Source organism: Serratia sp. LTN-2 (assembly GCF_059740205.1).
Genome location: NZ_JCAXDO010000004.1, coordinates 220819 through 332486 on the forward strand (window position 1 = coordinate 220819; position 111668 = coordinate 332486).

Annotated in this window: 106 protein-coding genes, 1 tRNA gene, 1 riboswitch and 1 other annotated feature (2 of these 109 only partly in view); of the genes, 49 read left to right on the top strand and 58 right to left on the bottom strand. The window is 60.5% G+C overall.

Annotated elements, in window-relative coordinates; genetic code table 11:
- Window positions 1–1126, bottom strand: the 5' portion of a protein-coding gene (gene sdeX / locus AC6BYQ_RS10960) for a multidrug efflux RND transporter periplasmic adaptor subunit SdeX (RefSeq protein ID WP_498056864.1). Its footprint begins 62 nt before the window's first position; only the first 1126 of its 1188 coding nucleotides appear in the window; its start codon is at window positions 1124–1126; the stop codon falls past the left edge of the window.
- Window positions 1127–1268: 142 nt separating this feature from the next.
- On the opposite strand from sdeX, the gene acrR reads away from it, so the two are divergent.
- The 3 genes from acrR (at window position 1269) to mscK (ending at window position 5821) form a co-directional block, all read left to right on the top strand.
- Complete coding sequence (acrR, locus tag AC6BYQ_RS10965) at window positions 1269–1952, top strand: multidrug efflux transporter transcriptional repressor AcrR (protein WP_025160058.1); 684 nt, start codon at window positions 1269–1271, stop codon at window positions 1950–1952.
- 31 nt (window positions 1953–1983) lie between these two features.
- A complete protein-coding gene (locus tag AC6BYQ_RS10970; RefSeq protein WP_197667187.1) occupies window positions 1984–2337 on the top strand; it encodes a DsrE/DsrF/TusD sulfur relay family protein in 354 nt (117 codons plus the stop codon).
- A gap of 100 nt (window positions 2338–2437) precedes the next feature.
- Entirely contained in the window at window positions 2438–5821 is a 3384-nt protein-coding gene (mscK, locus tag AC6BYQ_RS10975; protein ID WP_019454169.1) for a mechanosensitive channel MscK, read from the top strand.
- A 42-nt stretch (window positions 5822–5863) separates the two neighbouring features.
- Here the strand turns inward: mscK and rsmS are convergent, their stop codons facing one another.
- Both rsmS and priC read right to left on the bottom strand, forming a co-directional pair.
- Window positions 5864–6043, bottom strand: a complete 180-nt coding sequence (gene rsmS / locus AC6BYQ_RS10980) for a pleiotropic regulatory protein RsmS (RefSeq protein ID WP_016928837.1) — start codon at window positions 6041–6043, stop codon at window positions 5864–5866.
- A 106-nt stretch (window positions 6044–6149) separates the two neighbouring features.
- Complete coding sequence (priC, locus tag AC6BYQ_RS10985; protein ID WP_025160057.1) at window positions 6150–6686, bottom strand: primosomal replication protein PriC; 537 nt, start codon at window positions 6684–6686, stop codon at window positions 6150–6152.
- Window positions 6687–6820: 134 nt separating this feature from the next.
- On the opposite strand from priC, the gene AC6BYQ_RS10990 reads away from it, so the two are divergent.
- From AC6BYQ_RS10990 to AC6BYQ_RS11045, 12 genes are all read left to right on the top strand, one after another.
- Window positions 6821–7201 carry a DUF454 family protein gene (locus AC6BYQ_RS10990; protein ID WP_019454167.1) on the top strand — a complete coding sequence of 127 codons (381 nt, stop codon included), beginning with the start codon at window positions 6821–6823 and terminating at the stop codon, window positions 7199–7201.
- A 152-nt stretch (window positions 7202–7353) separates the two neighbouring features.
- The gene (gene apt, locus AC6BYQ_RS10995; protein WP_019454166.1) at window positions 7354–7905 is read left to right on the top strand and encodes an adenine phosphoribosyltransferase; all 552 of its coding nucleotides are present in this window, start codon (window positions 7354–7356) and stop codon (window positions 7903–7905) included.
- A 92-nt stretch (window positions 7906–7997) separates the two neighbouring features.
- Window positions 7998–9956 carry a DNA polymerase III subunit gamma/tau gene (gene dnaX, locus AC6BYQ_RS11000; protein WP_498056865.1) on the top strand — a complete coding sequence of 653 codons (1959 nt, stop codon included), beginning with the start codon at window positions 7998–8000 and terminating at the stop codon, window positions 9954–9956.
- Window positions 9289–9353: a sequence feature (DnaX frameshifting element), on the top strand. Its footprint overlaps the gene before it by 65 nt.
- Window positions 9957–9997: 41 nt before the next feature.
- Window positions 9998–10327, top strand: coding sequence for a YbaB/EbfC family nucleoid-associated protein (locus AC6BYQ_RS11005; protein WP_004940264.1), 330 nt, complete (start codon window positions 9998–10000; stop codon window positions 10325–10327).
- Window positions 10327–10932, top strand: coding sequence for a recombination mediator RecR (recR, locus tag AC6BYQ_RS11010; RefSeq protein ID WP_004940263.1), 606 nt, complete (start codon window positions 10327–10329; stop codon window positions 10930–10932). Before AC6BYQ_RS11005 ends, recR begins: the two co-directional genes overlap by 1 nt.
- A gap of 235 nt (window positions 10933–11167) precedes the next feature.
- A complete protein-coding gene (gene htpG / locus AC6BYQ_RS11015) occupies window positions 11168–13033 on the top strand; it encodes a molecular chaperone HtpG (protein WP_019454163.1) in 1866 nt (621 codons plus the stop codon).
- 202 nt (window positions 13034–13235) lie between these two features.
- Window positions 13236–13880 (top strand): adenylate kinase, encoded by a 645-nt coding sequence (gene adk, locus AC6BYQ_RS11020; RefSeq protein ID WP_004940261.1) that lies wholly within the window; start codon window positions 13236–13238, stop codon window positions 13878–13880.
- Window positions 13881–14046: 166 nt separating this feature from the next.
- Entirely contained in the window at window positions 14047–15180 is a 1134-nt protein-coding gene (locus AC6BYQ_RS11025) for a sugar diacid recognition domain-containing protein (RefSeq protein WP_063918852.1), read from the top strand.
- A 119-nt stretch (window positions 15181–15299) separates the two neighbouring features.
- Window positions 15300–16565, top strand: a complete 1266-nt coding sequence (locus AC6BYQ_RS11030; protein WP_498056866.1) for a GntP family permease — start codon at window positions 15300–15302, stop codon at window positions 16563–16565.
- A gap of 9 nt (window positions 16566–16574) precedes the next feature.
- Window positions 16575–17738, top strand: coding sequence for a glycerate kinase (locus AC6BYQ_RS11035; RefSeq protein WP_498056867.1), 1164 nt, complete (start codon window positions 16575–16577; stop codon window positions 17736–17738).
- Window positions 17739–17857: 119 nt separating this feature from the next.
- Window positions 17858–18820: a ferrochelatase gene (gene hemH / locus AC6BYQ_RS11040; protein WP_019454160.1), complete on the top strand. Its 963-nt coding sequence runs from the start codon at window positions 17858–17860 to the stop codon at window positions 18818–18820.
- Window positions 18821–18910: 90 nt separating this feature from the next.
- The gene (locus AC6BYQ_RS11045; protein ID WP_019454159.1) at window positions 18911–20215 is read left to right on the top strand and encodes an inosine/guanosine kinase; all 1305 of its coding nucleotides are present in this window, start codon (window positions 18911–18913) and stop codon (window positions 20213–20215) included.
- A 55-nt stretch (window positions 20216–20270) separates the two neighbouring features.
- Here the strand turns inward: AC6BYQ_RS11045 and ybaL are convergent, their stop codons facing one another.
- Together ybaL and AC6BYQ_RS11055 are read right to left on the bottom strand one after the other, a co-directional pair.
- Window positions 20271–21962 (bottom strand): YbaL family putative K(+) efflux transporter, encoded by a 1692-nt coding sequence (ybaL, locus tag AC6BYQ_RS11050; protein ID WP_025160055.1) that lies wholly within the window; start codon window positions 21960–21962, stop codon window positions 20271–20273.
- 246 nt (window positions 21963–22208) lie between these two features.
- Window positions 22209–23429 (bottom strand): MFS transporter, encoded by a 1221-nt coding sequence (locus AC6BYQ_RS11055; protein WP_197667191.1) that lies wholly within the window; start codon window positions 23427–23429, stop codon window positions 22209–22211.
- Between the two features lie 178 nt (window positions 23430–23607).
- Here AC6BYQ_RS11055 and ushA point away from each other — a divergent pair, with 178 nt between their 5' ends.
- Window positions 23608–25260 carry a bifunctional UDP-sugar hydrolase/5'-nucleotidase UshA gene (ushA, locus tag AC6BYQ_RS11060; RefSeq protein WP_154747596.1) on the top strand — a complete coding sequence of 551 codons (1653 nt, stop codon included), beginning with the start codon at window positions 23608–23610 and terminating at the stop codon, window positions 25258–25260.
- 78 nt (window positions 25261–25338) lie between these two features.
- On the opposite strand, the gene AC6BYQ_RS11065 is transcribed toward ushA, so the two are convergent.
- The gene (locus AC6BYQ_RS11065; protein ID WP_309530958.1) at window positions 25339–26106 is read right to left on the bottom strand and encodes an AraC family transcriptional regulator; all 768 of its coding nucleotides are present in this window, start codon (window positions 26104–26106) and stop codon (window positions 25339–25341) included.
- A 100-nt stretch (window positions 26107–26206) separates the two neighbouring features.
- Here AC6BYQ_RS11065 and AC6BYQ_RS11070 point away from each other — a divergent pair, with 100 nt between their 5' ends.
- Window positions 26207–27370 (top strand): MFS transporter, encoded by a 1164-nt coding sequence (locus AC6BYQ_RS11070; protein WP_498056868.1) that lies wholly within the window; start codon window positions 26207–26209, stop codon window positions 27368–27370.
- Between the two features lie 85 nt (window positions 27371–27455).
- Window positions 27456–28922, top strand: a complete 1467-nt coding sequence (gene dacB / locus AC6BYQ_RS11075; protein WP_498056869.1) for a D-alanyl-D-alanine carboxypeptidase/D-alanyl-D-alanine endopeptidase — start codon at window positions 27456–27458, stop codon at window positions 28920–28922.
- A gap of 10 nt (window positions 28923–28932) precedes the next feature.
- Here dacB and ybaK read toward each other — a convergent pair whose 3' ends face one another.
- The 3 genes from ybaK to copA form a co-directional block, all read right to left on the bottom strand.
- A complete protein-coding gene (gene ybaK, locus AC6BYQ_RS11080; RefSeq protein WP_019454152.1) occupies window positions 28933–29412 on the bottom strand; it encodes a Cys-tRNA(Pro)/Cys-tRNA(Cys) deacylase YbaK in 480 nt (159 codons plus the stop codon).
- A 228-nt stretch (window positions 29413–29640) separates the two neighbouring features.
- Window positions 29641–30447 carry a TraB/GumN family protein gene (locus AC6BYQ_RS11085; RefSeq protein ID WP_063918857.1) on the bottom strand — a complete coding sequence of 269 codons (807 nt, stop codon included), beginning with the start codon at window positions 30445–30447 and terminating at the stop codon, window positions 29641–29643.
- Window positions 30448–30578: 131 nt separating this feature from the next.
- Entirely contained in the window at window positions 30579–33290 is a 2712-nt protein-coding gene (gene copA, locus AC6BYQ_RS11090; protein WP_498056870.1) for a copper-exporting P-type ATPase CopA, read from the bottom strand.
- A gap of 107 nt (window positions 33291–33397) precedes the next feature.
- On the opposite strand from copA, the gene cueR reads away from it, so the two are divergent.
- Window positions 33398–33799, top strand: coding sequence for a Cu(I)-responsive transcriptional regulator (gene cueR / locus AC6BYQ_RS11095; RefSeq protein ID WP_019454137.1), 402 nt, complete (start codon window positions 33398–33400; stop codon window positions 33797–33799).
- On the opposite strand, the gene AC6BYQ_RS11100 is transcribed toward cueR, so the two are convergent.
- From AC6BYQ_RS11100 to allS, 3 genes are all read right to left on the bottom strand, one after another.
- Complete coding sequence (locus AC6BYQ_RS11100) at window positions 33796–34257, bottom strand: NfeD family protein (protein WP_074055202.1); 462 nt, start codon at window positions 34255–34257, stop codon at window positions 33796–33798. The two genes, cueR and AC6BYQ_RS11100, sit on opposite strands and share 4 nt — an antisense overlap.
- A gap of 2 nt (window positions 34258–34259) precedes the next feature.
- Window positions 34260–35165, bottom strand: a complete 906-nt coding sequence (locus AC6BYQ_RS11105) for an SPFH domain-containing protein (protein WP_004940203.1) — start codon at window positions 35163–35165, stop codon at window positions 34260–34262.
- Window positions 35166–35237: 72 nt separating this feature from the next.
- Window positions 35238–36152, bottom strand: a complete 915-nt coding sequence (gene allS, locus AC6BYQ_RS11110; protein WP_019454135.1) for an HTH-type transcriptional activator AllS — start codon at window positions 36150–36152, stop codon at window positions 35238–35240.
- 354 nt (window positions 36153–36506) lie between these two features.
- Here allS and AC6BYQ_RS11115 point away from each other — a divergent pair, with 354 nt between their 5' ends.
- The 7 genes from AC6BYQ_RS11115 (at window position 36507) to AC6BYQ_RS11145 (ending at window position 44241) form a co-directional block, all read left to right on the top strand.
- Window positions 36507–36992, top strand: a complete 486-nt coding sequence (locus tag AC6BYQ_RS11115) for an ureidoglycolate lyase (RefSeq protein ID WP_063918865.1) — start codon at window positions 36507–36509, stop codon at window positions 36990–36992.
- 70 nt (window positions 36993–37062) lie between these two features.
- The gene (gene allR, locus AC6BYQ_RS11120; RefSeq protein ID WP_498056871.1) at window positions 37063–37878 is read left to right on the top strand and encodes an HTH-type transcriptional repressor AllR; all 816 of its coding nucleotides are present in this window, start codon (window positions 37063–37065) and stop codon (window positions 37876–37878) included.
- A 119-nt stretch (window positions 37879–37997) separates the two neighbouring features.
- Entirely contained in the window at window positions 37998–39779 is a 1782-nt protein-coding gene (gene gcl, locus AC6BYQ_RS11125; RefSeq protein ID WP_019454134.1) for a glyoxylate carboligase, read from the top strand.
- A gap of 11 nt (window positions 39780–39790) precedes the next feature.
- Window positions 39791–40570, top strand: a complete 780-nt coding sequence (gene hyi / locus AC6BYQ_RS11130; RefSeq protein WP_498056872.1) for a hydroxypyruvate isomerase — start codon at window positions 39791–39793, stop codon at window positions 40568–40570.
- A gap of 10 nt (window positions 40571–40580) precedes the next feature.
- Window positions 40581–41462, top strand: a complete 882-nt coding sequence (glxR, locus tag AC6BYQ_RS11135; RefSeq protein ID WP_063918867.1) for a 2-hydroxy-3-oxopropionate reductase — start codon at window positions 40581–40583, stop codon at window positions 41460–41462.
- Window positions 41463–41716: 254 nt separating this feature from the next.
- Window positions 41717–42970, top strand: coding sequence for an MFS transporter (locus tag AC6BYQ_RS11140; RefSeq protein WP_226882941.1), 1254 nt, complete (start codon window positions 41717–41719; stop codon window positions 42968–42970).
- A 128-nt stretch (window positions 42971–43098) separates the two neighbouring features.
- Window positions 43099–44241, top strand: coding sequence for a glycerate kinase (locus AC6BYQ_RS11145; protein ID WP_019454130.1), 1143 nt, complete (start codon window positions 43099–43101; stop codon window positions 44239–44241).
- 53 nt (window positions 44242–44294) lie between these two features.
- Here the strand turns inward: AC6BYQ_RS11145 and allE are convergent, their stop codons facing one another.
- The 4 genes from allE to allD all read right to left on the bottom strand — a co-directional run bounded on the left by allE (window position 44295) and on the right by allD (window position 48863).
- Window positions 44295–45080 (bottom strand): (S)-ureidoglycine aminohydrolase, encoded by a 786-nt coding sequence (gene allE, locus AC6BYQ_RS11150; protein ID WP_019454129.1) that lies wholly within the window; start codon window positions 45078–45080, stop codon window positions 44295–44297.
- 57 nt (window positions 45081–45137) lie between these two features.
- Window positions 45138–46397 (bottom strand): MFS transporter, encoded by a 1260-nt coding sequence (locus AC6BYQ_RS11155; RefSeq protein ID WP_019454128.1) that lies wholly within the window; start codon window positions 46395–46397, stop codon window positions 45138–45140.
- Window positions 46394–47641: an allantoate deiminase gene (gene allC / locus AC6BYQ_RS11160; RefSeq protein ID WP_498056873.1), complete on the bottom strand. Its 1248-nt coding sequence runs from the start codon at window positions 47639–47641 to the stop codon at window positions 46394–46396. The genes AC6BYQ_RS11155 and allC overlap by 4 nt, the downstream gene beginning before the upstream one ends.
- 172 nt (window positions 47642–47813) lie before the next feature.
- Window positions 47814–48863: an ureidoglycolate dehydrogenase gene (gene allD, locus AC6BYQ_RS11165; RefSeq protein WP_498056874.1), complete on the bottom strand. Its 1050-nt coding sequence runs from the start codon at window positions 48861–48863 to the stop codon at window positions 47814–47816.
- 358 nt (window positions 48864–49221) lie between these two features.
- Here allD and AC6BYQ_RS11170 point away from each other — a divergent pair, with 358 nt between their 5' ends.
- The 5 genes from AC6BYQ_RS11170 (at window position 49222) to cfa (ending at window position 55321) form a co-directional block, all read left to right on the top strand.
- On the top strand, window positions 49222–50889 hold the full coding sequence (locus AC6BYQ_RS11170) for an acyl-CoA synthetase FdrA (RefSeq protein ID WP_498056875.1): 1668 nt from the start codon (window positions 49222–49224) through the stop codon (window positions 50887–50889).
- Window positions 50890–50898: 9 nt separating this feature from the next.
- Window positions 50899–52164 carry a YlbE family protein gene (locus AC6BYQ_RS11175; RefSeq protein ID WP_015376903.1) on the top strand — a complete coding sequence of 422 codons (1266 nt, stop codon included), beginning with the start codon at window positions 50899–50901 and terminating at the stop codon, window positions 52162–52164.
- A 16-nt stretch (window positions 52165–52180) separates the two neighbouring features.
- Window positions 52181–53050, top strand: a complete 870-nt coding sequence (locus AC6BYQ_RS11180; RefSeq protein WP_498056876.1) for an oxamate carbamoyltransferase subunit AllH family protein — start codon at window positions 52181–52183, stop codon at window positions 53048–53050.
- 21 nt (window positions 53051–53071) lie between these two features.
- Complete coding sequence (locus tag AC6BYQ_RS11185; protein ID WP_019454123.1) at window positions 53072–53974, top strand: carbamate kinase; 903 nt, start codon at window positions 53072–53074, stop codon at window positions 53972–53974.
- Between the two features lie 195 nt (window positions 53975–54169).
- Complete coding sequence (gene cfa, locus AC6BYQ_RS11190) at window positions 54170–55321, top strand: cyclopropane fatty acyl phospholipid synthase (RefSeq protein ID WP_498056877.1); 1152 nt, start codon at window positions 54170–54172, stop codon at window positions 55319–55321.
- Window positions 55322–55431: 110 nt separating this feature from the next.
- Here the strand turns inward: cfa and AC6BYQ_RS11195 are convergent, their stop codons facing one another.
- The 3 genes from AC6BYQ_RS11195 to tesA all read right to left on the bottom strand — a co-directional run bounded on the left by AC6BYQ_RS11195 (window position 55432) and on the right by tesA (window position 57806).
- A complete protein-coding gene (locus tag AC6BYQ_RS11195; RefSeq protein ID WP_025160052.1) occupies window positions 55432–56286 on the bottom strand; it encodes a co-chaperone YbbN in 855 nt (284 codons plus the stop codon).
- A 78-nt stretch (window positions 56287–56364) separates the two neighbouring features.
- Window positions 56365–57141: an SDR family oxidoreductase gene (locus AC6BYQ_RS11200; RefSeq protein WP_063918872.1), complete on the bottom strand. Its 777-nt coding sequence runs from the start codon at window positions 57139–57141 to the stop codon at window positions 56365–56367.
- Between the two features lie 26 nt (window positions 57142–57167).
- On the bottom strand, window positions 57168–57806 hold the full coding sequence (gene tesA / locus AC6BYQ_RS11205; RefSeq protein WP_177342846.1) for a multifunctional acyl-CoA thioesterase I/protease I/lysophospholipase L1: 639 nt from the start codon (window positions 57804–57806) through the stop codon (window positions 57168–57170).
- On the opposite strand from tesA, the gene ybbA reads away from it, so the two are divergent.
- The gene (gene ybbA / locus AC6BYQ_RS11210) at window positions 57777–58463 is read left to right on the top strand and encodes a putative ABC transporter ATP-binding protein YbbA (RefSeq protein ID WP_004940192.1); all 687 of its coding nucleotides are present in this window, start codon (window positions 57777–57779) and stop codon (window positions 58461–58463) included. The genes tesA and ybbA overlap by 30 nt on opposite strands.
- Window positions 58460–60892, top strand: a complete 2433-nt coding sequence (gene ybbP, locus AC6BYQ_RS11215) for a putative ABC transporter permease subunit YbbP (RefSeq protein ID WP_498056878.1) — start codon at window positions 58460–58462, stop codon at window positions 60890–60892. Before ybbA ends, ybbP begins: the two co-directional genes overlap by 4 nt.
- Window positions 60893–60962: 70 nt before the next feature.
- Here the strand turns inward: ybbP and purK are convergent, their stop codons facing one another.
- The 4 genes from purK to ppiB all read right to left on the bottom strand — a co-directional run bounded on the left by purK (window position 60963) and on the right by ppiB (window position 63928).
- Window positions 60963–62030, bottom strand: coding sequence for a 5-(carboxyamino)imidazole ribonucleotide synthase (gene purK / locus AC6BYQ_RS11220; protein ID WP_019454118.1), 1068 nt, complete (start codon window positions 62028–62030; stop codon window positions 60963–60965).
- Entirely contained in the window at window positions 62027–62551 is a 525-nt protein-coding gene (gene purE / locus AC6BYQ_RS11225; protein WP_498056879.1) for a 5-(carboxyamino)imidazole ribonucleotide mutase, read from the bottom strand. Before purE ends, purK begins: the two co-directional genes overlap by 4 nt.
- Before the next feature lie 149 nt (window positions 62552–62700).
- Entirely contained in the window at window positions 62701–63423 is a 723-nt protein-coding gene (locus tag AC6BYQ_RS11230; RefSeq protein WP_019454116.1) for a UDP-2,3-diacylglucosamine diphosphatase, read from the bottom strand.
- Between the two features lie 10 nt (window positions 63424–63433).
- Window positions 63434–63928: a peptidylprolyl isomerase B gene (ppiB, locus tag AC6BYQ_RS11235; RefSeq protein WP_004940183.1), complete on the bottom strand. Its 495-nt coding sequence runs from the start codon at window positions 63926–63928 to the stop codon at window positions 63434–63436.
- 309 nt (window positions 63929–64237) lie between these two features.
- Between ppiB and cysS the strand changes: the two genes are divergently transcribed.
- The gene (gene cysS, locus AC6BYQ_RS11240; RefSeq protein ID WP_063918875.1) at window positions 64238–65623 is read left to right on the top strand and encodes a cysteine--tRNA ligase; all 1386 of its coding nucleotides are present in this window, start codon (window positions 64238–64240) and stop codon (window positions 65621–65623) included.
- 66 nt (window positions 65624–65689) lie between these two features.
- Here the strand turns inward: cysS and ybcJ are convergent, their stop codons facing one another.
- Together ybcJ and folD are read right to left on the bottom strand one after the other, a co-directional pair.
- Window positions 65690–65902 carry a ribosome-associated protein YbcJ gene (gene ybcJ, locus AC6BYQ_RS11245; protein ID WP_019454114.1) on the bottom strand — a complete coding sequence of 71 codons (213 nt, stop codon included), beginning with the start codon at window positions 65900–65902 and terminating at the stop codon, window positions 65690–65692.
- Between the two features lie 10 nt (window positions 65903–65912).
- Entirely contained in the window at window positions 65913–66779 is an 867-nt protein-coding gene (gene folD / locus AC6BYQ_RS11250) for a bifunctional methylenetetrahydrofolate dehydrogenase/methenyltetrahydrofolate cyclohydrolase FolD (protein WP_004940177.1), read from the bottom strand.
- A 206-nt stretch (window positions 66780–66985) separates the two neighbouring features.
- Here folD and AC6BYQ_RS11255 point away from each other — a divergent pair, with 206 nt between their 5' ends.
- The 7 genes from AC6BYQ_RS11255 to AC6BYQ_RS11285 all read left to right on the top strand — a co-directional run bounded on the left by AC6BYQ_RS11255 (window position 66986) and on the right by AC6BYQ_RS11285 (window position 72165).
- Window positions 66986–67195: a hypothetical protein gene (locus AC6BYQ_RS11255; protein ID WP_025160050.1), complete on the top strand. Its 210-nt coding sequence runs from the start codon at window positions 66986–66988 to the stop codon at window positions 67193–67195.
- Window positions 67174–67500: a hypothetical protein gene (locus AC6BYQ_RS11260; RefSeq protein WP_156785397.1), complete on the top strand. Its 327-nt coding sequence runs from the start codon at window positions 67174–67176 to the stop codon at window positions 67498–67500. Before AC6BYQ_RS11255 ends, AC6BYQ_RS11260 begins: the two co-directional genes overlap by 22 nt.
- A 96-nt stretch (window positions 67501–67596) precedes the next feature.
- Window positions 67597–67673, top strand: a tRNA-Arg gene (locus AC6BYQ_RS11265).
- A gap of 589 nt (window positions 67674–68262) precedes the next feature.
- Window positions 68263–69069 (top strand): DUF1796 family putative cysteine peptidase, encoded by an 807-nt coding sequence (locus AC6BYQ_RS11270; protein WP_498056880.1) that lies wholly within the window; start codon window positions 68263–68265, stop codon window positions 69067–69069.
- A gap of 1082 nt (window positions 69070–70151) precedes the next feature.
- Entirely contained in the window at window positions 70152–70307 is a 156-nt protein-coding gene (locus AC6BYQ_RS11275) for a hypothetical protein (protein WP_498056881.1), read from the top strand.
- Window positions 70308–70363: 56 nt separating this feature from the next.
- Window positions 70364–70507 (top strand): hypothetical protein, encoded by a 144-nt coding sequence (locus AC6BYQ_RS11280; RefSeq protein ID WP_015376917.1) that lies wholly within the window; start codon window positions 70364–70366, stop codon window positions 70505–70507.
- 125 nt (window positions 70508–70632) lie between these two features.
- Complete coding sequence (locus tag AC6BYQ_RS11285; protein WP_063918877.1) at window positions 70633–72165, top strand: glycosyltransferase family 39 protein; 1533 nt, start codon at window positions 70633–70635, stop codon at window positions 72163–72165.
- Between the two features lie 180 nt (window positions 72166–72345).
- Here the strand turns inward: AC6BYQ_RS11285 and AC6BYQ_RS11290 are convergent, their stop codons facing one another.
- Window positions 72346–73410 (bottom strand): aldo/keto reductase, encoded by a 1065-nt coding sequence (locus AC6BYQ_RS11290; protein WP_498056882.1) that lies wholly within the window; start codon window positions 73408–73410, stop codon window positions 72346–72348.
- Window positions 73411–73507: 97 nt separating this feature from the next.
- On the opposite strand from AC6BYQ_RS11290, the gene AC6BYQ_RS11295 reads away from it, so the two are divergent.
- The 3 genes from AC6BYQ_RS11295 to AC6BYQ_RS11305 all read left to right on the top strand — a co-directional run bounded on the left by AC6BYQ_RS11295 (window position 73508) and on the right by AC6BYQ_RS11305 (window position 77166).
- The gene (locus tag AC6BYQ_RS11295; RefSeq protein ID WP_498056883.1) at window positions 73508–74413 is read left to right on the top strand and encodes a LysR family transcriptional regulator; all 906 of its coding nucleotides are present in this window, start codon (window positions 73508–73510) and stop codon (window positions 74411–74413) included.
- 118 nt (window positions 74414–74531) lie between these two features.
- Window positions 74532–75083, top strand: coding sequence for a flavodoxin family protein (locus tag AC6BYQ_RS11300; RefSeq protein ID WP_019454105.1), 552 nt, complete (start codon window positions 74532–74534; stop codon window positions 75081–75083).
- Window positions 75084–75717: 634 nt separating this feature from the next.
- The gene (locus AC6BYQ_RS11305) at window positions 75718–77166 is read left to right on the top strand and encodes a GGDEF domain-containing protein (RefSeq protein WP_498056884.1); all 1449 of its coding nucleotides are present in this window, start codon (window positions 75718–75720) and stop codon (window positions 77164–77166) included.
- 23 nt (window positions 77167–77189) lie between these two features.
- Here AC6BYQ_RS11305 and AC6BYQ_RS11310 read toward each other — a convergent pair whose 3' ends face one another.
- On the bottom strand, window positions 77190–77669 hold the full coding sequence (locus tag AC6BYQ_RS11310; protein WP_019454102.1) for a cold-shock protein: 480 nt from the start codon (window positions 77667–77669) through the stop codon (window positions 77190–77192).
- Between the two features lie 165 nt (window positions 77670–77834).
- On the opposite strand from AC6BYQ_RS11310, the gene AC6BYQ_RS11315 reads away from it, so the two are divergent.
- A complete protein-coding gene (locus AC6BYQ_RS11315; RefSeq protein ID WP_019454101.1) occupies window positions 77835–78344 on the top strand; it encodes a VOC family protein in 510 nt (169 codons plus the stop codon).
- A 33-nt stretch (window positions 78345–78377) separates the two neighbouring features.
- Here the strand turns inward: AC6BYQ_RS11315 and AC6BYQ_RS11320 are convergent, their stop codons facing one another.
- The 6 genes from AC6BYQ_RS11320 to AC6BYQ_RS11345 all read right to left on the bottom strand — a co-directional run bounded on the left by AC6BYQ_RS11320 (window position 78378) and on the right by AC6BYQ_RS11345 (window position 84295).
- Complete coding sequence (locus tag AC6BYQ_RS11320; RefSeq protein WP_498056885.1) at window positions 78378–79205, bottom strand: amino acid ABC transporter ATP-binding protein; 828 nt, start codon at window positions 79203–79205, stop codon at window positions 78378–78380.
- Between the two features lie 9 nt (window positions 79206–79214).
- Entirely contained in the window at window positions 79215–80102 is an 888-nt protein-coding gene (locus AC6BYQ_RS11325; protein ID WP_019454099.1) for an amino acid ABC transporter permease, read from the bottom strand.
- A 30-nt stretch (window positions 80103–80132) separates the two neighbouring features.
- A complete protein-coding gene (locus AC6BYQ_RS11330) occupies window positions 80133–80660 on the bottom strand; it encodes a GNAT family N-acetyltransferase (protein WP_154747757.1) in 528 nt (175 codons plus the stop codon).
- Window positions 80661–80669: 9 nt separating this feature from the next.
- A complete protein-coding gene (locus AC6BYQ_RS11335; RefSeq protein WP_498056886.1) occupies window positions 80670–81590 on the bottom strand; it encodes an ABC transporter substrate-binding protein in 921 nt (306 codons plus the stop codon).
- A 26-nt stretch (window positions 81591–81616) separates the two neighbouring features.
- Window positions 81617–82942 (bottom strand): LLM class flavin-dependent oxidoreductase, encoded by a 1326-nt coding sequence (locus AC6BYQ_RS11340; RefSeq protein WP_154747756.1) that lies wholly within the window; start codon window positions 82940–82942, stop codon window positions 81617–81619.
- Between the two features lie 189 nt (window positions 82943–83131).
- Complete coding sequence (locus AC6BYQ_RS11345; RefSeq protein ID WP_498056887.1) at window positions 83132–84295, bottom strand: M20 peptidase aminoacylase family protein; 1164 nt, start codon at window positions 84293–84295, stop codon at window positions 83132–83134.
- Window positions 84296–84640: 345 nt separating this feature from the next.
- Here AC6BYQ_RS11345 and cspE point away from each other — a divergent pair, with 345 nt between their 5' ends.
- The gene (cspE, locus tag AC6BYQ_RS11350; RefSeq protein WP_004940030.1) at window positions 84641–84850 is read left to right on the top strand and encodes a transcription antiterminator/RNA stability regulator CspE; all 210 of its coding nucleotides are present in this window, start codon (window positions 84641–84643) and stop codon (window positions 84848–84850) included.
- Between the two features lie 57 nt (window positions 84851–84907).
- Here the strand turns inward: cspE and AC6BYQ_RS11355 are convergent, their stop codons facing one another.
- The 3 genes from AC6BYQ_RS11355 to crcB all read right to left on the bottom strand — a co-directional run bounded on the left by AC6BYQ_RS11355 (window position 84908) and on the right by crcB (window position 87373).
- The gene (locus AC6BYQ_RS11355) at window positions 84908–86098 is read right to left on the bottom strand and encodes a multidrug effflux MFS transporter (RefSeq protein ID WP_019454094.1); all 1191 of its coding nucleotides are present in this window, start codon (window positions 86096–86098) and stop codon (window positions 84908–84910) included.
- 6 nt (window positions 86099–86104) lie between these two features.
- Entirely contained in the window at window positions 86105–86701 is a 597-nt protein-coding gene (locus AC6BYQ_RS11360) for a TetR/AcrR family transcriptional regulator (RefSeq protein WP_063918885.1), read from the bottom strand.
- 288 nt (window positions 86702–86989) lie between these two features.
- Window positions 86990–87373, bottom strand: a complete 384-nt coding sequence (gene crcB, locus AC6BYQ_RS11365) for a fluoride efflux transporter CrcB (RefSeq protein ID WP_498056888.1) — start codon at window positions 87371–87373, stop codon at window positions 86990–86992.
- Window positions 87374–87452: 79 nt separating this feature from the next.
- Window positions 87453–87515: riboswitch (Fluoride riboswitch) on the bottom strand.
- 83 nt (window positions 87516–87598) lie between these two features.
- Here crcB and AC6BYQ_RS11370 point away from each other — a divergent pair.
- Window positions 87599–88027: a GNAT family N-acetyltransferase gene (locus AC6BYQ_RS11370; RefSeq protein WP_025160047.1), complete on the top strand. Its 429-nt coding sequence runs from the start codon at window positions 87599–87601 to the stop codon at window positions 88025–88027.
- 1 nt (window position 88028) lies between these two features.
- Here AC6BYQ_RS11370 and AC6BYQ_RS11375 read toward each other — a convergent pair whose 3' ends face one another.
- Window positions 88029–89096, bottom strand: coding sequence for a diguanylate cyclase (locus AC6BYQ_RS11375; RefSeq protein WP_498056889.1), 1068 nt, complete (start codon window positions 89094–89096; stop codon window positions 88029–88031).
- A 218-nt stretch (window positions 89097–89314) separates the two neighbouring features.
- Between AC6BYQ_RS11375 and tatA the strand changes: the two genes are divergently transcribed.
- A complete protein-coding gene (gene tatA / locus AC6BYQ_RS11380) occupies window positions 89315–89533 on the top strand; it encodes a Sec-independent protein translocase subunit TatA (RefSeq protein WP_019454089.1) in 219 nt (72 codons plus the stop codon).
- 94 nt (window positions 89534–89627) lie between these two features.
- On the opposite strand, the gene lipA is transcribed toward tatA, so the two are convergent.
- The 13 genes from lipA to leuS all read right to left on the bottom strand — a co-directional run bounded on the left by lipA (window position 89628) and on the right by leuS (window position 103129).
- Complete coding sequence (gene lipA, locus AC6BYQ_RS11385) at window positions 89628–90593, bottom strand: lipoyl synthase (protein ID WP_025301835.1); 966 nt, start codon at window positions 90591–90593, stop codon at window positions 89628–89630.
- Entirely contained in the window at window positions 90586–91254 is a 669-nt protein-coding gene (gene lipB / locus AC6BYQ_RS11390) for a lipoyl(octanoyl) transferase LipB (protein ID WP_025160045.1), read from the bottom strand. Before lipB ends, lipA begins: the two co-directional genes overlap by 8 nt.
- Before the next feature lie 134 nt (window positions 91255–91388).
- Window positions 91389–91655, bottom strand: a complete 267-nt coding sequence (gene ybeD / locus AC6BYQ_RS11395; protein ID WP_004940012.1) for a DUF493 family protein YbeD — start codon at window positions 91653–91655, stop codon at window positions 91389–91391.
- A 104-nt stretch (window positions 91656–91759) separates the two neighbouring features.
- Complete coding sequence (gene dacA, locus AC6BYQ_RS11400) at window positions 91760–92971, bottom strand: D-alanyl-D-alanine carboxypeptidase DacA (protein WP_019454086.1); 1212 nt, start codon at window positions 92969–92971, stop codon at window positions 91760–91762.
- Window positions 92972–93151: 180 nt separating this feature from the next.
- Entirely contained in the window at window positions 93152–94237 is a 1086-nt protein-coding gene (gene rlpA / locus AC6BYQ_RS11405) for an endolytic peptidoglycan transglycosylase RlpA (protein ID WP_019454085.1), read from the bottom strand.
- 10 nt (window positions 94238–94247) lie between these two features.
- Window positions 94248–95360: a peptidoglycan glycosyltransferase MrdB gene (mrdB, locus tag AC6BYQ_RS11410; protein WP_004940006.1), complete on the bottom strand. Its 1113-nt coding sequence runs from the start codon at window positions 95358–95360 to the stop codon at window positions 94248–94250.
- Window positions 95361–95368: 8 nt separating this feature from the next.
- Window positions 95369–97264, bottom strand: a complete 1896-nt coding sequence (gene mrdA, locus AC6BYQ_RS11415; RefSeq protein ID WP_019454084.1) for a peptidoglycan DD-transpeptidase MrdA — start codon at window positions 97262–97264, stop codon at window positions 95369–95371.
- A gap of 38 nt (window positions 97265–97302) precedes the next feature.
- A complete protein-coding gene (rlmH, locus tag AC6BYQ_RS11420) occupies window positions 97303–97773 on the bottom strand; it encodes a 23S rRNA (pseudouridine(1915)-N(3))-methyltransferase RlmH (protein ID WP_004940002.1) in 471 nt (156 codons plus the stop codon).
- Between the two features lie 3 nt (window positions 97774–97776).
- Window positions 97777–98094 (bottom strand): ribosome silencing factor, encoded by a 318-nt coding sequence (gene rsfS / locus AC6BYQ_RS11425; RefSeq protein ID WP_016928774.1) that lies wholly within the window; start codon window positions 98092–98094, stop codon window positions 97777–97779.
- A gap of 194 nt (window positions 98095–98288) precedes the next feature.
- Window positions 98289–98951 (bottom strand): nicotinate-nucleotide adenylyltransferase, encoded by a 663-nt coding sequence (gene nadD / locus AC6BYQ_RS11430; protein ID WP_498056890.1) that lies wholly within the window; start codon window positions 98949–98951, stop codon window positions 98289–98291.
- Window positions 98941–99975: a DNA polymerase III subunit delta gene (gene holA, locus AC6BYQ_RS11435; RefSeq protein WP_019454082.1), complete on the bottom strand. Its 1035-nt coding sequence runs from the start codon at window positions 99973–99975 to the stop codon at window positions 98941–98943. Before holA ends, nadD begins: the two co-directional genes overlap by 11 nt.
- Entirely contained in the window at window positions 99972–100532 is a 561-nt protein-coding gene (gene lptE, locus AC6BYQ_RS11440; protein WP_498056891.1) for an LPS assembly lipoprotein LptE, read from the bottom strand. The genes holA and lptE overlap by 4 nt, the downstream gene beginning before the upstream one ends.
- Window positions 100533–100546: 14 nt before the next feature.
- Window positions 100547–103129 (bottom strand): leucine--tRNA ligase, encoded by a 2583-nt coding sequence (gene leuS / locus AC6BYQ_RS11445; protein WP_498056892.1) that lies wholly within the window; start codon window positions 103127–103129, stop codon window positions 100547–100549.
- 285 nt (window positions 103130–103414) lie between these two features.
- Between leuS and AC6BYQ_RS11450 the strand changes: the two genes are divergently transcribed.
- Window positions 103415–103897: a zinc ribbon-containing protein gene (locus AC6BYQ_RS11450; protein ID WP_019454079.1), complete on the top strand. Its 483-nt coding sequence runs from the start codon at window positions 103415–103417 to the stop codon at window positions 103895–103897.
- 40 nt (window positions 103898–103937) lie between these two features.
- Here the strand turns inward: AC6BYQ_RS11450 and AC6BYQ_RS11455 are convergent, their stop codons facing one another.
- From AC6BYQ_RS11455 to corC, 8 genes are all read right to left on the bottom strand, one after another.
- Complete coding sequence (locus tag AC6BYQ_RS11455; protein WP_019454078.1) at window positions 103938–104642, bottom strand: FMN-dependent NADH-azoreductase; 705 nt, start codon at window positions 104640–104642, stop codon at window positions 103938–103940.
- A 148-nt stretch (window positions 104643–104790) separates the two neighbouring features.
- Complete coding sequence (gene rihA / locus AC6BYQ_RS11460) at window positions 104791–105723, bottom strand: pyrimidine-specific ribonucleoside hydrolase RihA (RefSeq protein ID WP_498056893.1); 933 nt, start codon at window positions 105721–105723, stop codon at window positions 104791–104793.
- Between the two features lie 113 nt (window positions 105724–105836).
- A complete protein-coding gene (locus tag AC6BYQ_RS11465) occupies window positions 105837–106562 on the bottom strand; it encodes an amino acid ABC transporter ATP-binding protein (RefSeq protein ID WP_019454076.1) in 726 nt (241 codons plus the stop codon).
- Window positions 106562–107236 carry a glutamate/aspartate ABC transporter permease GltK gene (gltK, locus tag AC6BYQ_RS11470; protein ID WP_019454075.1) on the bottom strand — a complete coding sequence of 225 codons (675 nt, stop codon included), beginning with the start codon at window positions 107234–107236 and terminating at the stop codon, window positions 106562–106564. Before gltK ends, AC6BYQ_RS11465 begins: the two co-directional genes overlap by 1 nt.
- Complete coding sequence (locus tag AC6BYQ_RS11475) at window positions 107236–107976, bottom strand: amino acid ABC transporter permease (protein WP_019454074.1); 741 nt, start codon at window positions 107974–107976, stop codon at window positions 107236–107238. The genes gltK and AC6BYQ_RS11475 overlap by 1 nt, the downstream gene beginning before the upstream one ends.
- A gap of 213 nt (window positions 107977–108189) precedes the next feature.
- Window positions 108190–109086: an amino acid ABC transporter substrate-binding protein gene (locus tag AC6BYQ_RS11480; protein WP_019454073.1), complete on the bottom strand. Its 897-nt coding sequence runs from the start codon at window positions 109084–109086 to the stop codon at window positions 108190–108192.
- A 391-nt stretch (window positions 109087–109477) separates the two neighbouring features.
- Window positions 109478–111007 (bottom strand): apolipoprotein N-acyltransferase, encoded by a 1530-nt coding sequence (gene lnt, locus AC6BYQ_RS11485; RefSeq protein ID WP_063918893.1) that lies wholly within the window; start codon window positions 111005–111007, stop codon window positions 109478–109480.
- A 7-nt stretch (window positions 111008–111014) separates the two neighbouring features.
- Window positions 111015–111668 carry the 3' portion of a CNNM family magnesium/cobalt transport protein CorC gene (gene corC, locus AC6BYQ_RS11490; protein WP_004939973.1) on the bottom strand. 225 nt of this gene lie beyond the right edge of the window, so only the last 654 of its 879 coding nucleotides appear in the window; its start codon lies beyond the right edge, outside the window; it ends in the stop codon at window positions 111015–111017.

Consider the following 111668-nt stretch of genomic DNA (forward strand, 5'->3'; position numbering starts at 1 on the left):
TTACCTGCGCGCCCGGATGCACTTTCATCAGGCCGGTGACGATCACGCGATCGCCGGCTTTCAGGCCATCGGTAACCAGCCATTTGTCGCCAATCGCCTGGTCTGCCTTCAGCGTGCGCAGTTCAACTTTGTCGTCTGCCCCTACCACCAGCGCCGTCGCGTCGCCGCGCGGGTTGCGGGTTACGCCTTGCTGAGGCACCAGCAGCGCATCGCTGCGCACGCCTTCGTCCAGACGAGCGCGCACGAACATGCCCGGCAGCAGCGTATCGTTCGGGTTAGGGAACAGAGCGCGAATGGTGATGGAACCGGTGGTCTCATCGACGGTGACGTCAGAGAACTCCAGCGTGCCTTCCTGCGCGTATTCGGCGCCGTTTTCCAGCATCAGTTTCACTTTAGCCTTGCCGTTTTCCTGTTTCAGCGCGCCGCTGGCCAATTCTTGCTTCAGGCGCAGGAAGTCGGTGCTCGACTGGGTGACGTCGACATACATCGGATCCAGCTGCTGCACGGTGGACAGGGCGGTCGCCTGGCCGTTGCTGACCAGCGCGCCTTCGGTCACGGCGGATTTGCCGATGCGGCCGGAGATCGGAGAGGTCACCTTGGTGTACGCCAGGTTGATGCGCGCGGTTTCCACGGCGGCCTTGGCGGCCACGACGGCGGCATCCGCCTGCTGCAGCGTGGAGACGGCGTTGTCGTAGTCCTGCTTACTGATATAGCTGGTACCCAGCAATGGTTTGTAGCGGTTTACCGTCACGCGCGCGATCGAAGCGCTGGCCTGCGCTTTGGCCAAATCGCCTTTCGCGCTGTCGTAGCTGGCCTGATAGGTGGCGGGATCGATTTGGTACAGGGACGTCCCGGCCTTGATATCGCTGCCTTCAACGAAGTTGCGCTTCAGGATGATGCCGCTGACCTGAGGGCGAACTTCGGCGATACGATACGCAGCGGTGCGGCCAGGAAGATCGGTAGTGATGTTGAGAGGCTCGGCTTTCAAGGTCACTACGCCCACTTCAGGTGCCTGTTGATGAGCGCCTTGCTGTTGGGTTTCTTTATCGTTACATCCTGTTAGCACTAAGCTGCCTGAAAGTATCAGAACGGCCGCCAGAGGCGTTAACCCTCTGTTTTTGTTCATAGAAAAACCTCAAGTGTCCGATTTCAAAATGATCAATGGATCACAAGCTTTAAAACCCATTGCTGCGTTAATTATATGTGCGTGCTATGGTACATACATTCGCGAATGTATGTAAATCACACTCCCCCTAAATAACAATGCCATGGCACGAAAAACCAAACAGCAGGCACAAGAAACCCGACAGCAAATCCTTGATGCTGCGGTGAGAGAGTTCTCTGAACGTGGCGTTGCTGCAACGTCACTGACAGATATTGCCACCGCTGCTGGGGTTACGCGTGGAGCTATTTACTGGCACTTCAAGAATAAGGTAGACCTGTTTAATGAAGTTTGGGAATCTACCGAGCCGAAAATTGACCAGCTCGAGACAGAGTATCAGGCAAAGTTTCCCGATAATCCACTGCGGGTTATCCGAGAAATTCTGATTTACATTCTGACGTCTACGGTGGAAGACTGCCGCAGGCGGGCGTTGATGGAAATTATATTCCACAAATGCGAGTTTGTCGGTGAAATGATGCCGTTGCTGGATTCGCGCAAAGTGCTGTATCTCGCCGGTTATGAACGCATCGAGGCCGTGCTGTATAACTGCATACATCACGGGCAATTGCCCAGCGATCTGCACACTCGCCGGGCGGCGATCATCCTGCGCGGTTATATCACCGGCCTGATGGAAAACTGGCTGTTTATGCCGGAAAGTTTTGATCTGCGGGCCGAAGCCGAAGCGTTGGTGGACGCGTTCCTGGACATGCTGCAGTTTTGCCCCACCCTGCGCCTCAAACCCGATGCGCCGACGCCAACAACGCCAGACGCCGGCCGCCTTCCTTTATAAATAAGTCTTGATAAGTATAAGGAGAGACTTCATGTCATCAGTCGTTCTTATCGCCAACGGCGCCGCCTATGGCCATGAATCCTTGTTCAATGCGCTGCGGTTGGCTATCGCGATGAAAGAGCAGCAGAGCAGCCTCGACCTGCGGCTGTTTCTGATGTCCGATGCGGTGGTGGCCGGGCTGGCCGGGCAGCAGCCGCACGAAGGGTACCATCTGCAGCAGATGCTGGAGATCCTTACCGCGCAGCAGGTGCCGATCAAGCTGTGCAAGACCTGCGCCGACGCGCGCGGCGTCAGCCGCCTGCCGCTGGCGGACGGCGTGGCGATCGGCACGCTGGTCGAGCTGGCGCAGTGGACGCTGGCGGCGGAGAAAGTGCTGACTTTCTGATTTCGCGACAACGGGACATCACCGGCAACGTTTTTGTTGTTCGTTGCCCGCCGGCGATCGTGATAATCTTCAGGCTTCTTTACCGATCCGAAGCTAAATCATGCATCGCTGGTTGACTCTGCCTTCTCTGGCGCCGCTCTCGTTTGTCGGCGCATGCCGGCGGCGCATCGCCGCCGCGACACTCCTTTTCCTGATTTGCGCGTTCATCTTTCCGGCGCAGGCGGCGCTGAACGGCGATCTGCCGCAGCGTAGCGAAGTGCAAAGCCAGTTGGAAGCGCTGAACAAACAGAAAGCCTTGACGCCGGTCGAAAAGCTCTCCCAACAGGATTTGACCCGTACGCTGGAGCTGCTGGACGCCATCGAGCGCAACCGGCAGGACGCTGCGCAGCTCAAACAGCAGGTGCAGCAGGCGCCGGCGAAGCTTAATCAGGTCACCGCCGAGCTGGATGCGCTGAAACGGCCGGAAGACAGCGCTGCGGCGCGCGCCGCCCTATTGCCGCTGTCGCTGCGCCAGTTGGAAAGCCGGCTGTATCAAACGCTTGATGAACTGCAAAGCGCGCAGGAGAGCCTCTCCACTTACAACAGCCAACTGGTGTCGCTGCAAACTCAGCCTGAACGGGTGCAGAGCACCATGTATGCCGCTTCGCAGCGTCTGCAGGAGATCCGCAGCCAACTCAGCGGCCAGACGCCGGGGCAAGATTCGCTGCGCAACAGCCAACAGGTCATGCTGGCCACCGAACAGGCGCTGCTCAACGCGCAGCTGGAGCTGCAGCGCAAAAGCCTGGAAGCCAATACCACTTTGCAGGATCTGCTGCAAAAGCAGCGCGACTACACGACGGCGCATATCGACGCGCTGGATCGCTCGGTGCAGCTGCTGCAGGAGATCGTCAACAGCAAGCGGTTGACGCTGTCTGAAAAGACCGCCAAAGAGGCGCAGAACCCGGAAGACGCCACCGATATCCAGCACGATCAGCTGGTCAGCAAGCAGCTGGACGTCAACCGTCAACTGAGCCAGCGGCTGATCGCCGCTACCGAAGAGAGCAACACGCTATTCCAGCAGAACATTCGGGTCAAAAACTGGCTCGATCGCGGGCTGCAGGCGGAGCGTAACCTGAAAGAGCAGATCCAGGTGCTGAAGGGTAGCTTGGTGTTGTCGCGCATTTTGTATCAGCAGCAGCAAAGTTTGCCGCAGGGCACGCTGTTGGCGGACATGGACACGCGCATCGCCGATCTGCGGCTGGAGCAGTTCGACATCAATCAGCAGCGCGACGATCTGTTCAAGGGCGAGGATTACATCAACCAACTGGTGACCGAGAGCAAGGAAAAGGCCGGCCCGGAGGTGATCGACGCGCTGAACGAAATTATCGATATGCGCCGCGAGCTGCTGGATCAGCTGAATAAGCAGCTCAGCAACCAGCTGTCGCTGTCGATCAATCTGCAGATCAACCAGCAGCAGCTGACCAGCGTCTACGGTTCGTTGCAGGATACGCTGACCCAGCAGATTTTCTGGGTCAACAGCAACAAACCGGTCGATCTGGCGTGGCTCAAGGCGATGCCCGAGGCGGTGCGCGATCAGCTCGCCGGGCTCGATATCAAATTTGACGGCGGCAAGCTGGTGCAGGGCGGGTTGAATGCGCTGGTGTTCCTGATCCCGCTGCTGTTGGCGATCGGCGTGTTGCGCTGGCGCTACCGGCTGATCGACAACCATTTGCAAAAGCTGGCCAACGACGTGGGGCAACTGAAGCGCGACAGCCAACTGCACACGCCGAAGGCCATCGCGCTGACCTTGTTGAAGGTACTGCCAGGCGCCGCGCTGCTGCTCGGCATCGGTTTCTGGATGTATCGCGCCGATTTCGGCATCAGCGACTTTATCTGGGCGCTGTCGCAGCAGCTGGCGCTGTCGTGGCTGGTGTTCGGCTTCAGCTATCGGATGCTGAAACCGGGCGGTATCGCCGAGCGGCATTTCAACTTCGGGGCCAATCTGTGCGCGCATTACCGCCGTCAGACGCTGCGTCTGGGGCTGGCGCTGCAGCCGTTGATCTTCTGGTCGGTATTGGGCGAGAAGGCGCCGCTGCGCCTGGTGGAAGACGTCATCGGCCAGATCGTGGTGATGCTGACGCTGGCGCTGCTCGCGGTGCTGGTGTTCCCGCTGTGTCGCGACAGCTGGCGCGAAAAGGGCTCGCACGCCGTGCGGCTGGTGGTGGTTACCGCCATCGCCGCCACGCCGCTGATCCTGCTGGGGCTGATGTTCGCCGGTTACTTCTATACCACGCTGCGATTGGCTAGCCGTTGGATAGACAGCCTGTACCTGTTCTTCCTGTGGAATATCGTGTATCTGACCGCGCTGCGTGGCCTGAGCGTGGCGGCGCGGCGCCTGGCCTACCGGCGCGCGTTGGCGCGGCGGCAAAACGTGGCGAAAGAGGGGGCCGAAGGCGGCGAACCAGTGGTGGAAGAGCCGCCGCTGGCGCTCGATCAGATCAACCAGCAATCGCTGCGCCTGACCACCCTGGTGCTGTTCGCCATCTTCGCCAGCGCCTTCTACGCCATTTGGTCGGATTTGGTGACGGTTATCGCTTACCTGGACAGCATCACGCTGTGGCATTACACCAGCACCGTGGCGGGCAGCAGCGTGGCGCAGGCGGTGACGCTGGGCAATATGATGGTGGCGATCGCCGCGGTGATCGTCGCTTATGTTCTCACCCGCAACCTGCCCGGCCTGCTGGAAGTGGTGGTGCTGTCGCGGCTGCAGCTGCGGCAGGGGACTTCCTACGCCATCACCACCGTGCTCACCTACCTGATTACCGCCGTGGGGGCGGTGGTCGCTCTGGGATCGCTCGGCGTAGCCTGGGACAAACTGCAGTGGCTGGCCGCCGGTTTGACGGTCGGGTTAGGCTTCGGGTTGCAGGAGATCTTCGCCAACTTCGTCTCCGGTCTGATCATTCTGTTCGAACGCCCGATCCGCATCGGCGATACCATCACCATCGGCACTTTCTCCGGTTCGGTCAGCCGGATCCGCATTCGCGCCACCACCATTACCGACTTCGATCGCAAAGAGGTGATCATCCCGAACAAGGCGTTCGTCACCGAGCGGCTGATCAACTGGTCGCTGTCCGACACCATCACTCGCGTGCTGATCAAGGTGGGGGTGGCTTACGGCTCCGATCTCGATAAGGTGAAAAAGGTGTTGCTGCAGGCGGCGCACGACAATCCGCGGGTGATGACCGATCCCGAACCGCAGGTGTTCTTCCTCAACTTCGGTGCCAGCACGCTGGATCACGAACTGCGGCTGTATGTGCGCGAACTGCGCGATCGCAGCTATACCGTGGACGAATTGAACCGCTCAATCGATCGCCTGTGCCGGGAAAACGGCATCGACATTGCCTTCAATCAGCTGGAGGTGTATCTGCATAACCAGCAGGGCAATGAAGTGCAGGAAGTGAAGAGAACGCTGTCGCCGGATGAAGGCGGCCAGACGGCGGGCTGATGAAGAAAGAAGAGGCGAAAGGGACAGCGGCGCTGTCCCTTATTACTGTCCGGCGGGCAGATAGGGGGAGGTGACGCCGGCGCGCTGCAGCTTTTCCTGATAATCCCGTTTGACGATATCCAGCGCCGCCAGTGCGGTGGCCGGATCGATTTCGTTGCATTCCAACAGGTAGATCAAGTCTACCGCCAGCTGCAGTTCGGGTGAGGCGTTTTCCAGAGACATGGCACCTGCGCTTATTGATTAATGAGATGAAAAATTCACGTATCGGCAAAGTATAGTGAACCCGGCGCGCAACCGGGAATAATCATTAAAATATTGTGATAAATCTTCAAAAACCGTTTTCTTTGCGTTCGATATTGCGCTCGATGCGCGCCAGCGCCTGACGACAGCGCATCAGCCGCCCCTCCAGCGCCGCCAGCTCGTGCTGCAGCTTTTGCTGCGCCGCCAGCGTGGTCTGGCGCCCCAGCAGGCTTTCCCGATCCTGAATCATGGCGATCAGCCGGCGTTCGTAGTCCTGATGCTCGGCCAGCTTGTGGTACAGATCGGCCTCGGGGGCTTCTTTCGGCTGGTTCTTGCGCCGCAGCGCCTGGGTCGCCAGCTCGCGCTGCAGGGCGGCGATCTGGGCTACCAGCTTTTCGGCCAGAAAGGCCACCTGACTGGCGCGGCTGTCGTTGGCGGCGTGTTGCAACTGGGCGAAGTTTTTCTCCACCTCGGCCAGATAGTCGCGCAGCCGCGTGCCGCGGTTGGCGAACAGGGCGGCGTCGAAGCGTGCCTGCGGGATCGGAACATCGCCGCGCGGGGTCACTTCGGCCGCCAGCGCCGCGATCTGCTGTGCCAACACCTGTAATAGACGCTGAGTGCTCACATAAGCTCCCTCTTGATTTCAACAGGCGTAAGCTTGCCCGCGATGCCGCCGCGAAACAAGCGCCGCATGCATATTCCGCCGGCGCGGCGCCGATGCTACAGTAGGCGCCAACCGATTGAGGAGTGAAGAGCCGCATGACGCGTGGGTTATTGATCATTTTAGGCTGGCTGGCGGTGGTGCTGGCGACGTTGGGCGTGGTGCTGCCGCTGCTGCCGACCACGCCGTTCCTGCTGTTGGCCGCCTGGTGCTTCGCCCGCTCTTCGCCGCGCTTTCATCACTGGCTGCTGCACCGCTCCTGGTTCGGTCCTTACCTGCGCCACTGGCAGCAGCATCGCGCGCTGCCGCCGGGGGCGAAGTGGAAGGCGGTGCTGGTGATCGTGCTCACCTTCGCCTGTTCGCTGTGGCTGGTGAAAATCTGGTGGGTGCGCGGGCTGTTGCTGCTGATGCTGGCTATTTTGCTGACCTTTATGCTGCGCCTGCCGGTTATTGACCTGTCGCAACAAAAACAGCGCTGATTGTGCGCCGCCGGTTGCATTTGTCCGCCAGTTTGCATAGATTTGGGCGTTTTCGTGCGCGGATCGCCTGCCATTTCTTCTCCGGTGTGTTTCTCCCGGGGCGGCGGGTGAGCGGCGCACCGGTTTTCAGGCAGTTTTATCAGGCAACAATTATGACCGCTACTGCGCAGCAGCTTCAGTTTATTAAAGACAGTATCAAAACCATCCCGGATTATCCGAAGCCGGGCATCCTGTTCCGCGACGTGACCAGCCTGCTGGAAAACCCGTTGGCCTACGCCGCCAGCATCGAGCTGCTGGTTGAGCGCTATCGCGAAGCGGGCGTGACCAAGGTGGTGGGTACCGAAGCGCGTGGTTTCCTGTTCGGCGCGCCCGTCGCGCTGGCATTGGGCGTCGGTTTCGTGCCGGTGCGCAAACCGGGCAAACTGCCGCGCGCCACGCTCAGCGAAAGCTATGAGCTGGAGTACGGCACCGACAAGCTGGAGATCCATACCGACGCCATCACCGCGGGTGACAAAGTGCTGGTGGTGGACGATCTGCTGGCGACCGGCGGCACCATCGAAGCGACCACCAAACTGATCCGCCGCCTGGGCGGTGAAGTAAAAGACGCCGCGTTCATCATCAACCTGCCGGATCTGGGCGGGGAAGCGCGTCTGAACAAGCTGGGCATCGATTGCTACTGCCTGGTGGATTTCGCCGGTCATTGATGCGGCATCGCCCCTCGGGCACAACGGCCTCGCGGATCGCCGCGGGGCTGTGTTAGCATGACCCTCCAGATTACTCGACTTCTCCGGTATTAATGAGCTATCAGGTTCTCGCCCGTAAGTGGCGCCCTCAAACGTTCGCAGACGTGGTCGGCCAGGAACATGTCCTGACCGCGCTGGCCAACGGCCTCTCGCTGGGGCGGATCCATCACGCCTATCTGTTCTCGGGCACGCGCGGCGTGGGGAAAACCACCATCGCGCGCTTGCTGGCCAAAGGCCTGAACTGTGAAACCGGCATCACCGCCACGCCGTGCGGCCAATGCGACAACTGCCGCGAGATCGAGCAGGGCCGCTTCGTCGATCTGATCGAGATCGACGCCGCTTCACGAACCAAGGTGGAAGATACCCGCGATCTGCTGGACAACGTCCAGTACGCGCCGGCGCGCGGCCGCTTCAAGGTCTATCTGATCGATGAAGTGCACATGCTCTCGCGCCACAGCTTCAACGCCTTGCTGAAGACGCTGGAGGAGCCGCCAGCACACGTCAAATTCCTGTTGGCCACCACCGATCCGCAAAAATTGCCGGTGACCATTCTTTCCCGCTGCCTGCAGTTTCACCTCAAAGCGCTGGACGTCGATCAGATCCGTCAGCAGCTGGAAACGGTGCTGACGGCGGAACAGATCACCAGCGACGCCCGCGCGCTGCAGCTGCTGGCGCGCGCCGCCGACGGCAGCATGCGCGATGCGTTGAGCCTGACCGATCAGGCGATCGCCATGGGGCAGGGGCAGGTGACCGCCGCCACCGTCAGCCAGATGCTCGGCACGCTTGATGACGAGCAGCCGCTGGCGATCCTCGAAGCGCTGGTCAGCGCCGACGGCGAAAAGGTGATGGCGCAGGTCGCGCAGGCCGCTTCGCGCGGCGTGGACTGGGAAAATCTGCTGGTGGAGACGCTGGCGCTATTGCACCGCATTGCGATGGTGCAGCTACTGCCTTCGATGCTCGACAACCACTACGCCGCCGTGGAACAACGGCTGCGTGAGCTGGCGCGCACCCTGCCGCCGGCCGATGTGCAGCTCTATTACCAGACGCTGTTGGTGGGCCGCAAAGAGCTGGCCTATGCGCCGGATCGCCGCATGGGGGTTGAGATGACCCTGCTGCGCGCGCTGGCGTTTCATCCGAAAGCGGTGATCCCGGAGCCGGTGGCGTTGGTGCAGACCGCGCCGGCGCTGATGGCGCAGCCGCAGGCCGCCGCATCGCAACAGCCGCCGCAGTTTCAGGACGCACCGCCGCCGCTAGGGCAGCCGGCCGCGCCACAGCGACAATCATCGACTCCGTTACCGGATGCCACCGCCCAGCTGTTGAAAGCGCGGTCCCAGCTGCAACGGCAGCAGGGAGCATCCACACCAAAAAAGAATGAGCCGGCGGCGCCAGGAATAGCGCGGCCGGCAAACTCGGCGCTGGGGCGTTTGGCTTCCGTGACCGAGCGTAGCCAGCAGCGCCTGGCGGAGAAGAAGGTGCCGGAAAAACCGGCGAAGCCGGAAGCCTATCGCTGGCGCGCGCAGACCGAGCCGGAAGCGGCGCCGGAACCGCTGGCGACGCCGAAAGCGCTGCGCACGGCGTTGGAACACGAGAAAACGCCGGAGCTGGCCGCCAAGCTGGTGGTGGAGTCGCTGGAGCGCGATGCCTGGGCGGCGGAAATCGATAAGTTGAAGATCCCGAAACTGGTGCAGCAGCTGGCGTTAAACGCCTTCAAGCAGCAGCCGGAGCCGGGCAAAATTAGCCTCCATCTGCGGTCTTCGCAGCGCCATCTGAATTCGCCTTCGGCGCAGAAGACGCTGGCCGACGCGCTCGGTGAGCTGTATGGCAACCCGGTTGAGCTGACCGTGGTGGAGGACGATAATCCGGCGGAGCGCACCCCGTTGGAATGGCGACAAGCCATCTATGAAGAAAAACTGGCGCAGGCGCGCCAGTCCATCGATGCGGATACCAACATTCAGACGTTGCGCCGGTTCTTCGACGCGGACCTGGATGAAGAGAGTATTCGCCCCCTTTAAACGCTGCGCAACGTGCGCGGCCCTAGCGACGAGAGACGACTATGTTTGGTAAAGGCGGTCTGGGCAACCTGATGAAGCAAGCTCAGCAAATGCAAGAAAAAATGCAGCAGATGCAGGAAGAAGTCGCCAAATTGGAAGTGACCGGCGAGTCTGGCGCGGGCCTGGTGAAAGTGACCATCAACGGCGCGCACAACTGCCGCCGTGTGGAGATCGATCCAAGCCTGATGGAAGACGACAAAGAGATGCTGGAAGATCTGATCGCCGCTGCGTTTAACGACGCCGCGCGCCGCATCGAAGAGACTCAGAAAGAGAAAATGGCCTCCGTTTCCAGCGGCATGCAGTTGCCGCCTGGCTTCAAGATGCCGTTCTGATGCAAACCAGCCCGCTCCTTGAATCCCTGATGGAGGCGCTGCGCTGCCTGCCGGGCGTCGGCCCGAAATCGGCGCAGCGCATGGCGTTCCAACTGCTGCAGCGCGATCGCAGCGGCGGCATGCGCCTGGCGCAGGCGTTGACGCGCGCGATGTCGGAGATCGGCCACTGTGCCGACTGCCGCACCTTCACCGAACAGGACGTCTGCACTATCTGCGCCAATCCGCGCCGTCAGCAAAACGGCCAGATTTGCGTGGTGGAAAGCCCGGCGGATATCCACGCCATCGAGCAGACCGGCCAGTTCGCCGGGCGCTACTTTGTGCTGATGGGGCATCTGTCGCCGCTGGACGGCATCGGGCCGGGCGATATCGGTCTGGATCGCCTGGAGCAACGGCTGGAAAAGGAAAGCATCACCGAAGTGATCCTCGCCACCAACCCGACGGTGGAAGGGGAGGCGACCGCCAACTACATCGCCGAGATGTGCGGCCAGTATGGCGTGCTCGCCAGCCGCATCGCCCACGGCGTGCCGGTGGGCGGCGAGCTGGAGATGGTCGACGGCACCACGCTGTCGCATTCTCTGGCCGGGCGCCACGCCATAAAGTTCTGATGTTTTCCCGGGTGGGGCCATTCGGCCCCGTCCTATCGCGAACAAAGGAGGAAAAACGTGGTTTTTCCTCCTTTGTTGTTATCAGCCGAAAATCAATAATTGGGCGCGGCCGTTCGGTCCCAGCGTTTTTTGCCAAAAATTTCCCACCGTCCGCTTGAAAAACAACACCCTGACCCTCATCTGATCCTCATTGTTCGATTTTGGTAGCCATTGTCTTTTGAGGTAATCAATGAGTATGAAAGGTCAAGAAACCCGCGGGTTCCAGTCTGAAGTAAAACAGCTGCTTCATTTGATGATCCATTCGCTGTACTCCAACAAAGAAATTTTCCTGCGCGAGCTGATTTCCAACGCCTCTGACGCCGCCGACAAGCTGCGCTTCCGCGCCCTGTCTGCGCCAGAGCTGTACGCCGGCGACGGCGAGCTGCGCGTACGCTTGTCCTTCGATAAAGAGCAGCGCACCCTGACCATCGCCGACAACGGCATCGGCATGCGCCGCGAAGAAGTGATCGAGAACCTCGGCACCATCGCCAAGTCAGGCACCAAAGCATTCCTGGAATCCATCGGTTCCGACCAGGCGAAAGACAGCCAGCTGATCGGCCAGTTCGGCGTCGGTTTCTACTCGGCGTTCATCGTGGCGGACAAAGTGACCGTGCGCACCCGCGCCGCCGGTGCCGCCGATGACGAAGGCGTGTTCTGGGAGTCCGCCGGCGAAGGCGACTACACCATCGCCGACATCACTAAAGAGACCCGCGGCACCGAAATCACCCTGCATCTGCGCGAAGGCGAAGATGAGTACCTCGACGCCTGGCGCCTGCGCTCGGTGATCGGCAAATATTCCGATCACATCGCTTTGCCGGTGGAGATCGAAAGCAAGAACGAAGAAGACGATACTGTCACCTGGGAGAAGATCAACAAGGCGCAGGCCCTGTGGACCCGCAGCAAGGCTGACGTGACCGACGAAGAGTACAAAGAGTTCTACAAACACATCGCTCACGACTTCACCGATCCGCTGAGCTGGAGCCACAACCGGGTGGAAGGCAAGCAGGAGTACACCAGCCTGCTGTATATTCCGGCCCAGGCGCCGTGGGACATGTGGAACCGCGATCACAAGCACGGCCTGAAGCTGTACGTGCAGCGCGTGTTCATCATGGACGACGCCGAGCAGTTCATGCCGAACTACCTGCGCTTCGTGCGCGGCCTGATCGATTCCAACGATCTGCCGCTGAACGTGTCGCGCGAGATCCTGCAAGACAGCCGCGTGACGCAAAACCTGCGCGGCGCGCTGACCAAGCGCGTGCTGCAGATGCTGGATAAACTGGCCAAAGACGACGCCGAAGGCTACCAGAAATTCTGGCAGCAATTCGGTCTGGTGCTGAAAGAGGGGCCGGCGGAAGACAACGGCAATCAGGAAGCGATCGCCAAACTGCTGCGCTTCGCCACCACTCACGGCGACAGCTCGGCGCAGACCGTGTCGCTGGAAGAGTACGTCGGCCGCATGGCGGAAGGGCAGGAGAAGATTTACTACATCACCGCCGACAGCTACGCCGCCGCCAAGAGCAGCCCGCACCTGGAGCTGTTCCGCAAGAAAGGCATCGAAGTGCTGCTGCTGTCCGATCGCATCGACGAGTGGATGATGAGCTACCTGACCGAGTTTGACGGCAAGGCGTTCCAGTCGGTCAGCAAAGCGGATGAAGCGCTGGACAAACTGGCGGATGAAACCGAAGAGCAGAAAGCCGCCGAGAAGCAGCTGGAACCGTTCGTCGAACGCGTGAAAACCCTGCTGGGCGAGCGCGTGAAGGATGTGCGCCTGACGCACCGCCTGACCGATACGCCGGCGATCGTGGTGACCGACGCCGACGAAATGAGCACCCAGATGGCCAAGCTGTTCGCCGCCGCTGGTCAACAGGCGCCGGAAGTGAAGTACATTTTCGAGCTTAATCCCGAGCATGCGTTGGTCAAACGAGCATCCGACGTGGGCGATAACGAACATTTCGCCGAATGGATCGACCTGTTATTGGATCAGGCGCTGCTGGCTGAACGCGGTACGCTGGAGGATCCGAACCTGTTCATCCGTCGCATGAATAAGTTGTTGTCCGCCTAAAGTTGAAGATATGCGCCCTTAACGGCACAGTTAGGGGCGCGTTTTCGTTTTTTCCCCGCATTTTCTCGCCTTTTGTTCGTCTGTTTTTTTGCACATTCCGCAATCGATTTCCTTCGCGCGCCTTGAGCCTGCCCCCCCTGAAATGGTATCGTTGAGCGTTTTCGCAATTTTATAAAAACTACATAGCAAGGGGATTTACGCAATGCGTATCATTCTGCTGGGCGCTCCGGGCGCTGGTAAAGGTACTCAGGCTCAATTCATCATGGAGAAATACGGCATTCCGCAAATCTCCACCGGTGATATGTTGCGCGCAGCCGTGAAGGCCGGCAGTGAACTGGGCAAGCAGGCGAAAGAGATCATGGACGCCGGCAAGCTGGTGACCGATGAGCTGGTGATCGCGCTGGTCAAAGAGCGCATCGCTCAGGAAGATTGCCGCAAGGGCTTCCTGCTGGACGGTTTCCCACGCACTATTCCGCAGGCTGACGCGATGAAAGAAGCCGGCATCAACGTGGACTTCGTGCTGGAGTTCGACGTGCCGGACGAGCTGATCGTTGACCGCATCGTTGGCCGCCGCGTGCACGCGCCGTCCGGCCGCGTATACCACGTGAAGTTCAATCCGCCGCAGGTGGAAGGCAAAGACGACGTGACCGGCGAAGAGCTGACCACGCGCAAGGACGATCAGGAAGAGACCGTGCGCAAGCGCCTGGTGGAATACCATCAGATGACCGCGCCGCTGATCTCTTACTACAGCAAAGAAGCGGCGGCGGGCAACACCCAATACCGCAAAATCGACGGCACCCGCAAGGTTGCCGAAGTGAGCGCAGAGCTGGCGACCATCCTCGGTTGATCGCAAGCGGGTTGTGCATGACGCCGGGCCAGTGGCCCGGCGTTTTTTTTGGCCGTTTTCCCGCCAAACTGTGATCGCGGCGGCTTGTTGCGGCCGTGCCCATTAATCGCCCGTGCCAAATGGCGTATAACAAGCCTGCGTTTTCACCACCAGCAGGGAGCCGGGCATGCTCAGACAAACCAATCTTCTGGCGGAAGCCACCGCGCGCCAGATCGTCCAGCGGGCGATGGGCATCATCAGCCATTCCGTCAACGTGATGGACAGCAACGGCGTGATCATCGCCTCCGGCAATCCGCAGCGTCTGTTTCAGCGCCATGAGGGCGCGGTGCTGGCGTTGGCGGAGAATCGGGTGGTGGAGATCGATCGCGCCACCGCCGAGCATCTGAAAGGGGTGCGGCCCGGCATCAACCTGCCGTTCAGCTTTCGCAATCAGCGGGTGGGAGTGATCGGCATTTCCGGCGAGCCGGCCGAGGTGCGCGCTTACGCCGAGCTGGTCAAGATGGCGGCGGAGATGATGGTGGAGCAGGCGGCGCTGCTGGATCAGCACCAGTGGGAAAAACGCTACCGGGAAGAGCTGGCGAATCAGCTGCTGCAGCCACAGCCGAACACCGCGTCGCTGGAAGCGATGGCGGCGTATCTGGGGTTGGATCTGCGCCAGGCGCGCATGGTGTGGATCGTCGAGCTGCAAGAGGCGCAGCCGCACCTGCTGCGTGAGCTGCTGGCGGAGCTGGAAGCCACCCAGCGCGATGCGTTGATCGCCATTACCGGCTTCAATGAGATGACCCTGCTGCGCCCGGCCTGTATGGCGCAGGGCGAATGGAGCCTGAAGCTGGAGCGCCAACAGGCGCAGCGTTTGCAAAACCAGCTTAAACACCGTTTTCGGGTGCGGCTGATCGTCGGCGGTTTTTATGACGATCCGCAAAGTGCCTACCGCTCCAGCCTGACGGCGCGCGCCACCCAGGCGATGGCGCAGCGCCTGAAACTGCGCCATGCCACGCTGTTCTACCACGACTATCCGCTGCCGTCGCTGTTGTGCGATCTGGGGGAGGACTGGCGTGCTCAGGAGCTGGGGCGCCCCTGGCGAACGCTGGGCGAACAGGACGAAAAAGGCGTGCTGCGCGGTACGCTGCGCCACTATTTTTCGCAGAATTGTGATCAGACGCAGACCGCCGCGCAGCTGCATATTCACGTCAATACCCTGCGTTATCGCCTGCAGCGCATCGAGGCGATAACCGGCATGAAAATCAATCAATTAACCGATGCTCTGCGGCTGTATATCGGCATGCTGATGCACGACTGAATTGTGCCAACCCACAAATTCCGCGCCGTTCCGCCGGCGATTTTTTGTTGTTTTCCCTCAGGTCTGCGCCGGGCGCGCGCGATATGTTGGCCTGCACATCAACCACGGAGAAAACAACAATGACAACCGTATCCACTCTGGGGGCGCTGGTGGCGTTAGCCGTCGCCATCGTCCTGATTCTACGCAAGGTTCCGCCGGCTTACGGCATGATTGCCGGCGCGCTGGCGGGCGGGCTGTGCGGCGGCGCCGATCTGGTGCAGACCGTGACGCTGATGATTGGCGGGGCGCAGGGCATCACCAACGCCGTGATGCGCATTCTGGCGGCGGGGGTGCTGGCCGGGGTGCTGATCGAATCCGGCGCGGCACACACCATCGCCGAAACCATCGTGCGCAAGGTGGGCGAAACCCGCGCGCTGCTGGCGCTGGCGGTGGCTACACTGATCCTGACGGCGGTGGGGGTGTTCATCGACGTGGCGGTGATCACCGTCGCGCCTATCGCACTGTCGATCGCCCAGAAGGCCGGTATTTCACGTGCGGCGATCCTGCTGGCGATGATCGGCGGCGGCAAGGCCGGCAACGTGATGTCGCCCAACCCGAACACCATCGCGGCAGCGGACAATTTCCACGTGCCGCTCACCTCGGTGATGATGGCCGGCATCGTGCCGGGGCTGTGCGGCCTGGTGGTGGCCTATCTGCTGGCGCGCCGCCTGAGCGATAAAGGCAGCAGGGTGATGGCCGAAGAGTTGACTCAGCATGCCGAAGGGGCGCGGCCGGGCTTTGCCGCGGCGATCAGCGCGCCGCTGGTGGCGATCCTGCTGCTGTCGCTACGGCCGATCGCCGGGATCGCCGTCGATCCGCTGATCGCGTTGCCGGCCGGCAGTTTGGCGGGCGCGCTGTTGATGGGGCGCATTCGCCAGTGCAATCAGTTTATGGTCTCCGGCCTGTCGCGCATGGCGCCGGTGGCGATCATGCTGCTCGGCACCGGCACGCTGGCAGGCATCATCGCCAACTCGGCGCTGAAGGATGTCCTGATTAACGGCTTAACGCATACCGGGCTGCCGGCCTGGTTGCTGGCGCCGCTGTCCGGCGCGCTGATGTCGATGGCAACCGCGTCGACCACCGCCGGCACCGCCGTAGCGTCCGGGGTATTCAGTTCCACGCTGCTGGAACTGGGGGTGAGCGGGTTGGCCGGCGCGGCGATGATCCATGCGGGCGCGACGGTGCTGGATCACCTGCCGCACGGCAGCTTCTTCCACGCCACCGGCGGCAGCGTCAATATGGCGGTGCACGAGCGGCTGAAGCTGCTGCCGTATGAGACGCTGGTGGGGTTCACCATCGCGGCAATCTCGGCGCTGATGTTTGGCGTATTTAACCTGGCGGGATAAGGAACAGTGATGAAAACGCTGAAAAAAGTGGTTATTGCCCCGGATTCTTTCAAAGAGAGCCTGAGTGCGCTCGGCGTCGCCGACGCTATCGAGCGGGGATTCCGCCAAATCTACCCGCAGGCGCGCTACGTGAAGTTGCCGATGGCGGATGGCGGTGAAGGGACGGTGGAGTCGATGGTGGCGGCCACCGGCGGCGAAATCGTCCAGGTGACGGTCACCGGGCCGCTGGGCGAGTCGGTGCAGGGATTTTATGGCCTGCTGGGCGACGGTGAAACCGCGGTGATTGAAATGGCCGCCGCTTCCGGGCTGCATCTGGCGCCGCCTAATCGGCGCGATCCGCGCATCACCACCAGTTACGGCACCGGTGAACTGATGTTGGCGGCGTTGGAGCGCGGCGTGAAGGCGATCATTCTCGGCATCGGCGGGAGCGCCACCAACGACGGCGGCGCCGGGATGATGCAGGCGCTGGGCGTCAAACTGCTGGATCGGGATCGCCGGCCGCTGCCGGTGGGCGGAGCGGCCCTGGCGCAGCTGGCGCATCTCGATCTCGCCGGGCTGGATGCGCGTTGGCAACGGGTGAGCGTGACCGCCGCCTGCGACGTCGATAATCCGCTGTGCGGCGAAAAGGGCGCGTCGGCGGTGTTCGGGCCGCAGAAGGGGGCGACGCCGGAGATGGTGGCACAGCTCGATGCGGCGTTGCATCACTATGGCGAACTGCTGGAGCGGGAAACCGGCCGCGCCGTGCTCACCCAGCCGGGCGCGGGGGCGGCGGGCGGCATGGGGGCGGCGCTGCTCGGCATGCTCGATGCGCGCTTGCGGCCGGGCATCGAGATCGTCACCGAAACCCTGCGCCTGGATGAGGCGGTGCGCGATGCCGACTTGGTGATCACCGGCGAAGGGCGGTTGGATAGCCAGTCGATCCACGGCAAAACGCCGATTGGCGTGGCGCGGGTGGCCAAGCGTCACGGCGTGCCGGTGATCGCCATCGCCGGTAGCCTGACGCCGGATTATCAGGTGGTGCATCAGCACGGCATCGATGCGGCGTTTTCGGTGCTCGATCGCATCGTGACGCTGGAAGAGGCGTTGGCGGACGCCGATCGCAATCTGCAGGTGACGGCGCGCAACGTGGCGGCGGTATGGCAGCTGGCGCAAGGGAGAGGCTCACAGGCATAGCCTGTTGCTGTTATCGGTTTCGACGCAGGACTTTTCCGTTACAATAGCCGGCATTAATGGCTGCTGACATCCCGACCCAGAACGGAATGCCGGCCGGAAAGGAAATGAGGGGAACTGAGATGAAGCAAGAGAAACACGGCGTATTGCTGGTGAACCTGGGCACGCCAGATGCGCCGACCTCGTCGGCGGTCAAACGCTATCTGAAGGAATTCCTCAGTGACGATCGCGTGGTCGACACGGCGCCGCTGATCTGGTGGCCGATCCTCAACGGCGCGATCTTGCCGATCCGTTCGCCGCGCGTGGCGAAGCTCTACCAATCGGTGTGGATGGCAGAAGGCTCGCCGCTGCTGGTGTACAGCCGCCGCCAACAGCGGGCGCTGGCGGCGCGCATGCCGAATACGCCGGTGGAGCTGGGCATGAGCTATGGCTCGCCGAGCCTGGCGGAAGCCATCGACAAGCTGCTGGCGCAGGGCGTGACTAACCTGGTGGTGTTGCCGCTCTATCCGCAATATTCCTGCTCCACCAGTGCGGCGGTATGGGATGGCGTAGCGCGGGTGCTGAAAGGCTATCGCCGCTTGCCGTCGGTGGCTTTCATTCGCGATTATGCCGAACACCCGGCCTATATCGCCGCGCTGCAGCAAAGCGTGGAGCGTTCATTCGCCGAACACGGCCAGCCGGATCGGTTGGTGCTGTCATTCCATGGCATCCCCAAACGCTATGCGCGTCTGGGCGACGACTACCCGCAGCGCTGCGAGGATACGCTGCGTGCGCTGAGCGCCACGCTGCCGCTGGCGCCGGAGCGAGTGATGATGACCTACCAGTCGCGCTTCGGCCGCGAGCCGTGGCTGACGCCGTACACCGATGAAACCCTGAAGGGGTTGCCGGCGCAGGGCGTGAAGCACATTCAGCTGATCTGCCCCGGTTTTTCGGCGGACTGCCTGGAGACGCTGGAAGAGATCAAAGAGCAGAACCGCGAGATCTTCCTCAAGGCCGGCGGCGAAAAGTTTGAGTACATCTCTGCGCTGAACGATGAACCGGCGCATATCGATATGATGCAGCAGTTGGTGGCGCAGCGTCTGTAATCATTCATAATCTGTATATTAGGTGCATCATGATCGGGCGGGGATGTGTTAACATTCTCCGCTTGTTAAACCGTCACCACCGCCAATCACATGAAATTTCCTGGTAAACGCAAGTCCAAACACTATTTTCCGGTGAGCGCCCGCGATCCGCTTCTGCAGCAGGCCCAGCCCGAAAGTGAAATCAGCACCTCGTATATCGTCGGCATCGACCAGACGCTGGTGGATATCGAGGCGAAAGTGGACGACGCTTTTGTCCAGCGCTACGGCCTGAGTCTGGGCCACTCTCTGGTGATCGAAGACGACGTCGCCGAGGCGCTGTATCAGGAACTGAACGAAAATAATCTGGTCACCCATCAGTTCGCCGGCGGCACCATCGGCAATACCATGCACAACTATTCGGTGCTGGCGGACGACCGTTCGGTGCTGCTCGGCGTGATGTGCAGCAACGTGAAAATCGGCAGCTACGCCTACCGTTACCTGTGCAATACCTCCAGCCGCACCGATCTTAACTATTTGCAGGGCGTAGACGGCGCCATCGGCCGTTGCTTCACGCTGATCGGTGAAAGCGGCGAGCGCACCTTCGCCATCAACCCCGGCCAGATGAATCAGCTGCGCCCGGAAAGCATTCCGGAAGAGGTGATCGCCGGCGCGTCGGCGCTGGTGTTGAGCTCTTATCTGGTGCGCTGCAAGGAGGGCGAGCCGATGAAGGCCGCCACCCTGCAGGCGATCGAATACGCCAAAAAACACGATGTGCCGGTAGTGCTGACCCTGGGCACCAAGTACGTGATCGCCGACAACCCGCAGTGGTGGCGCGACTTCCTGAAGGAAAACGTGTCGATTCTGGCGATGAACGAAGACGAAGCGCTGGAGCTGACCGGGCTGAGCGATCCGCTCACCGCCTCGGACATGGCGCTGGACTGGGTGGATCTGGTGTTGTGCACCGCCGGGCCGAGTGGCCTGTATATGGCGGGCTATACCGAAGAAGCCAACAAACGCCAGACGCAGCACCCGCTGCTGCCGGGGCATATCGCCGAGTTCAACCGCTACGAGTTCAGCCGCGCCATGCGCCGCGAGCACTGTGAAAATCCGCTGCGCGTTTATTCGCACATCGCGCCGTATATGGGCGGGCCGGAGAGGATCATGAACACCAACGGCGCCGGCGACGGCGCGCTGTCGGCGTTGCTGCACGATATCGCCGCCAACGGCTACCACCGTCACAACGTGCCGAACTCCAGCAAGCATGTGCGCAGTTACCTGACCTATTCCTCATTGGCGCAGGTGTGCAAATACGCCAACCGCGTCAGCTACCAGGTGCTGAACCAGCATTCGCCGCGCCTCACGCGCGGCCTGCCGGAGCGCGAAGACAGCCTGGAAGAGTCCTACTGGGAACGTTAACCCACTGAAAAAAAAGGTCCGGCATGCCGGACCTTTTTTATACGCGCGCGGTGCTTCAGATCGGGCAGCCGCCCATTTTTTCTTCTTCGCTCAGGGTATCCAGCTGCAGGATGTTCAGCATGCTGTTGGCGATCTCGCGTTCGCCCATCACCACCTGATTGGCGCCGCGATCGGTGATGTAGGCCACCTCGTCGTCGTAGTGGGCGCGGGCGATGATCTCGATGTTCGGCCGCTTGGCGCGCGCCGAGGCGACGATCTCGCCGGCCTCATAGCCGTTCGGGATGGTCAGCAGCAGCCAGCGCGCACAGTCGAGCCGCGCCAGATCCATCACTTCCGGATTGGCGGCGTTGCCCAACACCGTCTTTATGCCCTGCTCGCGCAGCGCTTCCACCCGCGGGCGGGAGTTCTCGATCACCACCAGCGGGATGCCCGCCTCGGCCAGTTTTCCGCCCAGCAGGCTGCCGACGCGGCCATAGCCGACCACCAGCGCATGGTTGCACATGTCCACCGGGATCTGCTTCTCTTCTTCCACCGCCTCTTCGAGGATTTGCTCTTCGATGGTTTCGGTCTTGGCCAGATAGCGCTCCAGCAGGGTGAACAACAGCGGGTTGAGCATGATGGACAGGATCGCGCCGGCCAGCACCAGGTTGCGGCCGTGTTCCGACATCATGCCCAGCGCGATGCCGAGGCCCGCCAGAATAAAGGCGAACTCGCCGATCTGCGCCAGGCTGGCGGAAATGGTCAGCGCGGTGCGCTTGGAGTGGCCGAACATTTTCACCAGCAGGAACGCGGCGGCGGATTTGCCGAACACGATGATCGCCAGCGTCGCCAGCACCGCCAGCGGCTCGTTAATCACGATCATCGGATCGAACAGCATGCCGACCGAGACGAAGAACAGTACCGCGAACGCGTCGCGCAGCGGCAGGGTGTCGTGCGCTGCGCGGTGGCTCAGTTCGGACTCGTTCAGCACCATGCCGGCGAAGAAGGCGCCCAGCGCGAAGGAAACGTCGAACAGCTTCACCGCGCCATAGGCGATGCCGAGCGCCAGCGCCAATACCGCCAGGGTAAACAGCTCGCGTGAGCCGGTGCTGGCGGTTTTCGACAGGATCCACGGCACCAGGCGGCGGCCGACCACGATCATCAGCGCGATGAAGGCGATGACCTTACCGATGGTCAGCGCCAGCTCCATCAGCAGCTGACCGCTGCTGGCGTTGTCGTTGCCCAGCATGTTGCCGAAGGCCGGCAGCAACACCAGCGTCAGCACCATCGCCAAATCTTCGACGATCAGCCAGCCGATGGCGATTTGCCCGCGTTGGCTGTCGATCAGTTGCCGTTCCTCCAACGCACGCAGCAATACCACGGTACTGGCGGTAGAGAGGCAGAGGCCAAACACCAGACCGGAGATCAAATCCCAGCCGAGCAGCTTGGACAGCCCCATGCCGAGCAGCGTGGCGACGGCTATCTGCGCTACGGCGCCGGGAATGGCGATAGATTTTACTGCGAGAAGGTCTTTCAGGGAGAAGTGCAGGCCAACACCGAACATCAACAGGATAACGCCGATTTCCGCCAGTTCCGGCGCCAGTGAGGTATCGGCGACGAAACCGGGGGTGAACGGGCCGGCGAGCACCCCTGCGGCCAGATATCCCACCAGAGGGGAGATGCGCAGGCGGTTCGCCAGCATACCGAGGAGGAAGGCGAGTACTAACCCTCCGACGATGGTGGTGATGAGCGGTGTTGAATTATGCATCCATACTCCTTCTGGCTATGCATCGCGGCACGGGAGAAACGCAACAAAGTTACGAAAAGATACATTTAGTTTATTGCATTTGTTCGCTGCTTGCTTGGCTAATTTGGCCTTTTTTGTAAAAAAGCAGAGGATTTCGCTTAAGGTGCGGCAATGAGGGGATTTTGTGCCAGATAAACCAAATAACATTGATTTATCCGTAGGATAAACCCGGATGAATAAATGGTTTCATCCGGGCCGTTCGCGGGGTTATTGCGTTTTATGCTCCATATTGGGCAGTAACGCGGTGATAATGCCGATTAGCGGCAGGAAAGCACAGATTTGGTAGACTAGTTCAATACTGGTCAAATCAGCGACATAACCAAGAACTGCCGCGCCTAATCCGCCCATACCGAAAGCAAAACCGAAGAATAACCCGGAAACCATACCGACTTTTCCGGGGATCAGCTCCTGCGCGTAAACCAGAATGGCGGAGAACGCCGAGGCGAGAATTACCCCGATAATTACCGTCAAAATGCCGGTCCAGTACAGTGATGCATAGGGTAAAACAAGCGTAAATGGCGCCGCACCGAGGATGGAGCCCCAAATAACATATTTACGCCCTATCTTGTCACCGAGAGGCCCGCCGATAATGGTGCCGGCCGCCACCGCAAACAAGAAGGCGAACAGATGAATTTGCGCGTTCTGCACCGAAACGCCGAACTTATGTATCAAATAAAAGGTGTAATAGCTGCTGATGCTGGCCAGATAGAAATATTTAGAGAAAATCAGCACCAGCAGAATGCCCATCGAGTAGGCGACGGTACGTTTTGGCAGCGGTTTCAGCATTGACGGGCTTTTGGGTTGCCCTTTAGCCACCCGATGCTGATGTTGGTACCATTTGCTGACCTGCAGCAACACCACGATCGCCAGCAGGGCCGCCAGCGAAAACCAGGCGACGTTGCCTTTGCCGTAAGGCGCGATGATCAGCGCGGCCAGCAGCGGGCCAAGCGAGCTGCCGAAGTTGCCGCCGACCTGGAACAGCGACTGCGCCAGACCGTGCCGCCCGCCGGAAGCCATGCGCGCCACGCGCGAGGACTCCGGGTGGAACACCGATGAACCGGTGCCCACCAACGCCGCCGCCAGCAGCACCAGCGGGAAGGTGTTCGCCACCGACAACAGCAGCAGGCCGGTCAGGGTAAAGCCCATGCCGATCGGCAGAGAATAAGGCTGCGGGTGTTTATCGGTGTAATACCCAATCAGCGGTTGCAGCAGGGAGGCCGTCAGCTGATAGGTCAGGGTGATCATGCCGATCTGCACGAAGCTGAGGTGGAAATCGGCTTGCAGGATCGGGTAAATCGCCAGGATCAGCGACTGGATCATATCGTTGAGCAGGTGAGACACGCTGATGGCGCCGAGGATGGAGAAAGCGGTCCCCTTTACCGTACTGCCCTTGGCGGGCGGCATCGCGCTTTGGCTACTGTCGGTCATATTATTATTAGCCTGATAAGGTGTTGAGCACAGAGATGACATCTTAGGCAGCCCGCTCAGTTTTTACCATATCTGAAATAATCAGACTCACCTCGCAAAAATTTGAAATCAACTGTCATTGATTCGCGCTACAATTTCGCCCTCATCATAAAAGCCATTTAATACACGGAGATCCGCCATGCGTTTTTCGCTGAAGACCACCGCATGCGCGTTGGCCGTTTCCCTGACCTTGCTGTCGGGGGCCGCCAGTGCCTGGGAAAAGGATAAGACCTACGCCATCACCATTCTGCATACCAACGACCATCACGGTCACTTCTGGCAGAACGATCACGGCGAATACGGCCTGGGCGCGCAGAAAACGCTGGTGGACGGTATCCGTCAGGAAGTGGCGGCGCAGGGCGGCAGCCTGCTGCTGCTGTCCGGCGGCGATATCAATACCGGCGTGCCGGAATCGGATCTGCAGGACGCCGAGCCGGACTTCCGCGGCATGAACCTGGTGGGTTACGACGCGATGGCGATCGGCAACCACGAATTCGACAACCCGCTGAGCGTGCTGCGCCAGCAGGAGAAATGGGCGACCTTCCCGCTGCTCTCCGCCAACATCTACCAGAAAAGCACCGGCCAGCGGCTGTTCAAGCCTTACGCCTTGTTCGACAAGCAGGGCATCAAGATTGCGGTCATTGGCCTGACGACCGACGACACGGCCAAAATGGGCAACCCGGAGTACTTTACCGACATTGAATTCCGCGTGCCGGCGCCGGAAGCGAAGCGGGTGGTGGAGCAATTGCGCCAGGACGAGAAGCCGGACGTGATCATCGCCGCCACCCACATGGGGCACTACGACAACGGTCAGCACGGCTCCAACGCGCCGGGCGATGTGGAGATGGCGCGCAGCCTGCCGGCCGGGTATCTCGATATGATCGTCGGCGGCCACTCGCAGGATCCGGTGTGCATGGCCAGCGACAACCGTAAACAGGTGGATTACGTGCCGGGCACGCCATGCGCGCCGGATCGCCAGAACGGCACCTGGATTGTGCAGGCGCACGAATGGGGCAAATACGTGGGTCGCGCCGATTTTGAATTCCGCAACGGTGAGCTGAAGCTGGTGCATTATCAGCTGATCCCGGTGAACCTGAAGAAAAAGGTGGAGAAGGCGGACGGCACCAGCGAGCGGGTGTACTACACCCAGCAGATCGCCGAAGATCCGACCATGATGAAATTACTGACGCCGTTCCAGGAGAAGGGCAAAGAACAGCTGAGCGTGAAAATCGGCAGCGTTAACGGCAAGCTGGAGGGCGATCGCAGCAAAGTGCGCTTCGTGCAGACCAACCTGGCGCGGGTGATGCTGGCCGCGCAGATGGAGCGCGCCGATGCCGATTTCGCCGTGATGAGCGGCGGCGGGGTGCGTGATTCCATTGAGAGCGGCGATATCACCTACAAGAACGTGCTCAAGGTCCAGCCGTTCGGCAACACCCTGGTGCATGTCGATATGAAAGGCAGCGAGATTGAGCAGTACCTGGCGGTAGTGGCCAACATGCAGCCGGATTCCGGCGCCTACGCCCAGTTCGCCAACGTCAGCCTGGTCGCGGACGGCAAGGGCGTCAGCGAGGTGAAGATCAACGGCCAGCCGCTGCAGGCGGATAAAACCTACCGCATGGCGACGCTGAACTTCAACGCGCTGGGCGGTGACGGCTATCCGAAGCTGGATGGGCTGCCGAGCTACGTCAACACCGGCTTTATCGACGCCGAGGTGCTGAAGCAGTACATCGAGAAACACTCGCCGCTGGATGCGGCAGCCTATGAGCCAAAGGGTGAGATCGTGTATCAATAACGGCGTATCGACGCGGCGCTTCCCACGGCAAACGGGAAGCGCCGTTCGCCACGCTCCGCATCAAACCTTCTCACCGATTTATTTTCTTCTCTCCATATACGCCCTCGGCGGGCAGCCCACCCTATTCTTGAAGAAAGTGGCGAAGGCGCTATCGCTGGAAAACGCCAGCCGACTGGCGACGTCGGATTGACTCAGCCCTGCGGCCAGCATCTCGATAGCCTTGATCAATCGCCATTGCTGGCGCCACTGCTGGTAACCGAGGCCGGTTTCACGGCGGAAGATCCGGCTGATGGTTTTCTCTGAAGCGCCGCTATAGCGCGCCAGCTGATGCAACGGCGGAAGCATGTCCCGATCGGCGAGGTGGCGCAGGCGCCGGTCGCAAGGCAGCGGCAGCAACGTCAACTCGCGCGGCGCGGCGGCGATTTCATCCAGACAGACCGCCAGAATATTGGCGTAGGGTCCATGTTGCCAGTCGGTGTCGAAGGCGGCGAACGCGATGCGTTCCAACACCTCGCGCAGCAGCGGTGAGGCTGTCAGTACGGCAAGCTGTGCGGGCAGGCAGGGGTAGCGACCGGCGTCGAGATAAAGCGAACGGTAACCGACCACGCCATTGACCTGAACGCGATGCGCCACCCGCGGCGGGATCCAGGCAACTCTGGCCGGCGGCAGCATGCAGATGCTTTGGTTGAGCGTGATGCGCATGCTGCCTTGCTGGCAAAACAGCAACTGCCCCTTCTCATGCCAATGCGTGCCCGAGTCGTGCTGCGCCAGTTCGGCGGCGATCCCGAGCACGCTATTGTCGAGCGCATCCGGATTAAAGCTGTCCTGCGCCTGAAGCCACGCCATAGGATGTCCGATTTTGTAAATTTGTTGTCTTTTATATTGTAATCGTCGCCGGGGAGCAGATGCTACCTTGTGCAGCTTATTCTTGGCTGCGGGATCTGTTATGCAACGTAAACTGACTCTGACCTTGGCGACGTCGATGATGATGTTTCCCCTGGTGGTGGAGACCATCTACAGCCCGGCATTGACGCACATTGCTCACGGTTTCCGGGTCAGTGCGGAGATGGCGGCGCAAACGCTCTCTTGTTACTTTTTCGCCTTTGCGCTCGGCGTGGTGGTATGGGGACGGATGTGCGACGTCATCGGACGCCGTCCCGCCATTTTGGCCGGGCTGATGCTCTATCTGCTGGCTTCGATCGTCGCGCTGTTCAGCGGCAGTTTCAGCGTGCTGCTGGCGGCGCGGGGGCTGGCCGCCTTTGGCGCGGCGGTCGGTTCGGTCGGGACGCAAACGGCGATTCGCGATCGCTTCGACGGTTATGAATTGGCGCGAGTGTTCTCGGTGATGGGGATCGCCATGGCGATCGGCCCAGCGGTTGGCGTGTTGAGCGGCGCCGTGCTGACTCACTATTGGGGCTATCAAGGCGTGTTTGGCGGTTTGGCGCTGCTGGCGGCGCTGTTGCTGGGCTATGCCGGTTGGCAACTGCCGGAAACGCGTCCGCAACAGGTGGTGAAGAATTCATTTTTCGGCACGCTGGGGCGGATGATCAAGGACGGGGATATTTGGCTCAGTGCGCTGTTGGTGGCGTTGTTCAATATTTGCATGTTCAGCTATTACCAGCTGGCACCATTCCACTTCTCGGCGTTGGCACTGCCGGCGCAGTGGTTCGGTTATACCGGTTTGGTGTTGGCGGCCGGGGTCGGCATCGGCGCGGCGATCAACAAGTTTTTGATCGGCAAGCACTGGCTGTTCCCCGCGCTGTTGATGCTGGCCTGCGCGCTGTCGCTGACCGGCGGCTTGCTGGTACTGCTGCTGGAAGGGACCTTGTGGTTCGTTCTGCCGATGATGCTGGTGGTGATGGCGTACGGCATCGCCATTCCCAATATTCTGGCGCGCGCGTTGCTCCATTATAAAGACTGCATGGGCACCGCCGGCGCTATCCTTGGCCTGATGTATTATCTGATGCTGGGCGGTGGCCTGGTGCTGGCCGGGTTGTCGCAGCACTTGGGCGCCGTGCTGTCGCTCTGCAGCCTTGGCGCGCTGCTGTTGGCGTGGCGGGTGGCGTACAGCGAGCGGCGTCTGGCGTTGCCGAGCGTATCTGAGCGATAAGCACGTCGGACATTCTCGCCACCGCCGCCTTCCAATGATAGCCTGAGCGACAATTTGGTTTTGATAACGCAAACGGGAAGATGACATGTTGAAAACCGCAGGCTGGCTGCTGCCCGCCATCGTGGCGCTGGCGGGGTGTTCGTCATCCGGCGAACGCCATGGACAAACCCTCGGCCAGGCGCTGGCGGCCATCGGCCAGGACAAGGCGTTGGTCGGGGCGTCGAGCGGCGTGATGGTGCGCGACGTCGATAGCGGCAAGGTGCTGTATCAGGCGCACGCGGATCAGCGTCTGGCGCCGGCGTCCAACATGAAGATGTTCACCTCTCTGGCGGCGTTCGGCGTGCTGGGCGCCGATTACCGCTTTGAAACCCGGCTGCTGACCAACGGCAAACAGCGCGGCGATACGTTGCACGGGGATCTCTATCTGCAGGGCAGCGGTGATCCTACGCTGCACCCGGACGATCTCGATACTTTCGCCGCCACCTTGGCGCAGCGCGGCATTCGTCATATCCAGGGGCGGCTGATCCTGGACGCCGGCGCCTTCGATCAGACACCATTCGGCCCCGGCTGGAGCTGGGACGATGAACCCTTTGCCTTCGCCGCGCCGATTTCGGCGCTGAACTACGCCTTTACACCCGGCGGCGATATCAACGTGGTACAGGTGGAGGTGCGGCCGGGCGCCCGCGCCGGTGCGCCGGGGCAGGTGAGCTTCTATCCCGCCAATGACGCGGTGACGCTGGTCAATCGCACCACCACCGGCGGTGATACCGCGCTGACGTTCGATCGCCAGCCTGGCGGCAACCGGATCGTGGTCAGCGGCACCATCGCCGCGCAGGCGGAGGCCAGCTCGCGATTGATCACCGTCGATCAACCGGCCATCGTCGTCGGCACCTTGTTGCAAAATGCCCTGCGCGCGCACGGCATCACCCTGCGCGGCGCCGCTGAAGAGGGCGTGACGCCGGCCGAGGCACGGTTGCTGGCCGAAAAAACCTCGCCGCCGCTTTCCCGTCTGGTCGTCACCTTCCTGAAAGTGTCCAACAACGGCTACGGCGAGATATTGACCAAAGCGATGGGCCGCAAGACGCAGGGTAAAGGGGATTGGGCCGCCGGCCTGCAGGCGATAAGCCGGTTTGTGCAAAGCCAGGGCATCGCGGCCGACACGTATCGTCAGGTGGACGGTTCCGGGCTGTCGCGCATGAACCAGATCACGCCGCAGCAGCTGACGACGCTGTTGCTGGCGGCCAGAAAACAGCCGTGGTTCGCCGATTGGTATCACGCCTTGCCCGTCGCGGGCGAGCCGGGGTTGCTGGTGGGTGGCACGCTGCGAAGCCGCATGGTGAAAAGCCCGGCGGCGGGGCGCGCCCACGCCAAGAGCGGTTCCATGACCGGGGTATCGTCGCTCAGCGGCTATGTCGACTCGGCGACCGGGCGGCCGCTGGCGTTCGCCATCATCAGCAACAACTATCTGGTGCCCGGCGCGCAGGTGAAGGCGCTGGAGGACCGCCTGGTGGAGACGCTGGCGGCCTGTGACGCCACGGTGGTGTGCCGCTAGGAGTGCGGCGTCAGTCGCGTTTGGCGATGTCGGCGAAGCTGCCGGCCAGCAGGCGGCACAGATCGGCGGCGGCCAGCTCGATGTCCAGCCCGCGTTTGCCGCCGGAAACGTAGATGGTGGCGAACGCCTGCGCCGGGCTGTCGATCACCGTCGGCAGCCGTTTTTTCTGCCCTAATGGGCTGATGCCGCCGACCAGATAACCGGTAACGCGCTGCGCCAGCTGCGGATCGGCCATTTCGGCTTTTTTGGCGCCGAGGGCGCGGGCGACCTTTTTCAGATCCAGCTGGGTGGCGACCGGCGTGACCGCCACCGCCAGGTGTTTGGCGTCGCCGTTCAGCGCCACCAGCAGCGTTTTGTAAACCCGATCGGCATCCAGCCCCAGCTTTTTCACCGCTTCGTCGCCGAAGTTGGTTTCGTCGCTGTCGTGGTGGTACGGATGAAGGGTAAAGGCGACCTTTTGTTTCTCAAGCAGAACGACTGCGGGCGTCATGATATGTTGTCCAAAATGTCCCCAGCGGGGAAAGGGTGATAATCAGCCTTAAAAATACAAAAATCCAACCTGCCCGGCAACCTGAGCGGCTGTTACATAAAGCGGGTTGCCAAGATATTCACCGGGTTGCTACCCTGTTTACTGTAACCGTTAACACGGTTGCTATGCGTATAACTAGAATACAAGAAATTCCTCTTTGACTGGCCAATAGCGATATTGGCCTCTTTTTTAACCCTGCGGCTGCAGCATCGCCGGCAGGTTATCCTCGCCATACAGGTGCAACGCGCCGACCGCCACCACATAGTCACCGGCCGGCAGCGCCTCCAGCTGACGCCGCCAGTCGCGATTGCGCTGATGCATCAGCACGTCGTACAGCCCGGCGCTGAAAGTGGCGGGCAGGGTGTCCAGCGCGCCGCGCGGTTTGGCGTTCAGCCACCAGCTCACCATGGTTTGCAGCAGCCGCGCGTTGGTATGCCAGTGCTCCAGGGTATCGCGCAGCAGCGCGATGCCGCCTTCCGGCAATTGTTCCAGCATCGCCAGCTGCTGCTGCGCTCCTTCCAGTTCGATCACCGGTTTGGCCTGTGCCCGGGCGGCCTGCAGCAGCTGATAGTCCACGCCATATTCCGCGCGCAGCCCCAAACGCTGGGCCTGGCGCGCCTGCATCATCAGCGCCACCTGCCAGCCGGGTAGAGTGGTGAAGGTGTGCGGGTCGGCGCCCAGCTCATGGCACAGCGCCAACAACTGTTGATATTCTTCGGCGGACAGGCGCTGTTCCAGCTCCGGCTGCAGTTCGGCGTGGTCGAAGGGCGAGGCGGCGCCGGTGATATCGGCTTCGACGATCAGCGCGTCGGCCTGTTGCAGCCGGGCGGCCAACCGCGCCGGCAACGGCGACATATCGACGGTACCCATATGGATGCTGCCCACCAGATGCAGCCGACGATCGCCCGGCAGGGTGATGTCCAGCGCCGGATAAGCGTAACTCTGGGGCGAGATCAGGCCGAGAAAGGCGGCGAGGCGGCGTAACAATTGACCCATACGGCGTGGCTCCTGAATAACGGGTACGCGTTTTGCGTGAAAGGCGAGGGAAATCGCCATTCATGCTAAACGCTATCCGCCGCGCAGGAAAGCCCGGAAAACAGCGGGGCGCCATGACGGCGCCCCGGCGATCACTTCCTGGGTTTAAAACGCAGCAGCCGGTTGGCGTTGCTGACCACGGTAATGGACGACAGCGCCATCGCCGCGCCCGCCACCACCGGGCTGAGCAGCGTGCCGGTCAGCGGATAGAGCACGCCGGCGGCGATCGGAATGCCCAGCGTATTGTAGATAAAGGCGCCGAACAGGTTCTGCTTCATGTTGCGCAGCGTGGCCTTCGACAGCTCCACCGCATCCGCCACGCCGTGCAGGCTGTGGCGCATCAGGGTGATGGCGGCGGTCTCGATGGCGATATCGCTGCCGCCGCCCATCGCGATGCCCACGTCGGCCTGCGCCAGCGCCGGGGCGTCGTTGATGCCGTCGCCGACCATCGCCACGCGTTGGCCCTGTGCCTGCAGCTGCTTGATCGCTGCCGCTTTGCCGTCCGGCAGCACCCCGGCAATCACCCGATCGATACCGGCCTCTTTGGCGATGGCGTTGGCGGTCACCGGGTTGTCGCCGGTCAGCATTACCAACTGATACCCCTGCTGGTGCAGGCGCTGCAGCGCCGCAACGCTGTCCTCGCGCAGCGGATCGCGAATGGCGAACAGCGCGGCCGGTTTCCCGTTAACGGCCAGCAGCACCGGCGTTACGCCGCGCTCGGCCTGGGCGCGCATCGGCGCTTCCAGTTCGGCGGTCGCAACCTGATGCTGCTCCAGCAGCGCGGCGTTGCCCAGCAGCACCTGCACGCCGTCGATCTCTCCGCTGACGCCGGCGCCGCGCAGGGTGCGGAACTGCGCGACCTGCGGCAACGTTTGCCCGGCGGCGCGTTCCATGATGGCGCGCGCCAGCGGGTGATTGGAGCCTTGTTCCAGCGCGGCAGCCCAGCCGATCGCCTGCTGTTCGCTGACCTGATTGAAGGTCAGGATCTCCACCACCTGCGGTTTCCCTTCGGTCAGGGTGCCGGTTTTGTCGAATACCAGGGTGTCCAACTGGCTGGCCTGCTGCAGGGCGTCGGCGTCGCGCACCAGCACGCCGAACTCCGCCGCGCGGCCGACGCCGGAGATGATCGACATCGGCGTCGCCAGGCCCAGGGCGCACGGACAGGCGATGATCAGCACCGTGGTGGCGATCACCAGCGTATAGACCAGCTGCGGCTGCGGGCCAAAGAAGTACCATATCGCTGCGCTGAACAGGGCGATCGCCACTACCGCCGGCACGAACACCGCCGAGACGCGGTCAGCCAGCTGGCCAATCGCCGGTTTGCTGCTCTGCGCCTGACGCACCAGTTTGATGATGCGCGCCAGCGTGGTTTGGCTGCCGATGGCGGCGGCGCGGAACAGCACGCTGCCGTCGTCGACCACCGTCCCGGCATGCACCGTGTCGCCGGTGCTTTTCTGCTGCGGCACCGCTTCGCCGGTCAGCATCGCTTCATCAAGCCAGACTTCACCCTGTACGATTTCGCCGTCGACCGGCACGCGATCGCCGGTAGTCAGCCGCAGCGTCATGCCGAGCTGCACCTCCGCCAGCGGGATATCGCGTTCGCCGTCGTCAGTCACCAGCCGGGCGGTGGGCGGCGTTAGATCCAACAGGCGCTCCAGCGCCTGCGAAGAACGCTGGCGAGCGCGCTGCTCCAGCGCATGGCCGAGGTTGATCAAACCGATGATCATCGCGCTGGCCTCGTAATAGAGGTGGCGCGCTTCCATCGGGAAGAAATCGGGCCAAATGTTGACGGCGATCGAGTAGAGCCAGGCGGCGCCGGTGCCGAGCGCCACCAGAGTATCCATGGTGGCGCTGCCGTTCATCAGCGCGCGCCAGGCGTTGCGGTAGAAGTGCCCGCCGGCGAATACCATCACCGCCAGGGTGATGACGCCGACCAGCAGCCAGGGGCGCTGGGTTTCCGGCGTCAGCGTCATGCTGCCGCCGAACAGCCCCCAGGCCATCAGCGGGATCCCCAGCGCCAGACCGAGCGCCGCCTGCCAGCTAAAGCGTTTCATGTTGGCGCGAGCGGTCTGCTGTTGCCGTTCGCGACGTTCGGTTTCGTCCTGGATCATCTCGGCGCCGTAGCCGGCTTTTTCCACCGCCGCCACCAGCGCCTGCGCATCGGCGGCGCCGGTCACCAGCGCGCTGCGCTCCGCCAGATTGACGCGGGCGTGCTCCACGCCGGGGACGCTTTGCAGGGCCTGCTGCACTTTATTGACGCAGCTGGCGCAGGTCATGCCGCTGAGCAGCAGCTGTACGCTGTCGTCCGCGCTGTCGGTTGCCGGAAGGGAAGGTTGCGCCGCTGGCTGAACGTCCGGCAACGAAGGTGTTGCGTCAGTCAACGGCTCAGTTTTTGGGACGACGGCGCCCGCCACGCTGGCGTGATAACCGGCGTGTTCTACTGCTGCGATCAGCGCCTGCGGATCGGCATCGCCGTACACTTTCGCGCTGTCGATCTCGACGTCGGCGGCGAACACGCCCGGTACCGCTTCCAGCGCCTTGCGGGTGCTGCCGACGCAGTGCATGCAGCTCAAGCCGCTCAGCTGCAGTTCGGTATCGGCGCGCGGCGCGACTTTGGCCTGATAACCGGCGGCGATCACGCTGTCGATCAGCGCGCTGTCCGGCGCTTCACCGGTCACTTTGGCATATTGGACGTTAACCTCGGCCTGTTCGACATCGCTGCGGCTTTCCAGGGCTTTTTTCACCCGCTGCGCGCAGTTCATGCAGGACAACCCCTGTAATGCCAGCATAGTGGTGTGTGACATGATTGGACTCCTTGCTTAAGGGCGGTGTTTAAAGGTTGACCGCCTGACCTGTTTTCACTAAGAATGGAGCTTAAACCTTCCAGCAAGGGTAAGGTCAAGGAGGGAAAATGAATATTAGCGACGTCGCGAAAAAAACCGGTTTAACCAGCAAGACGATTCGTTTTTACGAAGAGAAAGCGCTGATTACCGCCCCGATTCGCAGCGACAACGGTTACCGCCACTATTCCGCCAGGCATGTCGAAGAGCTGACGCTGCTGCGTCAGGCGCGGCAGGTGGGCTTCAACCTGGACGAGTGCCGCGAACTGGTGGCGTTATTCAACGATCCGGCTCGCCACAGCGCTGACGTGAAGGCGCGCACGCTGCAGAAGGTGGCGGAGATCGAAAAGCACATCAGCGAACTGGGTGAAATGCGCCAGCGTCTGCTCACGCTGGCGGAGCAATGCCCGGGTGACGAGGGGGCCGAGTGCCCCATCATCAATAATCTGGCGGGGTGTTGCCGTTCGAATTAACGGTTGATGGCGCGGATCACCAGCGTGACGCCTTCCACTGCCACCACTTCCACCTCGGTGCCGGCGGGCAGATCTTCCGCCGCCTGCGCGCGCCAGCTGCTGTCGCCGATATTGATGCGCCCCATGCCGTTGTGCATCGCCTCCGTCAGCGTGGCGCGGGTGCCTATCAACTGCCGGTTGCGCTGGTTGAGCACCGGCGAACCGCCGGATGCGGCCGCCGGGCGCCGGCGCAGCCAGTACCACCACAGGTAGGCGACGACGACGGTCAGGACGGCGAAGATCACGCCCTGCCATTCCCAGGCGAGCGCCGGCAGCAGCCAGATCAGGGCGCCGACCAACAGCGCCGCCACGCCGCTCCACAGCAGGTAGCCGCCGGCGCCGAGCATTTCCGCCGCCAGCAACACGCCCCCGAGGGAGAGCCAAAACCACAGCGGATTCGCCGCGATCAGTTCGAGCATGATTATTTGCCTTTGCTTTCTTTCAGCAGTTCGGTAATGCCGCCGATCGAGCCGAGCAGGCTGCTGGCGTCCAGCGGCATCATCACCACCTTGCTGTTGTTGGAGGAACCGATCTTCTGCAGCGCGTCGGTGTATTTCTGCGCCACGAAGTAGTTCACCGCCTGAATGTTGCCGCTGGCGATGGCGTCGGACACCAGCTGGGTAGCGCGCGCCTCGGCCTCGGCGGCGCGTTCACGCGCTTCCGCCTGCAGGAATGCCGATTGGCGCTCGCCTTCGGCCTTCAGGATCTGCGATTGTTTCTCCCCTTCGGCGCGCAGAATGGCCGCCTGACGTACCCCTTCTGCCTCCAGGATGTCGGCGCGCTTGGTACGCTCAGCCTTCATCTGGGCGTTCATCGAGGCGATCAGTTCCGCCGGTGGGCGCACGTCGCGGATCTCGATGCGGGTGATTTTCACCCCCCACGGATTGGTCGCTTCATCGACGATGTGCAGCAGACGGCTGTTGATGCTGTCGCGCTGCGACAGCATTTCGTCCAGTTCCATCGAGCCGAGCACGGTGCGGAAGTTGGTCATGGTCAGGTTGACGATCGCCTGTTCGAGGTTGCTGACCTCGTAGGCGGCGCGCGCCGGGTCGACCACCTGGATAAAGCACACCGCATCGATGGCCACGTTGGCGTTATCGCGGGAAATCACTTCCTGCGAAGGGATGTCCAGCACCTGCTCCATCATATTGATTTTGCGGCCGATGCGGTCCATGAACGGCACCACCAGGTTCAGGCCCGGCATCAGCGTTTTGGTGTAGCGGCCGAAGCGTTCTACCGTCCATTGGAACCCCTGCGGCACAATTTTGACGCCGGCGAACACCACAATCAGTGCGACGACGATCACGATGGGAATAAAAGTAAGCATGCAAACCTCCTGTCAGACATATGTAAACAGATATTACGTCAGCGCCGGAAAAATGCCTACTGATACCGCGACTTAATCCAGGGCGCCGACAAAACCCGCGATCAGCGGATCACGCGTCTGGAACAGGCTGATAAGGGTGCGCACCGCTTCGCCGCAGCGAGCATCGGACCAGGCCAGCGACAGGGGAGAGGGCTGGCGCGGATATCTGAGCTGCTTGGCCACCAACTCGCCGCTATCAAGATAAGTTTGGCACAGTTGACGCGGAAGGAAACCGATCCCGAGACCGCGCAGATGGCACTCCAGCTTGGTGCGCAGATCCGGCACCTTGATCTCCTGCTGGCCCGACAGCAGCCAGGCGGTGCGCTTGGCCAAATGGCGGGCGGTATCTTCGACGTTGATTGCGGCGTAAGGGCGCAGCTGCGTTTCGCTCAGCGGATCGGCGGCAGCGGCCAGCGGATGCGTCGGCGAAATGGCGAACACCCAATCGATCTTGCCGAGCGGCAGCACCTTGATGCTGTTTTCCAGCGATTCATTGCCCGCCGCGCCGATCGCCAGATGGCAATCCTCATTCAGCAGCGCGTCCCACACGCCCATGTATACCTGGCGGGAAATGTGGAATTGGGTGAACGGGTATTTGTCATGCAGGTGAGTCAGCAGCCTGGCCACGGCGGCGGCGTCGTACAGCAGGTTGTTGATCACGATATTCACCTGATGCTCTACGCCGTCGTTAATTTGCCGCAATTCACCCGGCATGGCGTCCAGCCAGGTGTGCCATTGGCGGCAGCGCTCCAGCAAATACTCCCCGGCCGGCGTTAGGTTGACGGTGCGGGTGGTGCGGATAAACAGCTGCGTGCCGATGCTCTCTTCCAGCGTTTTAATGCGGTAGCTGATGGTGGCGGTGGTTTTGTGCAGTAACTCTGCCGCGCGCGAGAAGCTTTGGCACTCGGCAACTTTGATAAACGAACGAATGGTTTCGTGATCCAGCATGTGGGGTCCTTGGCTGACACCGCCTTTTCGGTTATCGGTGAGAAGAATCTACTTGATGTTGCGGCGCGATAGGCAGTGGCAAAGCCCAACCCCACGATCCCGGTCACAGAATCACCGGATAGCGATGAACATACGCAGCCCTATTATTGTCGATAGTGGATCAGGTGGTTTTTTAATTCATTGATTTCAAGCAATTAATATGGTCTGCCGATCGTGAAATGTGCGGATGATCTTGTTATGGAAAAATTTTCCAAAAAATTGCTGTCAAATTCGCCATGCGCTGTCTAGAGTGAAGGCGTTGGGTGAAATATCGCCGTTTAATCGTCGTCTGGGTCATGCGCTTTGGAGAATCACATGGATTTAGTCATCGAAGAATTAACGCCGGCGGCCTTTGCGCCTTATGGCGACGTATTGCAGATAGAGGGCTCGCGTTTCTTTCATATCAATGACGGGAAAACCGAGCGTTATCACGATCTCGCCAAGATTGAGGTGTCGGACGGCAACCGGGTGCTGGCCAGCATCAACCGGGCAGAACCCTGCGAGCTGCCGATGACCTTTTCCCTGTTGGAAAAGCATCCGCTCTCGTCACAGGCCTTTGTGCCGATGAACGGCGAACGCTTCGTGGTGATCGTCGCCGAACCGGGCGAAACCATCCCCGTCGGCACGATGCGCGCCTTTATCACCAACGGCAAGCAGGGGATCAACTATCATCGCAACGTCTGGCATCACCCGCTGTTCGCCTATGCGAAAGTCACCGACTTTTTCACCATCGATCGTGCAGGCGCCGACAACTGCGTGGTCAGCCGCTTGCCGGAGCCGTATCGCATAGTTTTGGCATAGCGCTGGCCGCACGCCGCGCAGGGCGTTTATCATAGCGTCAACCATGCCGTCACTGACAAAGGAAGCTTGAATGACCGAATTACGCAGGAAAGGACGACCCGCCACCGAAGCCGGCGCTACCAAAGGGGCACAGGCGTTGGATCGCGGGCTGGAGATCCTCCAGTACCTGGCCAACGCCGGGGGAAGCTCGTCGGTTTCCGTGCTGTCCGAGAAGCTGGAGTTGCCGCTGTCCACCACCTTCAGATTGTTGAAAGTGTTGGAGAAATCGGAATTCGTCTTTCAGGATCCGCAGCTGGGCTGGTGGCATATCGGCATTCAGTCGTTCACCGTCGGCTCCGCCTATATGAACGATCGCGACGTGGTATCGGTGGCTGGGCCGTTCATGCGGCGGCTGATGCTGCTGTCCGGCGAGACTGCCAACCTGGCGATCCGCAACAATTTCGATGCGGTGCTGATTCGCCAATGCGAATGCCAGGCGATGGTGCGCATGTGCGCGCCGCTGGGCAGCCGCTTGCCGCTGCACGCATCGGGCGCCGGCAAGGCGTTGCTGTACCCGCTGGCGGAAGAGGAGATTCTGGATCTGATCGTGCGTTCGGGGCTGCAATCCTACACGCCGAAGACGCTGACCAGCGTGAACCTGCTGCGCAAGGATCTGCATCAGTCGCTGGAGCAGGGCTACACCATCGACGATGAAGAGCACGCGCTGGGCCTGAACTGCCTGGCTTCGGCGATTTTCGATCGCAACAACAACGTGATCGCCGCCATTTCCATTTCCGGGCCCAGTTCGCGGGTCGGCAAGGAGCGGTTCAAAGAGCTGGGTGAACTGGTGGGGGAAGTGGCCAGAGATATCAGCGCCGCGCTGGGTGAATCGCGCAGCAAGGCGTAATCGTCACGCGCCGGGGTGAGCCGGCGCGGAACAAGACTCCCCGTTTGATGAGCAGACGGGTTTTTTTGACGGTATTTTAAAGTTGGAAAAATTTTCCAATAAATTAAGGAGAGCATCACATGGCAATTATGCGAGCGGTAGACGCGGCAATGCACGTGCTGGAAAAAGAAGGGATCACCACCGCGTTCGGCGTGCCCGGCGCGGCGATTAACCCGTTCTACGATGCGATGCGGCGACACGGCGGCATCAAACACTATCTGGCGCGGCACGTGGAAGGGGCATCGCACATGGCGGAAGGCTATACCCGCGCCGCTGCCGGCAATATCGGCGTATGCATCGGCACCTCCGGCCCGGCGGGCACTGACATGATCACCGGCCTTTACTCCGCCTCCGCCGATTCGATTCCGATCCTGTGCATCACCGGCCAGGCGCCGCGCGCGCGTTTGCACAAGGAAGATTTTCAGGCGGTGGACATCGAGTCGATCGCCAAGCCGGTGACCAAGATGGCGGTCACCGTGCAGGAACCGGCGCTGGTGCCGCGGGTGCTGCAGCAGGCGTTTCACCTGATGCGCTCCGGCCGGCCGGGCCCGGTGCTGATCGACCTGCCTTTCGACGTGCAGATGGCGGAGATCGAGTTCGATCCGGATACCTACTCGTCGCTGCCCGCCTATAAGCCGGCGGCCACCCAGGCGCAGATCGACAAAGCGCTGGATCTGTTGTGCGCGGCGAAAAAGCCGCTGATCATCGCCGGCGGCGGCATTCACAACGCCGATGCGGCGGATCTGCTGCAACGGCTGGCGGAGATCTGCAATGTGCCGGTGATCCCGACGCTGATGGGCTGGGGCGCCATTCCGGACGATCACCCGCTGATGGCGGGCATGGCGGGCCTGCAAACCTCGCACCGCTACGGCAACGCCAACCTGCTGGACTCGGATCTGGTATTCGGCATCGGCAACCGCTGGGCCAACCGCCACACCGGCTCGGTGGACAAGTACACCGCCGGGCGCAAGGTGGTGCATATCGATATCGAGCCGACGCAGATTGGCCGGGTGATCTGCCCTGATCTGGGCATCGTTTCCGACGCGCGCATCGCGCTGCAAATGCTGGTGGACACGGCGCAGCGCCGTTTCGAACGCGGCGAGTTGCCGAATCGCGACGCCTGGTGCGCCGCCTGCCTGCAGCGCAAGCAAACGCTGCTGCGCAAGACCCACTTCGACAACGTGCCGGTCAAGCCGCAGCGGGTGTATGAAGAGATGAACCGCGCCTTCGGCCGCGACGCCTGCTATGTCACCACCATCGGGCTGTCGCAGATCGCCGCCGCGCAAATGCTGCACGTTTTCGAACCGCGTCACTGGATCAATGCCGGTCAGGCTGGCCCGCTGGGTTGGACGCTGCCTGCGGCGCTGGGCGTATGCGCCGCCGATCCGCAGCGCAAGGTGGTCGCGCTGTCGGGCGACTATGATTTCCAGTTCATGATCGAAGAGCTGGCGGTCGGCGCGCAGTTCAAGCTGCCGTATATCCATGTGCTGGTGAACAACGCCTATCTGGGGCTGATCCGTCAGGCGCAGCGCGGGTTCGATATGGATTACTGCGTGCAGCTGTCGTTTGAAAACATCAACAACGCGGAGATTGGCGAGTACGGCGTCGATCACGTCAAGGTGGCGGAAGGCCTGGGTTGCAAGGCGCTGCGGGTGTTCAAACCGGAAGAGATCGCGCCGGCGTTCCGTCAGGCCCAGGAACTGATGCAGCAGCACCGGGTGCCGGTGGTGGTGGAAATCATCCTGGAGCGCGTCACCAATATTTCCATGGGCACCGAGCTGGATAACGTCAACGAGTTCGAACCGGTGGCGGCAACGCCGGAAGACGCCCCGACCTCGGTCAACTTCTTTGATTACCGCTGAGGAACCTTACCATGCCGAAATTTTCAGCCAACCTGTCGATGCTGTTCACTGAAGTCGATTTTATGCAGCGTTTCCGCCGGGCGAAGGAGCAGGGCTTCAGCGCGGTGGAATACATGTTCCCTTACGACTATCCGATCGCGGCGCTGCGCAGCGAACTGGAGGCGCACCGTCTGAGCCAGGTGCTGTTCAACCTGCCGGCCGGCGACTGGGCGGCCGGCGAACGGGGCATCGCCTGCTTGCCGGGGCGCGAAGCGGAGTTCCGCGACGGCGTCGGGCGCGCGATCGAGTATGCGCAGGCACTGGGCTGCGATCGCATCAACTGCCTGATCGGCAATCCGGATCCTGCCGTCAGCCGCCACACCACTGACGAACGGGTGAAGGAGAATCTGAGCTACGCCGCCGACACCCTGGCGCGGCAAAATATTCGCCTGCTGATCGAACCGATCAACCACTACGACATGCCGCAGTTCTACCTGCAAACCTCCCGGCAGGCGATCGAACTGATCGAGGCGATCGGCAGCCCCAACCTGTATCTGCAGTACGACCTCTACCACATGCAGCGCATGGAAGGAGAGCTGACGCAGACCCTCGAGCGCCTGCTGGCGAAGATCGACCACATCCAGGTCGCCGACAACCCGGGGCGGCATGAGCCGGGCACCGGTGAAATCAACTGCGAGTTTATCTTCGCGCAGCTGGATCGTATGGGGTATCGCGGCTGGATCGGCTGCGAATACAAACCGCTTACCACCACGGAAAGCGGCCTGTCATGGATTAAAAAATACCTGTCTTGAGGAGATGAAAATGAAAGTGGGATTTATCGGTCTGGGCATCATGGGCGCGCCGATGGCGGAAAAACTGCTGGCGGGCGGGCACACGCTTTACGCCCACACCCGGCACGAGGTGCCGGCAACGTTACTGCAACAGGGGGCCATCGCCTGCCGCGATCCGCAGCAGGTGGCAGATGAGACGGACGTGATCTTCATCATGGTGCCGGATACGCCGCAGGTGGAGGAGGTGCTGTTCGGTGAACGCGGCTGCGCCGCCGGCAAGCTGAACGGCAAAGTGGTGGTGGACATGAGCTCCATTTCACCGCTGGAGACCAAAGTATTCGCGCAGCGCATCAACCAGCTGGGTGCCCAGTACCTGGACGCGCCGGTTTCCGGCGGCGAAGTGGGCGCCAAACAGGGCACGCTGACCATCATGGTGGGCGGCGAGGAAGCGACCTTCGAACGGGTGAAGCCGCTGCTGGCGCTGATGGGCAAGAACATCACGCTGATCGGCGGCAACGGCGACGGGCAAACCTGTAAGGTCGCCAACCAGATCATCGTGGCGCTGACCATTGAAGCGGTCAGTGAAGCGTTGGTGTTCGCCTCGCGCGCCGGCGCCGATCCGGCCCGGGTACGTGAAGCCCTGATGGGCGGCTTCGCCTCGTCGCGTATCCTCGAGGTGCACGGCGAGCGGATGATCAAGCGGGCGTTCGCGCCGGGGTTCCGCATCTCGCTGCACCAGAAGGATCTCAACCTGGCGCTGCAGGGCGCGAAGGCGCTGGCGCTCAGCCTGCCGAACACCGCCACCTGCCAGGAGCTGTTCAACGTCTGCGCCGCCAATGGCGACGGCGAACTGGATCACTCCGCGCTGGTGCGGGCGCTGGAAATCATGGGCAACCACCGGGTAGCCGGCTAAGGCGCCCGCCGGCATTTAATTTGCCGGCTTATCATTAGAATCAGAGATGTTCGACATTAATAACGCCCTCTTTATGATAAATAAAGAGGGTCCCCGCCAATCCAATAAAAATGATTCAGCACAATAAAAAGTAAAAAGCAGGATGCCAACCCAAGGAGACACTGAATATGGCAACCGATAATGCTGTTATTGATAAAGATATTCTTACCGCCCCTGACAAAAGTCGTTTATATCGAAAAATCGCCTGGCGCATTATGCCCATTCTATTAGTGAGCTATATCGTCGGTTATCTCGATCGGGTGGGGATTTCGTTTTCGAAATTCCAAATGATGCCCGATATTCTGAACGGCAACGTCTCGATGGCCGAAGCCGTTTACGGACTGGGGGCCGGGGTATTTTTCATCGGCTACATCATCGCCGGGGTGCCCAGCAATATTCTGCTGAGCCGCTACGGCGCCAGAAAGATTATCGCGCTGCTGATGGTGGTGTGGGGAGCGATTTCGATGCTGAGCATCTTCATCACCAACCCCTGGCAATTCTACCTGGCGCGTTTTCTGCTGGGGCTGGCGGAAGCCGGCTTTTACCCCGGCGTGATCCTCTACCTGACGCTGTGGTTCCCCTCCAGCCAGCGGGCCAAGATGACGGCGCTGTTCGTGTGCGGCATCCCGGTCAGCAACATCATCGGCGGCCCGCTGTGCGGCTGGATCATCGAACACATGAACGGCCTGATGAACCTCTCCGGCTGGCAGTGGCTGTTCTTTATCAGCGGCCCGCGCGCGCTGTTGATCGCCATCGTCATTTTTTGCTTCCTGGATAATACCTATCAGAGCGCCAAGTGGCTCAGCCCGCAGGAGAAGGCGCTGATCAAGGAGGATATGGCGCAGAGCGCGCCGCGTCAGGGCGCCGCCGGCGGGCAGGAGTGGACGATGAAAAGCATGCTGAGGTCGTCCGCGTTCACCAAAATGTGGCTGATTTGCTTCTGTACGGTGATGGGGCAAGGCGGGCTGGCGTTTTGGGTGCCCACCATCATTCGCGACACCGGCGTGACCTCGGTGATGGATATCGGGCTGCTGACCATGCTGCCGTACATGCTGGCGGTGGTGGCGATGCTGGTGGCCGCGCGCAGTTCGGACAAGCATCGCGAGCGGCGCTGGCACATTATCGTGCCGTTCTGCATCGCGGCGGTGTCGCTGATCTTTATCGGCCTGTTCCCGGACAACAAGCATGTGGTGATGGCGGCGTTGTGCGTGGCGGTGGCCTCGAGCCTGGTGCCGTCGCCGCTGTTCTGGAGCTTGCCGAATGCCATCTTTACCGGCACCTGCGCCGCAGCGGGCATTGCGCTCATCAATTCCATCGCCAATATCGGCGGATTTATTTCGCCTTACATCATCGGCTATTTCAAACAGCTGACCCACAGCAATTTGGCGGCGATGTGCGTTTTGTCGGCGATGATGATCGTGGGTGCATTATTAACCTACAGCGTGCCGGCGAAATGGGTCAACAAATAACACTTTCCTTCATCTTAATTAAATAGTCGGCAACAGTTTTATTTTATTTCGCCATGCGTTTCTTCTCTGATTAATTCAGCGGGGGAAGGCATGGCCGTTTTTATTTCCGTTCGAATAAAGGATGCGTCATGAAAATTGTTATTGCACCGGATTCATTTAAAGAAAGCGTCAGCGCGGAATTGGCGGCGCGGGCGATCGCGCGCGGCTTTCACGAGGTTTATCCCGATGCCGAGTGCGTTTGCCTGCCGATTGCCGACGGCGGCGAAGGCACGGTGGACGCGCTGGTGGCCGCCACCGGCGGGCGCAAGGTGAGCGTGACCGCCACGGGCCCGCTGGGGGAACGGGTGGCGGCGTTTTACGGCGTCAGCGGCGACGGCAAGACGGCGGTGATCGAGATGGCGGCGGCCAGCGGATTGATGCTGACGCCGGCGGAACGCCGTAACCCGCTGCTGGCCACCAGCTACGGCACCGGCGAACTGATCCTGCATGCGCTGGATCAGGGCATTCGCCACCTGATCCTCGGCATCGGCGGCAGCGCCACGGTGGATGGCGGCGTCGGCATGGTGCAGGCGCTGGGCGGCCGCTTTTATCGTCCGGACGGCAGGGCACTGCCGTGGGGCGGCGGCGAGCTGGCGACGCTGAGCGGAATCGATCTCGGCGCGCTGGATGCGCGCCTGCGGCAGTGCCGGATAGAGGTCGCCTGCGACGTAGACAATCCGCTGGTGGGGCCGCGCGGCGCGGCGGCGGTGTTCGGGCCGCAGAAGGGCGCGACGGCAGCGATGGTGGCGCAGTTGGAACAGGGCCTGACGCAGTATGCCGAGGTGATCCGCCAGAGCACCGGCCGCGACGTGCGACAGGTCGCCGGCGGCGGGGCGGCGGGCGGCATGGGGATCGCCTGCCAGGTGTTTCTCGGCGCAACGCTGAAGCCGGGTATCGAGATCGTGATGGCGGCGCTGGGCCTGGAGCAGGCGCTGGAGGAGGCCGATTTGCTGATCACCGGTGAAGGGCGCATCGACAGCCAAACGCTGGGCGGCAAGGCGCTGTCCGGCGTCGCTCGTCTGGCGCGGGCGCGCGGCCTGCCGGTCATCGCGTTGGCCGGCGTGGTGGAGGACGGGGCGGAAGCGTTGCACGCGCAGGGAATCGACGCGATGTTCAGCATTCTGCCGCGCCTGAGCACGCTGGCGGTCGCGTTGTCGCAAGGGGAACTCAACCTGCAGCGCAGCGCCACCAACGTCGCCCGCGCGATGCGTATCGGCCGGCAATTGAGATAAAAAAGAAGGCCACGCTGCGCGAGCAGGTGGCCTGGGTTTTGGCGGCGACGCGCTTACGGCTCGACGTCGCGGTTGCAGTCCTTGGAGTAGATGTAGCTGAAGGTTTCCTGGCCAACCGCATAGCCTGCCTGCTGCACATAGGCGCCCATGAAGATGTAGTCGCCTTGTTTCACCGGCATCCATTCATTGTCCAGGTTGTACACGCCTGCGCCGCTGAGAATGTAGGCGCCATGCTCCTGCACGTGGGTCTCGATATAGCCGTGGCTGGCGCCGGGGGCGAAGGAGAGGATGTGCATATTCATGTCGAAGCCCAGATCTTTCGGCAGCAGATCCTGCAGGATCACCTCGCTCATGCCCTCGTAGTGGATCTGCTCCAGGTTGGCGACGTTGTTGCTGACCACGTGCGCCTCGTAGCCCTTGATGCGCTGGTAGCGGCGCTTGTAGAGGAACAGGCGGCTGGATTGGCCGCCGTTGGCGTTTTCCAGCCGCATGGTGACGCCCGCCGGGCAGTAAAGATAGCCGCCGGCGGTCAGCGGGTAGTCGGTGGCGTCGGCGGAAGCGGTGATGGCGCCGTCGATGACGTACACGAAGGTTTCGATCTCTTCGCCGCCAAAGCCTTTGGTGTTGCGGCCGCAGTCGTGCAGCGTCACCAGATAGTCGACGAAGGTGGCGCCCAGTTTCGGCGTCGACAAGATGGTGACGTCGCAGTTTTCAAAACCGGGAATGACGTTGCGCACCAGGCCGTTCGGCGGGATCAGCGCATAGTTGCCGCGTTTGATGATGGCGCGCGTTGACAGAATGTCGGTTGGATAACCGGTTTGATTGTTGAAGTAACCCACGTTGATTCTCCTGATCGTTGAAAGGGCGCCGCGGCGGCGCCCGGTAAAAAAGCGCCGTCAGGCCTCGGTGGCCGTTCGGGTTGGCGTAGTGCGTTTCATCAAGACGTTGACGGTAAAGAAGATGGCGGTGCCCACCAGCAGGATGGCGGCGGAGATGTAAAAGCCCATCACTTTGGAGCCGGTGCTGTCGGAGATCACGCCGGTCAGGAAGGGGGCGATCACCGACGAGGACATACCAAAGAAGTTGAACACGCCGAAGCTGGTGCCATAGCCTTTTTTCGGCGCGTTGTCGGCGACGAAGGAGATCATGATCGGATCGACCGCCAGCTTACCCAGCAGCCCGTACAGGATCAGGCTTATCAGCAGCATGGTGGAGTCCGGCGAAATGACGGTGCAGACCAGCATTACCGCCGCGCACAGCTCGAGGAAGATGATCAACTGCACCTTCTTGTTGCGGAAACGGTCGGACATGCGGCTGAAGAACAGCGCACCCGGCACCGACGCGAAGGCCACCAGGGCGGAGGAGAAGCCGATGGCCACCCCTTCAAAGCCGCGCTCTTGCTGCAGGAACGAGGGCAGCCAGGTGACTATCATGTAGTAGCCGTAGCAGGTGGCGAAGTACATCGCGTAGGCGGAGATCATGCGCAGGCTGAACAGGCCGCTGGCCTGACCGTCCTCTTCGGGCTCGAGCGCCGCCGGCGCAACAGTCTGGCTGACGGCTGCCGGCGCTTGAGGCTGCGAGCTTTTGATGACCACGGCGAACACCAGCGTCATCACTACCAGCAGGCCGGTGATGATGAACAGCATGATCTGCCAGTTCATGTTGAAGCTTTTCACCAGCAGGCTGGAGGCGATCAGGCCGATGGCCATGCCGAGCGCCGAGCCGCTGTTGATCACCGCGGTCGCCAGGCCACGGCGCTCCAGCGGGATATTCTCCGACGACAGGGAGTAAGCCGAGCCGTAATAAGAGCCGCAGCCCATGCCCGCCAGCAGGCTGCCGGCATAGACCATGGTCAGGCTGGTGGCGTTGCCGATCAGCAAGGTGGCGATGATGAACAGGCAGAAGCCCGGGATCAACACCACCTTCTTGCCGAATTTGTCCACCAGGATGCCTGCCGGGATCTGCATGCCGGTATAGGCGAAGAAGTAGAAGCTGGCGATCAGTCCCATTTCCGCATTGGAGTGCGCGCCGATGGTTTGTTGGATCTCGGGGAAGATCGGCGTCAGAACGGTGCGATAGATCCAGATCACCGCCCAGCCCAGACAGAGCACGACGACGATCTTTTTCCAGTAGCGCGGGTCGATGTCGTTGCTCATGCCTCGGCCCCCTGTTCGGTGTAGGCCAGCTGATACAGCGTCTGCGCCAGGATTTTCACCCCTTCGTTCAGATCGGCGACGGCGGTTTTTTCCGCCGGGTTATGGCTGATGCCGGCGATGCTCGGCACGAACATCATCACCGTCGGCACGCGCGGGGCGAAAATTTGCGAGTCGTGCCCGGCGCCGCTGTGCATCATGCGGTAATTCAGCCGCTGCGTTTCACACAGGCGGCTGACGCAGGCCACCAGCTGTTCGTTCATCGGGATCGGTGCTTCGTCCATCCACAGATCGATCTCGGCCTCGATGCCCATCTCGGCGCAGATGCGCTGGATATCCTGCTCGATCTCCTGCGTGAAGCGCAGCAGCGCGGCCTGATCGGTGTGGCGGCAGTCGAGGGTGAAGTGGGTGAAGCCCGGCACCACGTTGACGGTGTTCGGCTTCGGCTCCACCTTGCCGAAGGTCAGCACCAGCGGATCGCCCTCGGCGCGCGCCTTGGCGATCGATTCGCAGCAGATGCGGCTGAAGGCGTGCACGGTATCCCGGCGGTAGCTCATCGGGGTGGTGCCGGCGTGGTTGGCTTCGCCCTGCAGCCGCACGTCATAGCGCCGTTGGCCGACGATGCTGGTCACCACGCCGAGGGTTTTGCCTTCGGTTTCCAGCACTTTACCCTGCTCGATATGGATCTCGACGAAGGCCGCGATATCGCTGCGCAGCGGCTGATGCGGCGGCGGGAAATCGAAACCGGCGTCGCGCATGGCGTTGACGAAGCCGACGCCCTTGGCGTCCGTAATGTGCTGCACATCTTCCCGCCGGGCCAGGCCGACGATGTTCTTGCTGCCCCAGAACACATAGGGGAAGCGGCTGCCTTCTTCTTCCGCCAGCGCGATGACTTCCAGGCTGCGCAGCGGCGGGCCGTAGGTATCCTTGAGGTATTTGATCGCCATAAAGGCGGCTTCGATACCGAACTGGCCGTCGAGGTTGCCGCCGTTGACCACCGTGTCGATGTGCGAACCGGAGAGAATCACCTGGTCGGGGTATTTGCTGCCCTCCAGCCGCCCGAACAGGTTGCCGACCGCATCAAAATGGGTGCTCAGCCCGGCGGCGTCGAAGGCGTTTTTCAACGCGTGCTGCGCCTCAGCCCATTCCGGGGTATAAAGCAGACGCGTCATGCCGCCGCTGGGGTCGGCGCCGATTTTCGATAACCAGCCGGAAATATCACGGATTTCTTGTTGGAAGTCTTTCATGTTTACCTGCCCGCATGTTGTGTCTCAGCGGCGATGCGGCCAGGGCGGATGATATTCGCCGCCGGCCGACCTATTGCGCTGAGCGCGCTGATGAAGGTTTTCTTTTTTCTCCCCGGCTCTGCAATATCAACCGCGAGCCGCGGCGGAAAAAGCCCACGATAATAAGATTGCGTTAACTGGCGAAGGGGTCTTTGTGGTCGTAAGAACGCTGGTAAATCTCATTTGAAATTAAGTATTGATAAATATCGTCGACGATTTCGATACCGTTTTTCTCGCTTTCCATTTCACGCGCATGGCTGTTCTGTCCCGGGTAAAGCACTTTACTGACACCCGGCGCCGGTTTAACGGCGTTCAACTCTTTCATGACCTGGCTGATATTTTTACGGAACGCCGATTCGTTGGTGAAATAACCTGGATTCAGCACGATATGCAATTGGCCCAATTCCCGGCCGGCGCTGAGATCGTGATACATCGAGCTGACGTGTTTGCCGAACGGCAGGCCGAGCAAAATGCCCGACAGCACGTCGACCATCATCATCAGGCCGTAGCCTTTCGGCCCGGCGATCGGCAGCAGGCCGCTGACGGCGAACGGATCGGTGGTGTGCTTGCCCTCGGCGTCCACCGCCCAGGTGTCGGGAATGACGGCGTTGCGTGAGCGGGCGTCCAGCACTTTGCCCCAGGCCTGCACGGTGGTGGCCATGTCGAAGGTAATCAGCTCGTCGCCTTCACCCGGCGCGGAGAAGGCGATAGGGTTGGTGCCGTAATAGACTTCGGCGCCGCCGTACGGCACCACCATCGGATCGGATTGGCACAGCGAGATGCCGACCATGCCGGCGCGCGCCGCCTGCTGCACGAAGTACGACAGCGCGCCGCTGTGGCCGATGCGGCGAACGCCCACCACCGCAACGCCGCTCTCTTTCGCCATCTCGATGGCGCGATCCATGCTCAGCTTGGCCGCCACGTGCCCGGCGCCGTTGTCGCCGTCGAAAATGGCACTGCAGGGGCCGGTTTTTTCAAAGGTGAAATGCGGGTGATTGTTGGTGCCGCCTTTACTGATACGTTCGGAATAGTATTCGACCCTGACCGCGCCGTGGGAGTGGATGCCGCGCGCATCGGCATGAACCAGCACGTCGGCGACGATGCCGGCGTGCTCCTGGCTCAGGCCGGCGGCGTGAATTTTTTGCTGGATAAGCTGGTGTAATTGTTGTTTAGAGACCTTCATATACAGTCCTTTTATCACTACGGTTTATTTAATTCGCCTCTGCGTTGTAATGTATAAATACCGGGGGGGAATAATGTGATCCAGATGCGTTTTATTCGATTGGATTAAAAATTCGTTGAATTAAATCGTCATTGTTAGAAGTTTTTTATAAATGAATTCCTCGCGTCTGGATTAACTAATATTCAAGGGATTAAGTTATTTTTTCTAACAATGAATAAAGTGTGACCGCACTCACCTCTGGGCGTGATTTTAATTTGTAGCTTGATAATTAACCTTTTCGCTGGATTCAATGCATCGCCGTGCTGCCGGTACGGGAAATATTGCCGATATTATTAAATGCTGTCTTAAGGATATCACCATGATCCATGCTTTTATTAAAAAGGGGAGCTTTCAGGATTCCGTCAGCCTGATGTTGATCTCCCGCAAACTCAGTGAGTCTCCCAAGGTCGAGGAAATATCCGTCATGATGGGGACACCGGCCAATAAATCCTTATTGGAGGTGACCGGTTTCTGGCACCCGCAGTTTAGCGAAGCGACGCCGAACGATATTTGCGTAGCGATCAAAGCGGAGTCCGCCGACGAGACGATCGCCGAGGAGATCGGCGCGGCGCTGGAGGCGGCGCTCAAGGCGATTGCGCAGGGCAGCCAGGGCGGCAAAAAGCTGCTGCGGGCACGCAGCTGGCGCACCGCCCGGCAGAAGCTGCCGGCCGCCAATCTGGCGCTGATCTCGATCGCCGGCGAATACGCGGCGGAGTTGGCGGATCGGGCGCTGGAAGACGGCTGCAACGTGATGATGTTCTCCGACAACGTCAGCCCGGCGCAGGAAGTGGCGCTGAAAACCAAGGCGCGCGAGCGTGGGCTGATCGTGATGGGGCCGGACTGCGGCACCGCCTGCATCGCCGGCGCGCCGCTGGCGTTTGCCAACGTGGCGCCCGCCGGATCCATCGGCGTGGTCGGCGCCTCCGGCACCGGCATTCAGGAGCTGATCTCGCAAATTACCCTGGCGGGACAGGGCATCTCGCACGCTATCGGCCTGGGCGGGCGGGATCTGACGGCGGAGATCGGCGGCATCAGCGCCATCAGCGCGCTGCGCATGCTGGCGGCGGACCCGCAGAGCCAGGTGCTGGCGTTTGTGTCCAAACCGCCGGCACCCGAGGTGCGTCAGCGGGTGATCGACGAAATGAAAGCGCTCGGCAAGCCGGTGGTGGCGCTGTTCCTCGGCGCGCAGTCCGCCGTGCGTCAGGATGGCAACATCACGTTCGCCGCCACGCTGGATGAAGCGGCGCGCCTGGCGGCGATGCTGGGCTGCGTGCAGCAACAGGCGGCGCAACAGCCCGCGGTGTCCGGCGGCAAAATCGCCGGACTGTACGCCGGCGGCACGCTGGCGGCCGAATGCGCGATGTTGCTGGCGGAAAAACTGCGCTTGCCGGTGGATAGCGAGCACCCGCGCGGCGCCATGCTGGTGGCCGATGGCCATCGCATCATCGACATGGGCGATGACTTTTATACCCAGGGACGCCCGCACCCGATGATTGACCCGACCGCCCGCAATCAAGAAATCGCCCGCCTGGCGCAGCAGCCGCAGACCGGCGTGTTGCTGCTGGACGTGGTGATCGGCTTCGGCGCCCAAGACGATCCGGCGGCGTCGCTGGCGGACGAGGTGGCCAAGGTGCGCGCGGCGCGCGGCACGGCCCAGCCGCTGGCGGCGATCGCTACCGTCACCGGCACCGAACAGGATCCGCAGCAGCGCTCGCGGCAAATCGCCACCCTGCAGGAGGCCGGCATCGCGGTGATGCCGTCGCTGCCGGCGGCGGTCGCGCTGGCGCATCAGCTGATTACCCCCGTCTTACCCGCACCTGAACGCGAACGGCCGGCCTTGCTGGACGGCGTCGCGGTGATCAACGCCGGGCTGCGCAGCTTCGCCGATGACCTGCAAACCAGCGATATTCCGGTGGTGCATTACCAGTGGGCGCCGGTGGCCGGTGGCGATCAACGATTAGCCAACATCTTGAAAAAATTAAAGTAAGGAACCGCTATGTACGCAACGATTGAGCAAGCAAACGCCGCCGTTATCGCCCGTATCCGCGAGGCGCGCCCGCACTGGCAGGATGTGGATCTGGCGCATCGGTTGATCCCGCAGCTGGCTGAAGGACGCAAGCTGTTGCACGCCGGGCCGCCGGTCACCTGGCAAGAGATGAGCGGTCCGGTGCGCGGTGCCTGCATCGGTGCCTGCCTGTTCGAAGGCTGGGCGCAGGATGAGCAGCAGGCACTGGCGCTGCTGGAGCAAGGGGAAATCGAGTTTATCCCATGCCACAGCGTGAGCGCGGTGGGGCCGATGGGCGGCATCACCTCGGCCCACATGCCGATGGTGGTGGTGAGGAACACTGTCCACGGCAACTACGCCTACTGCAACATGAACGAAGGCATCGGTAAGGTGATGCGCTTCGGCGCCTATGGCGAGGATGTGCAGCAGCGCCTGCGCTGGATGCGCGACTCTTTGGCCCCGGTGCTGAAAGCGGTGCTGGCGACGCTGGAGGAGGGGATCGATCTGACCGCGCTGATGGCGCAGGCGATCAGCATGGGGGATGAGTTCCACCAGCGCAATATCGCGGCCTCGGCGCTATTGATGCGCAGGTTGGCGCCGGAGATTAGCCTGCTGCCTCGCGATAAGGCGGAGCTGGCGCAGGTGATGCAGTTCCTCAGCATCACCGATCAGTTCTTCCTCAATCTGGCGATGGCTTACTGCAAGGCGGCGATGGATGCGGGAGCGGAGATTGAGCAGGGCACCATCGTCACGGTGATGACCCGCAACGGCAAGAACTTCGGCATCAAGATCAGTGGCATGGGCGATCGTTGGTTCACCGCGCCGGTGAACACGCCGGAGGGGCTGTTCTTCTCCGGCTTCAGCCAGGCGGACGCCAACCCGGACATCGGCGACAGCGCGATCACCGAAACCTTCGGCATCGGCGGGGCGGCGATGGTGGCGGCCCCGGGCGTGACGCGATTCGTCGGGGCTTCCGGCGGCATGAGCGCCGCCACCGACATCTCCGAGGAAATGGCGGAGATCTATCTTGAGCGCAACATGATGCTGCAGATCCCGACCTGGGACTTCCAGGGCGCCTGCCTGGGGCTGGATGCACGCCGGGTAGTGGAAACCGGCATCACGCCGCTGATCAACACCGGCATAGCCCACCGCGAAGCCGGGGTCGGGCAGATCGGCGCCGGCACGGTGCGCGCGCCGCTCGGTTGTTTCGAGAAGGCGATCGAAGCGCTGGCCGATAAGCTCGGCATCACGGCGTAAGCGAACGGAGGGGCGCATGGACATTCTCGCGCTGGCCGGCAGCCGCCATGTGACGCAGGACTATGGCGCGCTGCGCTGCGTCGGCAGCTTCAACAACGCGATCAATTTCCTGACGGAAAATGCGCGGTTGCTGACGCTGCACCGCGCCGGCAGCGGCCTGAGCCCGATGGGGTGGCAGCTTGGCGCGCGGGATTTCGACCGCGTGCGTCATGCGATGCCGTCCGTACGGCACTGCGCTTTCTCCACCACTGGCATCTTGCTGGATGCGCTTCTTGTCCGGCCCGCCGCGATGGCGCGGGATCTGGCGCTGGCGCAGCGGGCGGCCATTGCCGATTGGCCGCTGACGGCGGTGTTGCAGCACAGCACCGCACTGTGCGGATTACACGGTGAAATCGGTCGGCTGGTGAAGCGGCCATTAACGCCGGAGCCGGCCGGGCTGGCGCGGGATTTCTCTCGTTGGCTGCGGGGCGGCGCGGTCGACTGGCGCCATACGCTGGGCAAAGGGCCGGGGCTGACGCCCAGCAACGACGACACCTTACTCGGTCTGTTGTTGAGCGCGCACCTCGACAGCCGCATCCAGGTCGCCAGGCTGACGCCGTTTTTCGCCCAGACGCCACCGCTGGACACGCTGACCACGCTGGTGAGCGCGCACTACCTGCATTACGCCGAGCAGGGCGTGTTCGCCACGCCGCTGCATACGCTGGCACAGGGGCTGCAGGTGCCTAACGGCGTATCGGCGGCGGTGGCGGCGGTGCTGAGCCTGGGGCATTTCTCGGGGGCGGACACGCTGCTGGGCGTGTGGCTGGGGGTGACGACGATTAACGCACTGTGCGGCGCGCGGTGTGAACACGAGGGCCGGATCGCGGATTCGGCCGGGACGGTATGATTTCAACTACGGGTGCAAACCATGAAAACCTTGGTCATTGCGTTGGGCGGCAACGCCCTGTTGCAGCGCGGAGCCGTGCTCTCTGCGGAAAATCAGTATAAGAGCATCGCCCTCATCGCCGACGCCATCGGCAAGCTGGCGCAGAAGTACCGCATCGCCATCGTGCACGGCAACGGCCCGCAGGTGGGGCTGCTGGCGTTGCAAAACCTGGCGTACCGCGATGTGCCTCCCTATCCGCTGGATATTCTTGTGGCGGAAAGCCAGGGCATGATCGGTTATATGCTGACGCAACAGCTGAATGCCAGCCATCCGCAGCAGCCGGTGTCCACGCTGCTGACGCGGGTGCTGGTGGATGCGCAGGATGCGGATTACCAGGCGCCGAGCAAGTTCATCGGGCCGGTGTATGCGCCGGAACAGCGGCAGGCGCTGGAGGCCAGGTTCGGCTGGACGCTGAAGGCGGACGGTAACTACATTCGCCGGGTGGTGCCTTCGCCGGCGCCGCAGAAGATCCTCGACATCGAGGCGATCACCTTGCTGCTGTCGCAGCGGCATATCGTGATCTGCAACGGCGGCGGCGGCATCCCGATGATTGCCGGCGAGGATGGGCTGACGGGCAGCGAAGCGGTGATCGACAAAGATCTGGCGGCGGCGCTGTTGGCGGAACAGGTGGGCGCCGATCATCTGGTGATCCTCACCGACGCCGACGCGGTGTACCAGGAGTGGGGCACGCCACGCCAGCGCGCCATTCGTCGCGCCACCACGCAGGAGCTGGCGCCGATGGCGGTGGCGGACGGCGCCATGGGGCCGAAGATCATGGCGGTCAGCCGCTTCGTCGATCGCACCGGGCGGACGGCGCATATCGGTGGCCTGCAGGATATCGACGCGGTGCTGGCGGGCCAGGCCGGCACCGCCATTTTGCCTTAGTTGCCGTCGGTTTATCCGCGCCCGCGTTGGCGCGGATAAGTATGCCAAAACGGCATGATTTCAATAATTTTTATTCATTTCATGATGTTGCTCACCTTGGCTAGAGTAAAAACACCCCCCGTGTTTAACGTCAAAAATTTGTCATTTTTATTTGCGACTATGCTTTTTGAAATGACATTTCGGCCAAGGATTGTTATGGATTCGCTCAGTGTTGATGAACTCGCCCAGAAGAACGACCGCTGGTATCGCATTGTAGAGGAGATGCTGGCCGAAGCCGGCGTCGCCATCAATGGCCCGCGCGCCTGGGATATTCGGGTGCACAACCCGGCGCTGTTCAAACGCATTTTGCAGGAAGGTTCGCTCGGCTTCGGCGAAGGTTATATGGACGGTTGGTGGGAGTGCGAACGGCTGGACGTGTTGTTTACCCGCATTCTGCAGGCCGGCGTCGACGAGCGGCTGCCGAAAAGCCTGAGCGACATCGCGCGCATCGCCTATGCCCGGCTGTTCAACCGCCAATCGCGCAAGCGCGCCTGGCAGGTGGGCAAAGAGCACTACGACATCGGCAACGATCTGTTCCGGGCGATGCTCGATCCTTACATGCAATACTCCTGCGGCTACTGGAAAGAGGCGCAGACGCTGGAACAGGCGCAGCAGGCCAAGCTCAGGATGATCTGCGAAAAGCTGCAGCTGAAACCGGGCATGACGTTGCTGGATATCGGCTGCGGCTGGGGCGGGTTGGCGCAGTTTGCGGCGCAAAACTACGGCGTCTCGGTGCACGGCGTGACCATTTCTGCCGAGCAGCAGAAGCTGGCGCAGGAACGTTGCGCCGGGCTGGACGTCGAGATTTTACTGCAGGACTATCGCGATCTGGACCGCCAGTTCGACCGCATCGTGTCGGTCGGCATGTTCGAGCACGTCGGGCCGAAGAACTACGTTACCTATTTCAGCGTCGCGGCGCGCAACCTGAAGCCGGACGGCCTGTTTTTGCTGCACACTATCGGTTCCAATCAAACCGACCTTAACGTCGACGCCTGGATAGACAAATACATCTTCCCCAACGGCTGCCTGCCTTCGGTGCGGCATATCGCCGAGGCCAGCGAAGGGCGTTTCGTGATGGAGGATTGGCACAACTTCGGTGCCGATTACGATCGCACGCTGATGGCCTGGCTGGAGAATTTCAAACGGGCGTGGCCGGAATTGGCGGGCGGTTATTCCGAGCGCTTCGAACGGATGTTCACTTATTACCTGAACGCCTGCGCCGGCGCGTTTCGTTCGCGCAACATTCAGCTGTGGCAGGTGTTGTTCAGCCCGGCGGGCGTAGAGGGCGGGGTGCGGGTCTATCGCTAATCCCCGTCATATTTCAAGCTGACTGCACGTTCGAGCCCTGGTCGCTTAGTTATCTAAGCTCCCAGGGCTTCACGTTTGCCACCTGGATGCAGCTTAAGGGATGACGGATATCAGTACAGCAGGGAGTACAGCTGGCGGCGATATTTAGCGGCCAGCGCGTCGCCGGTGCCGAGCGCGGCCAGAATATCCATCAGAGTCTTGCGCGCGTTGCCGTTGGCGGCGGCCAGATCTTTCTTCAGATGCCCCATCAGCAGTTCCAGCGCTTCTTCGTTACGCCCGACCTGATGCAGCTGCAGCGCCAGCTGCACCGCCAGCTCGACGTTGTCCGGCTGCTGCTGCACCTGCTGTTGCAGCTGTTGGATCTCCGGCGTGTCCGCTGCCTGCTTCAACAATTCAATCTGCGCCACCAGGCCTTGATAGCGAGTATCGCGATCCTGCAGCGGGATGGTCGCCAGCACCGCTTCGGCGTCTTCACTGCGACTGAGCGCGATCTGGGTTTCAGCCAGCGTCAGGCCGATGTCGCTGCGCTGTTGGCTGCTCTGCCAGGCGTCTTTCAGCAGCGGCAGCGCTTCGGCGGCGTTGCCGGCGGCCAGCAGTTCCTGCGCCTGCGCCAGTTTCAGATCTTCTTCCTTCGGCAGGAAACGCTGCAGCAGGTCGCGGATCGCTTCTTCCGGCTGCGGGCCCTGGAAGCCGTCGACCGGCTGGCCGTCTTTGAACAGATAAACCGTCGGGATAGAACGCAGCCCGAACTGGGAGGCGATCATCTGCTCGGCGTCGCAGTCCACCTTGGCCAGAATGAACTGACCGGCGTATTCCGCCGCCAGCTTGTCCAGCACCGGCGTGAGCTGCAGGCAGTGTTGGCTGCGCTCGGACCAGAAGTAGAACAGCACCGGAATGGACATCGATTGTTCCAGCGTCTGGTGCAGGTTAGTTTCGTTAATATCAACAACAGCTTGAGCTAGCATCTCTTTTTCTCTCTGATCGTGCGGAGCCATGGGGTGTAGATGGGGGCGCGCCGCCATTCTTCAACCCCGACGGGCGAATTAAGCGTTGCTGCGCAGCAGCCAATCCAGGCAGCGGCCCGGCAAAATGCGGCGCAGCACGCTCATCGCGTGCGCCAGCAGGGTCACCGGGTAGCGCAATTTGGCGCGCGGGCTTTCCAGCGCGTGGCGCAATTTGGGCAGAATGGCCTCCGGCGTCAGCGTCAGGCGTTTGGCGATGCCGGGGTTGTGCACCGGCTTGTCGCTCTGCGCCTGGTTGACGTTCTGGCTAAAGTGGGTGGAGATCGGCCCCGGCTCGATCAGGCTGACCTGAATGCCGCTGCCGTGCAGCTCCATGCGCAGCGCGTCCGACCAGGCTTCCAGCGCGAACTTGCTGGCGGCATAGGCGCCGCGTCCGGCGCTGGAGACCAGGCCCATCACCGAACTGGTCTGAATGATGCGCCCTTCACCGTGCGGCAACATCGCCGGCAACAGCAGCTGGGTCAGTTGGTGGGTGCCGAACAGGTTGGTGGAGAACTGACGCTCCAGCTGGCTGCGCGAAATGCGGCTGAGCGGGCCGTAAACGCCGAACCCGCCATTGTTGAACAAGCCGTACAGGCGGCCGCCGGTCAGCGCGATCACTTCGGCGGCGGCGCGCTCGACGCTGGCGCTGTCGTCCAGATCCAGCTCGATGCCTTCCAGCCCGAGCTGGCGCATGTTTTCCACGTCCTGCGGCTTGCGGCAGGCGGCCAGCACCCGATAGCCGCGGTTGCGCAGATCCTGCGCCGCAATCAATCCAATCCCGCTGGAACAGCCGGTTATCAATACCGCTTTTTGCATAACTTTACCTAGTGTACGACCCTAATTTAGTTAGACTCATGTTTTACTAGCGGTTCCAGGCGCTCCGCCATCCAGGTGGCGATAAACGGCTGGGCGTCCCCATTGGGGTGCAATCCGTCATCCTGCATCCATTCCGGCTTCACCACCACCTGTTCCATATAGAACGGCAGCAGCGGAATGTTGAACTGTTTGGCCAACGCCGGATAGACGGCGCTGAACGCCTCAGTATAGCGGCGGCCGTAGTTCGGCGGGATGCGGATCTGCATCAGCAGCGGCTGTGCGCCGGCCTGCTGCACCCGCGTGATGATTTGGCCGAGATCGCGCTGTACGTCCTGCGCCGGGAACCCGCGCAGGCCGTCGTTGGCGCCCAGCTCGATCAGCACCCAGCGCGGCCGATGTTGTTTCAGCAGCGCGGGCAGGCGTGCCAGCCCCTGCGCGGCGGTGTCACCGCTGATGCTGGCGTTGACCAGCTGTGGCGCGCCCGGCTTTTTTTGCCACTGTTCGGCCAACAGCGTCGGCCAGGCCCGCTCGATCGGCAGGCGGTAGCCGGCGCTTAAACTGTCGCCCAAAATCAACAAGGTATCGGCGGCGGCAGCGCGTAAACTGAATAATCCCAACAGCAAAAGGAAGGGAAGATGCCAGCGGAAAACGTTCTTGAAGTTCATCATCTTAGTAAACACGTTGGTCAGGGTGAGCATCAGCTCACCATCCTTACCGGAGTCGAGCTGCTTGTCAAACCCGCGCAGACGATCGCCCTGATCGGGGAATCCGGCTCGGGCAAGTCGACCTTACTGGGCATATTGGCCGGGCTGGATGACGGCAGCGAAGGCGAAGTGCGTTTGCTGGGCGAGTCGCTGACCGCGCTGGACGAAGAGGGGCGTGCCGCGTTGCGCGCCAGAAATGTCGGCTTCGTGTTTCAGTCGTTCATGCTGGTGCCGACGCTGAACGCGCTGGAGAACGTGCAGCTGCCGGCGCTGCTGCGCGGCGAGAGCGACAGGCAGAGCCGCGAGCAGGCGGTGCAGCTGCTCGAGCAGTTGGGGCTGGGCAAGCGGCTCGATCACCTGCCGGCGCAGCTGTCCGGTGGCGAGCAGCAGCGTGTGGCGCTGGCGCGCGCCTTCAGCGGCCGGCCGCGGGTGCTGTTCGCCGATGAGCCGACCGGTAACCTCGATCGTCAAACCGGCGATCGCATCGCCGATTTGCTGTTCTCGCTCAACCGCGATTTCGACACCACCCTGATCCTGGTGACCCACGACGAAACCCTGGCGGCGCGCTGCCAGCGGCGGCTGCGGCTGCGCGAAGGCAAGCTGTGGGAGGAAGCATGATCTGGCGCTGGTTCTGGCGCGAATGGCGCTCGCCGTCGCTGCTGATCGTTTGGCTGGCGTTGACGCTCTCCGTGGCCTGCGTGCTGGCGCTGGGCAGCATCAGCGATCGCATGGACAAAGGGCTCAGCCAGCAGAGCCGCGACTTTATCGCCGGCGATCGGGTGCTGCGCAGCGCGCATCCGGTGCCGGAAGGCTGGTTGCTGGACGCGCAGCAGCAGGGGCTGAAGGTGAGCCGCCAGCTGTCGTTCACCACCATGACCTATGCCGGCGATCGGCCGCAGCTGGCGGACGTGAAAGCCACCGATCTGGTCTATCCGCTGTACGGCAAGCTGGAAACGCGCCCGGCCAACATCAAGCCTGAACCGGGCAGCGTGCTGGTGGCGCCGCGCTTGCTGGCGCTGCTGAACGTGAAAGTCGGGGATTCGCTCGAGGTGGGCGACACCACGCTGCGCATCGCCGGTGAAATCATTCAGGAGCCGGACGCCGGCTTCAATCCGTTCCAGACCGCGCCGCGCATCATGATCAACCTGGCCGACGTCGATAAGACCGGCGCGGTGCAGCCGGGCAGTCGCCTGACCTACCGTTATATGTTCGCCGGCGCGGAGCCGGATATTCAGCGTTACGAAGCGCGGCTGACGCCGCAGTTGACGCCGGACCAGCGCTGGTTCGGGCTGCAGGAATCCGGCAGCGCGCTCGGCAAGTCGTTGCAGCGATCTCAACAGTTCCTGCTGCTGTCGGCCCTGTTGACGCTGCTGTTGTCGATCGCCGCCGTGGCGGTGGCGATGAGCCACTATTGCCGCAGCCGTTACGATCTGATCGCGGTGCTGAAAACCCTCGGCGCCGGGCGCGGCGCGCTGCGTAAGCTGATCGTCGGCCAGTGGCTGGCAGTGATGGCGCTGGCGGCGGTATGTGGCGGGGCGATCGGGCTGGCGTTCGAAGCGCTGCTGATCCGCCTGCTGAAGCCGGTGTTGCCGGCCGCGTTGCCCGCCGCCGGCGCCTGGCCGTGGCTGTGGGCGTTCGGCGCGCTGGTGCTGATTTCGCTGCTGGTCGGGCTGCGGCCGTATCGCCAGCTGCTGGCGACCCAGCCGCTGCGGGTGCTGCGCCGCGACGTGACGGCCAACGTCTGGCCACTGCGCTACTTCCTGCCGGTGACGGCGGCGATCGTGGTGGCGCTGTTGGTGGCGCTGATGGGGGCCAGTACGCTGCTGTGGGCGATTTTGGCCGGTATGGCGGTGCTGGCGTTGCTGTTGGGCGGCATGGGTTGGGGCAGCCTGCTGCTGCTGCGCCGCATCACGCTCAAGAGCCTGGCGCTGCGGCTGGCGGTCAATCGCCTGCTGCATCAGCCGTGGGTGACCATCAGCCAGCTGGCGGCGTTCTCGCTGTCGTTCATGCTGTTGGCGCTGTTGCTGGTGCTGCGCGGCGATCTGCTCGAACGCTGGCAGCAACAGCTGCCGCCGGACAGCCCGAACTTTTTCCTGCTCAATATGACCGAGGCGCAGGTGCCGCAGGTGAAAACCTTCCTGCAGCAGCACCAGATCAAGCCGGAAACCTATTACCCGATCGTTCGGGTGCGTCTGACCGAGATAAACCAGCAGGTGGCGACAGAACGGGTGCATGAAGACGATCCGGGCGGCGAGGCGGTGAACCGCGAACTGAACCTGACCTGGCTGGCAGCGCTGCCGGATCACAATCCGCTGGTGGCGGGCAGCTGGCCGCCGAAAACCGGCGAGGTTTCGATGGATGAAGGCATCGCCGGGCGGCTGAAGATCAAGCTGGGCGACACGCTGACCTTCAGCGGCGATACCCAGGCGTTCAGCGCCAAGGTCACCAGCCTGCGTCAGGTGGATTGGGAGAGCCTGAAGCCGAACTTTTACTTTATCTTCCCGCCGGGCGCGCTGGACGGCCAGCCGCAGACCTGGCTCACCAGCTTCCGCTACGACGGCGACGGCCAGATGCTGACCCAACTCAACCGTCAGTTCCCGACGCTCAGTCTGCTGGACATCGGCGCGATCCTGAAACAGGTCGGCGGCGTGCTGCAGCAGGTCAGCCGCGCGCTGGAGGTGATGGTGGTGCTGGTGGTGCTGTGTGGCGGCCTATTGCTGCTGGCGCAGGTGCAGGTCGGCATGCGTCAACGCCGCCAGGAGCTGGTGGTGTACCGTACGCTGGGGGCCGGCAAACGGCTGCTGCGCCGCACGCTGTGGTGCGAGTTCGCCCTGCTGGGGCTGGTGGCGGGCATCGCGGCGGCGGTGGGCGCCGAGGCGGCGCTGTGGCTGTTGCAGAGCCGGGTGTTCGACTTCCCGTGGACGCCGACGCCGGTGCTGTGGTGGGCGCTGCCGCTGGCCAGCGCGCTGCTGTTGTCGCTGTGCGGCGGCTGGCTGGGTGTGCGCCTGCTGCGCGGCCGGGCGCTGTTCCGCAGTTATGAGGGGTAATGTTGACTTAGCGGGATGAAAAAAAGGGGTTAGCCTAAGGCTAACCCCTTTTACTTTCGGCGGCGGTGCCTTAGGCCAGCTTCTGCTGTGCCCAGGCCAGCCCGCTTTGGTATTCGCCCGGCAGCAGCGGCGCCAGCGCCTGCAGCGCCTGGCGCAGATCGGCGGCGCTCGGGTCGTTCAGATTGAGGTGGCCGACCTTGCGGCCAGGGCGCACCTCTTTCTCATACCAGTGCAGGTGCACCAGCGGCAGCGACAGCCACTGTTCGTTGACGGCGGTGCCGATCAGGTTGACCATCACCGACGGCGTGCTCACCACCGGCTGCGGCAGCGGCAGGCCGAGGATGGCGCGCAGGTGCAGCTCGAACTGGCTGATGGACGCGCCGTTTTGCGTCCAGTGGCCGCTGTTGTGCACGCGCGGTGCCAGTTCGTTGATCAGCAGCCGATCGCCGACGATAAAGCACTCCATCGCCATCACGCCGACGTAGTTCAGCTCGTTCAGGATCGCCGCCAGCATCCGCTCGGCCTGTTGCTGCAGCGCCGGGTTGGGCTGCGGCAGCGCCACGCTGGTGCGCAGGATGCCGTCTTCATGCAGGTTATGGGTCAGCGGGTAGAATACCGAACGCCCGTCGTGGCCGCGCGCGCCTACCAGCGACACTTCGCCGGAGAAATTGATGCCTTGCTCGACGATGCACTCGCCATAGGCGTCGGCCGGCAGTTCGGCTTCCTGGCCCGGACGCAAGCGCCATTGGCCGCGGCCGTCATAGCCACCGACTCGGCGTTTGACGATCGCCAGCTCGCCCAGCGAAGCGAACACCTGCGGCCATTCGGCGGCGCTCGCCAGCAGCTGCCACGGCGCGGTCGCCAGGCCGAGCTGGTCGAGCAGCTGTTTTTGCGTCAGGCGATCCGCCAGACGCGGGAAGATGTCGCGGTTGACGAAGGCGCTGTGGGTCGCCAGTTCGCGCGTCAGCGCGGTTTCCGGCCAGCGTTCGATCTCGGCGGTAATGACGCTGTTCTGATACGGCACCGCCTCGGGCTCGGCATCGATGCCGACGGGGTAAACGGCGATGCCCAGCGGTTCGCCGGCCTGGCGCAGCATGCGCCCCAACTGGCCGTTGCCCAGTACGCAAACCGGCTTCATGCGTCCTCCCGCGGATCGGGGTGGTTCAAGACGTCGTCGGTCTGCGCCTGACGCCAGTTCGCCAAACGCTGCGCCAGCGCGGCGTCGTGCAACGCCAGGATCTGCATCGCCAGCAGCCCGGCGTTGGCGGCGCCGGCTTTGCCGATCGCCAACGTGCCGACCGGGATGCCGCGCGGCATTTGCACGATGGAGTAGAGGCTGTCCACGCCGCTCAGCGCGGCGCTTTGCACCGGCACGCCCAGCACCGGCACCAGGGTTTTCGCCGCCAGCATGCCCGGCAGGTGCGCCGCACCGCCGGCGCCGGCGATGATCACGTCAAAGCCGTTGGCGGTAGCCTGCTCGGCGAAGCTGAACAGCTTGTCCGGCGTGCGGTGAGCGGAAACGACTTCGACATGGAAGGGGACATCGAGCTGGGTCAGGACTTCTGCGGCGAACTGCATGGTGGCCCAGTCACTTTTCGATCCCATTACAATTGCGATTTTAGCCCCGGCATTGGCGGCTGAAGCGGCGTTGGCTCCCATGGGTGTAAGGCTCCTGTGGTTTGTCTGGCGTCGGCTGAGGACCGAATGAGGGCGTAGAGCATACCATGAGCGCACGGCGAGGAAAACGGTTGCGTCGCCGGTTTTCACCGGCGAAAGCGCGAATTTTCACTCGCGCGCCAGTCCGGAACTCAGAATGGGAATTGAATCAGCTCGACGGCGTCGGCGCTGACTTTGATCATCGATCCTTCGACGTGCCAGGCGCCCAGCACCGCGCGATGGGCTTCGCCGTTGCTCAACGCCAGCCGGTGCACCGCCGGGCGATGGGTATGGCCGTGGATCATCCAGTGCACGTCGTGGCGCAGCATCGTTTGCTCGACCGCCTGCGGGTTGACGTCCATGATGGCTTCCGACTTGTACTGGTTGGATTGTTGGCTGCGGGCGCGCATTTTAGCGGCGATCTTCAGTCTCCAGCGCAGCGGCAGCGCCAGGAACAGTTTTTGAATCAGCGGGTTGTGCACCTTGCGGCGGAATTGCTGATAGGCCTGATCGTCGGTGCACAGCGTGTCGCCGTGCAGGATCAGGATCCTGCGGCCGTACAGTTCCAGCACTTTTTCTTCCGGCAGCAGCTGCATGCCGCTGGCGCGGGCAAAGCGTTTGCCGAGCAGAAAATCACGGTTGCCGTGGATGAAATAGCAGGGCACGCCGGCCTGTTGCAGCGCCTTCAGCGCCGCGGCGATCTCCGCGTGCAGCGGCTCGGGATCGTCGTCGCCGATCCAGGCTTCAAACAGGTCGCCGAGGATGTACAGCGCGTCGGCGTGAATCGCTTCGCGCCGTAAAAAACGCAGAAAACCGGCAGTGATTGCCGGTTCCTGTGCGCACAAGTGCAGATCTGCGATGAACAGCGTACTCATGCAGCCGCGATTACTCGCTGACGGTCACGCTGTTGATCACAACGTCTTCTACCGGTACGTCTTGGTGCATGCCGCTGCGGCCGGTTTTCACGCCTTTGATCTTGTTGACCACGTCCATGCCTTCAACCACTTCAGCAAACACGCAGTAGCCCCAGCCCTGCACGTTTTCGCCGCGGAAGTTCAGGAAGTCGTTGTCGGCTACGTTGATGAAGAACTGTGCGGTGGCGGAGTGCGGATCGTTGGTGCGCGCCATTGCCAGGGTGCCGATGGTGTTTTTCAGACCGTTGTTGGCTTCGTTCTTGATGGTCGCGTTGGTCGCTTTCTGGTTCATGCCGGGTTCAAAGCCGCCGCCCTGGATCATAAAGCCGTTGATCACACGGTGGAAGATGGTGTTGTCGTAGAAACCGGCGCGGCAGTAGTTCAGGAAGTTTTCAACGGTAACCGGCGCTTTGTCAGCAAAGGTCTTGATAACGATATCGCCGTGATTGGTGTGGAAAGTAACCATAGTTTTAATCCTAACAAGGTGAAGTGAGACGTCACGTAAAGCGAGTGAACATTCAGACCGCCCTTATAACATATCCACCCCAGCGAGTCAGCAGCGGCTCAACCGCGCACTGTCTGTGGTAATTGCATTTGTGTTATATTATAACAATTATGCCAACCGCCGAATTTTGCGCATTTTATTCGCGTGAAGCCAGCAAAGCATGGCCTTAACCTTGCAATAGATCAGGCTTCAGGTTTCAATACGCTACCGGGCGGAAAACCTGAGGCCCGGTTATCTTTTTTGTTATCACGCACACCACGGAATCTCCCGATGCTAAAGATTTTTAATACCCTGAGTCGTCAAAAAGAGGAATTCAAACCCATTCATGCCGGGAAAGTGGGCATGTACGTGTGCGGGGTAACCATCTATGACCTGTGTCACATCGGCCACGGTCGTACCTTTGTCGCTTTCGACGTGGTGGCGCGTTACCTGCGCTATCTCGGCTATTCGCTGAACTACGTGCGCAACGTCACCGACGTGGACGACAAAATCATTCGCCGCGCGGCGGAAAATCATGAGACCTGCGATCAGCTGACCGAACGCATGCTGGCGGAAATGCACGCCGACTTCGACGCGCTGCTGATCGATCGCCCGGACAGTGAACCGCGCGCGACCCAGCATATCGCCGAGATCATCGAGATCACCCAGCGCCTGATCGATCGCGAACACGCCTACGTGGCCAGCAACGGCGACGTGATGTTCTCCATCGACAGCGATCCGCAATACGGGCTGCTGTCGCGCCAGGATCTGGATCAACTGCAGGCCGGCGCGCGTGTGGAGATCGACGACGTGAAGCGCAACCCGATGGACTTCGTGCTGTGGAAGATGTCCAAGCCGGGCGAGCCGAGCTGGCAGTCGCCGTGGGGGCCGGGCCGCCCAGGCTGGCATATCGAATGCTCCGCCATGAACTGCAAGCAGCTGGGCACCCACTTCGATATCCACGGCGGTGGTTCCGATCTGATGTTCCCGCACCACGAGAACGAGATCGCGCAGTCGAGCTGCGCCCACGATGGCCCGTACGTCAATTACTGGATGCACTCCGGCATGGTGATGATCGACAAAGAGAAGATGTCCAAATCGCTGGATAACTTCTTCACCATCCGCGACGTGCTCGGGCATTACGATGCGGAGACGGTGCGTTACTTCCTGATGTCCGGCCACTATCGCAGCCAGCTGAACTACAGCGAAGAGAACCTCAAGCAGGCGCGTACCGCGCTGGAGCGTCTCTATACCGCGCTGCGCGGCACCGACGCCAATGCCGCGCCGGCCGGCGGCGAAGCGTTGGAAGCCCGCTTCCGCGAAGCGATGGACGACGACTTCAACACCCCGGAAGCCTACTCGGCGCTGTTCGATCTGGCGCGCGAAGTGAACCGCCTGAAAGGGGAAGACATGGCGGCGGCCAACGGCATGGCGGCGGAATTGCGCAAGCTGGCGAACGTACTCGGCCTGCTGCAGCAGGAGCCAGAGCAATTCCTGCAAGGGGGCGCTCAGGTTGACGACGGCGAAGTGGCGGAGATCGAAGCGCTGATCAAGCAGCGTAACGAAGCGCGTGCCGCCAAGGACTGGGCGTTGGCGGATGCCGCTCGCGATCGCTTGAACGAGATGAACATTGTGCTGGAAGACGGCCCACAGGGCACCACCTGGCGTCGCAAGTAATCCGGCCGCAGGAAAAACAAAAAAGGCGCTGAATTCAGCGCCTTTTTCTATTGCGACAACCGAGGGTTATGGCTTGACCACGACCTTGCCGCCGTCGAACTCCACCACCTGATCGGCGACGATCTTGCAGCGTTTGCGGGTTTCGACCTTGCCGTCGACTTTCACCCGCCCTTCGGCGATGACTTCTTTGGCGGCGCCGCCGCTTTCACACCAGCCCTGGAACTTCAGCAGATCGCACAGTTCGACGTGGGGATGATTGTCCAGATTGAAAATTTCCATACTGCCTTACTTATTTAGGTTGAACGTCGTGATATTCCTCGCAGGCCTGCAAGGTATTTTGGATCAGTGTAGCAACGGTCATCGGGCCAACGCCACCCGGCACCGGGGTGATGTAGGCGGCGCGCTCGCTGGCGGCGTCGAAGTCGACATCGCCCACCACTTTACCGCTTTCCAGGCGGTTGATGCCGACGTCCACCACGATGGCGCCCGGTTTAATCCAGTCGCCCGGAATGAAGCCCGGCTTGCCGACCGCCACCACCAGCAGATCGGCGTTCTCGACGTGATGACGCAGATTTTTGGTGAAGCGGTGGGTGACCGTAGTGGTGCAGCCGGCCAGCAGCAGTTCCATGCTCATCGGGCGGCCGACGATGTTGGAGGCGCCGACCACCACGGCGTTCAGGCCGTAGGTATCGATGTTATAACGCTCCAGCAGGGTAACGATGCCGCGCGGGGTGCACGGGCGCAGCTTAGGCGCGCGCTGGCACAGGCGGCCGACGTTGTACGGATGGAAGCCGTCGACGTCTTTGTCCGGATGAATGCGTTCCAGCACCTTGACGTTATCAATGCCGGCCGGCAGCGGCAGCTGCACCAGAATGCCGTCGATTTCCTCATCGGCGTTCAACTGGTCGATCAGCGCCAGCAGTTCGGCCTCACTGGTGGCAGCGGGCAGATCGTAGGAGCGGGAAAGGAAGCCGACTTCATCGCAGGCGCGGCGCTTGCTGGCGACGTAAATTTGCGAAGCCGGGTTCTCGCCGACCAGCACAACCGCCAGCCCTGGGGCGCGTTTGCCGGCCGCCAGACGTTGTTTCACTTGCTCAGCCACTTCGTTTCTAACCTGCTGCGCAATCGTTTTACCATCAATAATCTTTGCTGACATCAGTGTGGAAATCCATCAATTAAGAAAAGCGGGGGATGCCGCTATTCTGGCAGAAGCTGAGCGCGCTGTCAGGCGCAGAATCACCCTCGCCGCCGTTGCCGAGGCCGATTTACGCTTTTTTTATGCCGGCTTCAGGAACCTCTACGCCATTTTTACCTGCATTTGGATACGCTGAGGCCGTTCACAGGGCGAAAGAGGGCAGGATCATGAGAGCGATAACCCGGCTTTATCCGTTGCATCACCAGCCTGACCAGCAACCGGCGGAGCTTAAACACGTAGGGGAAACGGTGTTCGATTCTTCGCTGCATCCGGCGGACAGCGCGCAGCTGATTGCGCTGCATCAGCTTGGCCAACACCCGCTGGCGCCGTCGTGGCGGGCGCGCCTGAGCGCGCTGTGGCGGAAGCTGTGCGCATGAACGGCAATACGTTGATGATCTGCGTCTTGCTGCTTGGCTGGGCGCCGTGGAGTCAGGCCTCTTTGAACAGCACGCCCCCCGACGCCGCGCTGGCGGCGAGACTGGCGGCGACCTGCAACACGCAGGCGGTTGAGCATGCCGACTGGAGCGATATCACGGCGGTCGTTCAGTCCGCACGCGTTTGCCTGCAGCGAGACACCGCGCGGCAGCATTCTGAACGCTCGCCGGGCGACACCGCTGTTGGCCTGGTTCAACGCAGCGTTGCCAGGGCCGCTGTGCGGGTGCTGGCGGAAAAAACGCCATAAAGCACGGCCGCCGCCGTAACGTCATGAAAAGGCATTGACTCGCTAACCTCTGACCGTATAATCCCAACCCGCAGCCGCAGGTTGCCGCATCTCAATGCGCCCTTAGCTCAGTTGGATAGAGCAACGGCCTTCTAAGCCGTAGGTCATAGGTTCGAATCCTATAGGGCGTGCCATTAACCCCATCTTTTGCTGGCTACTTCAGTTCATGATAATGCGCTCTAAGGTGACTTTGAACGTTTCCTGGTGGCGCAGACAGATTCTTCATCAGTTTGTCTCCTACTGATGGCCTTAACATTCTCATCTGATATCACTATCAGGTTGCTTCCTATGTATCATACTTGTCTAAGTAATAGTTTGGATAAAAATTGGCCGCATGGCGGATGTAATTGTCGTAGGTAAGTTGCGTTTTCAAGTTAAAAAGGCTATACAAATTAAAGAATTTTTTAAGTTAAATTTTAAGATGGTTGATTAAGTGTATTTGATGTGTGGATGTATATTATAATTTTTTATATCCTGGTTTTAATTTGGGTTTTTAATATGTTGATGAAGTTGTTTAAAAGTACTAGTTAAAAAATGTGAGGGGGAAGTTGCACGCTCTAAATGGCCGATATTTATCAGGTGTTGTGCGTGAATTTTAATGAAATCGATATCGATAGAATCTGTTCGTATAGTATATCGGTTAATTAATTGGTAAGTCTATTAAAAAATTGGGTGATTGGTGCGTTGACTATATTGATGATGCAGTGAAAATGAGGTGTATTGATGAGTGGTGAATCTATTAAAATATACATAAAGAATAATCTTAAATCACTAAAGCGGACTGTTGTTAATGTTCATAAAAAATGGAAGTATCGCAATAGTTCTAATTCTGAGGTTCTTTGGGTTTCACTAGGGGAAAATTGCCTTCCAGATGATGTTCTTCGACGGCACAACAGGAAGTCTTTTAGCTCCGTATTTTCTTCTGGCCGCTCAAATATTGAGTATGTTATTCAGATGGAGAAGGATGGATACAATAATTTATTAAAAGAAGAGTGCTTGAATTATTTTCCTGATGGAGATGGTTCTGTCGTACGTTCTATTTTTTATAAAGATTGTGAGGGAGAGTATAGCGAAAGGCATATGGTTGGGTTTGAGTTCACTCATCATGATCCTCTCAAAGTTAAGGAGGATGGCCGGGCTTTCAAGCGAAGAATATCTCGCCAATTGCAGTATCGAGGTAAGAAGGATTTTGTTTTCTTTTATCATCATAGAGTTACTGAAAAAAGCGATCTTTCTCTTTTGAGAAGGAATTTAAACGATTTTTTATCGTTTTATAATGTTAATGGTTGTACTTGTTATATTGTACTTTTTTATCAAAATATAATAATGAGTAGTGAGGCCAAACGTATCGATTTCACTGCCTTTGATACAGGTCTACTTGAGTTTGTATGCCATACTCATGATATGTGGGGAGGGGATAATCCAGAAATATTTTGGGCTAAGGGAGATGATGACCTTTTCTCTGAGATATTTATTACTGTCGATAATTACAAATTGAAAAAAGGGGCGAGTAGCGATGCAGAATACTAATATCGTACTTTCATCGTTTATGAAAGAAGCAGCATCTTCTGACGAGAGGGGGTAAGCAATAATAGTGCGAGTTCTCCGAAATGGGAAAGGGTGAAGGCTTTTGGTATATGCAGTGGTCTACATCTCGATGTGTTCGAGGGCAACGGCTATGAGTGGGAGGCTGTCAGCGTAGCCAGCGCTGGTGGTGAAACCGTCAATTCGTTTATCTACATGCCGAAGAAATGCCTACGCTCTGAGGTTTCATTCTGATAATTTGATAAAAAACGGCTGCGGCCGTTTTTTGTTGCAAGTCTTAGACTACTTCCTCAGGAAGTGATCTTTTACTGTTATCCTTAAACCACCACCTATGAAGATGGTGTTTGTTTCTGTTGGGTTACAACCCGAAGAGGGGCGATGTGGAAATTTTGCACCTTAGGTTTTGATGCTTCAGAGAAACGGTGAATTTTTCTCTCTGTAACGAAGGTAATAATAATATTAATTGGCAGGGAATAAGTGTTTTTAGCCGCCTGCTTAGCATGTAATAGAGTGGTGATATGAGAAATAGCATAAAAACGGTCATGCTAAGTGATGGGTTGTTTGATTGATTGGCTATTGATTCTCGAAAGAGTTAAAGTTGGTAAAATAGATTGAAATATTTCCAATTGAATCACGCTCCCCCACTCATCGTTGCGTGGTAAGCATAAGAAAAGTGTTTTCGAGATTATTGCAATGAATAACGATGTTTTTATCTGGCTCTTGCTAGGAAGACATGAATAGCCGTCAGCCAATGAAAGTCACTAGACAGACTCATTAATAATGGTTCTGCGAGGTTGTTTGTTTGGAAATTTAACGTTAATGATGCTCTCACTGACATGGTAGGCGTTTTTAACTTCGAGAATATTGTATATCTTGGTTATCACACATTTATCGGTATAAGAAAGCTTTACAGTGATTGATGTAGTTCCTTTAATATCTCATATCTGAGGGGCGATGGTTAGATACATTGCTATCTCTAATCACTCATACGTAAAGCGGTGACAGGCTAGCTAGCTTAGGGGGGCATTAAGCCGCTGGATATGCCCAATAATAAAAGAGGCGCACAGATGGAAAAAGGGACCGACGGGCAATTCACTTTTCTCTTTTTGTTCATAAAGGGGAAGGCCGGCAGGTTACTGGTTACTCCAGAGCTTAGCGGGTTTGACGTGATGGGTTTTCACCTGACAATGAATGTTGTCACAGAAAACGGCAAGTGGCATTGAACTTTCGTTTATTTTGCCGCGCTACAATAGGCGAAAATTTCCCCATGGAGCCTATCGTGCGCAAATCCAGATTCTTTCTCGTGACCTTGCTGTGTCTGTGTGCCGCCGCCGTGCTGTACGTCATGGCATACCGGGCGCTGGGGCATTACCTCAGCGACGGCGAGAAGGCCTACCCGGATATCAGCGTTGAAATTCGCTGAGGGCCGGTCGGCGCGGTGGTGATCGCGCCGACTTTTTTGCACTGATTTACCCGCCATTTACCCGCCGTCGGCAATGATGACGCAGCGTCTCCACATTGTGTGGTTCTCTTGGGCGGAATGCGGTTATGTCACTGCAACAGGTTTCGAATGTCTCGTTGAGCAACAACGGCTTAAAGGGCATCGGCTATAAACATTACGCGTTGGCGATCGTGGCGTTTGCGGCGGTCGTGCGGTTTATTTCCTTAACGGACAGGTATTTTTGGTGCGATGAGGCCTCCAGCGTGCTGACCAGCCGCTATGACGTGGGCGCTTTGCTGTACCACGCTTCCTTCGATGTTCACCCGCCGCTGTATTACCTGTTGCTGCATGGCTGGATGGTGCTGTTTGGCGACAGCATCATGGCGGCCCGTTCGCTGAGCCTGGTGCTCGGCGTGGCGACAGTGGCGCTGGCGATGCGCTTTACGCGTTGGCTGGCCAACGAGCGGGCGGCGCTGATAGCGGGCTGGCTGATGGCGATCATGCCGATGGCGGTGCGTTACAGCCAGGAGGCGCGCATGTATGCGCTGATGGGGCTGCTGGCGATCGCCGCCGCCATGGCGTTGGCGAAGTGGCTGAAAACGCCGGATAACCGCCGCTATCTGGCGCTGTATGCGCTGTTGATGACGCTGAGCTTTTATACCCATTACTTCACGATTTTTACCCTCATCGCGCATTGGCTGGTGGTGTTGGCGCTGTCGTGCCGCCGCGAAGGCGAGTGTTATATCAAGCAACCGGCGTGGTGGCTGGCCAATGCGGCGATCGGGGTGGCCTACATTCCCTGGCTGCTGGTGCTGTTCAATCTGCTGGCGCATATCGCCGAGCTGCGGGTCGGCGGCGACGTCGGTTGGATCCCTCAGGTTTCCTGGAGCGATCTGCCGGCGATGTTCTGGCGTTTTCTCACGGGCCATGATGGCAGCAACTATCCCACGATCATTCTCTGGCTGTTGCCGGCGATGTTTGTCGCTTTATGTTCACTGTTGCTGTGGCGGCGCCAGATGCCGAGAAAATACGCTCTGCTGCTGCTCGGCGGCATGCTGATTCCGGTAATGTTGGTATTCGCCATTTCCTGGCGCTCGCCGCTGTTTGTCGATCGCTATCTCTATTCCGCCGCGCTCGGCATTCCGCTGGTGTTGGGTGTGCTGATCGCCGGAACGAAAAACCGGGTGCGCGGGATCTCTTTGCTGCTGTTCTTCAGCCTGCTGTTCGGCTGCGGCGTGCGCAATGATTACCCGGTCGAGAAAGATGAGTTCAAGGTGATGGTGCACTATATCAACAGCCACTATCAGCCTAACGATGCGGTGGTGGTCAGCAACATGTTCAACTACCTGAGCTATGTGTATTACAACAAACAGGGCTATCGCGCCTTGCTGTATACCCCCGCCAGGCCCAACGGCATTTCGGGCAAGCCCAACGCCTATGGCTTCGGCACCTTTTTCCACGATCGGGCGGCGCAGACCTACGTCGATAAGCTCAGCGTTTTATCGAAAACCCACCGCCGAGTCTGGCTGGTCAGCGGCGGGGATTTCAATCAGGACTTCGGCCGTTCGCCGCCGGGGTGGGTCAATACCGGCACCTTCAAGAGCGGCGGTTTCGAATCGCGCCTGTTCGTGGTGCATTGAGCGAAATGTCATATTTCCCATTCGGCGTTACATCTGGCCGAGCAAACTTACGCGGGGATGACAGTTCTATACATTGGGATTGGTACTGTAGCTCTACCCGATGATGTTGTGTGTTATCCATTCCCTGTAGTGTATTACCCCATCCCTGTTAAGTTTATCCCGCCTTGCGCGGGATTTTTTTTACCTGCGCCGGGCGAGATGCAGGCCGCCGCTCATGATGCTGCGGGTGGTCGGCAGGGCGAGAAAATCGTGCGGGAATCCGAGCTCGATGGCGCTGAGATCGTCCAAACGCCGCCAATGTTCTTGCGCCAACGTCACGTTCAATGCACCGAGGTTATCTTCCAGTTGCGCCAGAGTGCGGGCGCCGACGATCGGCGCGGTGACCGTCGGGTGGCGCAGCGTCCAGGCCAGCGCGATTTGCGCTGGGGTATATCCCGTTCCTTGAGCTATCTGGTTGACGGCGTCGGCGATATCGAGATTGCGCGTGTTCAGCATCCCCTTGGCGCGCACGGTTTCACGCCGAGTGCCCGCTTCATCGGGCGACGGCTGCAGATCCTGCCGCCGATATTTGCCGCTGAGTACGCCGCCGGCCAGCGGCGACCATGGGGTCACGCCCAGCCCCAATTCTTGCGCCATCGGCATCAGTTCGCGCTCGACGGTGCGTTCCAGCAGGCTGTATTCGATTTGCAGCGCGATCAGCGGCGACCAGCCGCGCAATTCCGCCAGCATTTGCATTCTCGACGCCTGCCAGGCGGGGAGGTCCGATACCGCCACATACAGCACTTTCCCGGCGCGCACCAGGTCGTCCATGGCGCGCATGATCTCTTCCACCGGCGTGGTGAAATCCCAGGCGTGTAAATAGAGCAGGTCGATGTAATCGGTATTGAGCCGTTGCAGGCTGGCTTCAACCGATCGCAGCATGCTTTTGCGATGATTGCCGCCGGAATTGGGGTCGTCCGGCTGCATCGGCAGGGTGTACTTGGTGGCGATCACCAGCCGATCGCGGCGTCCGGCGGCGAATTCCCCGACGAAACGTTCGGCGCTGCCTTCGGTATAGCGGTTGGCGGTATCGATAAAATTGCCGCCGCGTTCGACGTAGACGTCGAACAGCCGGCGGGCTTCAGCCAGCTCGGCTCCCCAACCCCAGTCGGCGCCGAAGGTCATGGTGCCGAGCGCCAGCGGTGAAACGCGCAGGCCGGAGCGGCCCAGCAGGCGATAGTGATCCAGCGACAGCGATGTGTTCATAGGCATTCTCCCGTGTAGATGGCGTTTACGATAGCGCCCGCAGGCTGTTTAAAGAATGCACTATAATCTTCATGAATTATTAAGGAGGATGAGCATAATGAGAGGCAGTGATTTTGCCGAGTTGCGCGCCTTTGCCGCCATCGTCGAACACGGCGGTTTCGCGCGCGCCGCCGCGCATTTGGGCATGTCCGCTTCGGCGCTCAGCCAAACGCTGCGCAACCTGGAGACGCGGCTGGGCGTGCGTTTATTGAATCGCACGACGCGCAGCGTGGCGCCCACCGAAGCCGGCGCGCAGATGCTGGCGCGTTTGTTACCGGCCATGGAGGAGATCGACGCGGCGGTGGCGCAGGCGGTCGCGCGGCGACAAAATCCGTCAGGTCGGTTGCGATTAAACGTTACGCGCGTGGCGGCGCTGCATTATTTGGCGCCATTGATCGCACCGTTTCATCGGCAATACCCGGATATCGTTCTCGATCTCAGCATTGAAGAGAGGCTGGTGGATATTGTCGCCGGCGGCTTCGATGCCGGTGTGCGGCTGCATGAGAAGCTGGCGAAAGATATGGTGGCGGTCAAGCTGGGCGGGGAGGTGCGGATGCGCGTGGTCGCCTCGCCGGCGTATTTGGCTCGCTACGGCCGACCGCTAACCCCGGACGATCTGCGGCAGCATCGCTGCTTGAACTACCGCTGGCCGACCAACGGCAATCTGTATCGCTGGGAGTTTGAACGTGACGGAGTGAAGCGGGACATCGCCGTGGAAGGGCCGGTGATCGTCGATGAACCGGAAGTGTTGGTGCGGGCGGCGTTGGATGGCGCCGGCATCGCCTATCTGTTCGAGCAGCAGATCGCCACCGGCTTGGCCGACGGCAGGCTATTGCCGTTGCTCGATGCCTGGACGCCGCCGTTTCCCGGTTTTTATCTGTACTATCCGGCGAACCGCCAAACGCCGCGCCCGCTGCGCGCTTTTATCGATTTTGCCCGCCAATGGGCGGAACAAGGCGCGTAGCGCGATTTTTTTGAATAACACCGTCAGTTTTATTCAGTATTCAGCCGTGGCGCGCTTGATTAGATTGAACGCGAGAGGGGCGCCGCCGGCGCCTCTGAGCAATGAGTGGAGAATTTCTATGGCGAAGACAGTAGTGGTGTTTCATTCCGGCTACGGCCATACCGAGCGTTTGGCGAAAGTGGTGGCGGAAGGGGCCGGGGCGGAACTGATCGCCATCGATCAGGAAGGCGATATCAGCGATGAGGCCTGGCAGGCGCTGGATGAGGCGGACGCCATCATCTTTGGTTCGCCGACCTATATGGGCGGCCCGTCCTGGCAGTTCAAAAAATTCGCCGACGCCAGCTCCAAGGCCTGGTTCGGCCGCAAGTGGCAGGACAAAGTGTTCGGTGGCTTTACCAACAGCGCCAGCCTGAACGGCGATAAGCAGGTGACGCTGATCGCGCTGCAGACGCTGGCTTCGCAACATGGCGGCCTGTGGGTCAGCCTGGGGCTGCTGCCGGCCAACACCAAATCGGCGCAGCGCACCGACGTCAACAACCTGGGCGGTTCGGTGGGGCTGCTGGTGCAAACGCCGGCGGATGCCAGCGTGGATGAGATGCTGTCGGGCGATCTGGCGACCGCCAAGCTCTACGGTCAGCGCGTGGCGGGTTTTGCCGCCAAACTGGCGTAAGGCCTGACCTCGTTCAGAAGGGATTGGGGCGAGGCGAAATCCGCGTCGCGTTCATTTTCTCTGCACAATTGGCGCGTAAGCTGCGAAATGTTATTAGCCTGCTTGGGCTAACACTGCATTTCGTACAAATATTCCCGGTTCCTAGGCCGGGTTTTTTGTTGCTAAGGTCGGCTTAAGCTTTCACCGCTATACTGCGCGACGGCACAGGCAGGCAATGCATGGCTGTGTCGTAACTGTCGATTTGCTGTTGTTCAAGCAAGCCCGCTTCACGCGGGCTTTTTTTGGCTTGTTATTGCACGGGCGGCTCAGTTGCAGGAAAATAACCGCGCAGTTATTCCAATATTATTCAACGACCAATAACCACAAACTTATTAATGTCATTAACGCCTTCACGGGTATATTGCGGTTTTGCGCTATGCTGACAGTTGGGATGGGTATAATTTCCCGGCGGTTTACCGTGGCTGCAACCGATGCCGCATTAGGTTAAGAAAAGTCTGTTAATTAAATGTTAATGTTTTTCATTGTTGATTTGTCTGGCTTTTTTGGTTGAAATCCGGGTTGACAATCCCTCACTGGCCGGGCGAGAGCGTATGCACATTATTATTCTGGTTATTAGCAATATACGGGCGAGGCGATGAACGCCAGAATAAACGCCAGGCATGGCCTGCCGCTTACGGTTCAGCTGATCAATCTTTTCATGCTGGCCTTTTTACTTTCCCTGGTGGGTATTCTTAGCCGGCCGATTGGCTCGCTTTCTTTATTTTGGCCGGTCAACGCGATTCTGCTCGGGCTGCTGCTGCGTAAACCCGTTTACGCTACGCCGCTCGGCTGGCTCATCACTTATCTGGGCATGGTCGCCGCCGATCTCAGTACCGGTGAGGGCTGGTCCCTGGCGCTGTGGCTGAACGCCTGCAACATGTCGCTGATCGCCGTCGGTTACGGCATCATGCTGATGCTGCCGCAATCTCAACGGCGTATGGGCAAACCCCAGGCGATACTCTATATGTTCAGCGCCAGTCTGGCCGGATCGGCAGTGGCGTCGACGCTGTCGGTGCTGCGCAACGACAGCCTGTACAACAATACGGTGGTCGTCGCCTGGTTGGCCTGGTTCAGTGAGCAGTTCTCGACGACGTTGCTGCTGTTGCCGGTGCTGATGGCGGCGCCGCGGTTGAAACAGCTGTTTCGCATGCAGGTGCGTTGGCGCCTGAAAGGCTGCCTGCCGCTATTGGCGCTGCTGCTGTCGCTGGCGTTCAGCGTCTATATCGGCGGGCCGGGCGCTATCGCTTTCCCGATCCCGGCCCTGCTGTGGTGCGCCGTGCGCTACCAGTTGTTCCCCGTGACGCTGCTGACGTTGTTGACCGGCATGACCGAGATCAGCAACATTTCAGCCAACCTGGTGCTGTATGAAACGCCGAACAATCACAATGCCTTCCTCGATACCCTGATGTCCGCCCGCTTGGGCATCGCCATGCTGGTGATGGGACCGCTGATCCTCGCCAGCTCTATCGCCGCCAACCGTAAACTGATGCGGCGTCTAGAGCACAGTGCCAACCACGATTTCCTGACCGGGGTGCTGGCGCGCAGCGCGATGACGCGCAAAGCGGGCGAGCTGCTGGAACATAAGCACCGTTCCAAGGAGGCGGTGTCGTTACTGCTGATCGACATCGACCATTTCAAACAGATCAACGATACGCATGGCCACAGCGCCGGCGATCAGGTGTTGGCGTCGTTCGCGCACATCGTGCGGCGCGAGCTGCGGCACGATCAGCTGTTCGGCCGTTTGGGCGGGGAAGAGTTCGCCATCATGCTGCCGCGCGCGCTGGCGGCGCAGGGTGTGGCGCTGGGGGAACATCTTCGTCGGCTGGTGGAGCAGACGGAGCTGCAGGCGGATGGCAAGCAGACCTTGAAAATCACCATCAGCGTCGGCGTCGCCAGCCTGGCGATGAACGAGGTGAAATCGCTGGAGCAGCTGATGAATATGGCGGATATCGCGCTGTATCGCGCCAAATCGCAGGGGCGGAATCGGGTGGAGTCGTTCAACGTGGTGAACGGCAACAGCGTCGAGCATATTCTGTTCCGTTAAGCTCGACGCTGGGTGAGCGGCGTTTACAGGCTTTTCAGCGCCTTGATGGTCTCATCCATATCGATCTCGTGCTCGGAGAAGGTATGGGTGGTGTTCTGGAAGGTGGTGATGGTCAACATGCGCAGCGTTTGCATGGCCTGCGCTTGATCTTCCGACTGCGGGCGAATGCGGTTCATCAACAAACCGACCGACAGCACGGTGTTCTCCTTATCCACGTCGGCTTTGACCGGTACGTCCTTGGTGAAGGTGTTGAAAGACTTGATGCTGGTGATCTTGATTCTTTCATTGGCGATGATGATGTATTTGCTGGGTGCCAACACTTTGACCGCATAAGCCGACGGACCTTTGGTGTTGTTGGTCGGCTCGAAGGTCACCGCCGCATTTTTCTTAATCAGCTCCGGGTTCTGCACTTTAATCACGTGAAAATAACGATTTTCTCCGTTCTCGTCGGTAATAAAGCCGAAGCCTTTGTCTTCAAAAAAAGTCGTTATCTTGCCGTTCATCGCTATTCTCACAAAAAAGTTCAATACAGCGCTTATGATAGCGCGGAATGCCTGGCAGCGACAGATTGCGCGCGCGGCATTTAGTCATGCGATAACGGCATTTAGCGGCTTTCCGCCCACATGCTATGTTCATGCTGACTTCATTTACTGCGAAAAGGAATATCGATGGGCATCAAACGTCTCAATCACGCCGTGCTGTATGTGAGCGACGTGCGGCAGAGCGCCGACTTTTATCATCAGGTGTTGGGCTTCAAGCTCAAGCCGTCCGACAGCCCCGATAGGGCGGTATTCACCCAGGCCGCCGATTCGGACAACGATCACGATTTGGCGCTGTTCAGCAAGAACCTGGGCCAGCAGCGCGCTGGGGTGTTTCGCGCCAACGGCGAGCCGCCGGCGGAGCATGAGCCAGCGGCCGGGCTGTACCATCTGGCTTGGGAAGTGGACAGCCTGGAAGAACTGGAGCGTATTCGTCACCAGTTGGCCGAACGCGGTATTCTCGGGTTGGAAGAGGATCACGGCGTGCACAAAAGCATTTACGGCCACGATCCGGACGGGCTGCTGTTCGAGGTGACCTGGTTTATTCCCCCGGCGTTGCTGACCGAAGAGGACAAAAACCAGCAGGATATTCGTCCGCTGGATTTCGCCGCCGAGAAGCGACGTTTCGCCGGCCGGTAAGCGGCCATGCGGGGCGCTGCGGCGCCCCGACCATCACAATACCTTGTTGAGGAAATTGACGGTGCGCGGATGCTGCGGCTGGGCTAGCACCTGCCTGGCGTCGCCTTGCTCGACGATCTGGCCGTCGACCATAAACACCACCCGATCCGCCGCTTCGCGCGCAAAGCCGATTTCATGCGTCACCACCACCAGCGTGACCCCCAGATCGGCCAACCCCTTAATCACATCCAGCACTTCGCCGACCAATTCGGGATCGAGCGCGGAGGTCGGCTCATCGAACAGGATCACCTTCGGGTTCAGCGCCAGCGCGCGGGCGATGGCGATGCGCTGCTGTTGGCCGCCGGAGAGGTGGCGCGGGTAGGCGTCCGCCTTGTGACGCAGCCCGACGGTGTCCAAAAGCTCATAGGCCACCGTCTTCGCCCGCTCGCGGGAATGGATCTTGTGCACCACCGGCGCTTCGATGATGTTTTCCAGCACCGTCAGATGCGGGAACAGATTGAAGTTTTGGAACACATAGCCGACGTTGATGCGTTGCCGCAGAATGGCCTTTTCCTTCAGCTCGTACAGCCGGTTGCCCTTGCGGCGGTAGCCGACGTAGTCGCCGTCGATGCGGATAAAGCCCTCATCGACGCGCTCCAGGTGGTTGATTGCCCGCAGCAGCGTCGATTTGCCGGAGCCGGAAGGGCCGAGGATCACGGTCACGGTGCCCGGTTGCAGCGTCAGGCTGACGTCGTCCAGCGCCTTGTGCTTGCCGAAGAACTTGCTGACGTTGCTGATTTCGATCAGGCCGCGTGCCGGCACCGGGGTGAGGTTACGTGTCGGCTGCTCGGACAAGGCGTAATAATCAATAGCTTCAGACATGCGGGGCTCCTAACGTTTTAACCAGCCGGCCAGTTTCTGCCAGGGTGTCGGCGGCAGTTCGCGCACCGCGCCGCGGGCGAAATAGCGCTCGATGTAGTATTGGATCACCGACAGCGCGGTGGTGATGAACAGATACCAGACGGTGGCGACCATCAGCAGCGGTATCACCTGCTGGGTGCGGTTATAGATCACCTGAATGGTGTAAAACAGCTCCGGCAGCGCCAGCACATAAACGATAGAAGTACCTTTCGCCAGGCTGATGATCTCGTTGAAGCCGGTCGGAATAATGGAGCGCAGCGCCTGCGGCAGAATGATGCGGAAGGTGCGGCGGTAACCCGGCAGGCCCAGCGCTGCCGCCGCTTCGTGCTGGCCGTAATCCACGCCCAAAATGCCGCCGCGGATGATCTCGGCGGTGTAGGCGGACTGCACCAGCGTCAGGCCCAGCACCGCCACGGCGAACTGGCCGAGAATGTCGATGGTGGGGAAGCTGGCGAACACCACGGAGGTGAAGGGGATGCCCAGCGAAATGGCGTCGTACAGGTAGGAAAAGTTGTACAGGATGATCAGTACCAGGATCAGCGGCAGCGAGCGAAACAGCCAGATATAGCCCCAGGCCAGCGACGCCAGCAGGTAAGAGCGCGACAGCCGCGCCAGTGCCAGCAAGGTGCCGAACAGAATGCTGAACAGGGTACCGAGCAGCGTCAGCAGCAGAGTTTGCCCCAGCCCGGCCAGCACCGCCGGCGCGAAGAACCACTCGGCGAATACGCCCCATTCCCAGCGTGCGTTGCCCGCCACCGATTGCACGATGGCGGCCAGAATGAACAGCGAAAACAGCGCGCCGATCAGCCGCAGCGGATAGCGGGCGGGCACCACTTTCAAGACTTCTTGTTTGGACATGTCATGTCTCCTGCTACAGATAAAAAAGGGTTAGGCGATTTTCCTTTCCGACGCGCAACAACACGCGTCCTCTGCAATCAGGCTCTTGCGGAACGGCAGGCGGCCGTCGTAGGGAGGGCGGCTGTAAACCTCGCTGTCGACGGCCGGATCGAACTGCGGCTGATAGCCGTTGTTCAGATACAGGCCCACCGCTTCAGGCTGGCGAAAGCCGGTGGTCAGATAGAGCCGGCGATATCCCTGCGCCAGCGCCAGCGCTTCCAATTGCTGCAACACCCGCTGCGCCAGGCCTTGACGGCGCAGATCGCTCCGCGTCCAGATTCGTTTCAGTTCGGCGGTTTGCGCGTCGTAGCGCTTGAAGGCGCCCATGGCGATCGGTGCACCGGCGCGCAGCAGCACGATAAAGGCGCCCTGCGGCGGCGCGTACAGATCCAGCGGTTCCGGTTCCTGGTCACCAAAATAATCGCCGTAACGCTGGCGATATTCACCGAACAGTCCCTCGATCACCGGGGCGATCAGCGGGTCGGTCGGCAGCGTCTGAATGAAGGTGTCTGCTGTCATCGCACGCTCCTAGTCGCCCAGGCCGGGCGGGTTGATTTCCGACTGTGCAAGGCGTTCGACGCTCTCGCCCCAGCGGTTGAGCACCCGATCGTATTGCCCGCCGCGGATCGCGCCGTTCAGCGCTTCGTTCACCGCCTGTACCAGGCCGTTGCCTTTGCGGGTGGTGACGGCGATGTGCGCCGCCTTCGGCCAGCCGCCTTCCACCGTGCCCGCCAGCCGAGTACGGCCATTCAGCGCCGCTTTATAGGCGCCGAGCACGTTCGGCCCAAAGTAGGCGTCGGCCCGGCCGGACTGGATCGCCAGCGTGGCGGCCGCATCATCGGTCACGTAGATCGGTTGGAAGGGTTTGAGCCCCTGCTGCCGGTTCTGTTTATCCCACGCCAGCAGGATCGCTTCCTGATTGGTGCCGGAGCCGACGATGATCTTTAATCCGGCGATATCGGCAGGCTGTTTGATCGTCGCGATCTTGCCGCCGGTTTTGACGTAAAAGCCGAGCGAATCGATGCGGTAGGTGGCGAAATCGAAGCGGGTTTTGCGCTCTTTAGTGACGGTAACGTTGGTGATGGCCGCGTCATACTTGCCGGAGACCACCCCCAGCGGCCAGTCTTCCCACGAGGTTTGCACCACGTTAAGCGTTAGGCCCAGGCTGTCGGCCACCAGCTGCGCGATATCCACTTCGCTGCCGATAAGCCGCCGGTTGTCGGCGGCGAACAGCGCCAGAGGCGGCGTGTTGAGCGCGGCGATCGCGACGGTGAACTGCCCCGGGTTTACGAAGTGGAAATCGGCCGGCAGTTTGGCGATCGCCTGCGGGTTTTTCGGCGCGTGGATTGGGGTTTCATTGGCCTGCAAATCGATGCCGGTGCCCGCCTGCGCGGCGCCGGTCAGGCTCAACAAGGCCGCCACGAGGGCGGCGGTAACGGTTTTCTGCATAGCGGGTATCCCTGAAAGCGATCTTATTATTGGGTGAATCTGTTCAATGGGCGTTTCAGGCCCAGGTGTTCGCGCAGCGTGTCGCCGCGGTACGCTTGGCGGAACAGGCCGCGCCGCTGCAGGACGGGCACCACCCGCTCGACGAAGTGACCGAAAGCGTTGGGCGTACCGCCGCTGATGATGAAGCCATCGGCGGCTTCGCTGTCGAACCAGCGCTGCAGGCCGTCGGCCACCGCTTCCGGCGTGCCGCTGAACACCGGGCGCGGCGAGGCGGCTTCCAGCGCCACCTGGCGCAGCGTGAGGTTACGCTCACGGGCGTTGCGCTTGATCGCGTCGGTGGTGCTGCGGAAGCTGTTTTGCCCCAAATCGCCGATGTCCGGGAACGGGGCATCCAGCGGATGGCGAGCGAAGTCGTAATGTTCGAAGTAGCGGCCAAGATAGTTGAGGGCGTTTTCGATGCTGACCAGGCGAGCGGTCTCCTGATACTGGCGCTCGACGTCCGCGTCGTCGTCGCCGACGATCACGCTGACGCCCTGGAAGATACGCAGATCGTCAGGTTCGCGCCCTTGTTCCACCAGTTGCCGTTTCACGTCCTGATAGAAATCCTGCGCCTGTTCCAGCGTGTCGTGATGGGTGAAAATCGCATCGGCGTGCCTGGCCGCCAGGCGTTTGCCGTCTTCAGAAGCGCCGGCCTGGAACAGAATCGGGCGGCCTTGCGGCGTGCGGCCGATGTTCAGCGGCCCTTGTACCGAGAAGAACTCACCCTGGTGGTTGAGGGTGTGCAGTTTCCCGGCACGGAAGAATTCGCCGCTGGCTTTGTTGCGCACGAAGGCGTCCTCTTCCCAGGAGTCCCACAGTCCTTTGGCGACATCGAGAAACTCATCGGCGATGCGGTAACGCAGGCTGTGTTCCGGGTGTTCGGCGCGCGAGAAGTTTTTGGCTGAGCCTTCCAGCGGCGAGGTCACCACGTTCCAGCCGGCGCGGCCGTTGCTCAGGTGATCGAGGCTGGCGAACTGACGGGCGACGGTGAACGGATCGCTGTAGGAGGTGGAGAGGGTGCCCACCAGGCCAATTTTGTCGGTGGCGGCAGACAGCGCGGCCAATAGGGTCAATGGTTCGAAGCGATTAAGAAAATGCGGAATGGATTTTTCGTTGATATATAAGCCATCGGCGACAAACACGAAATCGAATTTTCCCTGCTCGGCTTTTTTCGCCGTGGCGATATTAAATTCGAGGTTGATGCTGGCGTCGGCAGTAGCGTCCGGGTGGCGCCAGGCGGACATATTTCCCGACGCGCCATGCAGAATGGCGCCCAGCCGTAATTGACGTTGATTATTCGCGCTGTTGCTCATCGTGATTATCCCATCATGCGCCGCAGAGGCGCGCAGTGTCTGATGAGTCCACTATTGATGAGCGGCGGCGGGATGTAAAACAACAAAACAGCATATTCAAATGTTGAAAACGGCAAATATCACGGTAGGCGAAAATAATAATCCCCGGCGCGGCATCAGCAGCGTCGGGGAAATAATATTTGTTGTTATTCAGGCGTTGCTGAGGGCTTTTTCCGGCGCGGTGGTTAATTGTTGCAGCGTGCGTTCCGCCAGCAGCGTGAAATATTGCGCCGCCGGGAACAGAGCGCGTTCATCGGGATTGAAACGCGGATGATGCAAGCCGAACTCGCTGGCGGATCCGATGCTGACAAACACGCCTGGAACATGGTGCAGATAAAGCGCGAAATCTTCGCCGCCCATCTGCAGTTCCGCCTCTTCAACCCGGTAACCGGCCTCGGCGGCGACGGTTTTGCTGAATGCCGCCCAATGCGCGTCGTTGATCACCGCCGGCGGCCCCGGCTGCCAGTGCAGTTCAGCCTGGGCACCCAGCGCGGCGGCGACGCCGTCGATCACCTGACGAATCTTGTCCGGCACCTGGCGGCGCACCGCGTCGCTGTGGGTGCGCACCGTGCCTTCCAGCTCCACGGTTTGCGGCAGTACGTTCCAGGTATTGCCGCCTTCGATGCGCGTCACGCTCACCACCAGCGATTCCAGCGAGCTGAAGCTGCGGCTGGGCAGCGTCTGCAGCGCGCCGACGATCTGGCTGGCGGTGACGATGGTGTCGACGCCCTGTTCCGGTTTGGCGGCGTGGGCGCCTTTGCCGGTGATCTGGATCTGGAAACGATCGACGTTGGCGTAAAACGGCCCGGCGCGGGTGGCGAAGGTGCCGGTGGGCAGTTCCGGCGCATTGTGCAGGCCAAACACCGCCGCGACGTTATCCAGCACGCCGGCGTCGATCAGGTGCCGGGCGCCGTTGAAGGTCTCTTCCGCCGGCTGGAAGAAGATGCGCACCGTGCCGGGTAGCTCGGCCTCGCGCGCTTTCAGCAGGTGTGCGGCGCCGAGCATCACCGAAGTGTGAAAGTCGTGGCCGCAGGCGTGCATCACGCCGCGGTTTTGCGAACTGAAGGGCACATCGGCGATCTCGTCGATCGGCAGCGCGTCAATGTCGCCGCGCAGCGCGATGATCGGCCCTTTGCCGCTGCCGATCTCCGCCACGACGCCGGTTTTCAGCGCCAACGGCAGCAGGCGAATGCCCGCCTCTTGCAGCCAGCGAGTCAGCCGGGCGGTGGTGGCGAATTCGTGATTGGAAAGCTCGGGGTTTTGGTGAAGCTCACGCCGATAGGCGATAATTTTGTCTGCCAACTGGCTGGTCATAGGCTTGGCTCACAGTGGGAAATAAACCCTAACCCTAGTGCAGCGGGTGCCGAAGCAAAAAGACCATCTGGTTATATTTCATAGCGATTGCGTCTGCACGGGGGCGTCAACGATGGAGAAATGGGCAAGTTTGGGCGTTCGCTCGTTGTTTGCCGGCGCCTGAAGAGGATTGACCTGAAACGGTAACTTATCGCAACCGGTGCAATCAATTTACACCGGGCAACACGGATTTTTTCACTCTTTATCGGATTTCTGTGATCGCGGTGGTGGACAAAATCCTGCCTGCTTGCTGTACTGTGATCGACACAGGTTTTGTGTCTTTCATTCACGTTAAAGGTAAGTTTGATGTCTAAGATTAAAGGTAGCGTTAAGTGGTTTAATGAATCCAAAGGCTTCGGTTTCATTACTCCGGAAGATGGTAGCAAGGACGTTTTCGTTCACTTCTCTGCCATCGTTAGCAACGGTTTCAAAACGCTTGCTGAAGGCCAGCGTGTAGAATTTGAAATCACGAACGGTGCCAAAGGCCCATCTGCCGCTAACGTTACTGCTATCTAAGCTGTGTAGCTGAATTTCTTAAAACCCGCTCATTGAGCGGGTTTTTTATTGGGCGCATTATGCTTCGCTGCGGCGGGCCAACAGGCTGAACAGCAGGATGGCGACGGCGTAGCAGCCGACGATGGTCAGCGCCATCGACAGGCTCGAGGTGCCGCCCAGCCCGGTGAGCGGCACGGCGCAGGCGCCGAGCGCGAACATGCACACGCCGATCAAGGCTGAGGCGCTGCCCGCTTTGTCACCCTGGCTTTGCATCGCCAGCGAAGAGGCGGTCGGGCCGACGATGCCGATCACCGCCACCGAGAAGAACAGCGGCACCAGCAGCAATACCAGCGGCGCGTGCAGCGCGGCGGCCAACAGCAGCAACAGCGACGCGACGGCTGCCAGCGTCAGCCCGCTCTTCAACACCCGGCGCTCACCCCAACGAGAACTGAGGCGGCTGGCCAGCTGCGCTGCAATGATCAGCCCGACGCCGTTAATGGCGAAGCACAGGCTGAACATCTGCGGGCTGAGGCCGTAGATCTGCTGCAAGACGAAAGGCGAGGCGCCGATATAGGCGAACATGCCGGCCATCACGAAGCCCTGCGTCAGGCACAGCCCCATGAAATAGCGCTGGGTCAACAGACTGCCCAGCGACATCAGCATCGCCAGGATGCCGCCCTGGCTGCGGCGCTCGACCGGCAGGGATTCGCGTAGCTTCAGCGCCGACAGGCTGAACAGCAGCACCGCGATGGCCGCCAGCACGCCGAAGATGCCGCGCCAGTTCATCACCTGCAGCATGACGCCGCCCAGCACCGGCGCGACGATCGGCGCCAGGCCGTTGACCAGCATCAGCAAGGCGAAGAAGCGGGTCAGCTCATGCCCGGCATACAGATCGCGGGCGATGGCGCGGGAAATCACCGCCCCACCGGCGCCGGCGATGCCCTGCAGCAGACGGGCGATCAGCAACTGGTCGATGGTGGGCGCCAGCGCACACCACAGCGAAGCGCCCAGCAGCAGGATCAGCGACAGCAGCAGCGGGCGCATGCGGCCCAGTTTGTCGCTGTAAGGGCCGAAAATCAGCTGGCCGACGCCCAGACCGAGCAGCCCGGTGGTCAGACTGAGCTGCGCGGCGGCGGTGGAGGTATTCAGCTCGCCTGCCATCTCCGGCAGGGCGGGCAGGTAGAGATCGGTGCACAGCGGCCCCAGCGCGGCCAACAGGCCAAGCACGACGGCGTACACCAGACGTTGTCTGGCTAAGTGTTTGGTCATGAGAGATTAGGATTTCCTGAACAGATGAGAAATGGCCTGCTGATACAGATCGCGCAGCAGGGACGCATCGGCTTTTTGCGTGGTAAGGATCCGGTAACCGGTGCCTTCGCTCATGACGGCGATAAACTCCACCCGCGCGGCGATCTCTTCCGCGCTGAAATGGGGATACAGCCGCTGCAGGTTGTGGCACACGTGGCGAAACAGCCGCGCTTCAGCGTCGCTGAGCATTTTGGCCACCACCGGATTGCGCGTGGCCTCGGCGGTCACTTCCAGCATCAGCATGTGGTCGGTTTCGCTCTCGCCCGGCTGCTGGAACAGCGTGCGCGCCGCCAGCACGCCGGCGATCAGATTGATGTGATCGCCAAGGTTTTCCAGGCGCTGCATCTTGTTGGCGATGATGCGGTTGACGATCTCCTCGATAATCGCGTCTTTATTGGCGAAATAGCGATAGATTTGGCCGACGCTGAGCTGTGAGCCCTGGGCGATTTCCGCCATGCTGGCGGCGTGGAAACCGTGGCGACGGAAGCTGATTTTCGCCGCTTCGACGATCTGATCGCGGCGCGCCTGCACCTTGGCCTGTTTAGTGTCGTTGGGGGAGAGCATCTGCCCGATCCTTTGCTACGCGTGAGCCGGGTTCACATTTTTGGGTGTGAACGTTCATTCTCAATTGTAGTGCAACCGACGGGAAGGGTGCAAGATGAACGCGTGCTGCGGGAAAAGGCGTTTAAGCGAACAGGTAAGATTTGATAAAGGCGGCGACGATCAGCACGCACAGCGCAACGGCGATCGCTTCGGCGGCGGTTTTCGGCAGGCTAAACATAGCGGTTTCTCATCCAGTCAGGGGTACTGGATGAGATTATGCGCATGCAAGATTAAGGAAACATTAAGGACTTAGCGCCCGTTGACCCACATGACCAGCATGAAAGCCAGCAGCGTCATCGCCAGCGAACCGGCCAGGTTGAGCAGCATATTGGCCAATGCCCAGCCGAAGCGGCCATCCTGCATCAGGTACACCACCTCCAGCGAAAAGGTAGAGAAGGTGGTCAAGCCGCCGCAAAACCCGGTGGTGATCAGCAATTTCCAGGTGGGATCCAGGTACGTCATGCGGGTGAAAATCGCCATCGCCAGGCCGATGATAAAACCGCCGACCAGATTGACCATCAGCGTACCGAGCGGAATGTGGGCGTTCAACGGATTCATTTTCATGCTTACCGCCCAGCGCAGTACGCTGCCGACGCCGCCGCCGATAAATACGGCCAGTAAAGAACTCAACATGGGGCAACTACCTTTCAATCAGAGAAATTCACGGGACTCGGAAAGGGACAGGCGTAACGCTACGCGCCTCTCTCCGAGAGGTTACGTAGACATCATCAGCCTGTGAAGGCGGTTAGGGAGGAATGTCATCTCCAGCGTGCCGCACGGCCTTTTTCGCCGTACCCGTTGGATGTTACACCTAAAGCCGCCTATTTTGTAGTATCGACACTCTGCGAGGTAAAACGGATGGAAATCAGAACGGCGCGTCTGAGCGACCGGCACGCTATCGCCGAATTAATGACGGCGCTGGATTATCCCGGCACCGAGGCGTTTCTGACGCAGCGAATGCAGCAACTGTTGGCGCATCCGGATGAGGCGCTGCTGGTGGCGGTGGAGGAGGAGCAAGTGCTGGGCGTGTTGTCGCTGCATTTTTTGCCTCAGCTGGCGTTGGCCGGCGATATTGCCCGCATCAGCTATTTTTGCGTCGACGATCGGGCGCGCGGCGCGGGCGTAGGGCGGTTGCTGTTGGCGGAGGGCGAGGCGTTGGCGCACCGTCGCGGCTGCGATCGGTTGGAAGTTCATTGCCACAGCCGCCGCGAGCGGGCCCATGCGTTTTATCGGCGCGAAGGCTTTGTCGAAGCGCCAAAGTATTTTGCCAAGCTATTAAGTCAGTAAGCTAGCCACCCGTCGGCGTCGCCGTTTCCAGCCGGTTGCGGCCGTTTTGCTTCGCCCGGTAGAGCGCGCCGTCGGCGGCTTTCAGCCAGTCCAGATAACCGCCCAACTCGGGGTGGTAGTTGGCGATGCCGGCGCTGATCTGCAGCCGTAGCTGCGGCGCCTCTTTGAAGCTGACGGCGTCCAGCCGTTGCTGAATGCGCTGCAGGACGGTTGCCGCCTGTTCGGCGTTGGTGTTCGGTAGTACCGCGCCAAATTCGTCCCCGCCGTAACGCCCGACGATATCCACGTTGCGCAAGCCGATCAGCAGCTCTTCCGCCAGCGCCGCCAGGGCTTCGTCCCCCAGCGCATGGCCGAAGGTGTCGTTGATGGTTTTGAAGCGATCGATGTCCATCAGAATCAGCGTGGCGCTGTCCTGATAGCGGCGGCAGCTGTCAAACTGGCGATGCAGCAGATGCTCCCAGTGGCGGCGATTGTACAAACCGGTCAGCCCATCGCGGGTGCTGATGCGCTGCAGCTCCTGTTTCTTTTCCGCCAGCCGCTTGGCGGTGCGGTAGGTCACCAAACCAAGCAGCGTTGGATACAGATAGATCATCGGCAGGCACAGATAGATTTGCAGCGGGGTGCTTTGCGGGTGAAACGGGAAACCGAGCAGCGCGCCGGCGATCGCCGCGGCGGCCAGCTGAATCATCAATCCTTTCACAAACAGCGTTTTGCCGGCCGAGGCGATGTTGTTCATGCTCATCATCGACAGGATGACAATCGCAGGCAGCGCATTGAACGCCATCATCGCCGCCCAGACGCCGCCGAAAGCGGAGTCGATCAACAGGTTGCGAATTTCGGCTTTGAACGGATCTTTGGCGCGGCAGGCCAGGCGGTAGGCGAGATGCGGCCAGAGAAAGCCGTGAAAGGCCAGCAACAGCCAGACTGCCGTTGGCGGAGCCAGCGGGTAGAGCGCGGCGCAGACGCAGATAAAGCCAAGTCCCAAACCGGCCACGCGGGGCAGATAGGAGCGCTTGGCGAAGCTGAGGCCGGATTTTCGGGCATCGAAAATGGGTGGGGCAATATACATCCGGCATCTCCCTGATGAGTCTCACGGCAGCGTATCATGCGGGTGATAAACTAAGAATAGTCTGGTATTCACGCCGTGAAACCGTGTGGCATTCCTGCGACGGATCTCACTCTGTTACATGTTGCGGTTGTGCGAGCCGGGGGAAAGTCGCTAAATATTCGCAGGCAAGGTCAGTTTTTCTCGCTGTTCACGCAGCGCTCTATGATAAGAAGGTGAGTATGGAAGGTATCAGCATTACCAAACTTCTGGTGATTGCGGTGTTGGTGATTTTACTGTTCGGCACCAGCAAACTGCGCACGCTCGGCGCCGATCTTGGCGCGGCGCTGAAAGGCTTTAAAAAAGCCGTGGGCGACGACAGCACGCCACCGCCGGCCGCCGGCAACAACGCCGCCGAGAGCCAATCCGCTCAGCAGAGTGTCGAAAAGAAAGACGTTTAATCCCGTCTGATGGCGCGCAATAAAAAAACGGATGCCTTGCGGACATCCGTTTTTTGGCGTTTCCGCCGTCTTTAGCGTAACAAACTATTACGCGTTATTTCACTTCCATCCCTTTGGCCTGCAGATCGGCGTGGTAAGACGAACGCACGAACGGACCGCAGGCGGCGTGGGTGAAGCCCATCGCCATCGCTTCTTCTTTCATCTCGTCAAACTCGGCCGGGCTGACGTAGCGTTGCACCGGCAGGTGGTGACGGCTTGGCTGCAGGTATTGACCCAGCGTCAGCATGGTCACGCCGTGGCGACGCAGATCGCGCATCACTTCGACGATTTCCGCATTGGTTTCCCCAAGGCCGACCATCAGGCCGGACTTGGTCGGGATATCCGGGTGCGCTTCTTTAAAGCGTTCGAGCAGCTTCAGCGACCACTCGTAGTTGGCGCCCGGGCGCACCTGGCGGTATACGCGCGGCACGTTTTCCAGGTTGTGGTTGAACACGTCCGGCGGCGTGGCGGTGAGGATTTCCAGCGCGCGGTCCATACGGCCGCGGAAGTCCGGCACCAGCGTTTCGATTTTGATGTTCGGGCTCTTGGCGCGGATGGCCGAGATGCAGTCGGCAAAGTGCTGAGCACCGCCGTCGCGCAGATCGTCGCGGTCGACCGAGGTGATCACCACGTAACGCAGCGCCATGTCGGCGATGGTTTGCGCCAACTTTTCCGGCTCGTTGGCGTCCGGCGCGATCGGGCGGCCGTGGGCCACGTCGCAGAACGGGCAGCGGCGGGTACAGATGGCGCCGAGGATCATAAAGGTGGCGGTGCCGTGGTTGAAGCACTCGGACAGGTTAGGGCACGAGGCTTCCTCACAGACGGAGTGCAGGCCGTTCTTGCGCATCGCGGCTTTGATGCCCTGAATGCGCGTTGAGTCGGCAGGCAGTTTGATCTTCATCCACTCGGGTTTACGCAACAGCTCCTGCCGTTCGGTGACCACCGTTTTGACCGGGATCAGCGCCATTTTGTCAGCATCGCGGTATTTGACGCCGCGTTCCATCTGAATTGGTTTACTCATAATCGTGCAGGTTCCAGTTACGAAGCTCGACCGTCTGGTAGCCGAGTAAATGAACAAATTCCTGTACCAGGATTGGGTGTATGTCTTCAATGCCAACGCCGGGCGCCAGCGCGCTGACCTGCGTCATCTGCATGCCGGCGTAACCGCAAGGGTTGATGCGTTGGAAAGGGCTGAGATCCATCGCCACATTCAGGGCAAGGCCGTGGAATGAGCTGCCTTTGCGGATCCGCAAACCCAACGAACAGATTTTCTGCTCCCCCACGTACACGCCCGGCGCATCCGGGCGGGCGCGCGATTCGAGACGGAAGTGGGCGAGGGTGTTGATAACCGTATCTTCTATCGCCGTGACCAATTGGCGTACGCCGACCTTGCTGCGTTTCAGATCGACCATCACGTACATCACCTGCTGGCCCGGCCCGTGATAGGTCACCTGGCCGCCGCGATCGCTCTGGACAACCGGGATATCGCCGGGCATCAGTACGTGCTCGGCTTTGCCGGCCTGGCCCTGGGTGAACACCGGGTGATGCTGCACCAGCCACAGTTCGTCCGGCGTGCTCTCGGTACGACCGTCGGTGAAGTTATGCATGGCTTGGGATACAGGCGCGTAGGGCTGCAACCCCAGCTGACGCAAAATGATCTTGTCTGGTTGCAAAAGAGTCATCGTCAGGTTACAGAAGTGGTAAAGCCATTATACCGGGCGCTCCGGCCTGCGACCAGCCTTTCGCTGACCAAAAATGCGCAACCCGGGAAGACGCTGCGCCATCCCGGGTTGATAAGCAGGGGTTTATGCTGGAATTACAGCACCATGCGAACAATTTCAATGTTGCCCAACTCTTCGTACAGGGTTTCGACCTGCTCGATGTGAGTGGCGTTGATGGTGATGGAGACGGAGTGGTAGTTGCCTTTGCTGCTTGGCTTAACCTGCGGGTTGTAATCGCCCGGTGCATGGCGCTGCACCACTTCAACTACCTGGTCAACCAGCTCAGGCTGCGCCAGGCCCATCACCTTGTAGGTAAACGAGCAAGGGAATTCGAGCAGTTCGTTCAGTTTAGTTTTTTGCATGTGCGTGCGCTCCAGAGTGCTAGCTAATCTATAAATTATAACTCCCGCCGGGGCGGGAGTTAATGTTATTCAGTATATGGGGGCAATTTTGCCCGTTTCAACCGTTAACCGAACCAGTGGTGGAACATCAGTTTGATATAGTCCACGATGCGGCTGAAGAAACCACCTTCTTTCACTTCGTTCATCACCACCAGCGGACGCTGATCGATGGTTTTGCCGTCCAGTTGGAAGTTGATGGTGCCGACCACCTGATTTTTCGCCAGCGGCGCGTGAATTTCCGGCGTGTTCAGCACATAGCTGGCCTTCAGATCTTTCATGCGGCCACGCGGGATGGTCAGGTAGACGTCTTTGTCCACGCCCAGCTCAACGCGATCGGCGTCGCCGAACCAGACCGGCTCGGAGGCGAACTCTTTACCGACTTTCAGTGGCGCCACGGTTTCAAAGAAGCGGAAGCCCCAGGTCAGCAGTTTCTTGCTCTCGGTTTCACGTCCTTTGTAGGTGCGGCCACCCAGCACGGCGGAGATCAGACGCATCTGGCCTTCGGTCGCCGAAGCCACCAGGTTGTAACCCGCCGCGTCGGTGTGGCCGGTTTTGATGCCGTCGACGTTCAGGCTGGTGTCCCACAGCAGACCGTTGCGGTTCATCTGGCGGATATTGTTGAAGGTGAACTCTTTTTCTTTATAAATCGCGTATTCGTCCGGTACGTCACGGATCAGCGCCTGGCCGATCAACGCCATGTCGCGCGCCGAGCTGTATTGCCCTTGGGCATCCAGGCCGTGCACCGTCTGGAAGTGGGTGTTCTGCAGGCCCAGCTTGTTGACGTAGGTGTTCATCAGGTTGACGAACGCGTCCTGGCTGCCGGCAACGTAGTCGGCCATCGCCACGCAGGCGTCGTTACCGGACTGCAGGTTGATGCCGCGGGTCAGTTTGGAGACCGGCACGCGATCGCCTGGCTTCAGGAACATCAGCGAGGAGCCTTTGAACACCGGGTTGCCGGTCGCCCAGGCGTCCTGGCCGACGGTCACCATGTCGTCCTGGCCGATTTTGCCGGCTTTCAGCGCCTGGCCGATGACGTAGCTGGTCATCATTTTGGTCAGGCTGGCCGGATCGCGACGTGCGTCGGCGTTCATCTCGGCCAGCACTTTGCCGGAGTTGTAATCAATCAGGATGTACGCTTCCGCATCGATCTGCGGGACACCTGGGATCATGGTTTTGAGGTTAACGTCATCGGCATGCGCGACGGAGGCTGCGCCCATTGCGATAACGGTGCCGAATGCGATGCTCTTGATTAAGCGAAAAGAAGTTACTTGTTTCATGATCGGGACTACAACATCCGTGAAAGTAAAGTTAAAAAACGAGCCACACTATAGCAGATGCGATCCCGGCAGGCATTACCCATTCATCTGCCTAATTGCGGTTAGTGCACTTTTAGCTGCAAGAAAATGTTTCAGCTAAATAACCGCTTATCGGCCGTGAATGCCCGCCGGGCTTAATGCTCAGGGTGCAGCAGTAACGAAAGACTGTTGTTGCGCTTCGCTGGCCAGGCGTTGTTGCAGCTGGGCGGCCTGCTGACGGCTGCTGAACGGACCGAGCTGAACGCGATAAACGTTGCCGTTGGCCGCCACTTTGCCTGGGACGCCAAACTGCTGGCTCAGGCTTTGCTGCCAGCTTTGGGCGCGCTCGGCGCTGCTCAGCGCGCCGACCTGCACCACGTAACCGCCTGAGGAAGAGGCTGCAGCCATGCCGGCAGCGGCGGTGGCGCCGGCCGCAACCGGTGCGGCCACCGAAGCGGCTTCAGGCTCGGAGCCTTCCAGCACGCCGGCCGGTACTGCGCTTGGCGCGCCGAGGAAACCACCGCGGCCGTTTGCGGCGTTGCCGCCGGCGGCTGGGGCATTGTCGTCGGTGCGCAGAGTGCTGTTATCGATCGGGCGCACCGCCGCGCCGCTGGCGACCGGCACGTCCTGCTGGATCGGGGTGCCCATGCCGCTGGAGCCGAGATCCGGGCGCGCCGGCAGGGCGTAGCTCTGTTTCGCCACGATGGTGCCGATGGTGCCAGGGCCGCTCAGCGTGCCATCCGGCGCCACGTTGATGAAATCTACCTTGACCTTGGTGTTGTTGGACAGGTTGAGGCGGTCGGCGGCGGCTTTCGACAGATCGATGATGCGGCCTTTGGTATAAGGCCCGCGATCGTTGACGCGTACCACCAGCTGACGGCCGTTGGCCAGGTTGGTGACGCGCACATAGCTAGGGATCGGCAGGGTCGGGTGCGCCGCGGTCAGGCCGTTAGGATCGAACTGCTCGCCCAGCGCCGTGGTGTTGCCGTTGGCTTCTTCGCCGTACCAGGCCGCCAGGCCGGTCTGCGAGAAGTTCTGCGGATCTTTTACGATGCGGTAAGTATCGCCATTAACCTTATAATCCTGCATGTTATTAGGGTTATAGGGTTCATATTGAGGCTCGACGCCACCGATTTCCACCACCGGGCCGTTGTACGGCTGCTGTGGCGCCTGCTGTTCCGTGGTCGGGGCGGTACAGGCGGAGAGCAACACCGCCGCGACGCCGATCCAAAGCCATTCCTTACGCATTACTCACCTCTTATAAACTTTTAGACAGCATTTTCCGATGCGTGTGGATCGACATGATGATGCCGAAACCGGCCATCAACACTATCAGCGCCGAACCCCCGTAACTGACCAGAGGCAAAGGTACGCCAACTACCGGCAAAATGCCACTGACCATACCGATGTTAACAAAGACATAAACGAATAAAATCAGCATCAAGCCGCCGACCATCACGCGGCCGAAGGTGGTTTGCGCCTTGGCGGCGATCATCAGCCCGCGAATGATCACCAGCAGGTAGAGCGCCAGCAGCACCAACACCCCGATCAACCCCAGCTCTTCGGCCAGAACGGCGAAGATAAAGTCGGTATGGCGCTCCGGCAGGAACTCCAGCTGCGACTGGGTGCCGTGCAGCCAACCCTTGCCGGACAGGCCGCCGGAGCCGATGGCGATCTTCGATTGAATAATGTGGTATCCGGCGCCGAGCGGGTCGCTCTCCGGATCGAGCAGCATCATTACGCGGTCGCGTTGATAGCCGTGCATCAGGAAGAACCACAGCACCGGGATAAAGGCCGCCAGCGCGACGGCGGCGACGGCGATCAGCTTCCAGCTCATGCCGGACAGGAACAACACGAACAGGCCGGAGGCGGCGATCAGGATAGACGTGCCCAGATCTGGCTGCGCGGCCACCAGCAGCGTCGGCAGGAAGATCAGCACCAGCGCGATGGCGGTGTTTTTCAGTGAAGGCGGGCAGACGTCGCGGTTCATAAAGCGCGCCACCATCAGCGGCACGGCGATCTTGGCGATTTCCGACGGCTGGAAGCGCACCACGCCGAGATCCAGCCAGCGTTGGGCGCCTTTACTGATCTGCCCGAAGGCGTCCACCAGGATCAGCAAAATCACGCAGAAGATATACAGATAGGGCGCCCAGCTTTCGTAGACGCGCGGCGGGATCTGCGCCATGACGGCCATCACGATCAGCCCCATGACGATCTGCCCGATCTTGCGCTCCATCATGCCGATGTCCTGGCCGCTGGCGCTCCACATCACGAAGGCGCTGTAGACCAGCAGGGCCAGGATCAGCAGCAGGAACGTCGGGTCGATGTGGATTTTGGTCCAGATCGAGCCTTTTTGTTGGCTTTCAGTCATGTTCTACCTTAGTCACCTTCTACGCCAGGCGGCAGCGGAGCCTCGCTTGGCAATTGCGTATTGTTGTCGCCCAGCATGATGTGGTCGAGGATCTGGCGGGTGATGGTGCCCACCGCCGGACCGGAGCCGCCGTTTTCCAGGATGATGGCGACCGACACCGTCGGGTTGTTGAACGGCGCGAAGGCGGTCATCAGCTTGTGATCGCGCAGGTGTTCCGCCAGTTTGTGGGCGTTGTAGGTTTCGTAACCGAAGACCTGTGCGGTGCCCGATTTCGCCGCGGCTTTATAAGGTGCGTCCGCAAAGTATTTGCGCGCCGTCCCGTTCGGACGGTTGGCCACACCGTACATGCCGTCTTTGGCGATTTCCCAGAAGCCGGAGTGAATATCGCCGATCTGCGTGTCTTCTTCCTGTTTGAACGGCACCAGCGCGCCGTTGACGCGGGTACTCTGCAGCAGGTGCGGCGTTTTGACCGTGCCATCGTTGATCAGGGTGTTCAGCGCCTTGGCCATCTGGATCGGCGTGGCGGTCCAGTAACCCTGGCCGATGCCCACCGGAATGGTGTCGCCCTGATACCACGGTTTCTTATAGCGTTTCAGCTTCCATTCGCGCGTCGGCATCAGGCCGGAGCGCTCTTCGGCCAGATCGATGCCGGTGTACTGGCCGTAACCGAATTTGGTCAGCCAGCTCGACAGCCGATCGATCCCCATGTCATAGGCGACCTGATAGAAGTAGGTATCTGCGGATTCTTCCAGCGCCTTGGTGACGTTCAGGCGGCCGTGGCCCCATTTTTTCCAGTCGCGGAAGCGTTTTTCCGAGCCGGGCAGTTGCCACCAGCCGGGATCGAACACCACGGTATTCTTGGTGATCACTCCGGCGCTCAGCGCCGACACCGCGATGTAAGGTTTCACCGTCGAGGCGGGTGGGTAGACCCCTTGCGTAGCGCGGTTGATCAGCGGGCGATTCGGATCGTTCAGCAGCCCCTGATAGTCCTTGCTGGAAATGCCGTCGACGAACAGGTTCGGATCGTAGCTCGGGTTAGACACCATCGCCAGGATGGCGCCGGTGCGCGGATCGCTCACCACCACGGCGGCGCGGCTGCCGACCAGCAGCTGTTCGATATAGCGCTGCAGGTTGAGATCGAGCGTCAGGTAAACGTCCTGACCGGCGGAAGGCGGCTGCTCGTGCAGCTGGCGGATCACCCGGCCGCGGTTGTTGACCTCGACCTCTTCATAGCCGGTTTTGCCGTGCAGCGTGTCTTCGTAGTAGCGTTCGATGCCCAGCTTGCCGATATCGTGGGTGGCGGCGTAGTTGGCCAGCTTGCCGTCTTTGTCCAGGCGCTCGACGTCACGGTCGTTGATCTTCGACACGTAGCCGGTAACGTGGGTGAGGGCGGAACCGTAAGGGTAGTAGCGGCGCTGGTAGCCTTTCACTTCCACGCCGGGAAAGCGGAATTGATTGACCGCAAAGCGGGCGACCTGTACTTCGGTCAGCGCGGTTTTCACCGGAATCGAGACGAAACGGCGCGAGCGCTTGCGCTCTTTTTCGAAATTGGTGATGTCGTCGTCGGTCAGATCGACCACCGGGCGCAGCGCCTGCAGCGTGGCTTTGAGATCGTCGACTTTTTCAGGCATCAGCTCCAGCTGGTAAATGGTGCGGTTGAGCGCCAGCGGGGTGCCGTTGCGATCGTAGATAATGCCGCGGCTGGGCGCGATGGGCACCAGCTTGATGCGGTTTTCGTTGGAGCGGGTGCGGTAATCCTCGACGCGGACCACTTGCAGATTATACAGGTTGGCGATCAGGATGCCGGACAGCACCAGGATGACCAAGAACGCCACCAGGGCGCGGCGTACAAACAGGGCGGATTCAGCCGTATAGTCGCGAAAAGGGTTACGTTCTATTTTCATCCCGCTGCTTTATTTCACTCTGTCACGGTCACCACCGGCTATTCCCGGTGGTAAGGATGATTTGTAGTAATACTCCAGGCGCGGTAGAGGCTTTCGGCCACCAGAACGCGCACCAAAGGATGCGGCAGTGTCAACGGAGAAAGTGACCAGCTCTGCTCGGCAGCGGCTTTGCAGGCGGGCGCCAGCCCTTCCGGGCCACCGATCAGCAAGCTGACGTTGCGGCCATCCTGCTTCCAGCGTTCAAGCTGCTGCGCCAGCTGCGGCGTTTCCCACGGTGTGCCTGGGATATCCAGCGTAACGATGCGGTTGCCTTTGCCCACCGCCGCCAGCATCTGTTCGCCTTCCTTGTCCAGAATGCGTTTGATGTCGGCGTTTTTGCCGCGTTTGCCCGCCGGGATCTCGGTCAGCTCAAACGGCATATCTTTGGGAAAGCGGTGCAGGTAATCCATAAAGCCGGTTTGCACCCAGTCTGGCATTTTGGTGCCGACCGCCACCAATTGCAGTTTCACCGCTTAGCTCCAGAGTTTTTCCAGCTCGTACAGGCGACGGCTCTCTTCTTGCATCACGTGCACGATCACTTCGCCCAGATCGACCACGATCCAGTCGGAGGCTTCCTGGCCTTTCATGCCGTACAGTTCCATGCCTGCGGCACGGGATTCCTGCACCACGTGGCTGGCGATCGACATAACGTGACGCGTCGAGGTGCCGGTGCAGATGATCATGCAATCGGTGATGCTGGATTTGCCCTGTACGTCCAGAGCGATAATGTCTTGGCCTTTCAGGTCATCGATTTTATCGATGACGAAATCTTGGAGCGCTTTACCTTGCAAAGGTTCCCCCTCGGGTGTGTTCTGTTCAGTCGGCTGCGGCGGGCAAAATGCGCGCGCTGCGGCGTAACCGGATAATGGTTTCGGCAGGCTGCCGCTGAAAGCCAGCTAACTGGTGACTGCCCGGCCAGCTAAGGTTTCCGGGGTTTTCAGCGGATACCTGAAAAATAGCGGCGCAGTATATCACGCACCTTTCGCTAGCGATATAAACCCTGCAACTCGATATAGCGCTGCACCGAGCGGGGCAGCAGGTCGTCGCAGTTGAGGCCCTGATGGCGGCGCTGGCGGATCTCGGTGGCGGAAATTTCCAGCTCCGGCGTATCGGCCAGGTAGATATGGCCGTGCGGGCGGCGGCTGAGCAGCGCCGGGTCGGCGGTGCGGTGGCGTTCCAGCCACTGCTGCAGCTCCGGCGTGTCCATGCGATCGTTATAGCCTGGGCGCGCCAGCACCAGCAAATGACAGACGTCCAGCAGCGCCTGCCAGCGGTGCCATTTATGCAGCGTCAGCAGCGAGTCCTGGCCAATAATAAACGCCAGCGGCTGGGCGGCGCCACGCTCTTTACGAATCGTTTCCAACGTCTCGATGGTGTAGGAGGGGGTGGTGCGGTGCAGTTCGCGATCGTTGACCGCAAACAGCGGGTTGCCGGCGATCGCCAACTCGACCATCTTCAGGCGCTGCTGCGCATTGGCCTCCGGCTGCGGGCGGTGCGGCGGCACGTGGTTAGGCAGCAGCGTGACGCGATTCAGGCCCACTTCGGCGGCCAGCGCCTCAACCGGCCGCAGATGGCCATAGTGGATCGGGTCAAAGGTGCCGCCGAACAGCGCGTGCAATACGGTGGGGTGTTCCGGATTAGTGGGCATCGGTAAAACTCGTGGCCAGGGGTTTGCCGCACAGCAGCATCGACAGGGTTTCCAGTTCCGGCCAGACCGACTGGCCATAGTCCTGCTTGAGCGTCAGCTCGATTTGCGTCAGCAGCTGTACCGCCTGCTGCAACTGGGGGCCGGACAGACGTTGCAACGCCTGGGTCACCAGCGGGCGGCGGTTCTGCCAGACCTTGTGCTGATCGAACAGCGTGCGCAGCGGCGCAGACGCCATGCGGCGCTGCAGCGTCAGCAACAGCAGCAGTTCGCGCTGCAGAGTGCGTAGCAGGATCACCGGCTCCACGTCCTCTTGCTGCAGCTGCTGCAGAATATGCCAGGCGCGCTTGCTCTTGCCGGCCAGCAGGGCGTCCAGCCAGTGGAACGGCGTGAAGTGGGCGGCGTCGTTCACCGCCTGTTCGACGCGCGGCAGCGTGAGCTTGCCGTCCGGGTGCAGCAGCGACAGCCGCTCCAACGCCTGCGACAGCGCCAGCAGGTTACCTTCGTAGCAGTAGCACAGCAGCTGATTGGCGGCGTCGTCCAACTCCAGCTTCATCGCTTTGGCGCGTGCGGCGACCCAGCGCGGCAGCTGCGCCTGTTCCGGCGTCTGGCAACTGACGAGGGCACCGTGCGGGCTGAGCGCCTTGAACCAGGCGCTGTTTTCCTGCGCTTTGGTGAGGCGCGGGCCGCGCAGGATCAGCAGAATATCGTCGTGCAGCAGCGTGGCGAGTTTGCTCAACTGCTCGCCGATCGGCGCCGTCGGGCCGTTTTCCGGGAAGATCAGCAGCAGCGTCTGGCGGCTGGCGAACAGGCTCATCGCCTGGCAGATGCCGAAGATGGCGTCCCAGTCGGTATGGGCGTCGAGGGAAATGCTGTAGTGCTCGCTGAACTGCTGCTGTTGCGCGGCCTGCCGGAGTAAATCCTGGCTTTCCTGCAGCAGCAGCGGTTCATTGCCGCTCAATAAATAACAAGCGCGCAGCCCCTCTCGGAGCTGCGCGGCAAGTTGTTCCGGGTAAATGCGGATCATTGTGCGGTTTGGCTTGCCGCTCGTTCGCCGGCGGCAGCGGCTTTCTGCCGGTTCTCTTCTTCCGCCGCATGCACGGCCAGCAGTTTGCGCACCAGTTGTTGCGCCGCCTGCTCACGCATTTCCTGGCGAATGATCTCCTGTTCGGAGTCCTTGGCCAGCGCGCTCAGCGGGTTGTCGAAGAACGAACGGAACACTTTCACCGACAGCGGATACAGGTCATGACCCGGGATCAGCACCTGCGCCTGTACGGTCAGCACCAGCTGGTACTCGGCGGTTTTACCGTCCTGGAAGATCGAGGCGGTATCCTGGCTTTCCGTCGCGCCGATGATGCGCAGCGAAGGCACGTCTTTACGCTTCGGATTGCTGACGATAGTCACGTCGTTCAGGCGCAGCTGCTCACGCACCGCGCGCGTCAACGGACCATAAGGATCCGAACTGTCCAGGATCAGCGTTTTCATTTCATCAGGCACCTGCGTGGTGCCACGCAGGTGAAAACCGCAGCCGGCGGTGACCAGCACCGCCAACCCCAGCAACAGCGTCAGAATACGTTGTCGCACAACTCCTCCTTGTGTTAACCCACAACCAGGTTAAGCAGTTTGCCCGGAACGTAGATCACTTTGCGAATCGTGACGCCGTCCAGATATTTAGCCACCAGATGCTCTTCGGCAGCGCGCGCGCGCACCTGCTCTTCGGTCGCATCGGCAGATACGGTGATTTTAGCGCGAACCTTGCCGTTCACCTGCACCACCACCAGCTTGGAGTCTTCGACCATCGCCTGCTCGTCGGCAACCGGCCATGGCGCGGTGTCCACGTCGCCTTCGCCGCCCAGCGCCTGCCACAGGGTGAAGCACACGTGCGGGGTGAACGGATAGAGCATGCGAACTACGGCCAGCAGCGCTTCCTGCAGCAGCGCGCGATCCTGCTCGCTCTCCTGCGGCGCGCGGGCCAGTTTGTTCATCAGCTCCATCACGGCGGCGATCGCGGTGTTGAAGGTCTGACGGCGGCCGATATCATCGGTCACCTTGGCGATGGTTTTGTGCAGATCGCGGCGCAGCGCTTTCTGATCTTCGTTCAGCGCCGTCACGTCCAGCGGCTGTACCGCGCCTTTTTCCACGTGATCGTAGGCCAGTTTCCACACGCGTTTCAGGAAGCGGTTCGCCCCTTCCACGCCGGATTCCTGCCACTCCAGCGTCATTTCTGCCGGTGAAGCGAACATCATGAACAGACGCACGGTGTCCGCGCCGTATTTTTCCACCATCTCCTGCGGGTCGATGCCGTTGTTCTTCGACTTCGACATTTTGCTCATGCCAGCATAGACCAGTTCACGGCCTTGCGGATCGGTGGCCTTGGTGATGCGGCCCTTGTCGTCGCGCTCGACGGTGGCGTCAACCGGGGATACCCAGACGCGCTCGCCGCTGTTGCCGGTGTAGTAGAAGGCGTCGGCCAGCACCATGCCCTGACACAGCAGACGTTTGGCCGGCTCGTCCGAATCCACCAGGCCCGCATCGCGCATCAGCTTGTGGAAGAAGCGGAAGTACATCAGGTGCATGATGGCGTGTTCGATGCCGCCGATATATTGATCGACCGGCAGCCAGTAGTTGGCGGCGGCCGGATCCAGCATGCCCTGGTCATACTGCGGGCAGGTGTAGCGTGCGTAGTACCAGGAGGACTCCATAAAGGTGTCGAAGGTGTCGGTTTCGCGCAGCGCCGGCTGGCCGTTGACGGTGGTTTTCGCCCACTCAGGGTCGGCCTTGATCGGGCTGGTGATGCCGTCCATGACCACGTCTTCCGGCAGGATCACCGGCAGCTGGTCTTCCGGCGTCGGCATTACGGTGCCGTCTTCCAGCGTCACCATCGGGATTGGCGCACCCCAGTAACGCTGACGGGAAACGCCCCAGTCGCGCAGACGGTAGTTGACCTTACGCTGGCCCACGCCCTTGGCGACCAGTTTGTCGGCGATGGCGTTGAAGCCCGCTTCATTATCGAGGCCGTCGAACTCGCCGGAATTGAACAGCGCGCCTTTGTCGGTCATCGCTTCGGCGCTCACGTCAGGCTGGCTGCCGTCGAGGTTCAGGATCACCGGCTTGATCGGCAGATCGTATTTGGTGGCGAATTCCCAGTCGCGCTGGTCGTGCGCCGGTACCGCCATCACGGCGCCGGTGCCGTATTCCATCAGCACGAAGTTGGCGACCCACACCGGCAGCTTCTCGCCGCTCAGCGGATGGACAACGAACAGGCCGGTTGGCATGCCTTTCTTCTCCATCGTCGCCATTTCGGCTTCGGCGACTTTGGTGTTGCGGCATTCGTCGATGAACTCGGTCAGCGCCGGGTTGTTGCGCGCGCCCTGTTGCGCCAGCGGGTGGCCCGCGGCGACCGCCACGTAGGTGGCGCCCATGAAGGTGTCCGGGCGGGTGGTGTAAACCGTCAGCTTCTCTTCGCTGTCCGCCACGTCGAAGGTGATTTCCACGCCTTCGGAGCGGCCAATCCAGTTGCGCTGCATGGTTTTCACCTGCTCCGGCCAGCTTTCCAGCGTGTCCAGATCGTTCAGCAGCTGATCGGCGTAGGCGGTGATTTTGATGAACCACTGCGGGATCTCTTTACGCTCGACCTTGGTGTCGCAGCGCCAGCAGCAGCCGTCGATAACCTGTTCGTTGGCCAGCACGGTCAGATCGTGCGGGCACCAGTTCACCGCCGAGGTCTTCTTGTAGACCAGGCCTTTTTCATACAGCTTGGTGAAGAACCACTGTTCCCAGCGGTAGTATTCCGGCTGGCAGGTGGCGATTTCGCGATCCCAGTCATAGCCGAAGCCCAGCAGTTTCAGCTGATTCTTCATGTATTCGATGTTGTCGTAGGTCCACGGGGCAGGCGCGGTGTTGTTTTTCACCGCTGCGCCTTCCGCCGGCAGGCCGAACGCATCCCAGCCGATCGGCTGCAGTACGTTTTTGCCCAGCATGCGCTGATAGCGCGAGATCACGTCGCCGATAGTGTAGTTACGAACGTGGCCCATGTGCAGTCGGCCGGACGGGTAAGGCAGCATGGATAGGCAGTAGTACTTTTCCTTGCTGTCGTCTTCGGTAACTTTGAAAGTCTGCTTCTCTTGCCAGTGAAGCTGTACGTTCGATTCTATGTCTTCTGGACGGTATTGCTCTTGCATGGCGGCCGGTGGTCCTGTAGGTGTAAACCGTTGCCCCGGTCAGAGGCAACGCAATGAACATTTAGTATTCGTAGATCCGCATAGCATAGCTGATAAGACCTCCCGGCAACAACTCCAAGCGCCTGACTCGGCGCATTTAAAAAAAACGCCGCCATGACGCGGCTCACAACCTGCGGATCCCGCGTCTTGCCAAGTGACATCAGTCATTTACGGCTAAAATAAGAACAAGTAGCTTAGGGGTATCCCTACAGCCAAGTCCGGCGCAGCGTTTATCGAGGAGAGTCTATGAACAAGGTTGCTCAGTATTACCGCGAATTGGTGGCATCGCTGACCGAACGCCTGAAAAACGGTGAACGAGATATCGACGCCCTGGTGGCCAGCGCGGAGCGGCGGTTGAACGAGGCCGAAGGTCTGACCCGCGACGAGGTGCGGCAGGTGACGCAGGCGGTGCGGCGCGATCTGGAAGAGTTTGCCCGCAGCTACCAGGAGAGCCGGGACGAATTTACCGACAGCGTATTTATGCGGGTGATCAAAGAGAGTCTGTGGCAGGAGTTGGCGGATATCACCGACAAAACCCAGCTGGAGTGGCGCGAGGTGTTCAAGGACGTCAGCCACCACGGCGTTTACCACAGCGGTGAAGTGGTGGGGCTGGGCAATCTGGTGTGCGAGCAATGCCACTATCACCTGGCTTTTTACACCCCGGAAGTGCTGCCGCTGTGCCCGAAATGCGGCCACGACCAGTTCCAGCGCCGGCCGTTTGAACCTTGATGACGTTCCCCGTCAGGGCGGGGAACGCTAAGGCCGGCGTTTAACGGAACAGTTTCTTCAGCAGGTTGCTCAGGAAACCGCCGCTGACGGTTGTCGGGGCAGCTTCCGCTTGCGCCGGCGCGCTGGCCGCTACGGCGACGCCGGCCGGGATTTTCTGCGCGACCGCGATGCGGCTGTCCTGAGCGGCTTTTTCCGCCGCTTCCGGGCCGTAGGCAAAGCCTTCTGCCAGCACGAATTCAACGTCGGTGATGCCGATAAAGCCCAGGAACAGCTTCACGTACGGCGTGATCAGATCCGTCGGCGTGTCGGCGTGGATGCCGCCGCGGCTGGAGATGACGATCGCTTTCTTGCCCGTTACCAGCCCTTCGGCGCCGGCGGAGGTATAGCGGAACGTCTGACCGGCGCGGGCGATCAGATCGAAGTAGATCTTCAGCTGCGTCGGGATATTGAAGTTGTACATCGGCGCGCTGATGATCAGCGTGTCGTGTGATTTCAGTTCGGCAATCAGCTCGTCGGACAGCGCCAGGGTGCTTTGCTGGTGCGGCGTCAGCGGTTTGTCGCCGGCGGTAAAACCGGCCATCACTTCGCCATCCAGCTCCGGCAGCGTCGGGTTGGCCAGATCGCGCACGGTAAAGGTGTCTTCAGGGTGAGTTTCACGCCATTGTTCAACAAAAAAATCGACTAATTTTCCAGACTGGGAATATTCACCCAGAATACTTGATTTCAGGACCAGTACGCGGCTCATTGGCTTATCTCCAGGCGAAGTCTAATCGGTAACGATGTCAGTCGGTGTAAACGCATGGTAGAGGCAAGCCATGAACAGTGATAGCGCAAAAATTCGCTGAGTTAAATCAAAAAAGTTGAATGAGGGGCGCGAGCGCGCCCCGATGGGATCAATAACGCGCTAAGCGCTCGGCCAGCAGATCGATAAAGCCTTCGCGGTTGATGCCGGTCAGCACTTCCACGTTGGCCGCTTTGCCGGTTTGCTGGAAATAGTCCACCATCGTCATGCCGACGGTGTATTCCCCTTTGGTTTCCACCCCCACCCAGCGTTCTACGCCGGTAAACAGCTGCGGCGCCAGCAGCCAGGCGATGGTGCAGGGATCGTGCATCGCCGCGCCGGGCAGGCCGCGCGGATGGCTGAGGTACAGCGGCAGATAAAAATCGAGCATCTCCGCCACCGCCTGGGCGACCGGATTGTCTATCTGACGAATGCGCTCGATATCCTGCGGCAGCACCAGCGCCTGATGGGTGACGTTCAGCCCAGCCATGGTCAGCGGCACGCCGGATTTCAGCACCATTTCGGCGGCTTCGGGATCGACGAAGATATTGAATTCCGCCACCGGCGTGGTATTGCCGGCGTTCATGCCGCCGCCCATAAATACGATGCGTTCGATGCGGCTTTTCAGCTCGGCATGCTGGGCCAACAGCAGGGCGATGTTGGTCATCGGGCCGGTCACCACCAGGGTGATCGGCTGCGGGCTGGCGCGCAGCAGGTCGGCGATCAGCTCAACGGCGCCGCGGGGATCGGGCTTGAGGGTCGGTGTCGGCAGGTGGGTGTTGCCCATGCCGGTTTTGCCGTGGACATAGTCGGCGATCACCAGTTCGCGCATCAGCGGGCCGCTGGCGCCGGCGGCGACCGGAATGTCTTCGCGCTGCATCAGGGTCAACAGACCCAGCGCGTTATGCAGGGTTTTCTCCGGCGTCTGGTTGCCGGCGGAGGTGGTAATGGCTTTGACGTCCAGCTCCGGCGAACGCAGCGCCATGGCCAGCGCGATGGCGTCGTCGAGGCCGGGATCGCAATCGATGATAATAGGGCGGGGCATGTTCTTTCTCCTCTGTTTGTTATCCTGCGAGCATCGGATCAAAACCGGGGAGAAACAAGCGCTTTTAGTGCCGGGAGAAAAGATGCGCCCCTGGCGGGGCGCATAGAGAGAACTTAGTGCAGGATCTTGGCCAGGAAGTCCTTGGCGCGCTCGGATTCGGGGTTGTTGAAGAAATCGTCTTTGTTGCGGTCTTCGACGATTTTGCCTTCGTCCATAAAGATCACCCGGTTCGCCACTTTGCGGGCGAAGCCCATTTCGTGGGTCACCACCATCATGGTCATGCCTTCGTTCGCCAGCTCGACCATTACGTCCAGCACTTCATTGATCATTTCCGGATCGAGCGCCGAGGTCGGTTCATCGAACAGCATGGCGATCGGATCCATGCACAGCGCGCGGGCGATGGCGACGCGCTGCTGCTGGCCGCCGGACAGCTGACCGGGGAACTTGTTGGCGTGGGCGGAAAGGCCGACGCGTTCCAGCAGCTTCAGCCCCTTCTCGCGTGAGGCGGTTTTGTCGCGCTTGAGCACTTTCACCTGCGCCAGCGTCAGGTTGTCGATGATCGACAGATGCGGGAACAGCTCAAAGTGTTGGAACACCATGCCGACCTTGGCGCGCAGCTGCGCCAGATTGGTTTTCTTGTCGTTGACCGGCGTGCCGTTCACCAGGATATCGCCCTGCTGGATCGGCTCAAGGCCGTTGACGGTTTTGATCAGGGTGGACTTGCCGGAACCTGAAGGACCGCAGACGACGACCACTTCGCCTTTTTTCACTTCGGTGGTGCAATCGGTCAACACCTGAAAGTGACCGTACCACTTAGAAACATTTTTCAGGGATATCATCAAACAGTCCTTTTCTTCAAATAGCTTACCAGCGCCGAGGCGGCGAGGCTGATAACAAAATAGACAAAGCCGGCGAACAGGATCATTTCAACCTGGGTGCCGTCGCGTTCGCCGATGGTCGATGCGGTGCGGAAGAAGTCGGCCAGGCTCAGAACGTAAACCAGCGACGTATCCTGGAACAGCACGATGCCCTGAGTCAGCAGCAGCGGCACCATGGCACGAAACGCCTGCGGCAGGATCACCAGCCGCATGGATTGCCAGTGGGTCATGCCCAGCGCCAGCGCGGCGGAGGATTGGCCGCGCGAGATGCTGATAATGCCGGCGCGGATGATTTCTGAGTAATAGGCCGCTTCAAACAGCGAAAAGGCTACCATAGCCGAGATCAGGCGAATATCGGTTTTCGGCGACAACCCTAGAACCTGTTGTAATAAGCTTGGAACCACCAGATAGAACCACAGCAGCACCATCACCAGCGGCACCGAGCGGAACAGGTTGACGTACAGGGTGGCGAACCAGCTGATCGGCTTGAACGGCGACAGACGCATCACCGCCAGCACGGTGCCCCACAGGATGCCGACCACGATGGCGGTCACGGTGATCTTCAGCGTGATCGCCATGCCCTGCAGCAGGAAAGGGAAGCTTGGGACGATCGACGCCCAGTCAAATTCGTACATTATTTACTCCCCAGGTTGCCAGGCAACTGCACTTTCTTTTCGACCAGACGCATAAACAGCATGATAACGGCGTTGATGCCGATATAAGCCAGCGTGATGGCGGTAAAGGATTCATAGGCGTGTGCGGAGTAATCCAACAGCTTGCCGGCCTGTGCGGCCATGTCCACCAGCCCGATGGTTGAGGCGATGGCAGAGTTTTTGACCAGGTTGAGCATCTCCGAGGTCATCGGCGGCACGATCACCCGGTAGGCGTTCGGCAGCAGCACGTAGCGGTAGGTTTGCGGCAGCGTCAGGCCCATCGCCAGCCCGGCCGCTTTCTGGCCGCGCGGCAGGGATTGAATGGCGGCGCGCACCTGCTCGCAAACGCGGGCGGCGGTAAACAGCCCCAGGCAGAGCATGGAGGAGACGAAGAACTGCACGTTGGGATCCAGCTCGCTTTTAAACCAGGTGCCGATATTGGCCGGCAACAGTTCGGGGATCACCAGATACCAGGTAAAGAATTGCACGATCAGCGGCACGTTGCGGAACAGTTCGACGTAACAGGTGCCGAGGGCGGAAAGAAAGCGGTTGGGTACGGTACGCAAGATACCGAACAGCGAACCGACGAAGAAAGCGATAATCCATGCACAGACGGAGAGGGCCACCGTGACCTGAAAGCCGGACCAGATCCAGCCGAGGTATGTGGTGTTCCCAAACGGGGCCTGCTGCAGGAAGATACCCCAGTTCCAATCTATTGACATAACAAACTCCGGTAAACGGGCGCAGAGCGCCGAAGATTGATGACTTGATGAGCGCCGATCACCGCGCGGCCAGTCTGGCTGGCTTATTGTGTGCGGAGGTCGGTGATGCGCCTTGGGGAAAATGAGGGAGGGGAACGGCCCCCCTCATACCTGTCTGTCCCAGTCATCAACTGGGCCGGTTTGGCCTGGCGGCCGCTCCGGCTGTCATTCTATTTAGTTCAATGCCTTGTCGTTAGGTTCTTTGAACAGCTGCTTCATGTCGTCCGACAGTTCGAAGTTCATGTTGAGGTTTTTCGGTGGAATAGGCTGCTTGAACCATTTATCAAACCACTTGGCCGCTTCGCCGGAGGTTTGCGCCTGGACGATGGTGTCATCGACCAGTTTCTTGAACGCAGGATCGTCTTTACGCAGCATGCAGCCGTAAGCTTCTTTCGACTGCGGCGTGCCGATGATTTCCCACTGATCCGGCTTCTTGGCCTTGGCGCGCTCACCCGCCAGCAGGGCGTCATCCATCATAAAGGCCACCGCGCGGCCGCTTTCCAGGGTGCGGAAGGAGTCGCCATGGTCTTTGGCGCTGATGATGCGCATGTTCATTTTGTCGCTGTCGTTCAGCTTGTTCAGCAGCACTTCGGAGGTGGTGCCGGAGGTAACGACCACCGGTTTGCCGGCCAGGTCTTTAAAGTCTTTGATGTCGGAGCCTTTCTTCACCAGCAAGCGGGTGCCGACCACGAAAATGGTGTCGGAGAAGGCGGCCTGTTTCTGGCGCTCGAGGTTATTGGTGGTGGAGCCGCACTCGAAGTCATAGGTGCCGTTTTGCAGCAGCGGAATGCGGTTCTGCGAGGTAATCGGCAGCATTTTCACCTGCAGATTCGGTGCATTAAGCTTTTTCTTAACAGCTTCAACGATTTGGTTGGAGTAGTCCTGAGAGTAGCCCACAACTTTTTGTTGGTTGTCGTAGTAGGAAAAGGGCACTGACGATTCGCGGTGGCCGACAACGATCACGCCATTGTCTTTGATTTTCTTCAGCGTACCGGTCAGGTCTTCCGCGTGCGCCACGCTACCTGCCGCACCGAGCAGCAGTAACGATAACGCCAATTTACGCATTTGCATAGTCCAACTCCTTTGCTGTTGTGGTGGCTCTGACTAAAGAGCGTCAGGTTAAATCGACTATTTATTGCTCAAATTATAAAGATAGTCTTAGAACAGATAGCCGTTAAAAAATAACCGATTGTGAATACCTTGAAACTAAAATGTTTCATTTTTTGAGACGCCGCGCGCACCAAATCAATGCAACAAAACCCTGAAGCACCCGTGCGGTGCGTCAGATGCACCCAAAATGTGCACGAGTGCGACAAAACGTCAGCAAAAGTAAACCGGCGCGCGAAGTCGCCATAGATAAAGCAAGGAGTGTGCCAGCCGCGTTGATTTAACGGCGTTTTCTAACCGGGGAGGAATATTGACGGGAACGCGGGGCGCGGCGGGCGCGCCCCGGCGAAGAGGACTATTTGCGGCGCAGGCCCAGCATCAACGCCCAACCGCCCAGCAGCAGGGTGATCACCCACAGCGGCGTGCCGCCGAAACGCGCGTAAGGCGTGACGCCGGTGGTCGGCGTGACCTTCACTTCGAGCACCTTGCGGGTGAACTGCGGGATTTCGGCGATCACCTCGCCGTTGGCGTCCACCGCGGCGGTAACGCCGTTATTGGTGCTGCGCAGCAGCGGCCGGCCGAGCTCCAACGCGCGCATGCGCGCCATCTGGAAGTGTTGCCACGGACCGATGGAGTGGCCGAACCAGGCGTCGTTGGAGATGGTCAGCAGGAAGTTGGTGTCCGGGCGGAAGTTATCGCGCACCTGCTGGCCCAGCACGATCTCGTAGCAGATCGCCGCCGTCAGGTTGTAACCGCGCACGCTGAGCTGCGGCTGCACATAGTCGCCGCGGCTGAAACCGGACATCGGCAGATTGAAGAACGGTGCGATAGGGCGCAGCAGCTCACCCAGCGGCACGAATTCGCCAAACGGCACCAGGTGGTGTTTGTTGTAGCGATCTTTGGCCGGGTAGCTGTACGGCGTCGGTTCGCCGAGCACGATGGCGCTGTTGTATTCCTGCACGCCCTGCGGGGTGGCGCGCGCATCGACAATCCCCGTGATCAGGCTGCTGTTCTTCGCCCGCATCAGGTCATCCATCATGGTCAGGAAGCCGTTCTGACGCGGCTCGAAGTCAGGGATGGCGGATTCCGGCCAGATGATGATCGGCGCTTTGCCCATATAAGGGCGCGTTTCATCCAGATAGGTTTGCAGCGTGCTGAGCAGAATGCTCGGATCCCACTTCATCGACTGGGGAATGTTGCCCTGCACCATGGCGACGTTCACCGCTTTATCCGGCTGCGGAGTAAACCAATGCAGCTGGCGCAGCGGCCACGGCAACAGCAGCAGCGCGGCGGCGATCACCGCAGCCGAGAGGCGGCGCTGATTGACGGCGTACACCAGCAGGCCGGCGATGGACATCAGCATAAAGGTGATGGCGTCGACGCCCAGCAGCGGCGCGATGCCCTTCAGCGGGCCGTTGATCTGGCTGTAGCCGAACTGCAGCCAGGGGAAGCCGGTCAGCACCCAGCCGCGCAGGAATTCGGTTACCTGCCACAGCGCCGGTGCGGCGAGGGCCAGCCGCCACCAGCGGGTAGCCGGCCACAGGCGCGTCAGCAGCCCGGCGAACAGCCCGGTATACAGCGACAGGTAAGCGGCGAGCAGCACCACCAGGAAGACGTTGACGGCGAACGGCATGCCGCCGAAATCGGCGATGCTGACATACACCCAGTTGATGCCGCTGCCGAACAGCCCGAAGCCCCAGATAAAGCCGAGCAGGGCGGACTGTTTGGTGGTGCGATTGAGGGTAACGGCCAGCAGGCCGAACAGGGAGACGATGGCCGCAGGCCAGAAATCGTAGGGGGAGAACGCCAGCGTCCCGCCGGCGCCTGACAACAGCGCCAGCAGGGCGCGAACCCGCTGGCGTTCAAGCAATGAGGCTTTAGCCATGTTGGATTTAATCTTCCAGTTTCGGTGGTGGAGAATCGTCCGGAATTTTTACATGAACCTGGATGATACGTCGACTGTCGGCCATGGCAACTTTAAATAGGTAACCTTCGATTTCAATGGTTTCCCCGCGCGCCGGCAGGTGACCGAAGGCCTGCATCACCAAACCGCCGATGGTATCGACCTCGTCGTCGCTGAAATGGGTGCCGAAGGCTTCGTTGAAGTCTTCGATCGGCGCCAACGCCCGCACGGTATACATGTGGCGGCTGAGCTGGCGGATATCCAGATCGTCTTCGTCGTCGTATTCGTCTTCGATCTCGCCGACGATCAGTTCCAGAATATCTTCGATGGTGACCAGGCCGGACACGCCGCCGAATTCGTCAATGACAATCGCCATGTGGTAGCGCTGGGAGCGGAACTCTTTCAGCATGCGGTCGACGCGCTTGCTTTCCGGCACCACCACCGCGGTGCGCAGCACCTTGTCGATGCTGAACGGCTCGGAGTCTGCGCGCATGAATGGCAGCAGATCCTTGGCCATCAGGATGCCTTCGATGTGATCTTTGTCTTCGCTGATCACCGGGAAGCGCGAGTGGGCGGAGTCGATAATCACGTCCAGGCACTCTTCCAGCGTTTGGTTACGCTTGAGCGTCACCATCTGGGAGCG

What these genes read in the sequence shown, in the direction of transcription:
- acrR (WP_025160058.1), top strand. Translation starts at nt 1,269, where the DNA reads ATGGCACGAAAAACCAAACAGCAGGCACAAGAAACCCGACAGCAAATC.
- AC6BYQ_RS10970 (WP_197667187.1), top strand. Translation starts at nt 1,984, where the DNA reads ATGTCATCAGTCGTTCTTATCGCCAACGGCGCCGCCTATGGCCATGAA.
- mscK (WP_019454169.1), top strand. Translation starts at nt 2,438, where the DNA reads ATGCATCGCTGGTTGACTCTGCCTTCTCTGGCGCCGCTCTCGTTTGTC.
- rsmS (WP_016928837.1), bottom strand. Translation starts at nt 6,043, where the DNA reads ATGTCTCTGGAAAACGCCTCACCCGAACTGCAGCTGGCGGTAGACTTG.
- AC6BYQ_RS10990 (WP_019454167.1), top strand. Translation starts at nt 6,821, where the DNA reads ATGACGCGTGGGTTATTGATCATTTTAGGCTGGCTGGCGGTGGTGCTG.
- apt (WP_019454166.1), top strand. Translation starts at nt 7,354, where the DNA reads ATGACCGCTACTGCGCAGCAGCTTCAGTTTATTAAAGACAGTATCAAA.
- dnaX (WP_498056865.1), top strand. Translation starts at nt 7,998, where the DNA reads ATGAGCTATCAGGTTCTCGCCCGTAAGTGGCGCCCTCAAACGTTCGCA.
- AC6BYQ_RS11005 (WP_004940264.1), top strand. Translation starts at nt 9,998, where the DNA reads ATGTTTGGTAAAGGCGGTCTGGGCAACCTGATGAAGCAAGCTCAGCAA.
- recR (WP_004940263.1), top strand. Translation starts at nt 10,327, where the DNA reads ATGCAAACCAGCCCGCTCCTTGAATCCCTGATGGAGGCGCTGCGCTGC.
- htpG (WP_019454163.1), top strand. Translation starts at nt 11,168, where the DNA reads ATGAAAGGTCAAGAAACCCGCGGGTTCCAGTCTGAAGTAAAACAGCTG.
- adk (WP_004940261.1), top strand. Translation starts at nt 13,236, where the DNA reads ATGCGTATCATTCTGCTGGGCGCTCCGGGCGCTGGTAAAGGTACTCAG.
- AC6BYQ_RS11025 (WP_063918852.1), top strand. Translation starts at nt 14,047, where the DNA reads ATGCTCAGACAAACCAATCTTCTGGCGGAAGCCACCGCGCGCCAGATC.
- AC6BYQ_RS11030 (WP_498056866.1), top strand. Translation starts at nt 15,300, where the DNA reads ATGACAACCGTATCCACTCTGGGGGCGCTGGTGGCGTTAGCCGTCGCC.
- AC6BYQ_RS11035 (WP_498056867.1), top strand. Translation starts at nt 16,575, where the DNA reads ATGAAAACGCTGAAAAAAGTGGTTATTGCCCCGGATTCTTTCAAAGAG.
- hemH (WP_019454160.1), top strand. Translation starts at nt 17,858, where the DNA reads ATGAAGCAAGAGAAACACGGCGTATTGCTGGTGAACCTGGGCACGCCA.
- AC6BYQ_RS11045 (WP_019454159.1), top strand. Translation starts at nt 18,911, where the DNA reads ATGAAATTTCCTGGTAAACGCAAGTCCAAACACTATTTTCCGGTGAGC.
- ybaL (WP_025160055.1), bottom strand. Translation starts at nt 21,962, where the DNA reads ATGCATAATTCAACACCGCTCATCACCACCATCGTCGGAGGGTTAGTA.
- AC6BYQ_RS11055 (WP_197667191.1), bottom strand. Translation starts at nt 23,429, where the DNA reads ATGACCGACAGTAGCCAAAGCGCGATGCCGCCCGCCAAGGGCAGTACG.
- ushA (WP_154747596.1), top strand. Translation starts at nt 23,608, where the DNA reads ATGCGTTTTTCGCTGAAGACCACCGCATGCGCGTTGGCCGTTTCCCTG.
- AC6BYQ_RS11065 (WP_309530958.1), bottom strand. Translation starts at nt 26,106, where the DNA reads ATGGCGTGGCTTCAGGCGCAGGACAGCTTTAATCCGGATGCGCTCGAC.
- AC6BYQ_RS11070 (WP_498056868.1), top strand. Translation starts at nt 26,207, where the DNA reads ATGCAACGTAAACTGACTCTGACCTTGGCGACGTCGATGATGATGTTT.
- dacB (WP_498056869.1), top strand. Translation starts at nt 27,456, where the DNA reads ATGTTGAAAACCGCAGGCTGGCTGCTGCCCGCCATCGTGGCGCTGGCG.
- ybaK (WP_019454152.1), bottom strand. Translation starts at nt 29,412, where the DNA reads ATGACGCCCGCAGTCGTTCTGCTTGAGAAACAAAAGGTCGCCTTTACC.
- AC6BYQ_RS11085 (WP_063918857.1), bottom strand. Translation starts at nt 30,447, where the DNA reads ATGGGTCAATTGTTACGCCGCCTCGCCGCCTTTCTCGGCCTGATCTCG.
- copA (WP_498056870.1), bottom strand. Translation starts at nt 33,290, where the DNA reads ATGTCACACACCACTATGCTGGCATTACAGGGGTTGTCCTGCATGAAC.
- cueR (WP_019454137.1), top strand. Translation starts at nt 33,398, where the DNA reads ATGAATATTAGCGACGTCGCGAAAAAAACCGGTTTAACCAGCAAGACG.
- AC6BYQ_RS11100 (WP_074055202.1), bottom strand. Translation starts at nt 34,257, where the DNA reads ATGCTCGAACTGATCGCGGCGAATCCGCTGTGGTTTTGGCTCTCCCTC.
- AC6BYQ_RS11105 (WP_004940203.1), bottom strand. Translation starts at nt 35,165, where the DNA reads ATGCTTACTTTTATTCCCATCGTGATCGTCGTCGCACTGATTGTGGTG.
- allS (WP_019454135.1), bottom strand. Translation starts at nt 36,152, where the DNA reads ATGCTGGATCACGAAACCATTCGTTCGTTTATCAAAGTTGCCGAGTGC.
- AC6BYQ_RS11115 (WP_063918865.1), top strand. Translation starts at nt 36,507, where the DNA reads ATGGATTTAGTCATCGAAGAATTAACGCCGGCGGCCTTTGCGCCTTAT.
- allR (WP_498056871.1), top strand. Translation starts at nt 37,063, where the DNA reads ATGACCGAATTACGCAGGAAAGGACGACCCGCCACCGAAGCCGGCGCT.
- gcl (WP_019454134.1), top strand. Translation starts at nt 37,998, where the DNA reads ATGGCAATTATGCGAGCGGTAGACGCGGCAATGCACGTGCTGGAAAAA.
- hyi (WP_498056872.1), top strand. Translation starts at nt 39,791, where the DNA reads ATGCCGAAATTTTCAGCCAACCTGTCGATGCTGTTCACTGAAGTCGAT.
- glxR (WP_063918867.1), top strand. Translation starts at nt 40,581, where the DNA reads ATGAAAGTGGGATTTATCGGTCTGGGCATCATGGGCGCGCCGATGGCG.
- AC6BYQ_RS11140 (WP_226882941.1), top strand. Translation starts at nt 41,717, where the DNA reads ATGCCCATTCTATTAGTGAGCTATATCGTCGGTTATCTCGATCGGGTG.
- AC6BYQ_RS11145 (WP_019454130.1), top strand. Translation starts at nt 43,099, where the DNA reads ATGAAAATTGTTATTGCACCGGATTCATTTAAAGAAAGCGTCAGCGCG.
- AC6BYQ_RS11155 (WP_019454128.1), bottom strand. Translation starts at nt 46,397, where the DNA reads ATGAGCAACGACATCGACCCGCGCTACTGGAAAAAGATCGTCGTCGTG.
- allC (WP_498056873.1), bottom strand. Translation starts at nt 47,641, where the DNA reads ATGAAAGACTTCCAACAAGAAATCCGTGATATTTCCGGCTGGTTATCG.
- allD (WP_498056874.1), bottom strand. Translation starts at nt 48,863, where the DNA reads ATGAAGGTCTCTAAACAACAATTACACCAGCTTATCCAGCAAAAAATT.
- AC6BYQ_RS11170 (WP_498056875.1), top strand. Translation starts at nt 49,222, where the DNA reads ATGATCCATGCTTTTATTAAAAAGGGGAGCTTTCAGGATTCCGTCAGC.
- AC6BYQ_RS11175 (WP_015376903.1), top strand. Translation starts at nt 50,899, where the DNA reads ATGTACGCAACGATTGAGCAAGCAAACGCCGCCGTTATCGCCCGTATC.
- AC6BYQ_RS11180 (WP_498056876.1), top strand. Translation starts at nt 52,181, where the DNA reads ATGGACATTCTCGCGCTGGCCGGCAGCCGCCATGTGACGCAGGACTAT.
- AC6BYQ_RS11185 (WP_019454123.1), top strand. Translation starts at nt 53,072, where the DNA reads ATGAAAACCTTGGTCATTGCGTTGGGCGGCAACGCCCTGTTGCAGCGC.
- cfa (WP_498056877.1), top strand. Translation starts at nt 54,170, where the DNA reads ATGGATTCGCTCAGTGTTGATGAACTCGCCCAGAAGAACGACCGCTGG.
- AC6BYQ_RS11195 (WP_025160052.1), bottom strand. Translation starts at nt 56,286, where the DNA reads ATGCTAGCTCAAGCTGTTGTTGATATTAACGAAACTAACCTGCACCAG.
- AC6BYQ_RS11200 (WP_063918872.1), bottom strand. Translation starts at nt 57,141, where the DNA reads ATGCAAAAAGCGGTATTGATAACCGGCTGTTCCAGCGGGATTGGATTG.
- ybbA (WP_004940192.1), top strand. Translation starts at nt 57,777, where the DNA reads ATGCCAGCGGAAAACGTTCTTGAAGTTCATCATCTTAGTAAACACGTT.
- tesA (WP_177342846.1), bottom strand. Translation starts at nt 57,806, where the DNA reads ATGAACTTCAAGAACGTTTTCCGCTGGCATCTTCCCTTCCTTTTGCTG.
- ybbP (WP_498056878.1), top strand. Translation starts at nt 58,460, where the DNA reads ATGATCTGGCGCTGGTTCTGGCGCGAATGGCGCTCGCCGTCGCTGCTG.
- purK (WP_019454118.1), bottom strand. Translation starts at nt 62,030, where the DNA reads ATGAAGCCGGTTTGCGTACTGGGCAACGGCCAGTTGGGGCGCATGCTG.
- purE (WP_498056879.1), bottom strand. Translation starts at nt 62,551, where the DNA reads ATGGGAGCCAACGCCGCTTCAGCCGCCAATGCCGGGGCTAAAATCGCA.
- AC6BYQ_RS11230 (WP_019454116.1), bottom strand. Translation starts at nt 63,423, where the DNA reads ATGAGTACGCTGTTCATCGCAGATCTGCACTTGTGCGCACAGGAACCG.
- ppiB (WP_004940183.1), bottom strand. Translation starts at nt 63,928, where the DNA reads ATGGTTACTTTCCACACCAATCACGGCGATATCGTTATCAAGACCTTT.
- cysS (WP_063918875.1), top strand. Translation starts at nt 64,238, where the DNA reads ATGCTAAAGATTTTTAATACCCTGAGTCGTCAAAAAGAGGAATTCAAA.
- ybcJ (WP_019454114.1), bottom strand. Translation starts at nt 65,902, where the DNA reads ATGGAAATTTTCAATCTGGACAATCATCCCCACGTCGAACTGTGCGAT.
- folD (WP_004940177.1), bottom strand. Translation starts at nt 66,779, where the DNA reads ATGTCAGCAAAGATTATTGATGGTAAAACGATTGCGCAGCAGGTTAGA.
- AC6BYQ_RS11255 (WP_025160050.1), top strand. Translation starts at nt 66,986, where the DNA reads ATGAGAGCGATAACCCGGCTTTATCCGTTGCATCACCAGCCTGACCAG.
- AC6BYQ_RS11270 (WP_498056880.1), top strand. Translation starts at nt 68,263, where the DNA reads ATGAGTGGTGAATCTATTAAAATATACATAAAGAATAATCTTAAATCA.
- AC6BYQ_RS11275 (WP_498056881.1), top strand. Translation starts at nt 70,152, where the DNA reads ATGGAAAAAGGGACCGACGGGCAATTCACTTTTCTCTTTTTGTTCATA.
- AC6BYQ_RS11285 (WP_063918877.1), top strand. Translation starts at nt 70,633, where the DNA reads ATGTCACTGCAACAGGTTTCGAATGTCTCGTTGAGCAACAACGGCTTA.
- AC6BYQ_RS11290 (WP_498056882.1), bottom strand. Translation starts at nt 73,410, where the DNA reads ATGAACACATCGCTGTCGCTGGATCACTATCGCCTGCTGGGCCGCTCC.
- AC6BYQ_RS11295 (WP_498056883.1), top strand. Translation starts at nt 73,508, where the DNA reads ATGAGAGGCAGTGATTTTGCCGAGTTGCGCGCCTTTGCCGCCATCGTC.
- AC6BYQ_RS11300 (WP_019454105.1), top strand. Translation starts at nt 74,532, where the DNA reads ATGGCGAAGACAGTAGTGGTGTTTCATTCCGGCTACGGCCATACCGAG.
- AC6BYQ_RS11305 (WP_498056884.1), top strand. Translation starts at nt 75,718, where the DNA reads ATGAACGCCAGAATAAACGCCAGGCATGGCCTGCCGCTTACGGTTCAG.
- AC6BYQ_RS11310 (WP_019454102.1), bottom strand. Translation starts at nt 77,669, where the DNA reads ATGAACGGCAAGATAACGACTTTTTTTGAAGACAAAGGCTTCGGCTTT.
- AC6BYQ_RS11315 (WP_019454101.1), top strand. Translation starts at nt 77,835, where the DNA reads ATGGGCATCAAACGTCTCAATCACGCCGTGCTGTATGTGAGCGACGTG.
- AC6BYQ_RS11320 (WP_498056885.1), bottom strand. Translation starts at nt 79,205, where the DNA reads ATGTCTGAAGCTATTGATTATTACGCCTTGTCCGAGCAGCCGACACGT.
- AC6BYQ_RS11325 (WP_019454099.1), bottom strand. Translation starts at nt 80,102, where the DNA reads ATGTCCAAACAAGAAGTCTTGAAAGTGGTGCCCGCCCGCTATCCGCTG.
- AC6BYQ_RS11330 (WP_154747757.1), bottom strand. Translation starts at nt 80,660, where the DNA reads ATGACAGCAGACACCTTCATTCAGACGCTGCCGACCGACCCGCTGATC.
- AC6BYQ_RS11335 (WP_498056886.1), bottom strand. Translation starts at nt 81,590, where the DNA reads ATGCAGAAAACCGTTACCGCCGCCCTCGTGGCGGCCTTGTTGAGCCTG.
- AC6BYQ_RS11340 (WP_154747756.1), bottom strand. Translation starts at nt 82,942, where the DNA reads ATGAGCAACAGCGCGAATAATCAACGTCAATTACGGCTGGGCGCCATT.
- AC6BYQ_RS11345 (WP_498056887.1), bottom strand. Translation starts at nt 84,295, where the DNA reads ATGACCAGCCAGTTGGCAGACAAAATTATCGCCTATCGGCGTGAGCTT.
- cspE (WP_004940030.1), top strand. Translation starts at nt 84,641, where the DNA reads ATGTCTAAGATTAAAGGTAGCGTTAAGTGGTTTAATGAATCCAAAGGC.
- AC6BYQ_RS11355 (WP_019454094.1), bottom strand. Translation starts at nt 86,098, where the DNA reads ATGACCAAACACTTAGCCAGACAACGTCTGGTGTACGCCGTCGTGCTT.
- AC6BYQ_RS11360 (WP_063918885.1), bottom strand. Translation starts at nt 86,701, where the DNA reads ATGCTCTCCCCCAACGACACTAAACAGGCCAAGGTGCAGGCGCGCCGC.
- crcB (WP_498056888.1), bottom strand. Translation starts at nt 87,373, where the DNA reads ATGTTGAGTTCTTTACTGGCCGTATTTATCGGCGGCGGCGTCGGCAGC.
- AC6BYQ_RS11370 (WP_025160047.1), top strand. Translation starts at nt 87,599, where the DNA reads ATGGAAATCAGAACGGCGCGTCTGAGCGACCGGCACGCTATCGCCGAA.
- AC6BYQ_RS11375 (WP_498056889.1), bottom strand. Translation starts at nt 89,096, where the DNA reads ATGTATATTGCCCCACCCATTTTCGATGCCCGAAAATCCGGCCTCAGC.
- tatA (WP_019454089.1), top strand. Translation starts at nt 89,315, where the DNA reads ATGGAAGGTATCAGCATTACCAAACTTCTGGTGATTGCGGTGTTGGTG.
- lipA (WP_025301835.1), bottom strand. Translation starts at nt 90,593, where the DNA reads ATGAGTAAACCAATTCAGATGGAACGCGGCGTCAAATACCGCGATGCT.
- lipB (WP_025160045.1), bottom strand. Translation starts at nt 91,254, where the DNA reads ATGACTCTTTTGCAACCAGACAAGATCATTTTGCGTCAGCTGGGGTTG.
- ybeD (WP_004940012.1), bottom strand. Translation starts at nt 91,655, where the DNA reads ATGCAAAAAACTAAACTGAACGAACTGCTCGAATTCCCTTGCTCGTTT.
- dacA (WP_019454086.1), bottom strand. Translation starts at nt 92,971, where the DNA reads ATGAAACAAGTAACTTCTTTTCGCTTAATCAAGAGCATCGCATTCGGC.
- rlpA (WP_019454085.1), bottom strand. Translation starts at nt 94,237, where the DNA reads ATGCGTAAGGAATGGCTTTGGATCGGCGTCGCGGCGGTGTTGCTCTCC.
- mrdB (WP_004940006.1), bottom strand. Translation starts at nt 95,360, where the DNA reads ATGACTGAAAGCCAACAAAAAGGCTCGATCTGGACCAAAATCCACATC.
- mrdA (WP_019454084.1), bottom strand. Translation starts at nt 97,264, where the DNA reads ATGAAAATAGAACGTAACCCTTTTCGCGACTATACGGCTGAATCCGCC.
- nadD (WP_498056890.1), bottom strand. Translation starts at nt 98,951, where the DNA reads ATGCCCACTAATCCGGAACACCCCACCGTATTGCACGCGCTGTTCGGC.
- holA (WP_019454082.1), bottom strand. Translation starts at nt 99,975, where the DNA reads ATGATCCGCATTTACCCGGAACAACTTGCCGCGCAGCTCCGAGAGGGG.
- leuS (WP_498056892.1), bottom strand. Translation starts at nt 103,129, where the DNA reads ATGCAAGAGCAATACCGTCCAGAAGACATAGAATCGAACGTACAGCTT.
- AC6BYQ_RS11450 (WP_019454079.1), top strand. Translation starts at nt 103,415, where the DNA reads ATGAACAAGGTTGCTCAGTATTACCGCGAATTGGTGGCATCGCTGACC.
- AC6BYQ_RS11455 (WP_019454078.1), bottom strand. Translation starts at nt 104,642, where the DNA reads ATGAGCCGCGTACTGGTCCTGAAATCAAGTATTCTGGGTGAATATTCC.
- rihA (WP_498056893.1), bottom strand. Translation starts at nt 105,723, where the DNA reads ATGCCCCGCCCTATTATCATCGATTGCGATCCCGGCCTCGACGACGCC.
- AC6BYQ_RS11465 (WP_019454076.1), bottom strand. Translation starts at nt 106,562, where the DNA reads ATGATATCCCTGAAAAATGTTTCTAAGTGGTACGGTCACTTTCAGGTG.
- gltK (WP_019454075.1), bottom strand. Translation starts at nt 107,236, where the DNA reads ATGTACGAATTTGACTGGGCGTCGATCGTCCCAAGCTTCCCTTTCCTG.
- AC6BYQ_RS11475 (WP_019454074.1), bottom strand. Translation starts at nt 107,976, where the DNA reads ATGTCAATAGATTGGAACTGGGGTATCTTCCTGCAGCAGGCCCCGTTT.
- AC6BYQ_RS11480 (WP_019454073.1), bottom strand. Translation starts at nt 109,086, where the DNA reads ATGCAAATGCGTAAATTGGCGTTATCGTTACTGCTGCTCGGTGCGGCA.
- lnt (WP_063918893.1), bottom strand. Translation starts at nt 111,007, where the DNA reads ATGGCTAAAGCCTCATTGCTTGAACGCCAGCGGGTTCGCGCCCTGCTG.